Source organism: Polaromonas sp. CT11-55 (assembly GCF_047303325.1).
Lineage (GTDB): Bacteria > Pseudomonadota > Gammaproteobacteria > Burkholderiales > Burkholderiaceae_C > Polaromonas.
The window spans coordinates 1-109,875 of record NZ_JBKBEX010000005.1; the positions used below are offsets into that span (position 1 = coordinate 1).

General features: G+C 64.4%; 105 protein-coding genes and 1 other RNA gene. 43 read left to right on the plus strand and 63 right to left on the minus strand.

The window, feature by feature from the left end:
• On the minus strand, positions 1 to 1,107 hold a 1,107-nt coding region (locus ACEN8I_RS06955; RefSeq protein ID WP_413327586.1), incomplete at its 3' end, for an MFS transporter.
• Positions 1,108 to 1,202: 95 nt separating this feature from the next.
• Positions 1,203 to 1,658 (minus strand): CBS domain-containing protein, encoded by a 456-nt coding sequence (locus ACEN8I_RS06960; protein ID WP_007865225.1) that lies wholly within the window; start codon positions 1,656 to 1,658, stop codon positions 1,203 to 1,205.
• Between the two features lie 153 nt (positions 1,659 to 1,811).
• Here ACEN8I_RS06960 and ACEN8I_RS06965 point away from each other — a divergent pair, with 153 nt between their 5' ends.
• The 3 genes from ACEN8I_RS06965 to ACEN8I_RS06975 are packed head-to-tail and all read left to right on the plus strand — an operon-like array spanning position 1,812 to position 6,102.
• Complete coding sequence (locus ACEN8I_RS06965) at positions 1,812 to 3,137, plus strand: O-acetylhomoserine aminocarboxypropyltransferase (RefSeq protein ID WP_413327587.1); 1,326 nt, start codon at positions 1,812 to 1,814, stop codon at positions 3,135 to 3,137.
• Positions 3,138 to 3,139: 2 nt separating this feature from the next.
• Complete coding sequence (locus tag ACEN8I_RS06970) at positions 3,140 to 3,955, plus strand: alpha/beta fold hydrolase (RefSeq protein ID WP_413327588.1); 816 nt, start codon at positions 3,140 to 3,142, stop codon at positions 3,953 to 3,955.
• 8 nt (positions 3,956 to 3,963) lie between these two features.
• Complete coding sequence (locus ACEN8I_RS06975) at positions 3,964 to 6,102, plus strand: acetyl-CoA hydrolase/transferase C-terminal domain-containing protein (protein ID WP_413327589.1); 2,139 nt, start codon at positions 3,964 to 3,966, stop codon at positions 6,100 to 6,102.
• A 26-nt stretch (positions 6,103 to 6,128) separates the two neighbouring features.
• Here ACEN8I_RS06975 and ACEN8I_RS06980 read toward each other — a convergent pair whose 3' ends face one another.
• Positions 6,129 to 6,485, minus strand: a complete 357-nt coding sequence (locus ACEN8I_RS06980) for a hypothetical protein (RefSeq protein ID WP_413327590.1) — start codon at positions 6,483 to 6,485, stop codon at positions 6,129 to 6,131.
• A 3-nt stretch (positions 6,486 to 6,488) separates the two neighbouring features.
• Entirely contained in the window at positions 6,489 to 6,932 is a 444-nt protein-coding gene (locus ACEN8I_RS06985) for a hypothetical protein (protein WP_413327591.1), read from the minus strand.
• A 159-nt stretch (positions 6,933 to 7,091) separates the two neighbouring features.
• Here ACEN8I_RS06985 and ACEN8I_RS06990 point away from each other — a divergent pair, with 159 nt between their 5' ends.
• Positions 7,092 to 8,363 (plus strand): cytochrome P450, encoded by a 1,272-nt coding sequence (locus ACEN8I_RS06990; protein ID WP_413327779.1) that lies wholly within the window; start codon positions 7,092 to 7,094, stop codon positions 8,361 to 8,363.
• Here the strand turns inward: ACEN8I_RS06990 and ACEN8I_RS06995 are convergent.
• Positions 8,360 to 8,767 (minus strand): thioredoxin family protein, encoded by a 408-nt coding sequence (locus ACEN8I_RS06995; protein ID WP_413327592.1) that lies wholly within the window; start codon positions 8,765 to 8,767, stop codon positions 8,360 to 8,362. The genes ACEN8I_RS06990 and ACEN8I_RS06995 overlap by 4 nt on opposite strands.
• A gap of 97 nt (positions 8,768 to 8,864) precedes the next feature.
• Between ACEN8I_RS06995 and ACEN8I_RS07000 the strand changes: the two genes are divergently transcribed.
• Positions 8,865 to 9,251 carry an Mpo1-like protein gene (locus tag ACEN8I_RS07000; protein ID WP_413327593.1) on the plus strand — a complete coding sequence of 129 codons (387 nt, stop codon included), beginning with the start codon at positions 8,865 to 8,867 and terminating at the stop codon, positions 9,249 to 9,251.
• Between the two features lie 9 nt (positions 9,252 to 9,260).
• On the opposite strand, the gene ACEN8I_RS07005 is transcribed toward ACEN8I_RS07000, so the two are convergent.
• The 4 genes from ACEN8I_RS07005 to ACEN8I_RS07020 all read right to left on the minus strand — a co-directional run bounded on the left by ACEN8I_RS07005 (position 9,261) and on the right by ACEN8I_RS07020 (position 11,486).
• Positions 9,261 to 9,503: a hypothetical protein gene (locus tag ACEN8I_RS07005; protein ID WP_413327594.1), complete on the minus strand. Its 243-nt coding sequence runs from the start codon at positions 9,501 to 9,503 to the stop codon at positions 9,261 to 9,263.
• On the minus strand, positions 9,500 to 9,688 hold the full coding sequence (locus ACEN8I_RS07010; RefSeq protein WP_007865240.1) for a DUF3606 domain-containing protein: 189 nt from the start codon (positions 9,686 to 9,688) through the stop codon (positions 9,500 to 9,502). Before ACEN8I_RS07010 ends, ACEN8I_RS07005 begins: the two co-directional genes overlap by 4 nt.
• 237 nt (positions 9,689 to 9,925) lie before the next feature.
• Positions 9,926 to 10,165: a hypothetical protein gene (locus tag ACEN8I_RS07015; protein WP_413327595.1), complete on the minus strand. Its 240-nt coding sequence runs from the start codon at positions 10,163 to 10,165 to the stop codon at positions 9,926 to 9,928.
• Between the two features lie 106 nt (positions 10,166 to 10,271).
• The gene (locus ACEN8I_RS07020; RefSeq protein WP_413327596.1) at positions 10,272 to 11,486 is read right to left on the minus strand and encodes a YihY family inner membrane protein; all 1,215 of its coding nucleotides are present in this window, start codon (positions 11,484 to 11,486) and stop codon (positions 10,272 to 10,274) included.
• A gap of 33 nt (positions 11,487 to 11,519) precedes the next feature.
• Between ACEN8I_RS07020 and ACEN8I_RS07025 the strand changes: the two genes are divergently transcribed.
• The 6 genes from ACEN8I_RS07025 (at position 11,520) to xth (ending at position 16,181) form a co-directional block, all read left to right on the plus strand.
• On the plus strand, positions 11,520 to 11,894 hold the full coding sequence (locus ACEN8I_RS07025) for a DUF2069 domain-containing protein (RefSeq protein WP_413327597.1): 375 nt from the start codon (positions 11,520 to 11,522) through the stop codon (positions 11,892 to 11,894).
• Positions 11,895 to 11,910: 16 nt separating this feature from the next.
• Positions 11,911 to 13,332, plus strand: a complete 1,422-nt coding sequence (locus ACEN8I_RS07030) for an FAD-binding oxidoreductase (protein ID WP_413327598.1) — start codon at positions 11,911 to 11,913, stop codon at positions 13,330 to 13,332.
• A gap of 72 nt (positions 13,333 to 13,404) precedes the next feature.
• The gene (locus ACEN8I_RS07035) at positions 13,405 to 14,235 is read left to right on the plus strand and encodes a thymidylate synthase (RefSeq protein ID WP_413327599.1); all 831 of its coding nucleotides are present in this window, start codon (positions 13,405 to 13,407) and stop codon (positions 14,233 to 14,235) included.
• Positions 14,236 to 14,249: 14 nt separating this feature from the next.
• Positions 14,250 to 14,735: a dihydrofolate reductase gene (locus ACEN8I_RS07040; protein ID WP_413327600.1), complete on the plus strand. Its 486-nt coding sequence runs from the start codon at positions 14,250 to 14,252 to the stop codon at positions 14,733 to 14,735.
• Between the two features lie 38 nt (positions 14,736 to 14,773).
• Positions 14,774 to 15,367, plus strand: coding sequence for a DUF4337 domain-containing protein (locus tag ACEN8I_RS07045; protein WP_413327601.1), 594 nt, complete (start codon positions 14,774 to 14,776; stop codon positions 15,365 to 15,367).
• A gap of 37 nt (positions 15,368 to 15,404) precedes the next feature.
• Positions 15,405 to 16,181: an exodeoxyribonuclease III gene (xth, locus tag ACEN8I_RS07050; RefSeq protein WP_413327602.1), complete on the plus strand. Its 777-nt coding sequence runs from the start codon at positions 15,405 to 15,407 to the stop codon at positions 16,179 to 16,181.
• A 212-nt stretch (positions 16,182 to 16,393) separates the two neighbouring features.
• Here xth and ntrC read toward each other — a convergent pair whose 3' ends face one another.
• The 9 genes from ntrC to ACEN8I_RS07095 form a co-directional block, all read right to left on the minus strand.
• Positions 16,394 to 17,905, minus strand: coding sequence for a nitrogen regulation protein NR(I) (gene ntrC / locus ACEN8I_RS07055; protein ID WP_413327603.1), 1,512 nt, complete (start codon positions 17,903 to 17,905; stop codon positions 16,394 to 16,396).
• 95 nt (positions 17,906 to 18,000) lie between these two features.
• The gene (glnL, locus tag ACEN8I_RS07060) at positions 18,001 to 19,107 is read right to left on the minus strand and encodes a nitrogen regulation protein NR(II) (protein ID WP_413327604.1); all 1,107 of its coding nucleotides are present in this window, start codon (positions 19,105 to 19,107) and stop codon (positions 18,001 to 18,003) included.
• A gap of 27 nt (positions 19,108 to 19,134) precedes the next feature.
• A complete protein-coding gene (locus ACEN8I_RS07065) occupies positions 19,135 to 19,647 on the minus strand; it encodes a hypothetical protein (protein ID WP_413327605.1) in 513 nt (170 codons plus the stop codon).
• 177 nt (positions 19,648 to 19,824) lie between these two features.
• Positions 19,825 to 21,240: a type I glutamate--ammonia ligase gene (gene glnA / locus ACEN8I_RS07070; RefSeq protein WP_007869429.1), complete on the minus strand. Its 1,416-nt coding sequence runs from the start codon at positions 21,238 to 21,240 to the stop codon at positions 19,825 to 19,827.
• Positions 21,241 to 21,467: 227 nt separating this feature from the next.
• Complete coding sequence (locus tag ACEN8I_RS07075) at positions 21,468 to 22,292, minus strand: competence/damage-inducible protein A (protein ID WP_413327606.1); 825 nt, start codon at positions 22,290 to 22,292, stop codon at positions 21,468 to 21,470.
• 12 nt (positions 22,293 to 22,304) lie between these two features.
• The gene (locus ACEN8I_RS07080) at positions 22,305 to 23,234 is read right to left on the minus strand and encodes an EI24 domain-containing protein (protein ID WP_413327607.1); all 930 of its coding nucleotides are present in this window, start codon (positions 23,232 to 23,234) and stop codon (positions 22,305 to 22,307) included.
• A gap of 121 nt (positions 23,235 to 23,355) precedes the next feature.
• A complete protein-coding gene (locus ACEN8I_RS07085; RefSeq protein ID WP_413327608.1) occupies positions 23,356 to 24,318 on the minus strand; it encodes a sterol desaturase family protein in 963 nt (320 codons plus the stop codon).
• A gap of 5 nt (positions 24,319 to 24,323) precedes the next feature.
• Positions 24,324 to 25,100, minus strand: a complete 777-nt coding sequence (locus ACEN8I_RS07090; protein WP_413327780.1) for a polysaccharide deacetylase family protein — start codon at positions 25,098 to 25,100, stop codon at positions 24,324 to 24,326.
• Positions 25,101 to 25,149: 49 nt separating this feature from the next.
• On the minus strand, positions 25,150 to 26,163 hold the full coding sequence (locus tag ACEN8I_RS07095; RefSeq protein WP_413327609.1) for a YncE family protein: 1,014 nt from the start codon (positions 26,161 to 26,163) through the stop codon (positions 25,150 to 25,152).
• 134 nt (positions 26,164 to 26,297) lie between these two features.
• Here ACEN8I_RS07095 and ACEN8I_RS07100 point away from each other — a divergent pair, with 134 nt between their 5' ends.
• The gene (locus tag ACEN8I_RS07100) at positions 26,298 to 27,086 is read left to right on the plus strand and encodes an alpha/beta fold hydrolase (RefSeq protein ID WP_413327610.1); all 789 of its coding nucleotides are present in this window, start codon (positions 26,298 to 26,300) and stop codon (positions 27,084 to 27,086) included.
• A gap of 3 nt (positions 27,087 to 27,089) precedes the next feature.
• Here the strand turns inward: ACEN8I_RS07100 and ACEN8I_RS07105 are convergent, their stop codons facing one another.
• Positions 27,090 to 27,680 (minus strand): molybdopterin-dependent oxidoreductase, encoded by a 591-nt coding sequence (locus tag ACEN8I_RS07105; RefSeq protein WP_413327611.1) that lies wholly within the window; start codon positions 27,678 to 27,680, stop codon positions 27,090 to 27,092.
• Positions 27,681 to 27,844: 164 nt separating this feature from the next.
• On the opposite strand from ACEN8I_RS07105, the gene ACEN8I_RS07110 reads away from it, so the two are divergent.
• Positions 27,845 to 28,522 carry a hypothetical protein gene (locus ACEN8I_RS07110; protein ID WP_413327612.1) on the plus strand — a complete coding sequence of 226 codons (678 nt, stop codon included), beginning with the start codon at positions 27,845 to 27,847 and terminating at the stop codon, positions 28,520 to 28,522.
• A 28-nt stretch (positions 28,523 to 28,550) separates the two neighbouring features.
• Here ACEN8I_RS07110 and ACEN8I_RS07115 read toward each other — a convergent pair whose 3' ends face one another.
• From ACEN8I_RS07115 to ompA, 5 genes are all read right to left on the minus strand, one after another.
• Positions 28,551 to 29,282: a pseudouridine synthase gene (locus ACEN8I_RS07115; RefSeq protein WP_413327781.1), complete on the minus strand. Its 732-nt coding sequence runs from the start codon at positions 29,280 to 29,282 to the stop codon at positions 28,551 to 28,553.
• A 100-nt stretch (positions 29,283 to 29,382) separates the two neighbouring features.
• Positions 29,383 to 29,769, minus strand: a transfer-messenger RNA (tmRNA) gene (gene ssrA / locus ACEN8I_RS07120).
• A gap of 12 nt (positions 29,770 to 29,781) precedes the next feature.
• Positions 29,782 to 30,447: an HAD-IA family hydrolase gene (locus tag ACEN8I_RS07125; RefSeq protein WP_413327613.1), complete on the minus strand. Its 666-nt coding sequence runs from the start codon at positions 30,445 to 30,447 to the stop codon at positions 29,782 to 29,784.
• Positions 30,448 to 30,470: 23 nt separating this feature from the next.
• The gene (ubiG, locus tag ACEN8I_RS07130; RefSeq protein WP_413327614.1) at positions 30,471 to 31,178 is read right to left on the minus strand and encodes a bifunctional 2-polyprenyl-6-hydroxyphenol methylase/3-demethylubiquinol 3-O-methyltransferase UbiG; all 708 of its coding nucleotides are present in this window, start codon (positions 31,176 to 31,178) and stop codon (positions 30,471 to 30,473) included.
• Positions 31,179 to 31,244: 66 nt separating this feature from the next.
• Positions 31,245 to 31,880, minus strand: a complete 636-nt coding sequence (gene ompA, locus ACEN8I_RS07135) for an outer membrane protein OmpA (RefSeq protein WP_413327615.1) — start codon at positions 31,878 to 31,880, stop codon at positions 31,245 to 31,247.
• A gap of 252 nt (positions 31,881 to 32,132) precedes the next feature.
• On the opposite strand from ompA, the gene gyrA reads away from it, so the two are divergent.
• From gyrA to ACEN8I_RS07200, 13 genes are all read left to right on the plus strand, one after another.
• Positions 32,133 to 34,781, plus strand: a complete 2,649-nt coding sequence (gene gyrA / locus ACEN8I_RS07140) for a DNA gyrase subunit A (RefSeq protein WP_413327616.1) — start codon at positions 32,133 to 32,135, stop codon at positions 34,779 to 34,781.
• A complete protein-coding gene (locus ACEN8I_RS07145; RefSeq protein WP_413327617.1) occupies positions 34,781 to 35,350 on the plus strand; it encodes a DUF2059 domain-containing protein in 570 nt (189 codons plus the stop codon). Before gyrA ends, ACEN8I_RS07145 begins: the two co-directional genes overlap by 1 nt.
• Positions 35,347 to 36,453, plus strand: a complete 1,107-nt coding sequence (serC, locus tag ACEN8I_RS07150; RefSeq protein WP_413327618.1) for a 3-phosphoserine/phosphohydroxythreonine transaminase — start codon at positions 35,347 to 35,349, stop codon at positions 36,451 to 36,453. The genes ACEN8I_RS07145 and serC overlap by 4 nt, the downstream gene beginning before the upstream one ends.
• An 80-nt stretch (positions 36,454 to 36,533) precedes the next feature.
• Positions 36,534 to 37,616, plus strand: a complete 1,083-nt coding sequence (gene pheA / locus ACEN8I_RS07155) for a prephenate dehydratase (RefSeq protein ID WP_413327619.1) — start codon at positions 36,534 to 36,536, stop codon at positions 37,614 to 37,616.
• A gap of 33 nt (positions 37,617 to 37,649) precedes the next feature.
• The gene (locus tag ACEN8I_RS07160; protein ID WP_413327620.1) at positions 37,650 to 38,528 is read left to right on the plus strand and encodes a prephenate dehydrogenase; all 879 of its coding nucleotides are present in this window, start codon (positions 37,650 to 37,652) and stop codon (positions 38,526 to 38,528) included.
• A 10-nt stretch (positions 38,529 to 38,538) separates the two neighbouring features.
• The gene (locus tag ACEN8I_RS07165) at positions 38,539 to 40,521 is read left to right on the plus strand and encodes a bifunctional 3-phosphoshikimate 1-carboxyvinyltransferase/cytidylate kinase (protein WP_413327621.1); all 1,983 of its coding nucleotides are present in this window, start codon (positions 38,539 to 38,541) and stop codon (positions 40,519 to 40,521) included.
• 153 nt (positions 40,522 to 40,674) lie between these two features.
• Positions 40,675 to 42,360, plus strand: a complete 1,686-nt coding sequence (gene rpsA, locus ACEN8I_RS07170) for a 30S ribosomal protein S1 (protein ID WP_007869489.1) — start codon at positions 40,675 to 40,677, stop codon at positions 42,358 to 42,360.
• Positions 42,361 to 42,426: 66 nt separating this feature from the next.
• On the plus strand, positions 42,427 to 42,741 hold the full coding sequence (locus ACEN8I_RS07175; RefSeq protein ID WP_413327622.1) for an integration host factor subunit beta: 315 nt from the start codon (positions 42,427 to 42,429) through the stop codon (positions 42,739 to 42,741).
• 62 nt (positions 42,742 to 42,803) lie between these two features.
• The gene (locus ACEN8I_RS07180) at positions 42,804 to 43,085 is read left to right on the plus strand and encodes a lipopolysaccharide assembly LapA domain-containing protein (protein WP_036838921.1); all 282 of its coding nucleotides are present in this window, start codon (positions 42,804 to 42,806) and stop codon (positions 43,083 to 43,085) included.
• Positions 43,075 to 44,220, plus strand: coding sequence for a lipopolysaccharide assembly protein LapB (lapB, locus tag ACEN8I_RS07185; RefSeq protein ID WP_413327623.1), 1,146 nt, complete (start codon positions 43,075 to 43,077; stop codon positions 44,218 to 44,220). The genes ACEN8I_RS07180 and lapB overlap by 11 nt, the downstream gene beginning before the upstream one ends.
• 136 nt (positions 44,221 to 44,356) lie before the next feature.
• Positions 44,357 to 45,301, plus strand: a complete 945-nt coding sequence (rfaE1, locus tag ACEN8I_RS07190; RefSeq protein ID WP_413327624.1) for a D-glycero-beta-D-manno-heptose-7-phosphate kinase — start codon at positions 44,357 to 44,359, stop codon at positions 45,299 to 45,301.
• Between the two features lie 26 nt (positions 45,302 to 45,327).
• Complete coding sequence (gene rfaD, locus ACEN8I_RS07195; protein WP_413327625.1) at positions 45,328 to 46,335, plus strand: ADP-glyceromanno-heptose 6-epimerase; 1,008 nt, start codon at positions 45,328 to 45,330, stop codon at positions 46,333 to 46,335.
• Positions 46,336 to 46,487: 152 nt separating this feature from the next.
• A complete protein-coding gene (locus tag ACEN8I_RS07200; protein WP_413327626.1) occupies positions 46,488 to 47,099 on the plus strand; it encodes a ComEA family DNA-binding protein in 612 nt (203 codons plus the stop codon).
• Positions 47,100 to 47,169: 70 nt separating this feature from the next.
• Here the strand turns inward: ACEN8I_RS07200 and ACEN8I_RS07205 are convergent, their stop codons facing one another.
• The 13 genes from ACEN8I_RS07205 to ACEN8I_RS07265 form a co-directional block, all read right to left on the minus strand.
• The gene (locus ACEN8I_RS07205) at positions 47,170 to 47,706 is read right to left on the minus strand and encodes a DinB family protein (RefSeq protein WP_413327627.1); all 537 of its coding nucleotides are present in this window, start codon (positions 47,704 to 47,706) and stop codon (positions 47,170 to 47,172) included.
• A gap of 20 nt (positions 47,707 to 47,726) precedes the next feature.
• The gene (locus ACEN8I_RS07210) at positions 47,727 to 48,509 is read right to left on the minus strand and encodes a hypothetical protein (protein ID WP_413327628.1); all 783 of its coding nucleotides are present in this window, start codon (positions 48,507 to 48,509) and stop codon (positions 47,727 to 47,729) included.
• On the minus strand, positions 48,510 to 49,118 hold the full coding sequence (locus ACEN8I_RS07215; RefSeq protein WP_413327629.1) for a glutathione S-transferase family protein: 609 nt from the start codon (positions 49,116 to 49,118) through the stop codon (positions 48,510 to 48,512).
• 79 nt (positions 49,119 to 49,197) lie between these two features.
• Entirely contained in the window at positions 49,198 to 52,839 is a 3,642-nt protein-coding gene (locus ACEN8I_RS07220; protein ID WP_413327630.1) for a hydantoinase B/oxoprolinase family protein, read from the minus strand.
• 38 nt (positions 52,840 to 52,877) lie between these two features.
• Positions 52,878 to 53,480 (minus strand): hypothetical protein, encoded by a 603-nt coding sequence (locus ACEN8I_RS07225; protein ID WP_413327631.1) that lies wholly within the window; start codon positions 53,478 to 53,480, stop codon positions 52,878 to 52,880.
• Positions 53,481 to 53,508: 28 nt separating this feature from the next.
• A complete protein-coding gene (locus tag ACEN8I_RS07230; RefSeq protein WP_413327632.1) occupies positions 53,509 to 54,471 on the minus strand; it encodes a TRAP transporter substrate-binding protein in 963 nt (320 codons plus the stop codon).
• Between the two features lie 50 nt (positions 54,472 to 54,521).
• The gene (locus ACEN8I_RS07235; protein ID WP_413327633.1) at positions 54,522 to 55,289 is read right to left on the minus strand and encodes a putative hydro-lyase; all 768 of its coding nucleotides are present in this window, start codon (positions 55,287 to 55,289) and stop codon (positions 54,522 to 54,524) included.
• Between the two features lie 46 nt (positions 55,290 to 55,335).
• Positions 55,336 to 56,040: an ABC transporter ATP-binding protein gene (locus ACEN8I_RS07240; RefSeq protein WP_413327634.1), complete on the minus strand. Its 705-nt coding sequence runs from the start codon at positions 56,038 to 56,040 to the stop codon at positions 55,336 to 55,338.
• A 2-nt stretch (positions 56,041 to 56,042) separates the two neighbouring features.
• Positions 56,043 to 56,753: an ABC transporter ATP-binding protein gene (locus ACEN8I_RS07245; RefSeq protein ID WP_413327635.1), complete on the minus strand. Its 711-nt coding sequence runs from the start codon at positions 56,751 to 56,753 to the stop codon at positions 56,043 to 56,045.
• The gene (locus ACEN8I_RS07250; RefSeq protein ID WP_413327636.1) at positions 56,750 to 57,775 is read right to left on the minus strand and encodes a branched-chain amino acid ABC transporter permease; all 1,026 of its coding nucleotides are present in this window, start codon (positions 57,773 to 57,775) and stop codon (positions 56,750 to 56,752) included. Before ACEN8I_RS07250 ends, ACEN8I_RS07245 begins: the two co-directional genes overlap by 4 nt.
• Before the next feature lie 5 nt (positions 57,776 to 57,780).
• Positions 57,781 to 58,647: a branched-chain amino acid ABC transporter permease gene (locus tag ACEN8I_RS07255; protein ID WP_413327637.1), complete on the minus strand. Its 867-nt coding sequence runs from the start codon at positions 58,645 to 58,647 to the stop codon at positions 57,781 to 57,783.
• A gap of 36 nt (positions 58,648 to 58,683) precedes the next feature.
• Positions 58,684 to 59,949: an ABC transporter substrate-binding protein gene (locus ACEN8I_RS07260; RefSeq protein ID WP_413327638.1), complete on the minus strand. Its 1,266-nt coding sequence runs from the start codon at positions 59,947 to 59,949 to the stop codon at positions 58,684 to 58,686.
• A gap of 121 nt (positions 59,950 to 60,070) precedes the next feature.
• Entirely contained in the window at positions 60,071 to 61,021 is a 951-nt protein-coding gene (locus ACEN8I_RS07265; RefSeq protein WP_413327639.1) for a LysR family transcriptional regulator, read from the minus strand.
• Between the two features lie 121 nt (positions 61,022 to 61,142).
• On the opposite strand from ACEN8I_RS07265, the gene ACEN8I_RS07270 reads away from it, so the two are divergent.
• The 3 genes from ACEN8I_RS07270 to ACEN8I_RS07280 are packed head-to-tail and all read left to right on the plus strand — an operon-like array spanning position 61,143 to position 63,952.
• Positions 61,143 to 62,126: a TRAP transporter substrate-binding protein gene (locus ACEN8I_RS07270; protein WP_413327640.1), complete on the plus strand. Its 984-nt coding sequence runs from the start codon at positions 61,143 to 61,145 to the stop codon at positions 62,124 to 62,126.
• Positions 62,127 to 62,128: 2 nt separating this feature from the next.
• The gene (locus tag ACEN8I_RS07275) at positions 62,129 to 62,638 is read left to right on the plus strand and encodes a TRAP transporter small permease (protein ID WP_413327641.1); all 510 of its coding nucleotides are present in this window, start codon (positions 62,129 to 62,131) and stop codon (positions 62,636 to 62,638) included.
• 18 nt (positions 62,639 to 62,656) lie between these two features.
• Entirely contained in the window at positions 62,657 to 63,952 is a 1,296-nt protein-coding gene (locus ACEN8I_RS07280) for a TRAP transporter large permease (protein WP_413327642.1), read from the plus strand.
• Between the two features lie 18 nt (positions 63,953 to 63,970).
• On the opposite strand, the gene ACEN8I_RS07285 is transcribed toward ACEN8I_RS07280, so the two are convergent.
• Positions 63,971 to 64,684 (minus strand): aspartate/glutamate racemase family protein, encoded by a 714-nt coding sequence (locus ACEN8I_RS07285; protein WP_413327643.1) that lies wholly within the window; start codon positions 64,682 to 64,684, stop codon positions 63,971 to 63,973.
• Between the two features lie 47 nt (positions 64,685 to 64,731).
• Here ACEN8I_RS07285 and crcB point away from each other — a divergent pair, with 47 nt between their 5' ends.
• Positions 64,732 to 65,118 (plus strand): fluoride efflux transporter CrcB, encoded by a 387-nt coding sequence (crcB, locus tag ACEN8I_RS07290; RefSeq protein WP_007869549.1) that lies wholly within the window; start codon positions 64,732 to 64,734, stop codon positions 65,116 to 65,118.
• A gap of 84 nt (positions 65,119 to 65,202) precedes the next feature.
• Complete coding sequence (locus ACEN8I_RS07295) at positions 65,203 to 66,366, plus strand: helix-turn-helix domain-containing protein (protein ID WP_413327644.1); 1,164 nt, start codon at positions 65,203 to 65,205, stop codon at positions 66,364 to 66,366.
• Between the two features lie 15 nt (positions 66,367 to 66,381).
• Here the strand turns inward: ACEN8I_RS07295 and ACEN8I_RS07300 are convergent, their stop codons facing one another.
• The 8 genes from ACEN8I_RS07300 to ACEN8I_RS07335 all read right to left on the minus strand — a co-directional run bounded on the left by ACEN8I_RS07300 (position 66,382) and on the right by ACEN8I_RS07335 (position 73,574).
• Positions 66,382 to 66,885 carry a copper chaperone PCu(A)C gene (locus tag ACEN8I_RS07300; RefSeq protein ID WP_413327645.1) on the minus strand — a complete coding sequence of 168 codons (504 nt, stop codon included), beginning with the start codon at positions 66,883 to 66,885 and terminating at the stop codon, positions 66,382 to 66,384.
• A gap of 56 nt (positions 66,886 to 66,941) precedes the next feature.
• Positions 66,942 to 67,490, minus strand: a complete 549-nt coding sequence (locus ACEN8I_RS07305; RefSeq protein WP_413327646.1) for a YcnI family protein — start codon at positions 67,488 to 67,490, stop codon at positions 66,942 to 66,944.
• A 57-nt stretch (positions 67,491 to 67,547) separates the two neighbouring features.
• Positions 67,548 to 69,902 carry a TonB-dependent receptor gene (locus ACEN8I_RS07310; RefSeq protein WP_413327647.1) on the minus strand — a complete coding sequence of 785 codons (2,355 nt, stop codon included), beginning with the start codon at positions 69,900 to 69,902 and terminating at the stop codon, positions 67,548 to 67,550.
• A gap of 80 nt (positions 69,903 to 69,982) precedes the next feature.
• Positions 69,983 to 70,339: a DUF2946 family protein gene (locus ACEN8I_RS07315; RefSeq protein ID WP_413327648.1), complete on the minus strand. Its 357-nt coding sequence runs from the start codon at positions 70,337 to 70,339 to the stop codon at positions 69,983 to 69,985.
• Positions 70,340 to 70,403: 64 nt separating this feature from the next.
• Positions 70,404 to 71,180 carry a molybdate ABC transporter substrate-binding protein gene (locus ACEN8I_RS07320; RefSeq protein WP_413327649.1) on the minus strand — a complete coding sequence of 259 codons (777 nt, stop codon included), beginning with the start codon at positions 71,178 to 71,180 and terminating at the stop codon, positions 70,404 to 70,406.
• A gap of 137 nt (positions 71,181 to 71,317) precedes the next feature.
• On the minus strand, positions 71,318 to 72,139 hold the full coding sequence (locus tag ACEN8I_RS07325; protein WP_413327650.1) for an extracellular solute-binding protein: 822 nt from the start codon (positions 72,137 to 72,139) through the stop codon (positions 71,318 to 71,320).
• Positions 72,136 to 72,825 carry a phosphate ABC transporter ATP-binding protein gene (locus tag ACEN8I_RS07330; RefSeq protein ID WP_413327651.1) on the minus strand — a complete coding sequence of 230 codons (690 nt, stop codon included), beginning with the start codon at positions 72,823 to 72,825 and terminating at the stop codon, positions 72,136 to 72,138. The genes ACEN8I_RS07325 and ACEN8I_RS07330 overlap by 4 nt, the downstream gene beginning before the upstream one ends.
• Positions 72,822 to 73,574, minus strand: a complete 753-nt coding sequence (locus ACEN8I_RS07335) for an ABC transporter permease (RefSeq protein WP_413327652.1) — start codon at positions 73,572 to 73,574, stop codon at positions 72,822 to 72,824. Before ACEN8I_RS07335 ends, ACEN8I_RS07330 begins: the two co-directional genes overlap by 4 nt.
• A gap of 137 nt (positions 73,575 to 73,711) precedes the next feature.
• Between ACEN8I_RS07335 and ACEN8I_RS07340 the strand changes: the two genes are divergently transcribed.
• Positions 73,712 to 74,821: a substrate-binding domain-containing protein gene (locus ACEN8I_RS07340; RefSeq protein ID WP_413327653.1), complete on the plus strand. Its 1,110-nt coding sequence runs from the start codon at positions 73,712 to 73,714 to the stop codon at positions 74,819 to 74,821.
• Between the two features lie 19 nt (positions 74,822 to 74,840).
• On the opposite strand, the gene senA is transcribed toward ACEN8I_RS07340, so the two are convergent.
• Complete coding sequence (gene senA / locus ACEN8I_RS07345) at positions 74,841 to 76,109, minus strand: selenoneine synthase SenA (protein ID WP_413327782.1); 1,269 nt, start codon at positions 76,107 to 76,109, stop codon at positions 74,841 to 74,843.
• 420 nt (positions 76,110 to 76,529) lie between these two features.
• Here senA and ACEN8I_RS07350 point away from each other — a divergent pair, with 420 nt between their 5' ends.
• Positions 76,530 to 78,296 carry a hypothetical protein gene (locus tag ACEN8I_RS07350; protein WP_413327654.1) on the plus strand — a complete coding sequence of 589 codons (1,767 nt, stop codon included), beginning with the start codon at positions 76,530 to 76,532 and terminating at the stop codon, positions 78,294 to 78,296.
• Between the two features lie 141 nt (positions 78,297 to 78,437).
• On the opposite strand, the gene ACEN8I_RS07355 is transcribed toward ACEN8I_RS07350, so the two are convergent.
• From ACEN8I_RS07355 to ACEN8I_RS07365, 3 genes are read right to left on the minus strand one after another with little or no spacing between them, the layout of a single operon-like run.
• Positions 78,438 to 80,630, minus strand: coding sequence for a hypothetical protein (locus tag ACEN8I_RS07355; RefSeq protein WP_413327655.1), 2,193 nt, complete (start codon positions 80,628 to 80,630; stop codon positions 78,438 to 78,440).
• Positions 80,627 to 81,277: a glycoside hydrolase family 25 protein gene (locus tag ACEN8I_RS07360; protein WP_413327656.1), complete on the minus strand. Its 651-nt coding sequence runs from the start codon at positions 81,275 to 81,277 to the stop codon at positions 80,627 to 80,629. Before ACEN8I_RS07360 ends, ACEN8I_RS07355 begins: the two co-directional genes overlap by 4 nt.
• A 10-nt stretch (positions 81,278 to 81,287) precedes the next feature.
• Positions 81,288 to 81,953: a hypothetical protein gene (locus ACEN8I_RS07365; RefSeq protein WP_413327657.1), complete on the minus strand. Its 666-nt coding sequence runs from the start codon at positions 81,951 to 81,953 to the stop codon at positions 81,288 to 81,290.
• 29 nt (positions 81,954 to 81,982) lie between these two features.
• Here ACEN8I_RS07365 and ACEN8I_RS07370 point away from each other — a divergent pair, with 29 nt between their 5' ends.
• The 3 genes from ACEN8I_RS07370 (at position 81,983) to ACEN8I_RS07380 (ending at position 85,034) form a co-directional block, all read left to right on the plus strand.
• Positions 81,983 to 82,336, plus strand: a complete 354-nt coding sequence (locus tag ACEN8I_RS07370) for a hypothetical protein (RefSeq protein WP_413327658.1) — start codon at positions 81,983 to 81,985, stop codon at positions 82,334 to 82,336.
• 190 nt (positions 82,337 to 82,526) lie between these two features.
• Complete coding sequence (locus ACEN8I_RS07375; protein ID WP_413327659.1) at positions 82,527 to 83,522, plus strand: FHA domain-containing protein; 996 nt, start codon at positions 82,527 to 82,529, stop codon at positions 83,520 to 83,522.
• A 12-nt stretch (positions 83,523 to 83,534) separates the two neighbouring features.
• Positions 83,535 to 85,034, plus strand: coding sequence for a protein kinase domain-containing protein (locus ACEN8I_RS07380; RefSeq protein WP_413327660.1), 1,500 nt, complete (start codon positions 83,535 to 83,537; stop codon positions 85,032 to 85,034).
• Between the two features lie 22 nt (positions 85,035 to 85,056).
• Here ACEN8I_RS07380 and ACEN8I_RS07385 read toward each other — a convergent pair whose 3' ends face one another.
• From ACEN8I_RS07385 to ACEN8I_RS07415, 7 genes are all read right to left on the minus strand, one after another.
• A complete protein-coding gene (locus ACEN8I_RS07385) occupies positions 85,057 to 87,336 on the minus strand; it encodes a glycosyltransferase (protein WP_413327661.1) in 2,280 nt (759 codons plus the stop codon).
• Positions 87,337 to 88,209, minus strand: a complete 873-nt coding sequence (locus tag ACEN8I_RS07390; RefSeq protein ID WP_413327662.1) for an FkbM family methyltransferase — start codon at positions 88,207 to 88,209, stop codon at positions 87,337 to 87,339.
• A 19-nt stretch (positions 88,210 to 88,228) separates the two neighbouring features.
• Positions 88,229 to 89,608 (minus strand): hypothetical protein, encoded by a 1,380-nt coding sequence (locus tag ACEN8I_RS07395; protein ID WP_413327663.1) that lies wholly within the window; start codon positions 89,606 to 89,608, stop codon positions 88,229 to 88,231.
• 30 nt (positions 89,609 to 89,638) lie between these two features.
• Positions 89,639 to 90,256, minus strand: coding sequence for a phage tail protein (locus ACEN8I_RS07400; RefSeq protein ID WP_413327664.1), 618 nt, complete (start codon positions 90,254 to 90,256; stop codon positions 89,639 to 89,641).
• An 11-nt stretch (positions 90,257 to 90,267) separates the two neighbouring features.
• Positions 90,268 to 93,267, minus strand: a complete 3,000-nt coding sequence (locus ACEN8I_RS07405) for a hypothetical protein (RefSeq protein ID WP_413327783.1) — start codon at positions 93,265 to 93,267, stop codon at positions 90,268 to 90,270.
• 87 nt (positions 93,268 to 93,354) lie between these two features.
• Positions 93,355 to 93,972: a hypothetical protein gene (locus ACEN8I_RS07410; RefSeq protein WP_413327665.1), complete on the minus strand. Its 618-nt coding sequence runs from the start codon at positions 93,970 to 93,972 to the stop codon at positions 93,355 to 93,357.
• A gap of 112 nt (positions 93,973 to 94,084) precedes the next feature.
• On the minus strand, positions 94,085 to 94,705 hold the full coding sequence (locus ACEN8I_RS07415) for a hypothetical protein (protein ID WP_413327666.1): 621 nt from the start codon (positions 94,703 to 94,705) through the stop codon (positions 94,085 to 94,087).
• A gap of 294 nt (positions 94,706 to 94,999) precedes the next feature.
• Here ACEN8I_RS07415 and selD point away from each other — a divergent pair, with 294 nt between their 5' ends.
• The 4 genes from selD to ACEN8I_RS07435 all read left to right on the plus strand — a co-directional run bounded on the left by selD (position 95,000) and on the right by ACEN8I_RS07435 (position 98,978).
• Positions 95,000 to 96,073 (plus strand): selenide, water dikinase SelD, encoded by a 1,074-nt coding sequence (gene selD, locus ACEN8I_RS07420; protein ID WP_413327667.1) that lies wholly within the window; start codon positions 95,000 to 95,002, stop codon positions 96,071 to 96,073.
• A gap of 166 nt (positions 96,074 to 96,239) precedes the next feature.
• Positions 96,240 to 96,779 (plus strand): TRAP transporter small permease subunit, encoded by a 540-nt coding sequence (locus ACEN8I_RS07425; protein WP_413327668.1) that lies wholly within the window; start codon positions 96,240 to 96,242, stop codon positions 96,777 to 96,779.
• 47 nt (positions 96,780 to 96,826) lie between these two features.
• A complete protein-coding gene (locus tag ACEN8I_RS07430) occupies positions 96,827 to 98,368 on the plus strand; it encodes a TRAP transporter large permease (protein ID WP_413327669.1) in 1,542 nt (513 codons plus the stop codon).
• 112 nt (positions 98,369 to 98,480) lie between these two features.
• Entirely contained in the window at positions 98,481 to 98,978 is a 498-nt protein-coding gene (locus tag ACEN8I_RS07435; RefSeq protein ID WP_413327671.1) for a hypothetical protein, read from the plus strand.
• Between the two features lie 77 nt (positions 98,979 to 99,055).
• Here ACEN8I_RS07435 and ACEN8I_RS07440 read toward each other — a convergent pair whose 3' ends face one another.
• The 6 genes from ACEN8I_RS07440 to ACEN8I_RS07465 form a co-directional block, all read right to left on the minus strand.
• Entirely contained in the window at positions 99,056 to 100,135 is a 1,080-nt protein-coding gene (locus ACEN8I_RS07440; RefSeq protein WP_413327672.1) for a TRAP transporter substrate-binding protein, read from the minus strand.
• Between the two features lie 232 nt (positions 100,136 to 100,367).
• Positions 100,368 to 101,447, minus strand: a complete 1,080-nt coding sequence (locus tag ACEN8I_RS07445; protein ID WP_413327673.1) for a TRAP transporter substrate-binding protein — start codon at positions 101,445 to 101,447, stop codon at positions 100,368 to 100,370.
• A 265-nt stretch (positions 101,448 to 101,712) separates the two neighbouring features.
• On the minus strand, positions 101,713 to 102,792 hold the full coding sequence (locus ACEN8I_RS07450) for a TRAP transporter substrate-binding protein (protein WP_413327675.1): 1,080 nt from the start codon (positions 102,790 to 102,792) through the stop codon (positions 101,713 to 101,715).
• 370 nt (positions 102,793 to 103,162) lie between these two features.
• Positions 103,163 to 105,070, minus strand: a complete 1,908-nt coding sequence (gene dxs / locus ACEN8I_RS07455) for a 1-deoxy-D-xylulose-5-phosphate synthase (RefSeq protein ID WP_413327676.1) — start codon at positions 105,068 to 105,070, stop codon at positions 103,163 to 103,165.
• Between the two features lie 119 nt (positions 105,071 to 105,189).
• Entirely contained in the window at positions 105,190 to 106,110 is a 921-nt protein-coding gene (locus ACEN8I_RS07460; protein ID WP_413327677.1) for a polyprenyl synthetase family protein, read from the minus strand.
• A gap of 55 nt (positions 106,111 to 106,165) precedes the next feature.
• The gene (locus ACEN8I_RS07465) at positions 106,166 to 106,423 is read right to left on the minus strand and encodes an exodeoxyribonuclease VII small subunit (protein ID WP_413327678.1); all 258 of its coding nucleotides are present in this window, start codon (positions 106,421 to 106,423) and stop codon (positions 106,166 to 106,168) included.
• A 282-nt stretch (positions 106,424 to 106,705) separates the two neighbouring features.
• On the opposite strand from ACEN8I_RS07465, the gene ACEN8I_RS07470 reads away from it, so the two are divergent.
• From ACEN8I_RS07470 to ACEN8I_RS07480, 3 genes are all read left to right on the plus strand, one after another.
• Positions 106,706 to 107,824: an aromatic ring-hydroxylating oxygenase subunit alpha gene (locus tag ACEN8I_RS07470; RefSeq protein ID WP_413327679.1), complete on the plus strand. Its 1,119-nt coding sequence runs from the start codon at positions 106,706 to 106,708 to the stop codon at positions 107,822 to 107,824.
• Positions 107,825 to 107,923: 99 nt separating this feature from the next.
• Positions 107,924 to 108,868, plus strand: coding sequence for a DMT family transporter (locus ACEN8I_RS07475; RefSeq protein ID WP_413327681.1), 945 nt, complete (start codon positions 107,924 to 107,926; stop codon positions 108,866 to 108,868).
• Positions 108,869 to 108,878: 10 nt separating this feature from the next.
• Positions 108,879 to 109,778, plus strand: a complete 900-nt coding sequence (locus ACEN8I_RS07480; protein ID WP_413327682.1) for a sulfurtransferase — start codon at positions 108,879 to 108,881, stop codon at positions 109,776 to 109,778.
• Positions 109,779 to 109,875: the final 97 nt, after the last annotated feature.

Below are 109,875 nucleotides of genomic sequence, written 5' to 3' on the forward strand. Positions count from 1 at the left end.
CTCCATCACCCCGGCAAACACCCCCACCAGCATCCCGGCCAGCGGCTGCGACAAATTGTTGAACATCACAATCACGCCGGTGGTCTTGCCCAGGTCCTTGGGCGGGATGAGCTTTTGCCGCAGGCTGCGGATGTAGACGTTGAACATCTTGTCAAACCCGATCACCAGCAAAAAACCGGCGGTGTAGACCCAGAAGTTGCCGGCCAGTCCAGTGAGCAGCCCGCCGGCCAACATCACGGTGTAAGACACCAGGCCCAGGGTGCGCAGCGGCAACACAGTACGGGCGATGAACAGCAGAATGATGACAGTGGCCACGGCGCCTGCCGTTTGCAACACGGCGTAGTCGCCGGCCGAGCGCTGCAGCAGGCCGGTCACCATGGCGGCCGAGGTGGCCAGGGTGACGCCTATGACGAGATTGACGCCTGCAGCCAACGCGATCACCTGCTTCAAGCCCGGCAGGTGCAGCACCTGTGACAAGGCGGTGCGTATGGGGGCGGTCCAGTGGCCGGGCGCCGGTTCGGGCGCCGCGAGCGTGACGGCGCTTTGGCGATGCCACCAGGTCACGGCGCCGTCGGCGATGAGGAAAAACACCGCCGTCGCGCCGACCACCATGGGCCAAGGCATCCAGCGCAACAGCAGAGACGCCAGCAAGGGGCCCAGCACCATGCCGAGCTGGTCGGCGAGCTGCGCGTGGGCCAGCACTTTTTCAAAGCGGTGCTGGCGAAAAATCTGCGGCAGCATGACCTCGCGGGCCATCAGGCCCTGGGTCGTCAGAACGCCGCAGACGGCGGACAGCGCGATCAGCCAGCCGACGCCGCCCGCCCACTGGAAGGCAATCACGCCGGCAATGCACACCAGCGCTCGGTAGAGCTGGCTGATGCGCAGCAGCTTGAGCGGCGAGACGCGATCGCACAGCATGCCGCAGACCGGAAAAGCCAAAAAGCGCGGAAGGGTTTCGAGGGTGAAGGCAATGCCCGACCAGGCGACGCTGCCGGTGGTCTCGAACACCACCAGGGGCACGAGGAACAGCAGTATCTGGTCGGCCAGCCGGGAGAAAAACAGCGAGGCATAAAACAGCAGCCCGCCGGCATCACGCTTGTCGCTCACCCCTGCCCTCGCTTGCGCCCTGCGTGCCTTGCGCACCAGGCCGTTATTGTTGTTTCAGGAATTGGCGGCCCGGCACGCTGCCGGGCGCCGGCTTTTTAATTGTGGTCGGCGGCGTCCTCGGCCGGCCAGTCGCGGATATAGGCCTTGAGCATCTTGTTTTCGAAGTTCTGGCTGTCGACCACGGCCTTGGCGACGTCGTAGAGGCTGATCACGCCCATCAGGACTTTCTGGTTCATCACGGGCATGTAGCGCGCGTGGCGCTCCAGCATCATGCGGCGGACCTCGTCGAGTTCGGTTTCGGAGGTGCAGGTGAGCGGGTGGTCGTCCATGGCGGTGCGCACCAGCGTGCTGCCGATCTCGCCGCCGTTCTTGACGATGTAGACGATGACCTCGCGGAAGGTCAGCATGCCGACCAGGTCGCCGTGCTCCATGACGACCAGCGAGCCTATGTCTTTGTCGGCCATGACCTGCGCCGCCTTGGCCAGGGGTTCATCGGGCTGGACGGTGTAAAGCGTGTTGCCTTTGACACGCAGTATGTCTAGAACCTTCATGGCGATCTCCTCGGTTGTGCTGCCAACATGCCCCCATTGTCCCACCGCAGCGCGGCGGGAAGAGGAATTCAGTTTAAATATAGCCCACAATCAAACGGCCGGTTGCAACAATTTCCCCGCGCACCGCCACTTTTTCTGACTGGAGACAAACCCATGCCCGGTTATTCCGATCCCGGCTTCGACACCCTCGCACTGCACGCGGGTGCCGCGCCCGACCCAACCACCGGCGCGCGCGCCGTGCCGATTCACCTGACCACCTCCTTCGTCTTCGAATCCAGCGATCACGCGGCCAGCCTCTTTAACCTGGAGCGCGCGGGCCACGTCTATTCGCGCATCAGCAACCCGACCAACGCGGTGCTGGAGCAGCGCGTGTCGGCGCTGGAGGGCGGCATAGGCGCGATCGCCACCGCCAGCGGCCAGGCCGCGCTGCACCTGTCCATCGCCACGCTGATGGGGGCCGGCTCGCACATCGTGGCCTCGACGGCGCTCTACGGCGGCAGCCAGAACCTGCTGCACTACACCATGCGCCGCTTCGGGATTGACACGACTTTCGTCAAGCCCGGCGACATCGACGGCTGGCGCGCGGCCGTGCGGCCCACCACAAAGCTGTTTTTCGGCGAAACCGTGGGTAACCCAGGGCTAGACGTGCTGGACATTCCGGCGGTGTCGGCCCTGGCCCATGAGACGGGCGTGCCGCTGCTGGTGGATTCCACCCTGACCTCGCCCTGGCTTATCAAGCCTTTCGACCACGGCGCCGACCTGGTCTACCACTCGGCCACCAAGTTCCTGAGCGGCCACGGCACCGTCATAGGCGGCATCGTGGTGGACGGCGGCAGCTTCGACTGGGAAAAATCCGGCAAATTCGCCGAATTGACCGAAGCCTACGATGGCTTTCACAACATGGTGTTCAGCGAGGAAAGCACGGTGGGCGCCTTTTTGCTGCGCGCGCGGCGCGAAGGCCTGCGCGATTTCGGCGCCTGCATGAGCCCGCACACGGCCTGGCTGATCCTGCAGGGCATAGAAACCCTGCCGCTGCGCATGGCGCGGCACATGGGCAATACCGAAAAAGTGGTCGAATTCCTGGCCAGCCACCCGCTGGTCTCTCGCGTGGGCCATCCCCTGCTCGAATCCCATCCCAGCCACGCGCTGGCCAAAAAGCTGTTGCCGCGCGGGGCGGGTTCGGTGTTCAGCTTCGACATCAAAGGCAACCGCGCGCAGGGCAAAGCCTTTATCGAGGCGCTCAAGGTGTTCAGCCACCTGGCCAATGTCGGCGACTGCCGCAGCCTGGTCATCCACCCGGCCAGCACCACCCACTTTCGCATGACGGACGAGGCGCTGGCGGCCGGCGGCATCACGCAGGGCACGATACGCCTGTCCATAGGCCTGGAAGACCCGGACGACCTGATCGACGACCTCAAGCGCGCCCTCAAGGCCGCCGAAAAAGCGGCCGGTACCGCCCCCATGAAAGCGGGAGCCTGAGCATGTACCTCGACGTCAACGGCCATAAAACTTATTGCTACACCGGCGGCAAGCCTTTTGAGGCCGCCAAGCCGACCGTGGTGTTCATCCACGGCGTGCTCAATGACCACAGCATCTGGATTCTGCAAACGCGCTATTTCGCGCACCATGGGTTCAACGTGCTGGCACCGGACCTACCCGGCCACTGCAAAAGCGAAGGCGAACCGCCCCGGTCGGTGGAGGAAGCGGCTGCCTTCGTCATCGCCCTGCTCGACGCGGCCGGCGTGAAAACCGTCACGCTGGCAGGCCACAGTTTTGGCTCCCTCACGGCCCTGCATGCGGCATCCATCGCGCCTCAGCGGGTGGCGCGCCTGGCCTTGCTGGGCACCGCCGCCCCGATGAAGGTTTCGCCCGCGTTGCTGGACAGCGCGCTAAACCAGCCGATGAAGGCCATCGATATGGTGAACACCTTCTCGCATTCCATGCTGGCGCCGCCGCCCTCGGCGCTGGGCCCGGGCACCTGGCTGTACGGAGGCTCCAAAGCCCTGATGCGGCGGGTGCTGGCCAGCAATACCCAGGTCAACCTGTTTCACCGCGGCTTCAAAGCCTGCGACGACTACACGGCCGGTGAAGCCGCCATGGACAAGGTGCAGTGCCCGGTGCTGTTCATCCTCGGCAAAGGCGATTCCATGACCTTGCCCAAAATGGCGGCACCGCTGCAGGCCAAGGCGAAAAATGGCAAAACCGTGCTGCTGCAAGCCGGCCACCAGATGATGACCGAGGCACCCGAAGAGGTGCTGTTCGCGATCCGCGATTTCCTCCAGGCCCCATCAGCCTGACACATCGGATGGCAAGCTCTCTCCTCGTCCCCACACTCGCGCAGGCGGTGGAGCATGTGCTCGCCGCGGTGGAGGGTGACATCGTGCTCGGGCTGCCGCTGGGCATAGGCAAACCCAACCCCTTTGTGAACCTGCTCTACCGCCGCATCAAGGCCATGGGCGGCGAGGCGAATCCCAGGCGCCTGAAGATCATCACCGCGCTGTCACTGGAAAAACCCGAAGGTAAAAGCGAGCTGGAGCAAAACTTTCTCGCGCCGCTGGTCGAACGGGTGTTCAAGGACTACCCCGATCTCGACTATGTGAAAGACCTGCGCGCGGGCGTGCTGCCGCCGCATATCGAAGTCTCCGAGTTCTTCTTCAAGACCGGCGACTACCTCGGCAACAGCCGCGCGCAGCAGGCCTATATCGCCACCAACTACACCTTTGTCGCCCGCGACATGGGGGTGCTGGGCGTGAACGTGATCGCGCAGGCCGCCGCCGCGCGTGACGTGGGCAGCGAACTCGTGCTGTCCCTGGGCAGCAACCCCGACGTGACTTTTGAACTCGCCGAGCGCCAGGCCGCGCAGGGCAAGCTGCTGCTGAAGGTGGGCGTTATCAATCGCCAGATGCCTTTCATGCCTAACCATGCAGTGGCGCCTGCCGGTTTTTTTGACGTGCTGGTGACGGACGCGGAGGCCACGCACACCCTGTTTGCGCCGCCCAATAACAAGGTCGGCACAGCCGACTACGCCATCGGCCTGCATGCCGCCAGCCTGGTGGCCGACGGCGGCACGCTGCAGATCGGCATAGGCGCGCTGGGTGACGCCATCGCGCAGGCGCTGATCGTGCGGGACAGCGACAACGAGGGCTACCGCCGCATCATGGCGACCCTGTGTCCGGACGGACCGCAGGGCCGCGAGCTGGGCGGTTTTGATCAGGGCCTCTATGCATGCTCGGAGATGTTCGTCAACGGGCTGCTCAAGCTCATTGAAGCGGGTATTGTGCGGCGCGAGGTGTTTGACGATTTGGCCTTGCAGAACCTGGTTAACGAAGGCCGCGCTCCAGGCCTGGCGGTCAGTACTGACACGCTTGCCGCCTTGATGGACGCAGGCCGGATCAACTCCGTGCTGAGCGCCGGCGACCTGGCGTTCCTGCAACGCTTTGGCGTGCTCAGCGGCAAGGTCCGCCTTGCGCAGGAGGGTGTGCTCGACGTGGCCGGCACGCGCATCGCCAACCGGCTGGGCGACGCTGCCGTACGCATTGCCTTGCAAGAGGCCGGCGGCTTGGGAACTCGCCTGGCGGGCGGCGTAGTCCTGCATGGAGGCTTCTTCCTCGGCCCCACCGATTTTTACGAGCACCTGCGCGCCATGCCACCCGAGGCGCTGGCCAAAATCGACATGACGCGCATAGCTTTCATCAACCAGCTCCAGGGCCAGAGCCGCCTCAAACAGGCACAGCGCACCCAGGGCCGCTTCATCAACACGACCATGATGGTCACGTTGCTGGGCGCGGCGGTGTCCGATGGGCTGGAGTCGGGACAGGTCGTCTCGGGCGTGGGCGGGCAATACAACTTTGTGGCCATGGCGCACGCCTTGCCCGATGCGCGCTCCATCCTGATGCTGCGCGCCACCTATGAGCGCAAGGACGGCGTGCGCAGCACCCTGGTGTGGAACTATGCGTACGAAACCATCCCGCGCCACCTGCGCGACGTGGTCATCACCGAATACGGTGTGGCCGACCTGCGCGCCCAGCCCGACGGCGAAGTCGTCAAGCGGCTGATCGCGATTGCCGACTCGCGCTTTCAGGACGATCTTGTCGCGCAAGCCAAGGCCGCCGGCAAGCTGGACGCCGGCTACGAGGTGCCAGCGCAGCATCGCCAGAACCTGCCCGAGGTGCTGCGCGCCCGGCTGCAGCCCTGGAGCGGGTCAGCGCTGCTGCCCGACTTCCCCTTCGGCACTGACCTGACGGCCGACGAGTTACGCATCATCGGCGCGCTCAGGCAAATGCAGCACGCCAGCCAGCACCCGGCCGAGCTGGCGGCCATGCTCGTCAAAAGCCTGTGGACGGACCGCGAAGCGCCGCCGGCTTACTTGCAGCGGCTGGGCCTGGACGAGGCCACGAGCTTGCGCAAGATGCTGATGCGCAAACTGTTTGCCGGGAATCTTTAGCCCGGCTTTAACACCGTGATGCCAAGCTAGCGCGTCGCAGCAGGCGTTGGAACCAGGATGGCCTGGTCTACGGCGCGCCCCAGCGTCGCATCAGGGTGCCGGCGGAACTCACTGACATAACCCCAGAACACCAGACCGTTTTTCTCATAGGCAAGGTAGTAAATGTCCGCGCCCATGCCGTTGTTCAGAAAATACCGGTCGAAAACAAATGACCGTCCATCAGCTACCACCGGGATGCTGATGAGCGGCGGCTTCTTGAGTTTTTCGCTCACTTCCGGTGCCGACATTCCGCGGTTGAACTGAGACAGCTGGTAGTGCGAAATGGTGGTGAGGCAACCCGATGTGAGAAGCGCCAGGCACAGCGCAGCAAAAAGTCGAATCATCGCCTAGCCCTTCTTTTTCTCGGCCTGGGCTTTTTCCATGGCGAGCTTCAGTCCGGGCATGAGTGCGCTGATGGATTCCTCCGGGCTCTTGCTGAGTTCTTCCAGCGTTCCGTAGGCCCGCACGGTACGGCCCGCGTCGCCGTAGACGATCACGAACTGCGTGTAAACGGGAACCATGATGGGGATGTACATGCAGGTGGGGGTGCAGACCACCGTGCCGCTTTGCTGCATGCCGGTCTGCAGGTTGAAATGCCTGGCCAGGTACTGCGCACCGGCGTAGTCAAACGAATGCTCCAGGGTAGGCGTGGATTTGCCCAGTTTGGCCTGAAGGTCCGAGGCCGAATCACCCGTGCGGAAGGAGTCGACCTGTGCCCGTTGCAGGGGCACACTCGTGGCACAACCCACCATCAACAGCACAGCCAGGCAAGATCCCAGCAGTTTTAACAAAGCAGCGTTTCTCAAAATCCCCTCCGTGGGTTTAGTCAGTATGTATTCAAGTGTATCTTGGCCACAGTCTGCGGCTGAAAGCTCGGCGTGCCGCCCTGCGACATCCAGCGCCGCCAAAACTGCCAGAATCAATTCATGCCTGCCGTCCATTCCTTCGCCATGACGCCCTTCATGTCACTCCAGCGAGTGGGAGAGATTGCCAGGTCATTCGACCTGCGCGCCCTGCCCGCGGACTTCTACGCCAACCCTTATCCGGTGTACGCGGCCCTGAGAGAACGCGAGCCGATACGCCGCATGCCCGACGGCTCCTTCTTCCTGACGCGCCACGCCGACCTGGTGGCGGTCTACCGCGACACGCAAACTTTCAGCTCCGACAAAAAAGTGGAGTTCGAGCCCAAGTACGGCGCGGCCTCCGCGCTGTTTGAGCACCACACCGCCAGCCTGGTGTTCAACGATCCACCGCTGCACACGCGCGTGCGCAAGCTCATCATGGGCGCGCTGACACGGCGCGCGATTGCCGACATGGAGCCTGGCCTGGTGGCGCTGGTCGATGGCCTGCTCGACGGCATCGCGGCCAGGGGCGGCGGCGACCTGGTCGAGGACTTCGCCTCGGCCATCCCGGTGGAGATCATCGGCAACCTGCTGGGCGTGCCGCATGCGGACCGCGCGCCGCTGCGCGGCTGGTCGCTGGCGATACTGGGCGCGCTGGAACCCAAGCTCACGCCGGAGCAGGAAGCCCTGGGCAACCGCAGCGTGCGCGAGTTCACGGCCTACCTGCGGGACCTGGTGGCCGACAGGCGCCGCCACCCGGGCGACCCCGAGCACGACGTGCTGACGCGGCTGATAGGCGGCGAGATGGGGCCTGACAGGCTCAGCGAAACCGAGCTGCTGCAGAACTGCGTGTTCATCCTCAACGCCGGCCATGAAACCACCACCAACCTGATAGGCAACGCGCTGGTGGCGCTGCAGGAGCGGCCGGCGGCGCTGGCCGCCCTGCTGCCCCGCATGCAAGCACTGGCGCATGACGCGCAGGGGCTTGAGGCGCTCATGGTGCCGGCCGTCGATGAGTTCCTGCGGTTCGAGTCGTCCAACCAGTTCAGCAACCGGCGCGCACGGGCCGATACGGCCATTGGCGGCGTTCAGCTACCCGCCGGCAGCCTGCTGACGCTGTGCATAGGCGCGGCGAATCGCGACCCGGCGCAGTTTGCGCGTCCCGACGAGCTGGACCTGGCACGCCGGGACAACCGCCACCTCGCCTTTGGCTTCGGCATCCACCAGTGCGCCGGGCTCAGCCTGGCGCGGCTCGAAGGCCGCATCGCGATTGGGCGATTTCTTCAGCGCTTCCCGAGTTACCGGTTAAGCGCCAGCCCCACGCGCGGCGGCCGTGCGCGCTTCAGGGGATTTCTGAAGGTGCCGTTTTCCGTCGCCTAGCCAGCCGGGATCCAATGCTGGGGTGCCGCCGCCAGACCCCGCAACAAGGCCTGGGTGGAAGGCAGATGGGACGTGGCGGGCTGGCCCGGCTGCGCCAGTGAATCGAGAAGGCGCGAGAGGGTTTGCGCCTGCGGCATCAGCGGCCCCAGAAAACGCGTGCCACCCGCATCGGCGACCAGCAGCGTGGGAAAAGTCTCCACGTCGATGTCGCCGACCAGCTCGGCCTCGTCCTCGATGTCCAGCCAGGCAAAGCGGCTGTCCGGATACCGCGCCGCCATCTGCGCGAAAACTTCAGCGTAGTCGCGGCACAGGCCGCACCAGTCGGCGCACAGGCAAACCACCCAGTTCACGGGAAGGTCCTGCAAGCTGGAGGGTGCCGCTGGCGGCGTGATGGGGAGATGCATGCGGGAGAAAGCAAGGATTGACTATTATGGCCAGGCCCGCAAAATGGTGAGCGACACGGGGCTATCACGATGGTAGCCCGACGCAGGAGACACCACCATGAATGCCACGCCCAGCGACGCCGTGCAAAGCGGCCAGCCCACGACACCCGTCAGCCCACCTGTCGACCCGCGCAGCTTCGATTCCTTCGCGAGCTTTTATCCGTTCTACCTGGGCGAGCATCGCAATCCGACCTGCCGGCGCCTGCATTTTGTGGGCTCCAGCCTCACGCTGCTGTGCCTGGCGGCGCTGGTCGCCACGCGCAACCCGTGGTGGCTGCTGGCTGGGCTGCTGTGCGGTTACGGTTTCGCCTGGATAGGCCACTTCGGCTTCGAAAAGAACAAGCCCGCGTCCTTCAAGCGGCCGCTTTACAGTTTTATGGGCGACTGGGTGATGTACCGCGATATGTGGGTGCAGGCCTTCAGGCGAGCCACCCACAACACGTAAGCCCGTGCGCTAGTGCGGGCCTTGGGGCTGAAAAATGCTGGCCTTGAGCGCCTTCAGGCAGGCCGCGCCGGCGTGCAGCGCGGCTTCATGGGTGGGATAAGGGTGGTCAGAGCCTTCGATGCGGACATCGGCGCCGCGCTCATCGGTGGACAGCTGGGTGACCACCCAGTAAAACAGGCCGGCCGAGGGCTCCTTGACACGGACCGCGAGCGGCCCGGGCGGCAGCGGAAGCGTGGGAGGCATGGCGCTCATAAAGTCCTCCCCAGCTCATTGCTTACATCCTTGGCCGCGGGGCCGACTTCGGCCACGGCCACGCGCAATTCCAGTTCGCTGCAGGCCAGTGTGGCGACCCAGTAGTTCAAAGAGGCTTCCTGGGTGATGTCGATGGGCTCGTTTTTCAGGGATGCATCGGCGATCGGATAAGCAGGTGGTGTCACGGTTTTCTCCGGCTGGGGTTGAGGGATGCGGAGAATCTTGACCGGGGCCGCGTGTGCACCTTGTAAGAATCCGACTCGCCCGCTTGAAGTCACGGCCGAACAAAAGCAACGAAACGTGGCGGAGGTGACGAAGGCTTAACAACCTTGACAAAAGGTTGACGCTTTTAAAACCTGAGCTTATGAGCTTCTGCCGAACCAGGGGAAGGGGGCACAGGCCCAAGCCAGTTTTGCACCACGTTACGCGCCGCCGGGCTCGCCTTCCACGCGGATGCCGAGTTGCTTGATCTTGACGCGCTGCTCCACGGCATGGCTCCACTGCTCGAAGTCTTCGTTGGTGGGTGCGGGGCCGCTGCCGGTCTGGTAGGCCCACATCTTGGCGGTCAGCTCTTCATAAATCTGCTTGGCATCGCGCTGCGCCTGCCGCTCCTGGGCGATGGCGCCGTCAAGTTTTTCCCGGGCGTTAGTTTTTTCTGGCATCTTTTTGTGCATTGAAAAACAGGGGGCTTGATTTTGTTACAGCGCCTTGTCGCGAACAAGAATTCCCCTGGCGATCTATCGGTTTTTTTCGGGGTGAACCGGCGCTTTACAGCGCGTCACGCAGCCGCAGCTCGGGCCAGCGGGCTTTTCCCCACAAGCCCTGCACCGCCTCGGCCTTGTCGAGCAGCAACTCTTGCATCAGCGGCTCCAGGGGCGTGGCGTCGGGATCGGCCAGCAGCAGGAAGCGCGCTTCGTCCTCGCCTTCGGATTCGTTGAGCTGGCCCACCCAGTCCAGCGCCACCAGGGTTTCCAGCACCGGCTCGAGTTGCAGGCCATCCACCTGGAGCCGCTCGGCCAGCTGCGAGGCGCTCAGGCCTTTTCGCGGCGTGGATAACGCCTTGTGCAGTTGCTGCAGCACTTCGACGGCAAGCTGGAAGTGCCAGCCGTGCGCGCTGCCTCGGCGCGCCACGCCGGCCAGCAGGCTGGGCAGGTAGGCGGCGATCACCGCACCCATCAGCACGATGACCCAGGAGAGGTAAATCCACACCAGCAGGATAGGCAGGGTCGCGAAGGCGCCGTAGACCAGCGAATAGGTGGGCACCGCGCCCAGGTAAAGGCTGAGCGCGCGCTTGGCCACCTCGATGCCGGCGGCGACGAACAAACCTCCCGCCCAGGCATGCGACCATTTCACAAAGGTGTTGGGCACATAGCGGTACATCGCCGCCATGCCGCCGGCCACCAGGAAAAACTGCAGGACGCTGAGCAGGAAACGCAGGCTGACCGGCAAGGCGCCCACCAGGCCGCCCGAGGCCGACAGCACATAGGAGGTAACCGCCAGGCTGGCCGCTAGCAGGAGCGGGCCCAGCGTGATGGCGGCCCAATAGATCAGCACGCGCTGAGCCAGCGAGCGCGCCTTCTTGACGCGCCAGATGCCGTTCAGGGTGCGGTCTATGGTGAGGATGAGCGCGATGGCCGTGACCAGCAGCACAGCCAGGCCGGCAATGCCCAGCTTGTTGGCCTGGCGGCTGAACTGGGTGAGGTAGCCCAGCACCTGGCGCGCGATGTTGTCGGGGATCAGGCTCTGCACCAGCCAGGCCTGCAGCGCGCCCTGCAGTTTCGAAAACATCGGGAAGGCCGTGAAAATCGCCAGCGCCACGGTGAAAAAAGGCACCAGCGCAATCGAGGTGGTGAAGGTCAGGCTGCTGGCCGTCAGGCCCATGTGGTCTTCGCGGAAACGGTCGCGCAGGGTCAGCGCCGTGCCGCGCCACGGGAAGCGCGACAGGTCGGCCAGGAGGTCCTGCAGGTATTGCTGGAATTTCATCCCCGGTATCATGCCATTGACATTTGGATTTCCATGAACAAAACAGAGCAAATAGACCTTACCCGCCGCCTGGCGCTGGCCAGCCTGCTGGGCCTCATCGTGCTGGGCCTGGCCTGGGAAATGTGGCTGGCGCCCATACGGCCGGGCGGCTCGCTGCTGGCGCTCAAGGTGCTGCCGCTGTGCATCCCCCTGGCCGGCATCCTGAAAAATCGCATGTACACCTACCGCTGGCTCAGCCTGCTGGTGTGGCTGTATTTCACTGAGGGCGTGGTGCGGGCCTGGAGCGACCGCGCGCCGGGCAACTACCTGGGCCTCATTGAAGTGGTGCTGTGCCTGACGCTGTTTGCCGCCTGCGCGCTGCATGTGCGCGTGCGCCTGAAAAATATCCCGGTCCCCTCAACCCCCTAACCTGAAGCCGAACACCGTGAGCACGCACACCTCCCTGATTGAATCCCTGCGCCAGATCGTAGGCGCCACCAACGTCCTGACCGACGGCGACCTGACGCCCTGGGTGCAGGACTGGCGCAAACGCGAAACCGGCAAAGCCCTGGCCGTGGTGCGTCCCGGCTCCACGCAGGAAGTCGCGGCCGTGGTGAAGGCCTGCGCCGCGGCACGCGTGAGCATCGTGCCGCAAGGCGGCAATACCGGCATGGTGGTGGGGTCGACACCGGACGCCAGCGGTACGCAGGTCGTGCTGAGCCTCACGCGCATGAACAAGGTGCGCACGCTCGACGCCGGCAACCTGACCATCACCGTCGACGCCGGCTGCGTGCTGCAAAACCTGCAGGAAGCCTGCGAAAAAGCCGGTTTCCTGTTTCCCCTGAGCCTGGCCTCTGAAGGAAGCTGCACCATAGGCGGCAACCTCGGCACCAACGCCGGCGGCACCCAGGTCGTGCGCTACGGCAACACGCGCGACCTCTGTCTGGGGCTGGAAGTCGTGAACGCGCAGGGTGAGATCTGGGACGGCCTCACGGGCCTGCGCAAGGACAACACCGGCTACGACCTGCGCCACCTGTTCATAGGCAGCGAAGGCACGCTGGGCGTGATCACCGGCGCGACCATGAAGCTCTACCCCATGCCCAAATCCCAGCTCACCGCCTTTGCCGCCGTGCCTTCGCTGGAGGCCGCCGTGCAGTTGCTGGGCCTGGCGCATGAACATCTGGGTTCGGGCCTGACCGGTTTTGAGGTCATGGGCCAGTTCGCGCTGGGACTGGTGGCCAAACATTTCCCGCAGCAGCGCGTGCCGTTCTGGCAGGAGCACGCCTGGTGCGTGGTACTGGAGAACTCGGACAACGAATCGGAAACCCATGCGCGTGAATGCTTCGAGCGCCTGCTCGAGGCCGCCATGGAAGCCGGCTGCGTCGCCGACGCCGTGGTCGCCGAGAGCATGGCACAGGCCCACGCGCTGTGGCACATCCGTGAAAGCATCCCGATGGCGCAGGCCGAAGAGGGCCTGAACATCAAGCACGACATCTCCATCAATGTGTCGCGCATTCCGGAATTCGTGGCGGAAACCAATGCGCTGCTGCTTGAGCGTTTTCCGGGCGCGCGCATGGTCGTCTACGGCCACCTGGGCGACGGCAACCTGCACTACAACGTGCAGGCGCCGGAGAACGAAGACCAGGCGCGTTTCCTCAACGAAAAAGAGCTCCCCATGAACGCCCTGGTCTACGAGGCGGTGGACCGCTACCGGGGCTCGATCTCGGCCGAACACGGTGTCGGCAGCCTCAAGGTCGACACGCTGCCCAAGCACAAATCACCCGTGGCGCTGGACATGATGCGCGCCATCAAGCAAGGCCTGGATCCGCTGAACCTGATGAACCCGGGCCGGGTGCTGAAGGCATAATTAAAGGCATTGCCCGGCCGCCTCCCCGCCGGCCGCGGCATATCTCCCCCGACTCAAGCCGACTGGTTTCCAATGACCCGCCCCATACGCTCCCAATACGAAGATTTCATGCGCCATGTGGACACGCACGGCGTCTTCAAGGCAGACCGCACCGGCACCGGCACCAAAAGCGTGTTCGGCCACCAGATGCGCTTTGACCTGAACGAGGGCTTTCCGCTGGTGACCACCAAGAAGGTGCACCTCAAATCCATCGTCCATGAGCTGCTGTGGTTTTTGCAGGGCTCCAGCGACAACAACTGGCTCAAGGAACGCGGCGTCACCATCTGGGACGAATGGGCGCGCCCCGACGGCGACCTGGGCCCGGTCTACGGCGTGCAGTGGCGCAGCTGGCCCACGCCCGACGGCGGCCACATCGACCAGATCAGCGAAGTCATCAAGACGCTCAAGACCAACCCCGATTCACGCCGCATCATCGTAAGCGCCTGGAACGTGGCCGACCTCTCCAAGATGGCGCTCATGCCCTGCCACGCGTTTTTCCAGTTCTATGTGGCGCCCTCCGAGGTGCAGGGCCAGCCCGGCAAGCTGAGCTGCCAGCTCTACCAGCGCAGCGCCGACATCTTCCTGGGCGTGCCCTTCAACATCGCGAGCTACGCCCTGCTGACGCATATGGTGGCCCAGCAGTGCGACCTGGGCGTGGGCGACTTCATCTGGACCGGCGGTGACTGCCACATCTACAGCAACCACCATGAGCAGGTCGCGCTGCAACTGAGCCGCCAGCCCTTCCCCTACCCCACGCTGCAGATCAAGCGCAAGCCCGAATCGATCTTCGACTACCAATTTGAGGATTTCGAGTTCCTGGATTACCAGCATCACGAGGCGATCAAAGCTCCCGTGGCTGTTTAATCCGGGATGCAAACATGACACGCATCCACATGATCTTCGCCCGCGCCGCCAACGGCGTGATAGGCCGCGACAACACCATTCCCTGGCGCCTGCCGGAAGACATGGCGCGCCTCAAGCGCCTGACCACCGGCTGGCCTGTCATCATGGGCCGCAAGACCTGGGATTCGCTGCCGGCCAAGTTCCGTCCCCTGCCGGGCCGCGCCAACATCGTCATCACGCGCCAGGCCGACTGGAAGGAAGCCGGCGCCGAAACCGCGGCAAGCCTGCCCGACGCGCTGGCGCTGTGCGCGGCATCCGAAGAGGTTTGGGTCCTGGGTGGCGCGCAAATTTACGCGCAGGCGATGCCGCTGGCACACCGCATCGAAGTCACAGAGATTGCGGAAAATATCGAGGGCGACGCCTTCGCGCCGACGCTGGGCCCCGAATGGCGGCAGACGGCGCGCGAAGACCATGTGTCTGCCACGGGGATGAAGTTCAGCTTCATCACCTACGAAAAATAAACCATCCACAACCCACAACAACACGAGAGGGAATTGATATGTCAGGAGGCGGATTTCACGTACACGGGCCCCACGACCATGAGCTCGAACATGCAGCCCAGGGTGGCCATGGCGGGCACGAAAGCGGCGGCGGCATGATCGCGCAGATCGCGGTGATCACGGCCATCATCGCGACCATAGGCGCCATCTTTGCCTACATGGGCGGCGCCACGCAGGCCAATGCGGGCCTGTACAAAAACAATGCGGCCATCAAGAAGACGGAAGCCTCCAACCAGTGGAATTACTTCCAGGCTAAAAGCACCAAGCAGTCACTGGCCGAGCTCGCCCGCGATCTGGCGCCCGAAGACAAAAAAGCCGGCTACCAGGCCAAGGTGGATCGCTACGAAAAAGAAAAGAACGATATCAAGGTCATCGCCGAGAAGCTCGAAGCCGAATCCGTGGTCTGGGACCAGTCCTCGGACGCACAGATTCACCAGCACCACCGCTGGGCCCAGGCCACCACCGTGCTGCAAGTGGCGATTGCCCTGGCGGCCATCGCGCTGCTGACGCGCAAGAAGTGGCTGGAATACGGCATGTTCGCCGTGGCAGGCGTGGGCCTCGTGATTGGCGCGCTGGCCGTGTTGCACATCTGAGCCTTGATCCTCCCTTCCGGTCCTGGAGCATGACCCCATGAAAATTACCACCTGGAACGTCAATTCCCTGACCGCGCGGCTGGCCCACGTGCTCGACTGGCTGGCTGCCAATCCTGTGGACGTGCTGTGCCTGCAGGAACTCAAGATGACGGACGACAAGTTCCCGCTGGAGGCGCTGAAGGCGGTGGGGTATGAAGCCGCTGCTTTCGGCCAGAAAACCTATAACGGCGTGGCCATTCTGTCGCGCACGCCGCTGCGCGAGGTGGTGAAAAACATCGTCGGTTTTGAAGACGAACATTCGCGCGTCATCGCCGCCACGGTGGACGGCCCCGCAGGGCCTGTGCGCGTGATGAACGGCTATTTCGTCAATGGGCAGGAGCCCGGCAGCGACAAGTTCGCCTACAAGATGCGCTGGCTGGACGGCCTGCAGACCTATGTGCGCGCCGAGATGGCGGCCCACCCGCAGCTGGTGCTGCTGGGCGACTTCAACATCGCGCCGGAAGACCAGGACTCCTTCGACCCGGAAGGGCTCAGGGACACCATCCACCACACCAAGGAAGAGCGCGAACATTTCCGCCAGCTGCTGGCGCTGGGCCTGACCGACAGCTTCCGCATGTTCGAGCAGGCGCCCAAAAGCTACTCATGGTGGGACTACCGCATGCTGGGCTACCAGAAAAACCGGGGCCTGCGCATAGACCACATCCTGGTCAGCGAGGCACTCAAGCCGCAAGTCCTGGGCTGCAGCATAGACCGCGTGCCGCGCAAATGGGAAAAGCCTAGCGACCATGCGCCGGTGACCGTGGAAATCGGCTGACCCCCGTCCGGGCTCACTGCGTGTAGCCCGTTCCCCCCTTCCAGGGGGCGGCGCCTGCGGTCTGGCAAAGCCAGTCCCGCGGCCCCCGCTGGTAGTGCCCAAAGAATTCTTTAGCCCAGCATGAGCCGTGGAACCGGCTTTGCCGGGCCACAGGCGGGCGGCCCCCTCGGGGGGCAGGGAGTTACACGAAGTGAACGACCGTGGGGGCTCACTCACTCCAGGTGGAGTTCTTGAATCTTCCGCGTGATGGTGTTGCGCCCTATGCCCAGTTTCTGGGCGGCCTCGATGCGGCGCCCGCGCGTATTGGCCAGCGCGGTCTGGATCAGCTTGGATTCAAAGCGGCGCGTGAGCACGTCCCACACGTCGCTGCGCCCGGTGGCCAGCAGGGCCAGGGCTTCGGCTTCAAGGCCGCTTTCCCAGTTCTGCCCCACGCCAGCCATTGCCGGCAAGGCCGCCTCGGATGCGGGCACTGGCAAGGCCTTGTCGCCGCTTGGCGCCCATTCGGCGCGGACAGGGTCCGGTTTTTCCGCCGCGGCGGGGGATTTTCCCGGTTCGGGGATCATGCCCAGCACTTCAGGCGGCAGGTCCTTGGGCTCTATCATCTGGGCCGGCGCCATGACGGTCAGCCAGTGGCAGATGTTCTCGAGCTGGCGCACATTGCCGGGAAAGCCGAAGTTGCTCAGCAGTTGCAGGGCTGTGTCGGAAATCCGCTTGGGTTCGACGCCGAGCTGCTTGGCGCTTTGCTGCAGGAAGTGGCGCGTCAGCATGAAGACGTCTTCGCGCCGCTCGCGCAGCGCGGGCAGGCGCAAACGGATCACGTTGAGGCGGTGGAACAAGTCTTCGCGGAAACCGCCTTCCTTGACGCGCTGCTCCAGGTCCTGGTGGGTGGCGGCGATCACGCGCACATTGGCCTTGACGGCGTTGTGCCCGCCGACGCGGTAGAAATGGCCGTCGCTGAGCACGCGCAGCAGGCGCGTCTGCAAATCAAAGGGCATGTCGCCGATTTCGTCGAGGAAAAGCGTGCCGCCCTCGGCCTGCTCGAAGCGGCCGCGCCGCATGGTCTGCGCGCCGGTGAAGGCGCCGCGCTCATGGCCGAAAAGCTCGCTCTCGAGCAAATCCTTCGGGATCGCCGCGGTATTGATCGCGACGAACGGCCCGCTGGCGCGCGGCGAATGCTTGTGCAGCGCGCGCGCCACCAGTTCCTTGCCGGAGCCCGATTCGCCGGTGATCATCACCGTCACCATGCTCTGGCTCAGGCGCCCGATGGCGCGAAACACGTCCTGCATGGCCGGCGCCTGGCCCAGCATTTCGGGCGCGGAAGCCATGCGCTCCTCGGCGACCTCTTCGCGCTGGCTTTCTTCCACCGCGCGACGAATCAGCTCGACCGCCTTGGGCAGGTCAAACGGCTTGGGCAGGTATTCAAAAGCCCCACCCTGAAAGGCCGAGACCGCGCTGTCCAGGTCGGAGAACGCGGTCATGATGATGACCGGCAGGCCGGGCAGTTTTTCCTTGACCTTTTCCAGCAAGTCCAGGCCCGAGCCCCCCGGCATGCGGATGTCGCTCACGAGGATTTGCGGGCCGTCCTCTTCGGTTGCGTTTTCCAGCGCGGCAAGCACCTCGCGGGGGCTGGTGAAACTGCGCGTGGGAAGGTCCTCGCGGAGCAGGGCCTTTTCCAGAACAAACCGGATGGACTGGTCATCATCAACGATCCAGATCGGTTTCATGTATGCAGTCCCTTTTGTCGTGCTTTCAGCGCGTGGCCCTTCTGGGGAGCCTCCGCGCCGATCGCGTTATGTATCAATCATGCGGCGGACAGATTTCAAGGAAGCGGTATGAGCAGCTTGAAATCTGTACGGCCCGGCACACTGTCGCACTCGATCAAACCGTGGTGTTGCTGCACAAAGGTTTGCGCCAATGTCAGCCCCAGCCCCGAACCACCCTCGCGCCCCGAGACCAGGGGATAGAAGATGCGGTCTTTGATGGAGTCCGGCACGCCCGGTCCATTGTCGATAACATGCAATTCCAGTGCCAAGCGATAGCGCTGCTTGCCAAAAGTTACCTGCCTGGCGATTCTTGTCCTGAAAGTGATCTGCGCTTTGCCCGCCGTGATGAGTTCGGCGAGCGCCTGCGCGGCGTTGTGGGCGATGTTCAGCACCGCCTGGATCAGTTGCTCGCGGTCGCCGCGAAAATCGGGGATAGAGATGTCGTAATCCCGCGTGACCTTCAAGCCCTTGGGAAACTCCGCCAGGATCAGCGAGCGCACGCGCTCACAAACCTCGTGGATATTCACGTCACCCACCAGGTGCGGGCGGCGGTGCGGCGCCAGCAGGCGGTCGACCAGCGTCTGCAGCCGGTCCGCCTCATGGATGATGACCTGGGTGTATTCGGTCAGGTCCTTGCCGATTTCCATCTGCAGCAACTGGGCCGCTCCGCGGATCCCGCCCAGCGGGTTCTTGATTTCATGGGCGAGGTTGCGTATCAGCTCCTTGTTGGCCTGCGCCTGGTCGATCAGGCGCTCTTCCCGTTCCTGCTTGGCCTGCTGCTCCAGCGGCAGCAACTCCACGATGGCCTCGCCCGGAGTGTCGGTTTGCGCCACCACCACATGAACCGGCAGCGGTTCATGGTTGAGGCGCCGGAGCCAGGCGTCGTAGCGCAGGGCGGCGAATTCGTTGCTGCCGGCGCCTTCGAGCGCGTTTTGCAGGATCAGCGGCTCGGTGAAACAGTCGGGGAGTTGCGAACCCTCAATGGTTCGCCGGGAGGTGCCCAGCGCGTCTTCGAGCGCGGCATTGGCAAACACGACGGTGCCGTCGGTGCGCACGACAGCCACCAGCGTGGCCAGCAGGTCGAATGCCTGGAAACGGGGAAGCCCCGAAACCGGAGCCGAGGAGGATGGGGTGCGGATGGAGGGCTTTTTCAAGCCATCCATTTTCACCCATAAGCCGGTGTTGCGCGCTTAATTAAGGGCGGGAGCGGCGGTTGAAGGCAGCCGGGATATCTCGCGCTTGAGTCCGGCGATGTCGCTCTGGTTGCGGGCTATGCTGTCCTTGAGTTCGGCCACGCGGTCAAGGTAGCGCTGGTAGTTGCGGCCCTCAATGCCCTGCTTTTCGGGTTCGCCGTTGTTGTACTCTTTTTGCTGCTCGGCCAGTTTGGCTTCGGCTTTTTTCAGCTCGGCTTCCAGGATGGCGCGCGAATCGCTGTCGCGGGCACGCTGCTCGGAACTGCCCGAACCGGTCGCGGCCGCCACACGGACCGCGGGCTTGGCGCTCACCGGCGTGCTCGCCACGACCGTGACATTGCCGCCCGAGACCAGTTTGCAGCTGCGCGTCTGCGCCTCTTTGGCATTATTGATGTATTCAGGTGTGGAGCCCCCGACACCGGCGCAGCGGTAAACCTGCTGCGCCCATGCGAGGTTCCCCGCGCCGGCGAGCAGCAGGGACAAGGCAGAAAGCAAAAAGGTGTTTTTCATGGAGAACTCCTGGTGCCGGTAGGGCAAGGACGGTCTATCAGTATGCGGCAAAGGGGCAAAAATACAAAGCCAGCAGACCCACAAGTGCGGGGGGCAATAAAAAAGGACGGCATATGCCGTCCTTTTTTGGCCACAGACTGTAAATAAAAACAGTAGGCGGCTTGGCTGCTTGGCTGCTTACAGCGAGTAGTACATGTCGTACTCGACCGGGTGCGGTGCCATGCGGAAACGCGTGACTTCGCCCATCTTGAGCTCGATGTAGGCGTCGAGCATGGAGTCGGTGAACACGCCGCCCTTGGTCAGGAAGCCGCGGTCCTTGTCCAGGTAGTCCAGCGCCTGGTCCAGGCTGTGGCAGACGGTTGGGACCTTTGCGTCCTCTTCCGGCGGCAGGTGGTACAGGTCCTTGGTGGCGGCTTCGCCCGGATGGATCTTGTTTTCCACGCCGTCCAGGCCGGCCATCATCAGTGCCGAGAAGGCCAGGTACGGGTTGGCCGATGGATCGGGGAAGCGCGCCTCGATGCGGCGGCCCTTGGGGTTCGCCACGAACGGGATGCGGATCGAGGCCGAGCGGTTGCGCGAGCTGTAGGCCAGCTTCACCGGGGCTTCGAAGCCGGGCACCAGGCGCTTGTAGCTGTTGGTGCCGGGGTTGGTGATGGCGTTCAGGGCACGGGCGTGCTTGATGATGCCGCCGATGTAGTGCAGCGCGAAGTCGGACAGGCCTGCGTAGCCGTCGCCGGCGAACAGGTTCTTGCCGTCTTTCCAGATCGACTGGTGCACGTGCATGCCGGAGCCGTTATCACCGGCGTAGGGCTTGGGCATGAAGGTGGCGGTCTTGCCGTAGGCGTTGGCCACGTTCCAGACCACGTACTTCAGGACCTGCGTCCAGTCGGCGCGCTGGACCAGCGTGCTGAACTTGGTGCCGATTTCGTTCTGGCCGGCGCCCGCCACTTCGTGGTGGAACACTTCGACCGGGATGCCCAGCGATTCGAGGATCAGGGCCATCTCGGCGCGCATGTCCTGCGTGCTGTCGACCGGGGGCACGGGGAAGTAGCCGCCCTTGACGGTGGGACGGTGACCGCGGTTGCCGCCTTCGAGCTGCTTGCCGCTGTTCCAGGGGGCTTCATATTCGTCGATGGCGAACATGACGTTGCCGGGCTCGTTGCTCCAGCGCACGCCGTCGAAGATGAAGAATTCGGGTTCGGGACCGAAGTAGGCGGTGTCGCCCAGGCCGGAAGCCTTGAGGTAGGCTTCGGCGCGCTGCGCGATGGAGCGCGGGTCGCGGTCATAGGCTTTGCCGTCGCTGGGCTCAACCACGACGCACTGCAGGAACAGCGTGGTTTCTTCGAAGAAGGGGTCGATGTTGGCGGTGTTCGGGTCGGGCATGAGCTGCATGTCCGAAGCCTCGATGCCCTTCCAACCGGCGATGGACGATCCGTCGAAAGCGTGGCCCGACGTGAATTTGTCTTCGTCAAAATGGGACACGGGCACGGTCACGTGCTGCTCTTTGCCCCGGGTGTCGGTGAAACGGAAGTCAACGAACTTGACTTCGTTTTCCTTGACCATTTTCATGACGTCTGCGACGGTCTTTGCCATCAAAATCTCCTGTGCTGGATGGGTGGTTGAAAAATTGTCTTCGGGCTATTGAATGCACTTTTTGTGCCAAAGCCATTGGCTGTTCGCTTTCCTGCCAAGCCTCGGATTGTGCCGTCATCTGGCCTCGGTTCCAGCCCCGGAGAAGCCGAAAAGAGAAAAAACACCTCGTGGTAACGATAGCACCATTTAAGTGCATCCCTATGAACGCACTTATTTAGTGCGAAAAATCAACGCACCAATTCAGGGCCGAACTTGAGGTCGAATTTGTGCAGCCCGGCCAGCATGGCCGGGTAGGCCAGATTGACGGCTTCGGGCGCGCCTTTGACGCCCAGCTCGATATGGCGGCCGTATTCGGGGTGGTCCACGCTGGGCAGGCTGAAGACCTTGACGCCGGCGTGCGCCGCCTCAATGGCGAGCATCAGCGGCGTGAGCATGGCTTCCATGGACCCAAAAATGATCACCGATTTTTCGGTGTAAGGCGACTTTTGGTGCAGGTGGGCATACAGCGTGTCGAGCGCCCATTCGATCATGGGCCAGGCCATGACCGGAAACCCGGGCACGAAGTGGACCGCGCCCTGCCCCGCACGGCAGGTAAAGCCGGGGATCTTGTTGTAGGGGTTCGGAATGATCTCCGCGCCAACCGGGAACACCCCCATGTTCAGGCGGTGGATGTTGTCGTCGCGGTCGGGCTCGTAGGGCGTGCCCTGCTCTTTGGCCACGTCGGCCATGCGTTCGAGGATCAGGGTTTTGGCCGTGGGATGCAGGGCCAGGTCAACCCCCAGGGCCTTCGCCGCGCACTGGCGGGTGTGGTCGTCGGGCGTGGCGCCTATTCCGCCGCAGGAAAACACCACGTCGCCGTTTTCGCGGGCCGCCGCGAAAGCGCGCGCCAGCGTGGCGGTAATGCGCGCCGGGTCATCGCCCACATAGTCGGCGTAGGCCAACTGCAGGCCGCGTGCGCCCAGCAGCTCTATGGTTTTGGGCAGGTGTTTGTCGGCGCGTTTGCCCGAAAGGATTTCATCGCCGACGATGATCAGGCCGAAATGAGGGGTCATGTTTTGGAGAATTCAAGGCAGGTGTAAATCGGGCTTGCCGCCCAGCGAGCCGAAGCTGGGCGCCGGCCCGGGCAGGGCCTCGGGCGCCAGCTCAGCCGCCGTGGTCGCGAGCTCGGCCTGGACCAGCGGATCAGGAGCCAGCGCATTGTTTCTTTTGCGAAGCTGCTCCAGCGCGGCCAAGGTGTAGTGGGCAAACCAGAGCGAGGAAAAGGCGAACACCAGTGTGTAGATCCAGATGGCCACAGGCACCAGGATGGGCGCCATGGCGACGAACATGGCGCCGGAAGCCCAGATCAGGCTGGGCGCGGCGCCCAGGTAACCGCTGAGCACGCCTATGGCCAGCAGCGGCATGCGGTGCTCTTTGAAAATCTGCCGCCGCTCCTCGCTGCTCGCATGGTCGACCATGGCGTCGTAAGACATCACGCGGTAGGTCAGCCAGCCCCAGATCAGCGGCGGCAGCACCAGGATCAGGGGCGGGATCAGCCACAGCGGAATCGACACAATCAGCGCGACCACCGCCAGCAGTGTCGAGCCCAGCGACCAGAACAGGCTGGCCAGCATGGAGCCCCCGAGTTTGCGCTCGAGTTGCGGAAAGCGCCGCTCGGCCACCAGCGACACCATGGCCGGCGTCATGAGCATGGCCACAAACAGCAGCGAAACAATCACGATCACGGGAATGGCCAGGAACAGCAGCAGCGCTGGCGCCAGCACCATGCGCAGGCTGCTCAACCCCAGCGTTTCGAGCCAGCGCACCAGGCTGTTGACCAACTCGTAGTTGCTGATCTGGGAGCGGATGGCCTCGACCGCGTCGCTCCAGAAAAAATAGCCCAGTCCGAGCGAGATCGCGACCATGATGACCAGGGGCAGCACCGACAGGGCAATCACCCGCGGGTGCAGGCAGTACATCGCGGCACGCCAAAAAGCATCAAGAAGTTTGCTCATAAAAACAGTGTAGCCCCCGCGGTCATTCACTTCGTGTAATTCCCTGCCCCCTCAGGGGGCCGCCCGCCTGTGGCCCGGCAAAGCCGGTTCCGCGGCCCCTGCTGGGTTGAAAAACTCAGTCTCAGGCGCGGCCAAATAAGCGCTTGAGGCCCACCCACTGCTGCGACCAAAAGCCTTTGCCGTAATCGCGGTTGGCTTCCACCTGGTCGCGAACGCCGGTGGGGTCGTAACGCTGCTCAAAATTGGCGGTGCCGAACAGCACATCCCACCACGGAAGCAGCACGCCGAAGTTGTGCCCACCCAGGACGGTGCGCTGGGCCTTCACGGTCTCGTGCCCAATCCCTATGCTGTGGTGCAGCCGGTGAAAGCGCGGGCTCACCCACAGGCGCTCGCCGATGCGGCCGAACCAGATGCGCACGTTGGCGTGCTGAAAGCTTTCGCTGAGCTGGGTGAAGGCCACGATGGCGATGAACTGGCCGGGCGGCACGCCGATCAGTTGGGCCACCAGCACCACGATGGAGTCGACCAGGATGTCGTCGAGCAGGTGGTTGCGGTTGTCGCTCCACATGGTCATTTGCCGCTGCGCATGGTGCAGCGAATGCAGGCGCCACCACCACTCGATCTGGTGCTGGCCGCGGTGCGTCCAGTAAGCCACGAAATCGAACACCACCAGGTAAATCAGCAGGCTGACCACCGCGTGGTCGGTCACGCCGGGCCAGAGCTGGTCGAGGTGGAAAGTGCCGTAGCCGGCAGTGCGCAGCGCGCCGAAGGCCTCGTCGAACCATGGGTCCAACGTGAAGAACAGCGCGATGCGAAACAGGCCCAGCCGGTGGATCAGCGTGTACAGCACGTCGGTGCGTATGGTGGCGCGGTCGGTCACGGGCTCGACCGGGCGCCAACGCTGCAGCGGGCCTATGAGGGCCAACAGGATCAATATCTGGATCACCCCCACCATGAACCAGGCGGTGGCGTCGTAGCCGTCTTCCAGCACGTTGCCCATGCCCAGCGCGAACATGGCCGGCTGCACGGCAGCCTCGAACAGCCACTGCTGCACCGCTGAAAAAAGATCGCTGAACCCGTCCATGCCGTTTATTTTGCAGGCTTGGCCGGGGCCGGGCCGGACTGCGCCTCAATCCAGTCCTTGTACTGGGGATGCTCGCGCAGGGTCTTGAAGCAAAAGCCGCGCGACTGCAGGCCGGTGATCAAGGGCTCCAGCACCTTGGGCGCCCAGGGGTCCTTGCGCGACCAGATGCCCAGGTGCGCCAGCAGGATGTCGCCGGAGCGCACATCGCGCAACGCTTTCTTGAGCAAAAAATCGTTGGGATATTTCTCGCTGGCCAGTTCGTCGCCCAGAAAACCCGCGGGCGACCAGCCCACATGCTCGTAGCCGCAGGACTTGGCGGCGGCCAGCAGCGCGGGCGAGGTCTTGCCGCCCGGCGCCCTGAAAAGCGGCAGCGTTTTTTTTCCGGTGATGGCTTCCAGGCGTTTGGCCGATTTGCCGATTTCTTCGCAGTACTGCGCGGCCGTCCAGTTCAGGTCCTTGCCATCCGACGGGCCCGCCGAGGGCCGCATCTTGAACCCGGGCGGCTCACCACCGGCCATCGGCAAGTCGCTGCGCCAGTACACATGGTCCCAGGTGTGGGAGGCGAACTCATGGCCTTCGGCAGCCCGCGCTTTCCACCAGGGCGCCCATTGCTCGCCCAGGCTGCCGTCGCCGGTTTGCGTGCGTTCGTTGGCGGCGAAAAACGTGACCTTGACCTGGTGTTTGTTCAGCACCTCGGCCATCAACGGCGCGACGGCCATGTGGCCGGTGTCCAGCGTCAGGTAGACGGGTTTGCAGGGGGCTGCTGCCTGGGCGGGGTGCATGCCGGCCGCCGCCAGGGCAGCGGCAAGCAGCGCAGCCGCCAGGGCCGGCTCACCTAGCCGAATGGTCGAGCGTCCAAACACCGTGGGGGCTCTTTCCAACATTGACCTGGCGCACCACCTTGCGGGTCGCCACATCGATCACGGTGAGCTTGCGCGCCCAGCGCGAAGTCACCAGGATCTGCTTGCCGTCGCGGCTCACGTCGATGCAGTCGGGGCCGCCCGGCGCGGGGTAGTTGTCAACCACTTCCAGCGTTTGCAGGTCTATACGACTGATGGTGTTGGCCACGCGGTTGCTGACCAATACATGGCGCTTGTCGCCGAAGGCGCGAAAGGCATGGGCGCCCGCGCCGGTCTTGATGGACTTGGTGCGCTGCGGCTGGGCGCCGCTCACGTCATAGACCTCTACGGCATCGCCGCCCGTCAAACCAACCAACAGAAATTTGTCATCGGCCGTGCCGTAGACGTCGGCCGGGATGGAGCCTGTCTTGGTGCGCCATTTGACGGACTGGCTGGCCAGGTCGATGGCGATCAGCTCGTCGCTGTCCTGCATGGTCGAGTAGATCGTGGTGCTTTTGCTGTCTATCCACAAATGGCTGGGCGTCCTGCCGGTAGGCACGCGCTTGGCCAGCGTGATGTCCTTGCCGTCCCATTTGTAAATATCGATGTGGTTCAGGCGGTTGGCCGCCGTGACAAACCATTTCATGTCGGGCGAAAATCGCAGCTGGTAGGGATCCAGGATGCCGCGCACCGTGCGCTGCACTTCGGCGGTTTTCGGGTCGATGAAGGTCAGCGAGTCCGACAGGGCATTGGCGACGATCACCGATTTTTCATCAGGCGTGAGATAAAGGTGGTGCGGCTGCTTGCCGGTGGCGATGCGCCGGGTCTCGGTCCAGGTGGCCGGGTTGATCACGCTGACGCTGTCGTCCAGCGAGTTCAGCACAAAGACGGGTGTGGTGATCCCGGAAGCCGCCGGCGGCGCCGCGGCCTGGGCGGCGGCAGGGAAACTCGTCAGGGCAGCAAGGGCGCACAGCCAGGCGGCTGCGAAACGGGCGAGAACATTCACAAAAACGGTCTTTCTAGGTGCAACCGGTTAGTGTACCGGGCGCCGGCGAGGTTCCCGTCCCAAAAGAAAGGCCGGCAGCAGTGAGCCCAAATACCCGGAATCCCCGAATCGCCGCCATCCCTTACGATGCGGCGATGAATGTGACACAGATACTGGAGATCAACGATGTGCGCCTGGAAGTCAGGCGCATCGCCGGGCAACCCGGCCTGGCCCCGATTGTTTTCCTGCACGAAGGCCTGGGTTCGGTCGCCTTGTGGACGCAGCGCGGGCTGGACTGGCCGCAGGCCGTGTGCGCGGCGACAGGCCGGGCCGGTGTCGTGTATTCGCGGCGAGGCTACGGCAAATCCGCGCCCGTGCCCGACGTGCGCGGCAGCGGCCGCTTGCTGCCCGACTATATGCACCGTGAAGCCTGGGAGATGCTGCCCGCCCTGCTGCGGGCCCTGGACATCAGCCGGCCCGTGCTGCTGGGCCACTCCGATGGCGCCACCATCGCCCTGCTCCACGCCAGCCGCTATCCGGTGGCGGCCTGCATCGCCATGGCGCCGCATGTGCTGGTCGAAGACATTGCCGTGCAGGCCATCACCGAAGCCCGTACGGCGTTTGAGTCGGGGGGATTGCGCGATCGCCTGGCGCGCTACCACGCCGACGTCGACGTGGCCTTCTGGCAATGGAACGACATCTGGCTGTCGGAAGCCTTTCGCCGCTTCGACATCCGCGAGGAATGCAGCCGCATCACGGCGCCGCTGTTGCTCATCCAGGGCCTGGACGACGAATACGGCACGCTGCGCCAGCTCGAGGAAATCGTGAGGGTGGCACCGCATGCCCGGCAACTGCGGCTGGCGGCCTGCGGGCATTCCCCCCAGCGCGACCAGCCCGGCCAGACCGTGGAGGCGATCACTGACTTCCTGAAGGCCGCGCGCTGAAACTCAGGCCTCTTTGACCTCGATGTGATAGGTCGCCCAGGGGCACCAGGCAAAGCGCGCGGAGATCGGCTTGGCCGCCATCTCGGGGAAACGGTCCGCGTCATAGACGGCCCACAGCGGCCCCAGCCCGCCCAGCGACAAAGGCTGGCCGTCCATGTGGGTGGCGACGATAAAGCGGTATTTGGTGAGCTCAGCAGCCGTTACCTGGGCCGCGTAGCCGTCCACCGCGCGCACAAACACCGTGGTCTTGTCATTGAGCTTTACGCCGCTGGCCTTGAGCACATCAGCCAGCAGCGGGCCTTTGAGTGTGTGCGGCTTGTTGTCGTATTCCAGCGTGGGCTTGATGGTGACGGCCGGCAGCGCGGCCAGGGTGGCGAAGTCAAAGGTCTGCGCCTTGTCGAACTTGATCTTCTGCTTGGCCATCATCTGGTCCAGCGCCGGATCGAGGGCGCCGCGGTTGCCCGCGCCTATCAGCCCGCTGACGGTCAGCACTGTCGGGCCTTTTTGCGCCTTGGGCGCCAGCTGGGCCTGCGCCATTCCAGGCAGGGCGGCAGCGCCCAAGGCCGCTACACCCATAAATTTGCGTTTATCCATGGATTTCTCTCCCCTTTTTGCAAGTTCTACGTATGTTCGCGACGGAGTTTCCGTCTAAAAATTCACACTTAGTCACTAATCAAGCAAAACACCGTGATAAACCTCAAGACAAAGTAGGCAAATAGTCGCATATTGTAAGTACCCGTAACAACCAGGAGTTTGTCATGTACAGAAACTCGGAATGGTCACCGGCGGAGCAGCCCCACATGGAGCACATCGCCGAATGGTACAGCCTGTGGTCACGATGGGTAAACCGGGGGAAACGCCGCATTCCCAAACACTGGCCCCTGCATGCGCGGGTTCTGATGAACAGCGAAGAGCTGCGGGTCTGGCACTGGATGATCAACACCTTTGACGACCACCACGTGCTGGTCAAGATGCCGGTGACCCGCTTCACCCGGCCCAACGCCAATGAGAACAGCCTCTACTGGTATGAAATGCTCCAGAACACCACCTGCACGTTTTCGGTCTGCGCCAGCGACGGCCATGTGGTCGGCTGCGTGGATGTTCCCAAGTCCTTCGGCCTGTCCCGCAAAGCCAGAAACCTGAAAAGCAATTTGCTGGCCCAATGCGGCATTTGTTATGTGGTGCTCAACCCTTCCATGCTGCCGGACCAGGACGCACTCCGCAACGAATTCCTCGGTGAAGAAGCCACCAAAAACCGGCACCTCAAGCGTGAGGAAGCGGCCCTCGAAACCGCGCGGCTCAGCCTGAAACACACGCTGGCGCAACAACGCCAGATACGCACGCTCATGGACCAGGAGCACACCAGCAGCATGCCCGGCCACTGGCACGACTCATTCCTCATACAGTCCAACACCCGCCCGGCCGAATTGCGATAAGCGGGACCGGCGATGCGCCGGGCAATGCTTAGCCCGCGATGCGCGCCAGGTCCTCTACCGTCAGCCAGCGCCATTCGCCGGCTTTGAGGTCCGCCGGCAAGTCCAGCGAACCTATGCGCGAACGGTGCAGGCCGCCCACCTCTTCCACCCGGTTGCCCACGGCGGCGATCATGCGCTTGACCTGGTGGTATTTGCCTTCGGTCAGCGTCAGGCTCAGCTGGTTCTCGCCGGTTTTTTCACAGGCCGCGGCCCGCACCGGCTTGGGGTCATCATCCAGCACCACGCCGGCCAGCAGCTTGGCCACCTGCTTGTCGTCCACCGGGTGCTTGGCGCGCACCTCGTACACCTTGGGCACATGGTGCTTGGGCGAACTCATGCGGTGGATGAACTTGCCGTCGTCCGACAGCAGCAAGAGGCCCGTCGTGTCCTGGTCCAGCCGCCCCACCGCCTGCACACCGGCCGCCGCGCCGCCGCCGCGCTGGCGTATAGGCGCCGGCAGCAGCGTGTAGATGCTCGGGTAAGCGCTGGGCTTTTGTGAACACTCATAGCCCGCGGGCTTGTGCAGCATCAAATAAGCTTTTTCATGGTATTCCCAGTCCGTGCCCTGCACCGTGAAGCGCAGGCCTTCGCTGGGCTCGAATTCAGCGGTCGGGTCGTCGCAAGGCGCGCCCGCCACCGCCACATAACCTTGTTGAACCAGCCCCGCGCACACGCGCCGTGTGCCAAAGCCTTGAGAGAAAAGGATTTCCTGAAGTTGCATGCTTGCCATGGACATATTGTCACCGCGGGCGCAAAGCGGTTGAACAGCCGCCGGACACCCATAAAAAAGCCCGGCGGATTAAGGCCGGGCTTTCGTGAAGTGGTGGAGCTGGGGGGATTTGAACCCCCGTCCGCAAGCCTTGTTCGGGCAGATCTACATGTTTAGCGGTCTGATTTGGGTCTCGCCACCTGTGTCGCGCAGTCGCACGCTACACAGGACGCCAGCACCCTATTTTCTCGCCCCGGGTTAAGGTACCCAGCCCGGAGCCAGCCGATGAAATTATCTTTACAGCCGGGAGCGTTTAACTTGCGCTAAACACCCCTTGCCCAGCCCATCGGCCTGCTGTTGTAAAGCTCACTGGCAATTAAGCAGCGAGTGCGAAACGTTCGTCGTTTGCAGTTAGTTTGTTTGAATCTGTTTTACGAGCACACTCAGCTCGACATGCACCACACCGCGTCCGAACCCACGTCGAAACCAATGCAGCCCCAGGAGGCCTAGTTTACGCCATCCGCAGCAAATTCAAGAGGGCGCCGGGTGCGGCAATGGTCGCATCGGCGTTCCAGCCTCCGGTATCGGCAGTTTTGCCAAGATAGCCGTAGGCGGCGGCCACTGTGGGCATGCCCGCGGCGCGGCCCGCGACGATATCGCGCTCGTCGTCGCCGACATAAATACAGCGGCCGGGCGCCAGGTCGAGCTGGCGCGCCGCCTCGAGCAGGGGTGCCGGGTGCGGTTTGGAATGCGGCGTGGTATCGCCGCTGATGATGGTCTGGGCGGTGGCGAACAACGGCATGGCCTTGGTCAGCGGGACGGTAAAACGGGCAGATTTATTGGTCACCACACCCCATTTGAAGCCGGCCTGTCCGATCCGGGCGACCAGTTCGGCCACGCCATCAAACACCGTGGTGCGCTCCGTCATGCGCGACTCATAGTTGCGAAAAAACTCTTCCTTGAGGCCAGCGAAACGGGCATCGTCCGGCGTCAGGCCGAAGGCCACGGCAATCATGCCGCGCGCGCCCGCGCCCGCCATGGGGCGGTATAGCGCCAGCGGAAGCGATTCGAGTCCCCGGTCAGTGCGCATTTTGTCGGCCGCAGCGCCCAGGTCGGGCGCGCTGTCTATCAAGGTGCCGTCCAGGTCGAACAGCACGGCAGCAATGTCTTTGAACATATCGGGTGTGAATTGAGGCGATTTCAGCTCTTCTGGGTAGCCAGCAGGTAATTGACGCTGGTGTCGGCGCTGAGCCAGTAGTGGCGCGTCAGCGGGTTGTACTCCATGCCGCGGGTCTGCTGCAGAGAGAGCCCCGAAGCCCGGCAATAGCCGGCCAGTTCGCTGGGTTTGACCAGTTTGGCGTACTCATGGGTGCCGCGAGGCAGCATGTTCAGCACATACTCCGCGCCCACGATGGCGAACAAAAAGGCTTTGGCGTTGCGGTTGATGGTGGAAAAAAACACATGCCCGCCGGGTTTGACCAGCGCCGCGCAAGCCTGGACGATGGACGAGGGGTCGGGCACATGCTCCAGCATTTCCATGCAGGTCACAACATCAAAGCTGCCCGGTTGTTCGGCCGCCAGTGCTTCGGCGCTGATTTCACGGTATTGCACCCCTTCCGTCTGCGCTTCCAGTGCATGGAGTTGGGCAACTTTGAGCGCCTTTGTGGCCAGGTCTATGCCCAGGACCTCGGCCCCCTTTCGGGCCATGGAGTCGGCCAGGATGCCGCCGCCGCAGCCCACGTCGAGCACGCGCAGCCCTTTGAGCGGAACCTGGCCGTCGATCCAGCCCAGGCGCAAGGGGTTGATCTGGTGCAGGGGACGGAACTCGCTTTCGGTGTCCCACCAGCGGTGGGCCAGGTCGGAGAATTTGGCCAGCTCAGCAGGGTCAAAGTTATCGCTTGTAGACATAGGGCATTATCGTTGAGGCATAAAAAAACCGCGCCTAGGCGCGGTTTTTGAAGCGATCCCTGAGGATTACTTATTGGCGCGGGTACCAACCACTTCGATTTCGACGCGGCGGTTCTTGGCGCGGCCTTCGGCGGTCTTGTTGTCAGCAACTGGCTGTTTCTCGCCCTTGCCTTCAGTGTAGACGCGGTTTTTCTCGATGCCCTTGGACACGAGATATGCCTTGACGGCTTCCGAACGGCGAACCGACAGCTTCTGGTTGTAAGCATCGCTACCAACGGAGTCGGTGTGACCCACGGCGATAATAACTTCCAGGTTGATGTCCTTGATCTTGCCGACCAGGTCGTCCAGCTTGGCCTTGCCTTCTGGCTTGATCACAGACTTGTTGAAGTCAAAGAAAGCGTCAGCAGCGTAGGTAACTTTCGTTGCGGCAGGAGGAGCAGCAGGAGCAGCGGCAGCAGGAGCAGCGGCAGGAGCTGCGGCAGCAGGAGCGGCAGGAGCCATCGCAGGGGCAATTGCGCCGTCGCAACCAGGCGCTGCGGTAGCAGGCGTCCAGTTGGCATCACGCCAGCACAGTTCATTGGTGCCGTTTTTCCAGACCAGTTCGTTGTTGCCGTTTTTCCAGTTGTCGATCGTTTGTGCACCAGCGGCGGTAACAAGCGCTGCGGAAGCAAACAACATTGCCACTTTGTTGAGTTTCTTCATGGTTCTCCTCTAGAGAAAAGCCGCAGACTTGCTGCGATTAGTAATTTACACGCCGTGAGTGACCATCACTCAAAGCGTTACATCGATTGTGCCACACATGCCCCAACCTTCAAGCACGCTATCGGCTTCGTCTGACACAGACTTGAGATTCTTGAGCATTTGTTGCTGCCCCGCCACAAGTAGCCGCTATAAACTCAAGCCTTAAAATCGCTGGCTTTCCTCAAGAATCTCGAAATCCCAACCAGGCCGCTCATGACCCAGTTTGCTAAAGAAACCCTGCCCATCAGTCTTGAAGAGGAAATGCGGCGCAGCTATCTCGACTACGCCATGAGCGTGATCGTTGGCCGGGCCCTGCCCGACGCCAGGGACGGCCTCAAACCCGTGCACAGGCGCGTTTTGTACGCGATGCATGAGCTGAACAACGACTGGAACCGCCCCTACAAGAAGTCGGCGCGTATCGTCGGCGACGTGATCGGCAAATACCACCCGCACGGCGACCAGTCAGTCTACGACACCATTGTTCGCATGGCCCAGGACTTCTCCCTGCGCCACCTGCTGGTCGACGGCCAGGGAAATTTCGGCTCCGTGGATGGTGACAACGCGGCCGCCATGCGGTATACGGAAATCCGCCTGTCGAAAATCGCCCATGAATTGCTGGCCGACCTGGACAAGGAAACCGTCGATTTCGGCCCCAACTATGACGGCAGCGAACAGGAGCCCCTGGTCCTGCCGACCCGGCTGCCCAACCTGCTGGTCAACGGATCGGGCGGCATCGCGGTGGGCATGGCGACCAACATACCGCCCCACAACCTCAACGAAGTGGTCGACGCCTGCCTGCACATGCTGAAGAACCCGGAGGCCTCCATCGACGAACTGATGGAAATCGTGCCGGCGCCCGACTTCCCCACGGGCGGCATTATTTACGGCATCAACGGCGTCAAGGACGGCTACCGCACCGGCCGCGGCAAGGTGGTGATGCGCGCCAAGTGCCACTTCGAGGACATCGACAAGGGCCAGCGCCAATCCATCATCGTCGACGAGCTGCCCTACCAGGTCAACAAGAAGACGCTGCAGGAGCGCATGGCCGAGCTGGTGCACGAGAAAAAAATCGAAGGCATCAGCCACATCCAGGACGAGAGCGACAAGTCCGGCATGCGTCTGGTCATTGAGCTCAAGCGCGGCGAAGTGCCTGAAGTGGTGCTGAACAACCTATACAAGCAGACCCAGCTGCAGGACACCTTCGGCATCAACATGGTGGCGCTGGTCAACGGCCAGCCCAAGCTGTGCAACCTGAAGGACCTGATCCAGGTCTTCCTCTCGCATCGCCGCGAAGTGGTGACGCGCCGCACCGTGTACACGCTGCGCAAGGCGCGCGAACGAGGCCACGTGCTGGAGGGCCTGGCCGTGGCCCTGGCCAACATCGATGACTTCATCGCCATCATCCGCAACGCGCCCACGCCGCCGGTGGCCAAGGCCGAGCTGATGCTGCGCCCCTGGGACAGCAGCCTGGTGCGCGAAATGCTCACCCGCACGCGCGCCGACGGCGGCATCGTCAACGCCGACGACTACCGCCCCGACGGCCTTGAAAAAATGTTCGGCATGGGCAGCGACGGCCTGTACCGCCTGTCGGAAACCCAGGCCCAGGAAATCCTGCAGATGCGCCTGCAACGCCTGACCGGCCTGGAGCAGGACAAGATCGTGGCCGAATACAAGGAAGTCATGGCCGAGATTGACGACCTGCTCGACATCCTGGCCAAGCCCGAGCGCGTCTCCATCATCATCGGCGAAGAACTTTCCGCCATCAAACTGGAGTTCGGCCAGACCAAACTGGGCGCGCGGCGCAGCCATATCGAGCACAGTTCCTTCGACCTCAGCACCGAAGACCTGATCACGCCGACCGACATGGTGGTGACGCTCTCGCACACCGGCTACATCAAGAGCCAGCCGCTGTCGGAATATCGGGCGCAAAAACGTGGCGGCCGCGGCAAGCAGGCCACCGCCACCAAGGACGACGACTGGGTCGACCAGCTCTTCATCGCCAACACGCACGATTACATCCTGTGTTTCTCCAATCGGGGCCGGCTCTACTGGCTCAAGGTCTGGGAGGTTCCCGCGGGGTCGCGCGGCTCGCGCGGCCGGCCCATCGTCAACATGTTCCCGCTGCAGGAAGGCGAGAAGATCACGGTGGTCCTGCCGCTGACGGGCGACAAGCGCAGCTTCCCTGCCGACCAATACGTCTTTATGGCCACCTCCATGGGCACCGTGAAAAAGACGGCCCTCGACGAATTCAGCAACCCGCGCAAGGCCGGCATCATCGCCGTGGACCTTGACCCGGGCGACTACCTCATAGGCGCGTCCCTGACCGACGGCAAACACGACGTGATGCTGTTCAGCGACGGCGGCAAGGCTGTGCGCTTTGATGAAAACGACGTCCGCCCCATGGGCCGCAACGCGCGCGGCGTGCGCGGCATGACGCTGGAAGACGGCCAGGGCGTGATCGCCATGCTGGTGGCCGAGGACGAGCAGCAAAGCGTGCTGACGGCCACCCAGAACGGCTTCGGCAAACGCACCTCCATCACCGAATACACGCGCCACGGCCGCGGCACCAAGGGCATGATCGCCATCCAGCAGAGCGAGCGCAACGGCAAGGTCGTGGCGGCGACGCTGGTCCACGTCGACGACGAGATCATGCTCATCACCGACAAGGGTGTGCTGGTACGCACGCGCGTCAGTGAAATCCGCGAGATGGGCAGGGCTACACAGGGTGTTACGCTGATTGGCCTGGACGAGGGCTCACAATTGAGCGGTCTGCAGCGCATCGTCGAAAACGATGCCACGCTGGACGACCTCGACACCGAAAACGACACCGGCACAGACGCCTCCAACACGGAAAGCAATTAATGAAAAAACTGATCACCACCCTCGCGATCGCCGGTCTGGCCTGCACCGCGGCCGTCCACGCCCAGACCGACCCGAAAACCGAGCTGGCCAAAAAAGTGGTCGCCCTGCAGCAAGGTCCCGAGCTCGATCGCTTGGTCGGTCAGCTGGCGGGCAGCACAGCCCAGGATCTGATCGCCAAATGGGCCCCTCAGCTCGAAGCCAAAGTCCCCAAGGCCAAGCAGGCAAAGGCCTCCGAAGACCTCAACGCCGAACTCAAGAAATACGCCGATGACGCCAGCCAGCTGATTGGCAAGCAGGTCAGCAAGGTCAGCGCCGAATCGCTGGTACCCGCCTACACGGAGCGTTTCACACTGGAGGAACTCCAGCAGATCGCCGCTTTCTTCGAATCCCCGGCCATCAAAAAATACCAGGCTACCGCCCCTGAACTCGGCAACGTTTTTGTGCAAAAGCTCGTCGAGGCTTCACGCACCGACGTGGTGGCGCGCATCAAGCAGTTCGACGAGGCGGCGGTGAAAATCGTCGGCAGCGCCCCAGCACCGGGAGCCGCCAAGCCGCCCGCGAAGAAATGACCCGTCCTTTCAATTTTTCCGCCGGCCCCGCGAACCTCCCCGAGGAGGTTTTGCAGCAGGCGGCGGGTGAAATGCTGGACTGGCACGGCAGCGGCATGAGCGTGATGGAGATGAGCCATCGCGGCAAGGAGTTCATCTCCATCTATGAAGCCGCCGAAGCCGATTTTCGCGAACTCATGGCCGTTCCGGCCCATTTCAAGATCCTGTTCATGCAGGGCGGCGGGCTGGCCGAGAACGCCATCGTTCCGCTGAACCTGTCCCGCGGGCGTTCCGCCGATTTTGTGGTGACCGGCAGCTGGAGCGACAAGTCGCAAAAGGAAGCTCGCAAGTACTGTGACGTGCAGGTGGCCGCCAGCAATGCCGACAACGGGCACACACAGCTGCCCGCGCCTTCGGGCTGGAAGCTGCGACAGGACGCGGCCTATGTACACCTGTGCACCAACGAAACCATCAACGGCGTGGAATTCCAGAGCCTGCCGGACCTCAAGACCCTGGGAAGCAACGCGCCCCTGGTGATTGATTTTTCGTCCCACGTGGCTTCCCGGTCCGTCGACTGGTCCCGCGTCGGCCTGGCCTTCGGCGGGGCGCAGAAAAATCTTGGTCCCGCCGGCGTGACGCTGGTGGTTATCCGCGAGGACCTGCTCGGACACGCCATGCCGGCATGCCCCAGCGCCTTTGACTACAAAACGGTCGCGGACAACCAGTCGATGTACAACACGCCGCCCACCTACGCCATTTACATCGCGGGCCTGACCTTTCAGTGGCTCAAGCGCCAGCGGGAAGGCACGGCCGCCGGTGTCGCGGCCATGGAAAAGCGCAACCTGGCCAAGGCGCAGCTGCTTTACGATGCGATCGACAGTTCGCAGCTCTACCTGAACAAGGTCGGCAAGGACTGCCGCTCGCGCATGAACGTGCCTTTTTTCCTGCGCGACGAATCGCGCAACGAGGCTTTCCTGGCCGGCGCCAAGGCGGCGGGCCTGCTTCAGCTCAAGGGCCACAAGTCGGTAGGCGGCATGCGCGCCAGCATCTATAACGCCATGCCGCTGGCCGGCGTGCAGGCGCTGGTGGCGTACATGCGAGAATTCGAACAAAAACACGCCTAGGACGAAATACCCCATGCCCGCCACATTCACTGTCCCCATGGGGCATCCAGTGCAGATGGCGCAGGCGGACGGCCCCTGATATGACTGCCAACCTTGCTGACTTACGCGTCCAGATCGACGCCCTGGACAGGGAACTGCTTTCCCTGCTGAACCGTCGTGCCCAGGTCGCCGAGCAGGTCGGAGAGCTCAAAAAACGCGAAGGTACGCCGTTTTTCCGTCCCGACCGGGTGGCCCAGGTGATAGAGCAGATCCAGCAGGCCAACCAAGGGCCGCTCAAGAACGAGCATGTGGCGGCCGTGTGGCGCGAAATCATGTCGGCCTGCCTGGCCCTGGAATCCCCGGTACGCGTAGCCTACCTGGGCCCCGCGGGCACCTTCAGCGAGCAGGCGGCGCGGCAGTTTTTCGGCGCCAGCATCGAACACGTTCCTTGCATCAGCATTGACGAGGTCTTTCGCGCGACGGCGGCCGGCAGCGCCAGCTACGGCGTCGTGCCGGTGGAAAACTCCACCGAAGGCGTGGTCTCACGCTCGCTCGACCTGTTCCTCAACTCCCCCCTGCACATCGTCGGCGAAATCAGCCTGATGGTGCGCCACAACCTGCTGCGGCTCTCGGAGTCGCTCGAAGGCATAGAAGCGGTCTACGCCCACCCCCAGGCGCTGGCCCAATGCCAGGGCTGGCTGACCACACACCTGCCCCAGGCCGACCGCCGCACCGCGTCCAGCAATGCCGAGGGCGCGCGCCTGGCCACCACCAACCCGGCCTGGGCCGGCATCGCCAGCGACCGGGCGGCCACCCAGTTCGGCCTTTATACGGCAGCCCACGCCATCCAGGACGACGCCTTCAACCGCACGCGTTTTGCCGTGGTCTGCCTGCCGCAGACACTGCCCTCCCCGCCCGCATCCGGCAAGGATTGCGTCAGCCTGGTGGTGTCCGTGCCCAACCGCCCGGGCGCCGTCCACGACATCCTGATGCCGCTCAAAGCCCACGGCGTCTCCATGACCCGCTTTGAATCGCGCCCGGCGCGCTCCGGCCAGTGGGAATACTATTTTTATATTGACCTGCAAGGTCACCCCTCTCAGGACCATGTCAAAGCCGCGCTGGCCGATTTGCAGCGGCTGTGCGCCTTTTACAAGGTCCTGGGAACCTATCCCATCGGCGATTAATGCAACGACTCACAACCTCCCTGGTGCCACAACATGTTTGAACAATTAGGTCTCATTGGATGCGGCCTGATGGGTGGCTCATTCGCGCTGGCGCTCAAACGCGCCGGCCTGGTCAAGCGCGTCGTCGGCTACAGTAAATCCCCCTCCACCACGGAGCGGGCGCGCCAGATGGGTGTGATCGACGTGGAGGCTCCTTCGGCGCTGTTGGCGGTTTCGGGTGCCGACATCGTTTTGCTGGCCGTGCCGGTTTCGGCGACGGAGGCTACCTTCAAGGCCATACGCCACCTGGTCGGCCCGAACACGCTGATCATGGACGTCGGCTCGACCAAGCGCGACGTGGTGGACGCCGCGCGGCGCGTGCTGCGCGACAACGTCGGCTCCTTCGTGCCCTGCCACCCGATCACCGGCAAGGAAGTCTCGGGGGTCGAGCATGCGGACGTGGACCTCTACGCCGGCAAGCAGGTCATCCTGACGCCCATAGAGCGCACCTTCACGGTACAACTGCAAAAAGCCAACGACGTCTGGACGGCCTTGGGCTGCCATGTCCTCAAGATGTCGCCCCAGGCCCACGACGCCGCCTACGCCGCCGTCAGCCACCTGCCGCACCTGATCGCCTTCGCCCTGATCAACGGCATCACCGGGCAGGACCATGGCAAGGAGTACATGTCACTGGCCGGCCCGGGGTTCCGGGACTTCACGCGCATTGCCGCCAGCGACCCAAAAATGTGGCGCGACATCCTGATCGCGAATCGCGAAGAATTGTTGGCCCAGTCAAAAATTTTCCAGGAAACCCTGCAGTCGCTCGAGGAGCTGATTGCCAACAGCAGCGGCGACGTCCTTGAAGTGCTGATCGAGCGGGCCAGCGAGACCCGGGCCAACTGGCGCATCTCCTCACAAAAATCGCACAAATAATCCGCAGTCCATGTTCGACACCGAGTTCCTGGACGTTCCGCCCTTGCGCAGCGCGGGAGGCACCGTCCGCCTGCCCGGCTCCAAAAGCATTTCCAACCGCGTCCTGCTGCTGGCCGCCTTGAGCCACGGCGAGACCACGGTCCACGACCTGCTCGCCTCCGACGACACCGCCGTGATGCTGGCCGCGCTCAGGCAGCTCGGCTGCGCAGTCAGGCAGGACGGCAACACCGCCGTGATCAGCGGGCTGGGCGGGCGCCCCGTCCAGACCCCGGCCAAGCTTTTCATGGGCAACGCCGGCACAGCCATGCGGCCGCTGACGGCCGCGCTGGCCCTGCTGGGTGGGGAATTCGAGTTATCCGGCGTGCCGCGCATGCACGAAAGGCCCATAGGCGACTTGGTCGACGCGCTCAGGCAACTGGGCTGCGCCATCGACTACCTCGGCAACGAAGGTTTTCCGCCGCTGCGCCTGCGGCCCGGGCAACTCAAGCTGGAGCAGCCCATACGGGTGCGCGGCGATGTCTCCAGCCAGTTCCTGACCGCCCTGCTGATGGCCCTGCCGCTGGTCGCCGAGCGGGATATTTGCATTGAAGTGGTCGGCGAGCTGATCTCCCGGCCCTACATTGAGATCACGCTCAAGCTGCTGCAGCGCTTCGGCATAGACGTCACGCGCCAGGGCTGGGAACGCTTCACCATTCCCGCCGGCAGCCGCTACCAGTCGCCTGGCGCCATCCATGTCGAGGGCGACGCCTCGTCGGCCAGCTATTTCATCGCACTGGGTGCCATCGCGGCGGCGTCCCCGGGACACTCCAGCATTGAAATTCAGGGTGTGGGCGCCGCCTCTATCCAGGGCGACATCCGCTTCGTCGAGGCCGCCGAAATGATGGGCGCACGGGTCGATAGCGCACCGAACTCGCTGCGCATTTCGCGCGGCGCCTGGCCGCTCAAGGCCATAGACCTGGACTGCAACCACATTCCCGACGCCGCCATGACGCTGGCCGTGATGGCGCTGTACGCCGACGGCACCACCACGCTGCGCAATATCGCGAGCTGGCGCGTCAAGGAAACCGACCGCATCGCCGCCATGGCCTGCGAGCTGCAAAAATTCGGCGCTGTGGTCGAGGAAGGCGCGGACTACCTCAGGATCACCCCTCCCACCCAGTGGACGACGGGCGCGATCCATACCTACGACGACCACCGCGTGGCCATGTGTTTTTCGCTGGCGGCCTTCAACCCGGCACAGCTGCCGGTGCGTATCCTGGACCCCAAATGCGTGGCCAAGACCTTCCCCGATTACTTCGAAGCCCTGTTCGAGGTGGCCCAGGCCGACACGCCCCGCATTCCGGTCATCTGCATCGACGGCCCGACGGCCTCCGGCAAGGGCACGCTCGCGGCCCTGACGGCCCACCGGCTGGGCTACCACTACCTGGACTCCGGCGCGCTTTACCGCCTGAGCGCCCATGCCGCGGCGCTGGCTGGCGTTTCGCTGGACGACGGGCCCGGCGTGGCCCGCGTGGCGCGCACCATGCCGGTGCGTTTCCAGGGTAGCCACATCTTTCTCGGGCCTCAGGACGTGTCCGAGGCAATACGCACCGAAGCCGCCGGCATGGCCGCCTCCCGCGTGTCGGCCCACCCCGAGGTTCGCGCCGCCTTGCTGGAGCTCCAGCACAGCTTTCGCAAGCTGCCGGGGCTGGTCGCCGACGGCCGGGACATGGGGACCGTCATCTTCCCGGACGCCCCGCTCAAGGTTTTCCTCACGGCCAGCGCCCTGCACCGCGCCGAACGCCGGCATAAGCAGTTGATTTCAAAGGGAAATTCGGCTACAATCGGCGAGATTCAGCAAGATTTAGAGGCACGTGATGCGCGCGATTCGTCGCGAAAAGCAGCCCCTTTGAAGCCTGCTGATGACGCCCGCCCCCTGGACAACTCCTATCTGTCGATTGAAAAATCGGTGGAGCAGGTGCTTGAATGGTGGCAAGGCACCCGGCCCTTCTGACCCCCGACGCGCAACCTGCGCTTGGGTCAGCAGGTTCATCAACGTAACCCGCGGCCTTACCAGACGGCTGGCCGCAAAAAACACCGCCGCAAGCAGCTATAAAAACAGTAGCAATCCCGCTATTGGAACCCTGTTGTGTGGACTAGGAAAATCATGTCTGAATCTTTTGCCGACCTATTTAACGAATCGCTGCAACGCTCTGAAATGCGTACCGGTGAAGTCATCACCGCCGAAGTCGTTCGTATCGACCACAACCACGTCGTTGTGAATGCCGGACTCAAATCCGAGGCTTATGTCCCCCTCGAAGAATTCAAGAACGACCAGGGCGAGCTCGAAGTCCAGGTCGGCGATTTCGTCTCCGTGGCCATCGACTCCGTCGAAAACGGCTATGGCGACACCCTGCTGTCCCGCGACAAGGCCAAGCGCCTGGCTTCGTGGATGAGCCTGGAAAAAGCCCTGGAATCCGGCGAATTCGTTACCGGCCAGACCAGCGGCAAGGTCAAGGGCGGCCTCACCGTCCTCGTCAACGGCATCCGCGCCTTCCTGCCCGGCTCGCTCATCGACACCCGCCCTATCAAGGACTTGTCTCCCTACGAGAACAAGACCATGGAATTCAAGGTCATCAAGCTGGACCGCAAGCGCAACAACGTGGTGCTGAGCCGCCGCGCCGTGGTCGAAGCCAGCATGGGCGAAGAACGCGCCAAGCTGATGGAAACCCTCAAGGAAGGCACTGCCGTCAAGGGCGTCGTGAAGAACATCACCGAATACGGTGCTTTCGTTGACCTGGGCGGTATCGACGGCCTGCTGCACATCACCGACATGGCATGGCGCCGCGTGCGTCACCCAAGCGAAGTGGTGACGGCCGGTCAAGAGATCGTTGCCAAGATCCTGAAGTTCGACACCGAGAAGAACCGCGTCTCGCTGGGCCTCAAGCAGATGGGCGACGACCCATGGATGGGCGTGAACCGCCGCTACCCGCAAGGCACGCGCCTGTTCGGCAAGATCACCAACATCGCCGACTACGGCGCGTTTGTGGAACTCGAACCCGGCATCGAAGGCCTGGTCCACGTGTCCGAAATGGACTGGACCAACAAGAACGTGGCTCCGAGCAAGCTCGTGGCCCTGGGCGATGAAGTCGAAGTCATGGTCCTCGAGATCGACGAAGACAAGCGCCGCATCAGCCTGGGCATGAAGCAGTGCAAGGCCAACCCATGGCAAGAGTTCGCGCAGGAAACCAAGCGCGGTGACCGCGTCAAGGGCCCGATCAAGTCGATCACCGACTTCGGCGTCTTCGTGGGCCTGGCTGCCGGCATCGACGGCCTGGTGCACCTGTCCGACCTCTCGTGGAACGAACCCGGCGAAGCCGCTGTTCGCAACTACAAAAAGGGCCAGGAAGTGGAAGCCATCGTGCTGGCCGTCGACGTCGACCGCGAGCGCATCTCCCTGGGCATCAAGCAGCTCGATTCCGACCCGTTCACCACGTTCGTGTCGATCAACGACAAGGGCGCTATCGTGACCGGCAAGGTCAAGACCGTTGATGCCAAGGGCGCTGAAATCGACCTCGGCGAAGACATCATCGGCTACCTGCGCGCCAGCGAAATCAGCCGTGACCGCGTTGAAGACGCTCGCAACGTGCTGAAAGAAGGCGACGAAGTCTCCGCAGTCGTGGTGAACGTGGATCGCAAGACCCGCAACATCCAGCTGTCGGTCAAGGCCAAGGACAACGCCGACCAGCAGGAAGCCATGGCCAACCTGAGCCAGCAATCGTCGCGTGAAAACGCCGGCACGACCAGCCTGGGCGCCCTGCTGCGCGCCAAGCTGGACAACAACGAAAAGTAAGGCAACCGCGCGGCGGTGCGATACGCCCCCTGGGGCGGGTCGCATCGCTGTGCAGCTACTTGATCCATGACCCGAAGCGACCTCGTCGAAGAACTGGCGGCCCGATTCAGCCAGCTGACGCACCGCGACGCCGAATATGCCGTCAAGACGATTCTTGACGCCATGAGCGACGCGTTGGTGCGCGGCCATCGCATTGAAATCAGGGGTTTCGGCAGTTTCTCCATCAACCGGCGCCCGCCCCGCATGGGACGCAACCCGCGTTCCGGCGAAAGCGTGGCCATCCCCGAAAAACGGGTGCCGCATTTCAAACCCGGGAAGGCATTGCGCGAAGCCGTCGATGCCCGCACCCAGGAATTGCTGTCGGTCACGGAACCCAAGTAAGGTCTTGCTGGTGTCCCTCGATGGGCTGGCTACAATCGCCAGACCACCCGGGGGATTACCAAGTGAAATACCTCATGTGGCTGCTTAAAGCAGCCATTTTTTTTACGCTCTTCGCTTTTGCACTGAATAACCAGCAAACGGTTGCGGTGTATTTCTTTTTTGGCACCATGTGGCAAGCGCCCCTGGTGCTGGTCGTGCTGGCGACCTTCGCCTGCGGGCTGGCACTCGGCATTTTTGTCATGATGCCGCGCTGGTGGAAAAAACGCCGCTCGGCCAAATACGCTTCCACCATGGGTCCCCACACCGTCAGCGAAGACCCGTCCACGATGCACCATGGAATTTGACTTCACCTGGGTCCTGCTCGGGTTTCCGATTGCTTTCACGCTGGGCTGGCTGGCCTCACGGCTGGACTTGCGGCAGTTGCGCATCGAGAACCGCCAGGCGCCCAAGGCCTATTTCAAGGGTCTTAACTTCCTGCTCAACGAGCAGCAGGACCAGGCCATAGACGCCTTCATCGAGGCGGTGCAGAGCGACCCGGACACCTCCGAGCTTCACTTCGCGCTGGGCAACCTGTTTCGCCGCCGCGGCGAGTACGAGCGCGCCGTGCGCGTGCACGAACACCTGATGTCGCGCGGTGACCTCACGCAGCCCGAGCGCGACCGCGCCCAGCATGCCCTGGCGCTCGACTTCCTCAAGGCCGGCCTGCTGGACCGCGCCGAGGCCGCCCTGCGCAAGCTCGAAGGCACGCCCTTTGAAGAAGAGGCGCGGCTGGCCCTGCTGTCGATTTACGAACGCTCGCGCGACTGGGCCAATGCCACTGAAATCGCCGCCCGGCTCGGCAGCTCCAGCCACGGCAGCTTCAGCGCCCGCCAGGCGCACTACCTGTGCGAGCAGGCCGGCGCCAGCGCAGCAGCCGGCGACACCACCCGGGCCCTGGGCGCCCTGCAGGAAGCCATCGCCATGGCGCCGGCCCTGGCCCGCCCCCTCATAGACCTCGCAAAGCTGCAAAACCAGCTGGGCCGCCCGCAGGACGCCCTGCAAACCCTGCTCAAGCTCGAAAAAACCGCGCCGCAAGGCCTGCCACTGGCCGCCGGCCTGCTGGCCAACATCGCCCAGGCCGGCGGCCAGGAAGCCACGGCGCTGGAGCTGCTCAAGGCCAGCTATGCCAACATGCCGTCCATCGACGTGATCGAAGCCATCGTCAAGCTCGAGAAAGACCCGGCTTCGGCGCGGCAGTGGTATGTGAAACACCTGGAGCGCCAGGCCTCGCTGGTCGCGGCCGGCAAATGGATCGCCGGTGAAAAGCTGCAGGACGAGCAGCACCACACGCTGGTCCAGCGCGCTCTCGACCAGGCCACCAAACCCCTGATGCGCTATCGCTGCGCGGCCTGCGGTTTCGAGGCCACCCAGCACTTCTGGCACTGCCCGGGCTGCCAGGCCTGGGACAGCTACCCGACGCGCCGTATTGAAGAACTTTGAACACCCCCGTGAAGGCTTCGCCTCCCTCCCCCTTGCAGGGGGCGACACTTGCGGCCCGGCAAAGCCGGTTCCGCGGTGTCCGCTGGAAAAGAGAAAGCCTGGACACCAGCGCTGAACCGGTTTAGAACAAGCAAACATGACAACACCCTCCCTCTCCCCTCAACAGATCGCCAAGGCCCGCGTCCTCGTGGTGGGCGATGCCATGCTGGACCGCTACTGGTATGGCGCGGTGGACCGCATCTCGCCCGAGGCGCCTGTGCCCGTGGTACGCGTCACGCGTACCGAGGAGCGCATAGGCGCCGCGGCCAACGTGGCCTACAACATCGTGACGCTGGGCGCGCAGGCTTCGCTGCTGAGCGTGGTGGGCGACGACGAAGCCAGCCACCAGCTCGAGGCGCTGGTCGCCAAGACCGGCATCACGCCCTATTTCGGTCGCGACGCCCAGCTCAAGACCACCGTCAAGCTGCGCGTCATCGGCCGCCAGCAGCAGCTCATACGCCTGGACTTCGAGAACACCCCCGAAAATGAAGTGTTGGCATCGCAGTCGGCCACCTTTGAAAAACTGCACACCGAGCATGATGCAGTGCTGTTTTCCGACTACGGCAAGGGGGGCCTCGCGCACATCGTCTTGATGATCGCCCAGGCCCGTGCCGCTGGCAAGGTGGTACTGGTCGACCCCAAGGGCTCGGACTACGCGCGCTACAAAAACGCCAGCGTCATCACACCCAACCGCGCCGAGCTTGAGCACGTCATAGGCGCCTGGAGCAGCGAAGCCGACCTGCGCGCCAAGGCCCACAACCTGCGCGAGGCGCTCAACCTGGAAGCCCTGCTGCTCACGCGCAGCGAAGAAGGCATGACGCTGTTCGACGCCGAGGGCGAACTCAATGTCCCCGCCGTGGCGCGCGAGGTGTTCGACGTGACCGGCGCCGGCGACACCGTGATCGCCACGCTGGCCGCCATGACCGCCACCGGCATGCGCCTGCGCGACGCCGTGCCGATTGCCAACCGCGCGGGCGGCATCGTGGTCGGCAAGTTCGGCACCGCCACCGTCAACTACGGCGAGCTGTTCGCCGCGCAGTGAGCTTGCGCTCACCTCAAGGATCCATCATGAAAATCGTAGTCACAGGCGCCGCCGGCTTCATTGGCAGCAACATCATCAAGGGCCTCAATGCCCGCGGTATCGACGACATCATCGCCGTCGACGACCTGACCCATGGCGACAAATTCCGCAACCTGGCCGACCTGAAGATCGCCGACTATGTCGACGCCGACGACTTCTACGAGCTGTTCGCCGAAGGTGCTTACGGCCAGGTCGAGGCCGTGTTCCACGAAGGCGCCTGCAGTGACACCATGGAAGCCGACGGCAAGTACATGATGGACAACAACTACACGCTGTCCTGCGAGCTCTTCCACGCCTGCCAGGACCAGGGCACACGCCTGCTCTATGCCTCCTCGGCCGCCACTTACGGCGGCTCCGACACCTTCACCGAGTCGCCCGAGTTCGAGCGACCGCTCAATGTCTACGGCTACTCCAAGCTGCTGTTCGACCAGCGCATGCGGCGCGAGCTCGGCGCCCGCTTTGAAAATGCCTCCACCCAGGTGGCCGGCTTTCGCTACTTCAACGTCTACGGCCCGCGCGAACAGCACAAGGGCCGCATGGCCAGCGTCGCCTTCCATCAGTTCAACCAGTTCCAGGCCGAGGGCAAGGTCAAACTTTTCGGCGAATACGGCGGTTATGGCGCCGGCGGCCAGATGCGCGACTTCATCTTCATCGACGACGTGGTGGCCGTGAACCTCTGGTTCTTCGACAATCCCGGCAAGTCCGGCATCTTCAACCTCGGCACCGGCCGGGCCCAGCCTTTCAACGACGTGGCCCTGGCCGTCGTGAACACCTTGCGCAAAGGACAGAGCGCCTCGGCCCTGAGCCTGGAAGAAGCTGTGCGCGGCGGCCTGATCGAGTACATCGCCTTTCCGCCCGCGCTGGTCGGAAAATACCAGAGCTACACCCAGGCCGACCCGCGCGCGCTGCGCGCGGCCGGCTGCACCCATGCCTTCGCCGATGTGCAGACGGGTGTGGCCGCTTACATGCAGGCCTTGAGCGCCGCCGCGGGCTGAGTCCGCACCAATCTATCACTAGGGTTTTCCTGGCCCCAAAGCCGGAGCCGGTAGTCAACGCTGCCCTGGACGGGCCGTTATGAAGAAGACATCCTTCTTCACAAGGATGGATCACGTGCTTCACTTCAATCCAATCTTTGAGGAGATTTCTCATGTTCAAAAAAATCCTGGCTTTCGTCGCCGCCATGTACATGGCCGTTTCGTTTGCCGCCGTTGACGTCAACAAGGCCACCGCGGCCGAGCTCGACGGCATTAAAGGCATAGGTCCCGCCATCTCGGGCAAGATCCTGGACGAGCGCAAGAAGGGCAGCTTCAAGGACTGGAACGACTTCATCGAACGCGTCAAGGGCGTGGGCGAAGGCAATGCCGCCAAGTTTTCCGCCGAAGGCCTGACGGTGGGCGGCGCCAGCTTCAAGGGCGCGGCCCCTGCTGCCAAGAAGGATGAAAAACCCGCAGCCAAGGCCGAAGAGAAAAAAGCCGAAGCCAAACCCGCCGCGCCGGTAGCCGCCGCACCGGCTCCCGCAGCGGCCGCGGAGAAGAAAGACCCCAAGGCCGAGGCCAAAGCCAAGGCTGACGAAGCAAAGGCCAAGAAAGAAGCCGACAAGAAGGCCAAGGCCGAAGAGAAGAAAAAGAAGGCTGACGAAGCCAAAGCCAAGGCCGACGCAGAAAAAGCCGCCAAGGCCGATGCCAAGAAGGCCAAGGACGAGAAGAAAGACGCCAAAGCCGACGCCGCCAAGCCAGCCGCCAGCGCCGCCAAGAAGTAAAGCCATTCACGGCAGCAAAAAAGCCCGCCACCGGCGGGCTTTTTTTATGGGAAGCCGGATCGCAACCGTCTCAAATCATGGCGATCAGGTCGGTGGTTCCCGGATCGACTCCGGCCTGCATGAGCAGCACGGTCACCTGCCCCCGATGGTGGGTCTGGTGGTTGAAGAAATGCGTCAGCGCCTGCCACACCGGATGCTCACGCTGCACGCCCCGCGTATTGGCATAACGCATGGTGCGCAGGGGATAGTCCGTCGGCATCCGGTTTGCGAAATCCTCGATGGCGGCATCCAGGCGGTCGCGTTGCGCGCGCAAGGCGGCCCAATCCTCGTGCAGCACCGTCCCGTGCAGCGCGCCGGGCGGGAGGGCCAGCAGCGAGTCGGACAGCGCCTCGAAAGCCACCCCCTGGGCAGCGAAGCGCTTCAGCCAGGCCTGGTCGCCCCAGACCAGGTGGTTGAGCGTGTTGTGGATGGAGCCGAAGAAGGCGCCGCGATCACGCTTGCGTTCTTCGTCCGTCAGTTGCTCGCAGGCATCAAACAAGCGCTGGTTAAACCAGCGGTTGTAGCGGGCGAGCAAGCGGTAATTGTCGACGAAAGAGGAGGTGTCCATGGCGCCGCATTATGGCGCGATCAGGCCGTCCCCGCCGTTTCGGGGCGCTGCATGCGCCGGCGCAGGGCCTGCATCACCGCCGCAGTGGCCAGCGCGGCGGCCAGGGCCATCAGAAAGGCCACCAGCCGGCCGGTGGCGCCCAGAGTCCAGTACAGCGTCATGAAGAAGGCTGCGAAACCGTGCAGACCCTGCAGAAAGCCGGCCACCAGCGAGCGGGTTGCGGCGGCGCCGTAGCGCGGCAAGGTGAAGCAAGGCAATACCGTACCGGTGATAGGCACCGCCAGCAGCAAGCCGCTGATGGCGGGCGGCAGTACGTCGGCGCCCGCGATGATGACGGCAGCCATCGCCACCGCAACCGCGATGCGCAGCACCAGTTCCACCCTGGGCACTGTCACAGGCACGGCAGGTCCTGCATGATGCGCCGCGAACCACAGGCCGGCGGCCGGCGCCGCCAGCGCCAGCAGGCTGACCGGCACGGGCGCAAGCGGCAGATGCGTGAGCACCGCCGACGCACAGGCATAGGCCAGCAGCGCCAGCGACACACATACCGGCGCGCCCCAGCGCCCGGCGCCGGCCGCGAAGCCCACGATGTGCACGACCGCCGCCGGCAGGCACACCAGCGTGGCCAAGGCAACCGCCCTCACCTGCCCGGCGTCATGGTCCAGCAGAAGGATGGCGATCACAGGCGCGGCGATCATGGGCATGCCGGCCACCGCACCGCCCACGCGATGACCGAAACGCCGGGCGGCCAGCGTGGACAGCAGTACCGAGAACGCGACCAGCGCGAGTTTCAGCGCGAACATTCAAACCTTCGGAATCGCCGGCGGCACGAATCCTTCAAAGCTCCGAAAGCGCTGCAACCAGGACAGCACGGAAGGAAACTCCGCCGGCTTGAATTCCACGCCCTCATTCAGGGCCACTTCCGGAAAGCAGGCGAGGTCGGCCAGCGTCGGCCTCTCTCCCACCAGCCATGGCCGGCCGCACAGGCGCTGCTCCAGCAGCCGCAACGCACCCTGCCCGGTGCTTCTGGCCTTATCCAGGTCCCCGGCGTAGCCAAAGCGCGAGATGGCGCGTGTGAGGAACAGGCCGGTACGCACTTCGTTCTGCGCCAGCTCCAGCCATTGCGCCACCTCGGCCGCGGCTGCAGCATCACCCGGAAGCCAATGCCGCGGCGGGTCATAACGCAGGGCGATGTAGGTCAATATCGCGGTACTTCCCCACAGCACGACGCCATCGTCTTCCAACGTGGGAATCTGGCCGCGTGGATTCAGCCGCAGGTACTCCGGCCCAACGTCGTTGCGGCCGTCAGGCAGCCGCTTCACCGCGACAGCTTCATACGGCACGTGCAGGAAGGCCAGCAGCAGCCGCACCTTATAGGAATAGACGGAGGTATCGCGCTGGTACAGCTTCATGCGCATCGCTTCGCCATCGGGCTTGGGGGATTTCCATGCTGCGCGCGCGGGCAGATAGCGATGCGCCGACCGGCAAGGCTCACGTCAGCGATTCCTTCCCGTATCCCCCGCCGCCCGGCGTATGGATCTCAAACACATCGCCCGGCTGCATGTCGGCCTGGCCTATGTGGTCCAGCGCCTCGACCTGCCCCTGCGCCCGCACCACGAGATTGCGCCCGACCTGGCCCGGCTCGCCGCCGGCCATGCCGAAGGCGCCGTGCTTGCGGCCGTTGGACAGGATGCTGGCCGTCATCGCTTCGAGGAAGCGCACGCGGCGCACGCCGCCGTTGCCGCCGCGCCAGCGGCCCGCACCGCCCGAGCCTTCACGGATTTCATAACTCTCCAGCCGCACCGGGAAACGGAACTCCAGCACCTCGGGGTCGGTCAAGCGCGAGTTGGTCATGTGGGTCTGGACCACGCTGGTGCCGTCAAAGCCCGACACCAGCTTGCCCGTCTCATCGAGCTTGCCGCCCGCGCCCGAACCACCCGAAATGGTTTCGTAATACTGGTGGCGCGCATTGCCGAAGGTGAAGTTGTTCATGGTGCACTGGCCGGCCGCCATCACGCCCAGCGCGCCGTACAGGGCGTTGGTAATGCAGGTGGAGGTCTCCACATTGCCCGCCACCACCGAGGCCGGCGGATTCGGGTTGAGCATGGAGCCCGCCGGGATGATGACCTTGAGTGGCTTGAGGCAGCCCGCGTTCAGCGGGATGTCGTCGTCCACCAGCGTGCGGAACACATAGAGCACCGCCGCCATGCACACCGCCGTCGGCGCGTTGAAGTTGTTGGTCTGCTGCGGCGAGGTGCCGGTGAAGTCGATCTCGGCACTGCGGCCTTTCGCATTGACGCGGATCGCCACCTTGATCTGCGCGCCGTTGTCCAGCGGCAGGGTGAATTCACCGTCTTTGAGGCGCGTGATCACGCGGCGCACCGACTCCTCGGCGTTATCCTGCACGTGGCGCATATACGCCAGCACCACTTCCAGGCTGAAGCTGTCGACCATCTTGCGCAGCTCCTGCACGCCTTTTTCATTGGCGGCGATCTGCGCCTTGAGGTCGGCCATGTTCTGCTGCGGGTTGCGGCTCGGGTATTTTCCGCTCTTGAGCAGCGCGACCATCTCGGCCTCACGCAGCACGCCGCGCTCGACGAGCTTGACGTTGTTGATCTGCACGCCCTCTTCCTCGATCAGCGTCGAGAACGGCGGCATGGAGCCCGGCGTGGTGCCGCCAATATCCGCGTGGTGTCCGCGCGAACCCACGTAAAACGTCGGCTGCGCGGCGCTGCCCAGGTAGACCGGCGTGATCACCGTGATGTCGGGCAAATGCGTTCCGCCGTGATAGGGATCGTTCAGCACATAGACGTCGCCCGGCTGCATGCTGCCGGCGTTCTCGCGGATCACCGTCTTGATACTCTCGCCCATGGATCCCAGGTGCACCGGCATGTGCGGCGCATTCGCGATCAGGTTACCTTCGGTGTCGAACAACGCGCAACTGAAGTCCAGGCGCTCCTTGATGTTGACCGAGTAGGCGGTGTTCTGCAACTGCAGGCCCATCTGTTCGGCGATGTTCATGAAGAGGTTGTTGAAAACCTCCAGCAGCACCGGGTCCACCGTGGTGCCGGCCGCGAAGGTCACGGCGCGCTCGGCGCGGCGGTCCAGCACCAGGTGGTCCAGCGCCGTGAGCGCCGCTTCCCAGCCGGGTTCGACCACCGTGGTCGCGTTCTTCTCGGCAATGATGGCCGGGCCTGAAATAATGTCGCCCGGCCGCAAATCCTCGCGCACCACCAGGGCCGCATCGTGCCACTGGCCGCCCGAATACATGCGCACGGTTTCACGGCGCGGCACTTCGCGCGGCTCATGCGTGGCGTGGCGCGGCTCGGCTGGCGCGTCGCCGGCCACCACGGCCTCGACCGACACAGCCTCCACCACCAGGCCCTTGCCCTGCATCAAAAAGGCGAAACGCTGGCGGTAGGCGGCCTCAAAGCCGGCCTCGATCTGGTCCAGCGTGCCGAAAGGAACAATCAGCGCGGAATCGCTGCCCTCATAGCGCACATGCACGCGCCGGTGCGTGGTGATGCCTCCCTTGCTGACCTGCTGGCGCTGCAGCTCGGCCTCGGCGTGGGCGGCGAGTTCCTCAAGCTTGGCGGCGATCTCGGGCAGCGCGGACTCGGAAAGTTTGAGCTCCACCGCCTGCTCGCGGATCACATTCTGGTCGGCCAGTCCCATGCCGTAGGCGCTCAGCACGCCGGCCAGCGGGTGCACAAATACTTTGGTCATACCCAGCGCATCGGCCACCAGGCAGGCATGCTGGCCGCCCGCGCCGCCAAAGCACTGCAGGGTATAGCGCGTCACGTCGTAACCGCGTGCCACCGAAATTTTCTTGATGGCGTTGGCCATCTGCTGCACCGCGATGTTGATAAAACCTTCCGCCACCACCTCGGCGCTGCGGCCGGTCTGGCCGGCCAGCTCGTTGAATTGCGCCTCGACGGCCTCATAGCTCAGCGGCTCGTCGGCATTCGGGCCGAAGACCTTGGGGAAGTAGCGCGGCTGGACCTTGCCGACCATCACGTTGGCGTCCGTCACCGCCAGGCGTCCGCCGCGCCGGTAGCTGGCCGGGCCGGGGTTGGCGCCCGCGCTCTGCGGGCCCACGCGAAAACGCTCGCCGTCGAACTTGAGGATGGAGCCGCCGCCCGCCGCCACCGTGTGTATGCTCATCATGGGTGCGCGCATGCGCACGCCGGCCACCTGGGTCTCGAACTCGCGCTCGAACTCGCCGGCGTAATGCGAAACGTCGGTCGAGGTGCCCCCCATGTCAAAGCCTATGACCTTGGCATGGCCGGCAATCGCCGCCGTGCGGGCCATGCCCACAATGCCGCCTGCCGGGCCGCTCAGGATGGCGTCCTTGCCCTGGAACACATGCGCGTCGGTCAGACCGCCCGAGGACTGCATGAAGAAGAGGCGAACACCCGGCATCTCGCTGGCGACCTGCTCCACATAGCGGCGCAGTATGGGCGAGAGGTAGGCGTCGACCACGGTGGTGTCGCCGCGGCTCACGAACTTCATCATCGGGCTGGTTTCATGCGAGGTACTGATCTGCGTGAAACCCACCTCGGCCGCGATGCGCTTGGCGGCTTTTTCATGCTCGGTGAAGCGGTAACCGTGCATGAACACGATGGCCAGGCTGCGCAAGCCCTTCTGGTAGTGGGCCAGCAGTTCTTTTTTCAGCAGCGCCTCGTCCAGCGCCTGCAGCACCTCGCCCTGCGCGCCCACGCGCTCCTGGGCCTCGACCACGGCGCTGTACAGCAGCTCAGGCAGCACGATGTTGCGGTCGAACAGGCGCGGGCGGTTCTGGTAAGCAATGCGCAACGCGTCGCGAAAACCGCGCGTGGTGACCAGCAGCGTGGGCTCGCCCTTGCGCTCCAGCAGCGCATTGGTGGCCACCGTCGTACCCATCTTCACGCAGTCGACCACGTCGGCGCGTATCGGCTCGCCGGCCTTCAGGCCCAGCAGGTGGCGTATGCCGGCCACGGCCGCGTCACGGTACTGCTCGGGGTTTTCCGACAGCAGCTTGTGCGTGACCAGCGAGCCGTCGGGTTTTTTCGCCACGATGTCGGTGAAGGTGCCGCCGCGGTCTATCCAGAATTGCCAACGGTCGCCGCCCGGTTTGGATGTGGTGTCTTGCATGGTTTTTGATTTCAGAGTTAACGTGTTTTTGCTGATCTTCAGGATCTGTTTGCCGCCAGGCCCGGCCTGGAACCGCGGGCCGCTACCGTCCGGCCGGAACCGGCCATACGCTCCCTGCCAATGTACCCAAGTACCGGTGCCAGTTGCTGAATGTCCGGCGCACCTGGCAGGGCAACCGCCGCCGGGCACCAGGGATAGGGTAGGCCGGCCGCCCAATCCATGACCTTCTCCGCCTGCGAAGCCGGCAATGTCTGCATGGTCTCTATGGTGATCGAAAGGCTTTCCGCCAGGTATGAAGGCGGCGAAAAGCACCAATCGTAGCGGCCGCATCCGACACGCACGGCACGGCTGTCCTTTTCGGTCATGGCGACCAGCCAATCACAGACAAACACCTCGGCATCGCCCTCAGGCGGCGGGGACAGGCAAAAAGTGTAGACATTCTCGTAAGACTGGCCGAACCGGCGCACCAGCACCTCGGCGATGGCATCTCGCCCCTGGCATACCGGCGGAAATGAAATCGCCGCGGTATGAACAACCATCTCCAGCAGGGCATCGTCCGTGAATGCCTGCGCCAACAGATGGGGGCGGTTGCCGTCCTTGGCGTGAAGGTAGGCTGTGACGGCTGCGGAAGGTGTTTTCATACGATGTGGCGTCCTGTTTTCGCCCGCCTCATTGCGGCATGTAGTAAGGCACAAAAATGTCGTTCGCCTCATTGCCAACGGAGCGTATCCACTCGCGCGAGAACTTCTCGCCCATGCGCTTGATTTCCTGGTCCAGCTCGGGCGAAATCCGCTCTATCTTCACGCCGTTGGCGCGCAGTTCCTCGGTGGCGCTGGCGGCCAATGCCTGGCTGGCCTGCCAGCCGCGCACTTCCGCCTCGGCGGCCGCCTTGAGCACTGCGGCGCGCGCCTCGGGCTTGAGTGCATCAAAGGCTTTGTTGTTCACGAACACCGCGTTTTTCGGGAACCAGGCATTGATCTCGTAGTAGTACTTGATCGGGCCCCAGACCTTGTTCTCCACGCCGGTCAGCGCCGACGTGATCATGTTGTCCATGCGGCCTTCGGCCAATGCCTTGCCCACGTCGACCATGGCCACGTCAACCGGTTTGGCGCCCAGCATTTCGGCGATGCGCATGGTGGTCTGGTTGTAGGTGCGCATCTGGGTGCCGCGAAAGTCCGTCGGCCCCCGCACCGGCTTGTTCGAATGCAGGCCTTGCGGCGGCCAGGGCACGGCGTAGAGAAGCTTCAGCCCGCGCTCGGAAAAATGTTTTTCAAGGCCGGGGCGCTGCAGCTTCCAGAGGCGCTGCGCGTCCTTGTACGAAGTGACGACGAACGGAATGGAGTCCGCGCCGGCCAGCGGGATTTCCTTGACCATGCTGGTCATGATGGTCTCGCCGGCTTCGGCCTTTCCCTGCTGCACGGCCGCGCTGATGTCGGCCAGCTTGGCCAGGGTGTTGTTGGGGTACACCTGTATCTGCAGCTCCCCGCGCGTGGCCGTATCCACATCGCGGCCGAACTGGAGGATGTTTTGCGTATGGAAGGACTCGGCCCGGTAGCCGGTGGCCAGCTTCCAGCTTGTCTGGGCGTGCGCTGCCCCCGCCGCGACCAGCGCGGCTATCAAAACTGCTTTCATGAGGAACTCCTTGGGAGTTGAGAATTAGCCCGGCGCAGGGTGCATGGCGCTCACCCTTTCAGGTCGGTCACAAACATCTTGCCTGGCGCATGGGTGATGCACATCGACAGGCGGCTTTTCTGGGCTACCCATTGCGGCGTGACGCCGCAACCCCAGAAAACCGGGACTTCATCGTCCTTGATGTCGACCGCATCGCCGTAGTCCGGGCGCGACAGGTCGGTAATGCCTATCGCTTCCGGATTGCCGATGTGAACGGGCGCACCGTGCGCCACGTCAAACCGGCCAGAAATCTCCACCACCTTCGCGACATCGCGGCTCTTGATGGGCCGCATGGTGACCACCATCTCGCCGCTGAACACGCCGGCGGGTTGACACTGGAGACTGGTACGGAACATCGAGACATTGCGGCCCTGCTCGACATGCCTCAGAGGAATACCGGCCTGCGTGACCGCTGCCTCGAAGGAAAAGCTGCAGCCGATCAGGAAAGCCACGTGGTCGTCCTTCCAGATCGAGCGGATCTCGCCCCGCTCCTCGACAAACTCGCCGTCGCGGTAAACACGGTAGCCCGGAATGTCGGTCGTGATGTCCGCCCCCGGCGCGCACAACGGCTCGGTGGCGCCCGGCTTGAGCACCTCCACCAGCGGGCAGGGCTTGGGGTTGCGCTGGCAAAACAGCAGGAAGTCAAAGGCCTGCGCCTGCGGCACGATCATGAGATTGGCCTGGATGTGGCCGTTGGCGTGTCCCGCGGTGGGCAGAGAAAACTCGCCGCGGCGACTGGCCATACGCAGGTCTTCAGGGCGATCAAAAATCTTGTTCATGGTGTGGGAAAACGGATGAGTAAAAAATGGTGCTGAGGGTTTGAGCTCAAAGGCCCAGGTAAGCTTTTTTGATCCGGTCGTCATTGAGCAGCTCATGCCCCTTGCCCTGCATCACGATGCGGCCGGTCTGGATGACATAACCGTAATGCGCGATGTTCAGGGCTTTTTGCAGGTTCTGCTCGACCAGCAAGATCGACACACCGGTGGCGTTGACCTGCTGGATGACCTCCAGCACCTTGGTCACGAACTTGGGGGCGATGCCCCATGAGGGTTCGTCCAGCATCAGCAGCTTGGGCCGGGCCATCAGCCCGCGGGCTATGGCCAGCATCTGCTGCTCACCGCCGCTCATGGTGCCGGCCAGTTGCGTGGCGCGCTCCTTGAGGATGGGAAACAGCTGCAGCATCTCTTCGATGCCCCGGGCCACCTCGTGCCTGTCCATGCGCGTGAAGGCGCCGAGCTCCAGGTTGCGCAGCACCGTGAGCCGCGGAAACAGGCGCCGGCCTTCCGGCACCAGCGACAGGCCCAGCGGAACCCGCTTGTGCGCCGGCATGCGGTGAACCGGCTCGCCATTGAAGGTGATGCTGCCGGCCGCGGCGGCGTTGAGGCCCGCCACGGCGCGCAAGGTGGTGGATTTTCCGTTGCCGTTGCCGCCCACCAGGGCCACGATCTTTCCGGGCTCGACCTGCAGGCTGACGTCGGAAATGGCCAGTACATCGTCGTAGCAAACCTTGAGGTTTTTGATTTCGAGCATCTTCAGTCCCCCAGGTAGGCGGTAATCACAGCGGCGTCGCTGGACACCTGCTGCGGCGTGCCTTCGGCGATCTTCACGCCGCGGTCCAGCACAACGATCTTGTCGGCGATGGGCATGATGCCTTCGAGCACATGCTCGACGATCAGGCAGGCGATGCCTCTGTCGCGGATTTTCAGCACCACATCGACCGCTTCGCGGACTTCCGATGGGTTAAGGCCCGCCATGACTTCGTCCATCAGCAGGATGCGCGGCTGCGTGGCCAAGGCTCGTGCCACGGCCAGGCGCCGCTGCTCGCTGATGGTCATGCTGGCGGCGGGCTTGTCGGCAAAGCGTTCAAGCCCGGCAAACGCCAGCCAGTCCATGGCGGCCTTGCGCGCCTTGGCGACGTTGTGCTGCAGCAGCATGGCCGCCGTCATCACGTTCTCGCAGGCCGTCATGCTGGTAAAGGTGCGCGCGATCTGGAAAGTCCGCGCCACGCCGGTGCGGGCGCAGGTTTCCGGCGGCAGGCCGGCGATATCGCGGCCGCCCAGCATGATGCTGCCCGAGGTAGGGGCAAAGTAGCCAGCGACGCAATTGAACATGGTCGTCTTGCCGGCGCCGTTGGGGCCTATCAGGCCCACCACCTGGCCAGTGTCCACGCCAAAGGAAACATCCTGGTTGGCGACCAGCCCGCCAAAGCGCTTGCTGACCTGCTTGACTTCGAGCAATTTCATGCGGCCTCCTTGGCGGCGTTCTGCACGGCGACGCTTGGCATTGCCATCTGCCGCGACGCGTCGGCGCGCGCCCGGCGGCGTTCGCGGAAGCTGCGCAACCAGCCGATCAGGCCCGTGGGATAAAACACTGCGATCACGATGATGAGGCTCGCGTAAATGATGACGTCTGTGCCGCGGCCCGTGCCGCCGAAGGCGATGCGGGTGAGCTCCTCGATGCTGGTCAGCACCACGGCGCCCACGACCGGCCCCAACAGGGTACCCACGCCGCCGAGGATGGACACCAGCGCCATCTTGATGGAAAGCGCCGTCGACAGCACCGAGTTCGGGTCGATGTAAAGCTCCTTTTGCGCATACAGGCTGCCGCCGACCGCGGTCAGGAAGGCGCTGACCGACAGCGCGACCTGCTTGTAGCGCGCGATATTCACGCCTATGCTGCGGGCCGCATCGGGTTCGTCCTTGATGGCCCTGAAGTAGTAGCCCAGGTAGCTGCGCTCTATCCACCAGTTCACGCCCAGCGTGATGAGCAGCAGGCCCAGCGCCAGCCAGTAGTAAGGCAGCTTGGTGGCGAAGTTCAACCACAGCCAGCCCTGGCGGTCCATGGGCACATAAAGACCCACCGCTGCGCCGCCGTACTCCCACTCGGTGAAGAAAATCTGCACCAGCTCGGCCACCGCGATGGTCGCCATCGCGAAGTAGTGGCCCTTGAGCCGGAAGCACGACCAGCCAAAGCCCAGGCTCAGCAAGGCCGCGAGCAAACCGCCGGCCAGCACGCCTATCCAGGGATTGACGCCGAACTTGACCAGCAGCAGCGTCGAGGCATAGGCGCCCAGGCCGTAGAAAGCCGCGTGGCCTAGCGACACCTGGCCGGCATAACCGCCCACGATGTTCCAGGCCACGCCCACCTGGGCCGCCATGAGGATCAGGATGGCCATGTTGAGGTGCGAAGCGTCCGTGAAGGCGGGGACGGCCAGGGCAAACGCCAGGGCGGCGACAGCAAAAATAATCTGTTTCATGGTGCTCATGGTGTTCATGCCTTACCCATCAGGCCCTGGGGCCGGAACATCAACACGCCCAGGAACAGCACCAGCACGATGGCGGTCTTGTACTGCGGCCCGAGCAGCAGGCCGCCCATGACCTCGATCACTCCGACCAGGATGCCGGCCCAGAAGGCGCCCGAGACGCTGCCGAAGCCGCCCAGGTTGACCACCACAAAAGCCAGCAGGATAAAGCTCGCGCCGACGTCCGGAAAGATCGGGAAAAAGGTCGACAGCAGCACCCCGGCCGCACCGGCGCAAGCCGCGCCTATGCCCCAGGCCAGCGAGAACATCTTGTGCGAATCAATGCCCATGAGTCGCGCGGCTTCCTTGTCGGAGGCGGTGGCTTCCAGCGCCGCGCCCAGCCGGGTCTTGTTCAGGAAGAAATAAATCAGCCCGGTCACCACGACAGCCCCTACGCCGGCCACCAGCTGCGGTTTGCCCAGCTGTATGCCCAGCAGCTTGACGGTGCCGCTGACCGCGGAGTTCTCGATGGAGCGGAAATCCGGCTTCCAGAGGAACTGGGCCACGCCGCGCAGCAAGATCATGATGCCGAAGGTCGTGAAGATCTGCGACAGCATGGGCGCGTTGATGATGCGCACGATCACCAGCTTGTACAGCAGCACACCGAAGCCGAACAGCATGAGGACCGTCAGCGGCAGGGTGATCATGGGATCCAGCGCATACAGGGAGAACAGCCAGAAGGCCGAGTACATGCCGAGCATGAGGAACTCCCCGTGCGCGAAATTCACGATGTCCATGACGCCGAAAATCATGGTCAGGCCGATAGCCACCAGCGCGTAAATCAGCCCGATCAGGACGCCGGAGGCCAGCGTCTGAAGCAATATTTCCGTGGTCATGGTTGTCTCTTAAGCAGGTGAGTCAAGGCCGGCGGCTTATTTGCGCTGGTCCCACTTGGGCATGGGCCAGGTCACTTCACGCGAAGCCATGTCGAAAGGCCAGACGGTGTTGTACTTGCCGCCCACGATCTGCACCAGGATGCCCTGGCCCAGGGTGTTCTGGCCGGTGGCGTCGAATTTCACACCCTTCCACGGCATGATGAGCTTGCTGCCGGGCATGTCGGTCGCGGCCAGCGCCTTGCGGATGGCCTCGGGCTCGGTGGAGCCCGCGCGGTTGATGGCGTCGGCCATCACCATCAGGCCGGTGAAGGTGCGCGAGGAATTGCCGGTGAAGTTGATCTTGTAGCGGCTGTTGAACAGGTCGTTGACCTGCTTGATCAGCGGGTTGCGGTTGGCCAGGTCCAGCGCCCAGACTTCACGCGTGATGATGTAGTCAGCATCCTTGCCCAGGGTCTTGATGAAGTCGGTGTCGGTAAAACCCGCGTTGTTCGCCAGGATCATGTCCGGCGAGAAGCCCAGCTCCTTGTAAGTCTTGATCGACAGGATGGCATCGGCCGTGTAGGACGACTGCAGCACCAGGTTGGGATTGGCCGCCTTGAGCGTCTGCACTTCGGAGGTCAGCTGCGTGGTCTTGGCCGGGTACATCACCTGCTTGACCAGGTTCTGCTTGAACTCGGGCGCGAGTTTGGTCTGCAGCTTGGTGGTTTCCGTGCCCCACAGGCCGTTTTCATTGAGGCTGGCCACCACGCCCGCCTTGATGCCTTTTTTGGCTTCGAGCTCCTTGAGGAAATCAAAGGCGTTGTGCACAAACAGGTCATCGTGCGGTGTGGTGCGGAAGAACCACTTGAAATTGCGTTGCGTGAGCGAGGCCGAGGACGACTCGGGGTTCAGGAAAGGGATGCCGGCGCGCTCGGCGATCTGGCTGGCCGTGGCGGTAACGGCGCTGTTGTAGGCGCCGACCAGCGCCACCACTTTTTCCTGCGTGATCAGGCGCTCGGCTTCGGTCGCGCCGGTTTGCGGGTTGGCCTGGTGGTCGGCGAAGACCAGCTTGATTTTCGCGCCCTTGAGGTTGGGCAATCCCTTGCCGGCCGACAGCGGTAGCTCGGACACACCGGGTGCGCCGTTATTGATGATGTCGGCGGCGAGCTCCAGCGCGCTGCGCAGTTCGGCGCCCACCGAGGCGGCGGGACCGGTCAGCGGATACAGCACGCCTATCCGGACCTCTTGCTGCGCATGCGCGCACAGGCTGAAACCGGCACCGGCCAGTACCGCGGCCACTCGGGCCCACCATGACTTCTTCATTTCGCACTCCTCGTAAAAACATGACAGTTGGATGACATGGGGCGAAGTGTGCGATTAGCAAATGACGAAATCAAACAAGAAATATTTTGCTTTCGTCATCGATTTTTCCGATGATTGGGATTTACCCTGATGCACCTTTTTTGGTGGTTTTCAGCGCTTTGGCGGCCGGGTTGCGGGCCGTTTTGGTGCCGCCCCCGCCTTCCCCGGCGAACTCCACGGCCGACCTGACCACCGTTTCCACGATGGACGAGGTCGGGTCCGTGCGGTAGCTGGCATGGATGGGCAAGGCCTTGAGTTTCTTGTCGCAGGTCAGCAATTTGAGACTGGCAAATCCCGTCAGCCGCTGCACCGCCGCGCGCGGCAGCAAAGCCACGCCGAAGCCGCCCTGCACCAGCTGGACCATGGCCGAGATCGATGAAATCGCGTGCACCTTTTTGGGCTCCATCCGGTTCTGCTTGAAGAGGTCCAGCAGGGTGACATGCGGCTGCGAGCCCTTCTGGAAGGTCAACAATTCCATCTCGGCCAGCTCATCGAGCCGGTAATTTCTTTTTTTATGCAGTGCCGGATTGCCCACAAACGCCATATCCATGGGCGGAAAGGTCTGGTTGCGCACGCCGTCGGCCGAGGCCGGCAGCGCCGCGAACACCAGGTCCAGCGTGCCGCGCTGCACCTGGTCCATCAGGATGGGTGTGGTTTCCACCGTGAGTTCCAGCTCCAGCCCCGGATGGTCCACCCGCAGTTTTTCCAGCCAGGGAATCAGCCAGGAATGCAGCACCGACTCGATCGCGCCTATGCGCATGGAGACGGCCATGGGCGCGCCCGAGCCCATCTCCTGCTTGACCTCGCGCTGCAGCTCCAGCAGCTTTTGCGCATAGACAAAAAAGCGCGCGCCGGCCACCGTGAGCTTGAACTGCTTGTCGCGCCGGTCCAGCAGCAGGATGCCGAGTTCTTCCTCCAGCGTGGCGATGCGGCTGGACATGGCCGACTGCGTGAGGTAGAGCTTGTCGGCGGCGCGGGAGATGCTTTTGAGCGAGGCCACCCAGTAAAAGGCTTCAACAAAACGCAGGTTCATGGCGGGGCCCCAAGGTCGCGTAAACAGGTGGGCGCAGTATTTCGGGGTATGCCCGATGAACTGGCGCGGGATTTGCGTCTATCCTATTACTACTTATCAATTCCTTGTCCTGGAGCCTCTCATGAATTTGAAGATCACCGTGGCGGCCGCCGCTCTCGCGCTGGGCGCCAACGCCTTTGCCCAGACCAAGTGGGACCTTCCCGCAGCCTACCCGGCCAGCAACTTCCATACGGAGAACCTGACGCAATTCGCGGCCGACGTCGACAAGGCCAGCGGCGGCAAGCTCAAGATCACGGTGCATGCCAATGCCTCGCTGTTCAAGGCCAACGAGATCAAGCGCGCGGTGCAGGGCGGCCAGGCCCAGATCGGCGAAGTGCTGCTGGTCAATTTCGAAAACGAAAACCCGATTTACGGGGTCGACGGCCTGCCCTTCGTGGCATCCAGCTACGCATCGGCCCACAAGCTGGCCGAAGCGCAAAAGCCGGCGCTTGAAAAATTGCTGGGCGCGCAAGGCATGAAACTGCTCTACACCGTGGCCTGGCCCCCACAGGGCATTTACGTGAACAAGGAAATCACGGCCGTCGCCGACATGAAGGGCCTCAAGTGGCGCGCCTACAGTCCGGCCACCAGCAAGATCGCGGAACTGGTCGGCGCGCAACCCGTCACCGTTCAGGCGGCGGAACTGAGCCAGGCCATGGCAACCGGCGTCGTCAACAGCTATATGAGCTCCGGGTCGACCGGCTACGACACCAAAACCTACGAGAGCATCAAGTACTGGTATGACGTGCAGGCCTGGCTGCCCAAGAATGCCGTCATCGTCAACAAGAAATCCTTCGACGCACTCGACGCGCCCACCCAGGCCGCCGTGCTGAAAGCCGCAGCGGATGCCGAGACCCGCGGCTGGAAAATCAGCGAAGAAAAAAACGAGTTCTATAAAAAAGCGCTGGCCGAAAAAGGCATGAAGATCATGACCCCGTCACCCAAGCTGGTCGCCGACCTGCGCCAGGTAGGCGGCATCATGAAGGCCGACTGGCTCAAGCGCGCCGGTCCCGAGGGTGAAGCCTTGCTGAGCGCGTTCGACAAATCCAACGCGGCGAAGAAGTAACCATGCGCCGCATGCTCGATGCCCTGTATGACGGCGCGGCGTGGTTGGGCGCCCTGTTCATGATCGGCACGCTGGTGTCTGTGCTGGCCGGCGTGCTGGACCGCCAGTTCGCGTGGTCGCTGCGCGGCACCGACATGTACGCCGGCTACTGCATGGCGGCCAGCGGCTTCCTGGCGCTGGCCCACACCCTCAAGAAGGGTGAGCACATCCGCGTCACGCTGATCCTCAACGGCTTGCGCGGCAGTGCCCGGCGCGCGCTGGAAATCTGGGCCCTGGCCTTGGCCACGGCGCTTTCCATGCTGTTTGCCTGGTACAGCGTCATGCTGTCGGTCAATTCCTATGCCTACCACGATATCTCCACCGGAAACGATGCCACGCCGCTATGGATTCCGCAGATCACCATGGGCGTGGGCGCCGTCATCCTGATGATCGCGTTCATCGACGAACTGGTGCTGGAAATCCGGGGCCGGCGCACCCAGGCCGGCAGCGACGAAGCGCTGCATCACGAATAAACAACAACAAAGAACTTCATGTCCGATCTCGCCATCACTTCGTTGCTGATACTTTCGCTCTTTTTGATACTCGGTTCGGGTGTCTGGATTGGCCTCACCCTGTCAGGCGTGGCCTGGATAGGCATGCAGCTTTTCTCCTCACGCGCCGCGGGCGACGCCATGGCCGTGACCATCTGGGGATCGTCCTCAAGCTGGACACTGACAGCCCTGCCTCTTTTTGTGTGGATGGGCGAAATCCTGTTTCGCACCAAGCTCAGCGAAAGCATGTTCAAGGGTCTCGCCCCCTGGGTCAGCCGGCTGCCGGGCGGCCTGCTGCACACCAACGTCATCGGTTGCACCATCTTTGCCGCAGTCTCGGGTTCCTCTGCGGCAACCTGCGCCACCATCGGCAAGATGACACTGCCGGAACTGGCCAAACGCGGCTACCCGGAAGACATCACGATAGGCTCCCTCGCGGGCGCCGGCACGCTGGGCCTGCTGATTCCTCCGTCCATCATCATGATCGTCTACGGCGTCAGCGCCGACGTGTCGATTGCCCGGTTGTTCATCGCGGGCGTTTTTCCCGGCCTGCTGCTGGCATCTCTTTTCTCGGGCTACCTGGTCGTCTGGGCCCTGCTCAACAAGGGCAAGATTCCACCGCCCGATGCCGCGATGAGTTTTGGCGAAAAAATCTATGAGTCGCGCCACTTGATACCGGTCGTGCTCCTCATCGGCGCCGTGCTGGGCTCCATCTATACCGGCGTGGCCACCGCAACCGAGGCCGCGGCCATCGGCGTCGTCGGCTCACTCGTGCTGGCCGTCGTGCAGAGGTCCATGAGCTGGAACACCTTCAAGGAATCCTTGCTGGGCGCAACGCGCCTGTACTGCATGATCGCGCTGATCCTGGCCGGCGCCGCGTTCCTGACGCTGAGCATGGGTTACATCGGACTGCCCCGCCACCTGGCCGAATTCGTCTCCAGCCTCGGGCTGAGCCCCTTCCTGCTCATCGTTGTGTTGAGCATTTTCTACATCGTGCTGGGCTGCTTTCTGGACGGAATTTCGATGGTGGTGCTGACCATGGGCGTCATCCTGCCCACGGTGCAGGCGGCCGGGCTGGACCTGATCTGGTTCGGCATCTTCATCGTCATCGTGGTGGAGATGGCGCAGATCACGCCGCCGGTGGGCTTCAACCTGTTTGTGCTCCAGGGCATGACGAAGAAAGAAATCACCTATATCGCACGGGTCACCTTGCCGTTTTTCTTCCTGATGTGCGGCATGGTGTTGCTGCTCTGGTTCTTTCCGCAGATTGCCACCTGGCTGCCGGGCAAGATGTAGGGGCCAACGGCGGCCCGCTCAACTCCACGGGCCAAGCAGCCTTTCATCATCCGTCAGCGCCCAGGTCTTCAGGCCTGTGGCCGCTTCGACAGCCTGCCGGTAAGGCGGCAGGTTGGTGCACTCAAGCACTACCTCCTCCAGAGAAGGCTCGCGCCGCTTGAGCGCCACGGCCGCATCCACCACCTCGCGGCTGGCCTTGTCCATGTCCAGGGTGTCGCGGTTGCCCAGTATGGCCGTCGCGAATTCCCCCGCCGGGTCCACGCCCTGCACCACCACGTCGGCCAGCCGGCCGGCCGGCACGCCGGCTGCGAGCAAATGCTCGGGGCCCAGCGCGGCCGCGCTGATAGTCAGCACGCCCACCCTCGCCTGGCGCGCCAGCAGCCCCGGCAATTGCAGCAGGCTGGACGTGACCACGGGCACCCGCGCGGCGGCCTGCAGCTCGTCCTGCAGCAACACCAGGAAGCCGCAGCTCGTGGTGACGGCGCGCGCGCCCTCGGCTTCCAGCGCCTGCACGGCCTGGACAAAGGCCGGCGCCACGCCCGCGGCGCGCAGGCCGGCCGCCGTCTGCACAATCTTGCCGGGCCAGGCGCCGCGCACCACATGCCGGCGCACCGGCACGCCAAACGCATCGGGATGGCCCACGTCGCCTGGCGGGCGCGGAAAGCGGGTGTCGAGCATCACGACTCCCAGGAAGCCTGTCTCGCCGGATGGAGATGCAGCGGTTAAAGTCATGGCTGCATTGTCCCGCCAAAGCATCCCCTTTACCTCCGACACACGCCATGCTCACTGTCCTTGCCATCTCCCTGGGCGCCTCGCTGGGCGCGCTGGCCCGCTGGGGCCTGAGCCTGTGGCTCACACCGGGCGGCATCATCCCCTGGGGAACACTGGCCGCCAACCTGATAGGCGGCTACCTGATAGGCATCTGCATCGCGGTATTCCAGGCCATGCCCCAGCTGGACCCGGTCTGGCGCCTGGCGCTGGTGACCGGCTTCCTGGGCGGGCTGACCACCTTTTCCTCGTTTTCGGCCGAGGTGGTGATCTTCCTGATGGACGCGCGCTACGGGCTGGCGGCGCTCACGGCCACGGTGCATGTACTGGGTTCGCTGCTGATGACGGTGGCGGGGCTGAAGTCCGCCATGCTGCTGATCGCCGCCAACGCGCGCTGATACCGTCCCGGGGCGCTTGCCGCAGTGGCGCACCCAGGCAAAAACCCCCTCTGCGCAAACCGGCGAAATTCGCCACAATGGGCCATGGCATCCATGACCCCCTTTCATCCCGCCCAGGCCACGGGCGGCCAGGACAGGCTGGCACGCATAGGGCGCGCGCGCCAGGCTGTCCTGTACGGCGAAACCCGGCCCGCCGACGCGGCGCCGGCCCTGGAAGGCTGGATAGAACGCTCCTGGCGGCGCTGCCTGGCCGGCGGCCAACGCCCTGAGCAGGCACCCACCTTCGACGCCGTGCCGGCCGCCGAGATGCGGCGCCACCAGGAAGCCAACCAGCAACTGGTGCAGGCCGCCAAACCCACGCTCGAGAGGCTGGGCCGCGCAATTGCCGACACCCGCTACTTCGCCATCCTGACCAACCAGGCCGGCGTGGTGGTCGACGTCAACGGCCGCATAGACCGCAGCGACAGCCGCGCCGATGTGATCACGCGCATAGGCACAGACCTTTCGGAAGCCCGGGTCGGCACCACCGCCATAGGCGCGGCACTGGGTGAGCTGCAGCCGGTCTGGCTGCACCGGGGCGAGCATTTTTTCGACGCGACCTCGGTCTACAGCTGCGCCGGCGCGCCGCTGTTCGGCCCCGACGGGCACTGCGCCGGCATGCTGGACCTGACAGGCATAGAAGCGGCCGAGCGGCCCGAGCTCAAGCACCTGGTCACCCAGTGCGCGCGCAGCATTGAAAACGCGCTCACGCTGGGCCGGCCCCATGCCCTGCTGATCCGGCTCAACTGGCCGGGGCGGGTGCTGGGCGACGACAGCGACGGCCTGCTCTGCGTGGACGCCGACGGCTGCGTCACCGGCGCCAACCCGGCGGCCCGGCAAATGCTCTCGCGCCTGGACACCGCGGCCGGCGGCATGCCGCACTGCAGCGAGCTGTTCGCCATGCCTTTTGAAATGCTGTTTGACGCGGCACAGCGCCGCGGCAATGCGCAGGGCGGCGTGCTGGAGGCGCCGCTGTGGTCGGGCCTGCGCCTGCACGCGCTGGCGCTGCCGGCCGGCCGCGATGCCCCGCCCGCCGCGCTGCAGCTGCCGCCTTCGACCGACGCGGGCCGGCCGCTCAAAGACCTTGAGACCGCGCTGATCCGCAAGGCCGTCAGCGACGCGCGCGGCAATGTGCTGCAGGCCGCCAGGGCGCTGGGCGTGAGCCGGGCCACCGTGTACCGGCGGCTGGGCCCAGGCAAGCGCGGCTAGAGCCCGGCCCTGGTCTTAGTGCTTATGCTCCACCGCGGCGCCGGCCGCACCGGGCGCCGCCGTGGCCACCGGCAGTTTCAACTCCAGCTTGCTTTCCACGCCCTTGGCATCCTTGAACAGCAGGGTCAGGGGAATCGTGCTGTCCTTGGCCAGCGGTGCCTTGAGGTCCATCAGCATCACGTGGTAACCGCCGGGCTTGAACTCCACTTTTTTGCCGGCGGGCAGCTCCAGCGACGGCAGCGCGCGCATTTTCATGACGTCGCCTTCCATCTTCATTTCATGCACCTCGGCCACACCGGCTACCGGTGAGGACACGCCCACCAGTCGGGTCGCCTCACTGGCCGTGAGGCTCATAAAAGCCCCCGAGCCCCTCTGCCCCTGCACGGTGGCGCGGGCCCAGGCGCCGTCGACCTTGACGGCGGCCCCCTGCGCCAGAGCAGCCGTGCCGCCCAGCGCGAGCGACAACAGCAGCGCGGCTTGCGAAAGCCTGGGGAATGTCGGGAATTTTCCGGATGTCATGCAAATGCTCCTTGAAACAATGGGTTGACTTTAAAACGAAGCGCAGCCGGTGCCGTTCAGTGGTTGTGTTCGCCGCCGCCCGCGGGCATCAGCTCCAATGCGGCGGCGGGGTTTTTCAGGTCTGAGAGTGACTGGCCCGGCTTGGGCACTTCATTCCAATCCACCTTGCCTTCCTCGCACACCTGCATGACGGGCCAGTACAGCATGCCGGCCTTGGCCGGCAGCTTGGCCTGCAGCACGAACTCGTCGTACCAGTCGTTCTGCAAATAATCGGCCGGGGTTTTGGCCGTCCAGCTGATGCGGGATACGTCTTCGGTGATGGTTTTTCCATGGTCCTGGCGCGGCTGGGCCAGTTTCTCGCGCGTGACTTCCAGCGCCCAGCCGGCCTTGGGCATGGGTTTGGCGCCCTGCACGCCCGCGGGAATCGTGACCACGATCTGCTTGACGGGCGAGTTGCCGCAGCCGTGGCCGACCTTGAAGGTCCCCTTGTAATAGCTGCCCGCATTGGCCACCTGGTATTCCAGCGTGACATGCGCGGCGGCGGGCAGGGAGGCGGCCAAAAGCAGCATGCCGGCGGCGACGGTTTTAAGGGCGATAGGTTTCATGGTTCATCCTTGGTAACGGGTTGACTTGGTGACTTGATAAAAAAAAGAAAGCGCGGATCACAGGCTGAAGTTCAGTTCGGCCATAAAAGTACGCTGCGGATAAGGGTGGAAATTCCAGTATTGGTAGTTGTTCAGGTTGTCGATGCCGACCGCTGCGCTCCACTGTTTGTTCACCTGGTAGCGCACGCGCACGTCGGTGGTGAAGTATTTGCTGGTGCCCTGGTAGGCAAAGCCGTTCACGTCGGCGTTGTCCAAACTCGAATACTGCCTGCCGCTGTAGCGGGCGGCAAAGCTGCCCGACAGCTGCGGCGTAAAGCGGTAGCTGGCCACGGCCGTGGCGCGCCACACCGGCACCCGCGGCTGGTACTTGCCCAGCGTGTCGCCCGCCACTGCGACAAAGCCACTGTTCTCCTTGATGCGGGAATCAGCGTAGGTGATGCTGCCGCTCAGGTCCAGCCCTTTTTTGAGCACGTCGTTGCCGCTGAAGGCCAATTCCACGCCCTGGGTCTTGATGCGCCCGACGTTCTGCACACGGCTGATGTTGGCATTGGCGGCGGGGTCGAAAGTAGTTTGCGAATACAGCGCGTCGCGGGTGTTCTCGGTAAAAAAGGTCAGGCGCAGCAAGGCATTGCCCAGATCTTTTTCGGCCGTGAGCTCGGTGGTCCAGGACTTCTCGGGCTTGAGATTGGGGTCGTTGATGTACTGGGAGTTGACCGTCGCCGTCGCGCCATACAGCTCACCGACCGTCGGAAAGCGAACCGCGCGGCCCACAGAGGCCTTGAGCACCGTATCCGTCGACCATTGGTAGGACAGCGCGCCCTTGGGCGATACCGCGCTGTCGCTGCGCGAGGCATAGCCCGTGTTGGCCGGGTTGCCGGCCCCGAAGCTGGTAAAACCGCCGGAGGCCGTCCAGTTTTCCAGGCGCGCGCCCAGCACGGTTTTCCACCTGGGTGCAAAGGCCCAGGCATCTTGCGCATACAGGCTGCGCAAGCGGGTCTCGCCGCCCACGTCGCTGACCACGGCGCCCGGCCCGCTGGTGAGCCAGTTGGCCGCCGCGGATTTGAGGATGCGCAGCTGGTAGCTGTCCTGCTGGAAGCCGAAATCCACGATGTGCGCGCCCTGGATGCCTTCGGGCCGCCAGATGCCCTTGAAGGCCAGCGTGTTCCAGCCCGTGCCGTCCTGGTCCTGCAGCGTGCCGGCGCCGCCGTTCAGGGCGCCCGGCTGCGCGCCGGTGGCCGCACGAACCTGGTCCTTCTGGTAGTCGTACAGGCTGGCCGCAAGCTCCCAGTCCCAGGTACCCTGCGTGTTCGACTTGACCGACAAGCCGTGCATCACATGCGTCAAGGCCTCGTTGCTCACGCCGAAATCGCTGGCCGCGAGCGTATAGCCGCGCCCACTGATGCTGACGTTGCCGCTGTAGACCGGCGTGCCCGCCGCATCACGCAAATAGCTCTGCGAGCGGTTCTCCGCCGTGTTCTTCCAGTAGCCCAGCGTGTAGCTGGCGCGCACCGTGGACGAAAAATCGTAGGCGAGCTTGAACTTGAGGTGGTCCTGCCGCGTCTCGTACTGCGTGGCGCCGCCCAGCAGCAGCCAGGGGACATTGCGCGTGTTCAGGCCGGGCACGGCGCCGCTCACCACAGTGGCGCCGGCCGCGGGGGCCGTGGTGCTCAGCGTGCGCGTGGCGAAGGTCAGGGGCTGGCCCGCGCTTTCGGTGCGGTTGGCATTGATGAACCAGGACCAGTCGCCGTTGCGGTTGCCCAGCGAGGCACTGGCCTGGTTGCCGCTGAAGCTGCTGTCGCTGCCGTAGAGCTTGAAGTTTTGCGTGAAGCCGCCGAGCTTGGCATGCGCCTCGAACTGCGTGGGCATGCGCGTGACGTAATCCACCACAGCGCCTACCGAATTGCCCGGGTAAGCGGCGGAGAACGGACCGTAGAGCACGTCGACCCGCTCGATCTCCTCCGGCGTCACCAGGCCCCAGCGCGGCGCGTAATTGGTGCCGTTGGCAATCCCGTTGCCCAGGTAGTTGGACAGCAAAATGCCGTCGGCATACACCGCCGAACGCGCGCTGTTGCCCGTGCCCGAGGCACGGCTCGAGAGGATGGCGTGGTTGTAATCACCTATGTAGCGCTTGCGCACCAGCAGGCTGGGAAAGTACTTGAGCGCATCCTCGCTGTCGGTGGCGTTGATGGTCTGCGCGATCTGCTCGCGCGTGATGCCTTCAATCGTCGTCGGAATTTGCGTGGGCAAAGAGGTCGGCTGGCCGCTGTTGACGGTGACCACGCCCAGGGATTTGGCCGGTGCGTCGGCAGGCTGGACCTGCGCGAACGCCGCCAGGGGAATGGCTGCCAGGGGGAGAGCCAGCGCCGTGGCACCGCGCCAGGCAAGCGCGCACGGTGTGCGGGAAAGGTTCATGAAAACTCACACTCTGAAATGAACGGACGCGCAGGCCGCCAGGCCCGCGCGCGGGAATGCCTCAGGCGAGGCGGTTCAGGTCAGAGTACGGGAGGCCCGCGGCTGAAGGGCAGCCCGGGGACGGCGGCGCCGGTGGCCGAAGGGAGGTCCGACGCTGCAACATCAGTACCGGAAAAACAGGGGGTAGCGGCCAGCGGCAAAGGCGGCAGCACCAAGCCCGGTGAGGCACACAGGTCGCAGCGCAGGCCAGTGGACCCCGCATCGCCGTCGACGGCATCACCGCCGGCGTTGGAAGAAACCGTGTTGACACTGCAAATGCCGCCCAGCTTGCCGGTTTTGACATCCTGGGCCAGCATGGACACCGGCGCCCACAGCGCCGACAGCACGGCCAGGAAAGCCAGCCAGGCGGCAAGGCGTTCCCAGACGGGCAGAGTCAAGCGGGAGGTGGGGTGGTGAGGCACAGGGTGATTATAAGTACACCACCCGTTCACCCATCCATCTTCAAGGCGCGCCGAAGCCGAAACGGAGGAACACCTCCTGCGCTTCGGGTGTCAGCAGGTAAGCGGCGAATTGCGCAGCGGCAGCATCGCCGCTTCGCGCGGTCAGCCCGTAAGCGGCGCTCACCTGCAATTCCAGCGGCATCTGCAGCACGTTCATGCGCGGCACTTCCTTGCGAACCGCCACCGCATTGGTGCAATAAGTCAGGAACAGGTCGGCGCGGCCTTCGGTGATCAACCATTCGTAGGTGCTGCGGCCGGCCGGCGGCTGGGGTGCCTCGGGCGAGCCGGTGAGCTTGAGCGCCTTGGCGTCCAGTGCTGCATAGGCGCCGGGTTTCAGCGCCTCGGCCTTGCGGAACACTTCCCAGGCATAGTCGCCCGAGGGGTCCGCCTTGGGCGTGGAGGTGCCCAGCTTGACGGCCGGGTCCAGCATCAAGTTGAGCAGCTTGCCGGGCTCCGCACTGAGTTGAGGCACTGCCAGTGCGCACAGCTGGTTGCGCACAAAAAGCGTGGGCTGCGCCCATGCGCTCGCCGCCATGGCATGCAGACGCTGGGGATGCTGCGTATCGGCCGAGGCAAATACCTGTGCGGCCTCACCCTTTTCAATACGCTCGCGCAGCAGGCCGGATGCGCCAAAGGTCAGCTGGGTTTTAAGGCCCGTGCGGGACTCATAAACGCGGGCAACTTCGGTAAGCGCTTCACGCAGGCTGCCCGCCGCATAGACGCGCAGCGGCGCAGTGGCTTCAGCAGCAGATGCTGCGGGCGATTGGGCATGCGCCATCTTCAAGCCTCCTGAAAAAGCAAGCACCGCAGCAGCCCATACCAGCAGGCGCCGCGGAACCGGCTTTGCCGGGCCGCAGGCGCCGTCCCCTGGAGGGGCGAACAAGCTACACGCAGTGAGCTTGGACAGGGGGGAGCTCATCTTGCGTTGGGGAAGAACAGTTGCTCGCCGTTGATCTTGTAGGCCGCAACCACCGCCTGCCCCGCAGGCGAAATCACCCAGTCGACAAACTTCTGCGCTTCGGCCGCCTTGACCTGCGGGTGTTTGGCGGGGTTGACCACCATCACGCCGTACTGGTTGAACAGCCGCGTGTCGCCTTCCACCAGCACGGCCAGGTCGCCACGGTTCTTGAAGGACAGCCAGGTGCCGCGATCGGCCAGCACGTAGGCGCCGCTGCTGGCCGCGATATTGAGCGCCGGGCCCATGCCGCAGCCGCAGGCCTTGTAGTTGGCAAAGGCCGGTTTGTCGGCCGGTGTGTCTATGCCGGCGCTTTTCCAGTAGCGCAGTTCGGCGGCGTGGGTGCCGCTCCTGTCGCCGCGCGAGACGAAGTTGGCGTTCGCGGCGCTGAGTTTTTTCAGCGCGTCGACGACGTCCTTGCCCTTGGCTTTGGCCGGATCGGCCGCGGGGCCTACCAGCACAAAGTCGTTGTACATGACCGGAAAGCGTTTCACGGCAAAACCTTCGGCGACGACCTTCTCTTCGGCGACCTGGTCATGCACAAACAGCACGTCGGCATCGCCGCGCCTGCCCATGTCAATGGCTTGGCCGGTGCCGACGGCCACCACCTTGACGTCTATGCCCGTGGCTTTCTTGAATTCAGGCAGCAGGTGCGAAAACAGGCCCGACTGCTCGGTCGAGGTGGTGGAGGCCATCACGATGGACGTTTGCGCCATGGCCAACGTTGCGGACAAGGCCAAGGGGATCAGAGCCAGGGCTCTGAGAGTCTTCAAGGTGATCATGCAAGTTCTCCTTTTAAAAATGCTTCCGCCGCGGCGGGAACCGGTCCGCCAAAAAATGCCGCCGTGGGCAGGTCGGCGACCAGCCGGCCCTGCTCCAGGTAAATCACACGCTGCGCCAGTCGCTTGACCTGGCCCAGGTTGTGGCTGCTGAAGATCAGCGTCATGCCGGCGTCGGCGAACTCGGCCATCAGGCGCTCGACCTCGCGCTTGGCGGAGGGGTCAAGGCTGGCAGTGGGCTCATCGAGCAGCAGGACCTGCGGCTTGAGCGCCCAGGCCCGCGCCAGCGCCACGCGCTGCTGCTGGCCGCCCGACAGGGCCTTGGCGTTGCGCGTGGCCAGATGCGCCAGGCCCACGCGTTCCAGCGCCGCCAGCGCCTGCACCTTGGCTTCGCGCCAGGGAACACCGGCCAGCCACAGGCCCAGCGCCACGTTACGCAGCACACTGGCGCGCAGCATGTAAGGCCGCTGGAACAGCATGGCCTGGCAGGCCCGCGAGTCATGCTGCAGGCTGCCGGCCGCGGGACGGACCAGGCCGTTCAAGGTTCGCAGCAAGGTGCTTTTGCCGCTGCCATTGGAGCCCACCAGGGCCAGCCTTTCGCCGGCCTGGATGCGCAGCGTGCAGCCGCTGAGTGCCTGGACGCGGCCGTAGCGCACATCCACGGCTTGCAGCTTGAAGAGTTCGGTCATGGCGTCCCTCCCTGGGCGGCCATGCCAGCGGCCGGGTCGGGCAGGCGGTCGTCGAGCTGTTCTCGCCAGCGCCGAAGGCCCGCGATCAGGATGTTGAGCAGCAGCACCACGCCCAGCAGCACCATGCCCAGGGCCAGGGCCAGCGGCAGATCGCCCTTGCTGGTTTCGAGCGCGATCGCCGTGGTCATCACGCGCGTAAAGCCGTCGATGTTGCCGCCCACCACCATGACCGCGCCGACTTCCGAGACGGCCCGGCCAAAGGCGGCGATCAGCACCGTGAGCAAGGCATACCGTTCGTCCCACAGCAGGATCAGGCCGCGCACGAAGCGGCCCGCGCCCAGCGACTGGAACTGCTCGCCGTGGCTGCGGTCGGCATCCTCTATCGCCTGGCGCACCAGTGCGGTGACCACGGGCAGCACCAGCACGGCCTGCGCCAGCACCATGGCCTTGAAGGAAAACAGCCAGCCCAGGAAACCCAGCGGCCCGGTGCGCGACAGCAGCAAATAAACCACCAGCCCGACCACCACCGAAGGCAGCGCCAGCGCGGTATTGAGCAAGGCCAGCACCGCGCCGCGGCCGCGAAAGCGCGACACGCCCAGCCACGCGCCCAGCAGCAGGCCGCCGCTGCAGGCGATCACGCAGGCGGACGCGCTTACGGCCAGCGAGCGGGCGACGATGCCGGCCAGCAGGGGGTCAAGCGAGGTGATGAGGGAGAAGGCCGTAACGGCGCTGTCGGAGAAGGTGTTCATTAGCGGTTCGGAAGGGACTCTAGCCTAGGGCCTAAGTCCTTGATTCACATCGGGAATCATCGCTATGAACGAGTTTGCATAGGTCACACAACCATCGCCGGACCCAGCACTCATAATCAAGCCACTTCCGCCCCGCCATGCACAAAGTCGAACTCTCCTACCTGCTCACGCCGCAGCGCGGCAAAAGCGCGCTGATACGCAACCCCCTGATGGACCTGCTGCATGCGGTGCGCGAGCAGGGCTCCATCTCGAAGGCTTCCAAGGCGCTGGACCTGTCCTACCGCCACGTGTGGGGCGCGCTCAAGGACTGGGAGCAGACGCTGGGGCGCGAGCTCATCGTCTGGGACAAAGGCCAGCGCGCACGGCTCACCGAGTTCGGCGAAAAGCTGCTGTGGGCCGAGCGCCAGGCGCAAGCCCGGCTGGCACCGCAGATCGAGGCCCTGACCAGCGACATCGAGCGCGCGTTCTCCACCGCCTTCGATGACGAGGCCCATGTGCTCACGCTGTACGCCAGCCACGACGCCGCGCTGTCGGCGCTGCGCGAACAGGCCGGCGCGCGCGGCCTGCACCTGGACATCCGCTTCATGGGCAGCGTGGATGCGATCGCGGCGCTGAACGCGGGGCGCTGCATGATGGCGGGTTTCCACACGCTGGAGCAGCCGGGCAGCCAGTCCCTCACCGCGCGCAGCTACCGCAACCTGCTCAAGCCCGGACTGCACAAGCTGATCGGTTTCGCCCACCGCACGCAGGGCCTGATCGTGGCCAGGAACAACCCGCTGCGCATCACCGGCATCGCCGACCTGGCAAGGCCAGACCTGCGCTATATGAACCGCGCCGAAGGCACGGGCACGCGCGTGCTGCTCGATGAATTGCTGGCCAGGGCCGGCGTGGCCTCTTCCGCAATCCAGGGCTACCAAAGCCAGGAGCCTTCACACACCGCCGTGGCCCAGGCCGTCGCCAGCGACGCGGCCGACGCAGGCTTGGGCATTGAAGCGGCGGCGCATGAAAAGGGCCTGGGCTTTGTGCCGCTGGCGCAGGAGCGTTACCACCTGGTCTGCCTGAAGTCCGAGCTGTCCACGCCACAGGTGCAGGCGCTGCTCAAGGAACTGCAAAGCCGCGACTGGCAGGCCACCCTGGAGCAACTGCCCGGCTACAGCGGCAAGCTGGCCCAGAGCGGCAAGGTGCTGTCGCTGCGCGCCACCCTGCCCTGGTGGACCTACCGCAAGGAAAAGTCCGCCAAGGCCTAGCCTGGGCAGCAAGCGCTTTTCAGAGTGCGCAGGAACGAAAGCCACAGAACACGTCGTCGCGGCCCGGCAAGGCAAAACCGCGGTGCTTGGGATTTTTCATGCGTGCACGCGTCGCGAAGGACGCACCGCGCAACACCTTGTGTGTGCCGAAGCGCGGCTGTGAATAAGCCTGCCAGGGGCCGGGTGCAAAACCCGGGTAGGGCCTGAAACTGCTGCCCACCCATTCCCAGACATCGCCCCATTTAAAACCGCGCCGCGCCGCCGTGTGCGCGGCCAGTTCCCACTCCACCTCGGCCGGCAGCCGCCGCCCGGCCCATCGGCACCAGGCATCGGCCTCCCACCAGCTCATGTGCATGGCGGGCTGGTTGCCTTGCATGCGGCGCGGCACGCCGAAGCGGTTCTGTATCACCGCGCCGCTGGAGATGCCGATCTGGTCTACATAACGCGGGCCGCGCCGGCCCTCGCCCGCGGCCTGGCCCTGCAGCCAGCGCCAGCCGTCCGGCTGCCAGAGCTCCTCGCGGTCGTAGCCGCCGTCGCCGACGAATTCCACATACTGGGCCCAGCTCACGGGCTGGGCATCGATCTCGAATTCCGGCACGCTGACCGCATGCGCCGCCAGCTCATTGTCAAAGGCGAAACCCGCGCCACCCACGCCACCCGCGCCACCCGCGCCGCCATCGCTACCCATCCGCCACACCGTGGCCGGAACCAGCAGCGACTCGCGCAGCGCCATGGGCGCCGGCGTGAAAGCCTGTTCCAGGCTCTTGTCCAGCGCCAGGCCCAGGGTTTGCGCGCTGCGCACCAGGGCTTCACCGCGCATGTCTTCGAAGAACAGGCTGAGCCGGTAAAAGTACAGCGCATCGTCGCTCGCCGCGGTGCCCTGACCGGCGGGCGCGGTTTTCTCCAGCAGGTCCAGCGTGCTTTCCAGCGTGTCCAGCAAATAGGCGCGGCTGTGCGCCATGCCCGGCAGGTCCAGCGTCCAGCGCGCGCTGTGCGGCACAAGCTGCGCATTCCACCAGCGGTCGGCGTTCGGTTCTATGGAGGCGAGCCGGGTGCGCGCGGGCTCGCAGCGCGCGCCCAGGGCGCGCTGCGTGTTGCGGGCTATCCACCACTCCTGGAACCAGCCCACATGGCCGAGTTCCCACAGCGGCGGGTTGACGTTGGGCAGGCGGGGCACGGAAAAATTTTCGGACTCCAGCGCCTGCTGGTATTGCGCGAACAAATGCAGGGTGTTGTTGCGCGCATCCATCAGGGCCAGCGAAAGCGGATCCCGGCCCGCGCCGCGCATCGCGGGAGAATCCACCAGGACGCCCGCCGCGGCAGGCGATGAGGAGGGTAATGAATTAGGTGTAGCGTCTGAAGCCAAGGCTGCCGTCCTCGCATGCCCGGCCGCGACGGACGCCACCAAGGCGCCATCACATCCGTGCACATGTTGAGGCCAGAATAGCAGAGACAGGGCTGGCCGGCTGGCTATAAGTCAATAGCGTGCATCAGGTGTTTTCCCGCAGCCGGCAACTGTCCATCGCGCCCGCGCAACCGCCGGTCGGCCCGCCCGGCGCATGCGTAATTTCCACTTTTGATTCGGCAAAGACGCGGATAGACTGCGGCCAGTTCTCCTTCAATTGGAGGAGGCATCCTGGGGGCGCAGCGTTTGCCTCCGGACTCACTGCGACCTCAAAAAAACGATCCCTTACCGGCCCGACTCCACATGCAATTACACGACCTCAACTCATCGCCCGCAGAACTCGACCTGACCCTGCTGGATCTCGGGCCCCTGGCCTGGGTGCTGGAGGAATTGCGCAAATCGCTGGAAGGCTCAACCAAGGCGCTCAAACGTTTCATGCGCGAGACCGAGGCCGGGCGCGACTCCGAGATCGGCGCGCTGGACGCGGGCCAGTTGCGCATCGCCCGCCAGCAGTTGCACCAGGCCGTAGGCGCGCTGGAGATGGTGGGCATGAGCGCCCCGGCGCTGGTGCTGCGGGCCATGGAAACCGCAGTGCAGAAATTCATACAGTCGCCGGTACAGTGCAACCAGGATGCCGTAGGCAAGATCGAACTGGCGGGCTTTTCCATCGTCCACTACCTCGAAGACGTGCTGGCGGGCAAGCCGGCTTCGGCCGTATCGCTGTTCCCCCAGTACCGCGACATCCAGGGCCTGGTCGGCGCCGACCGCGTCCATCCCGCGGACCTCTGGGTCTTCGAGTGGCGCTGGATAGAGCCGGTGCTGGACATCAGCGTCCCCGCCTGCGAATACGGCGATGAAACCCGGCAGCTGCTGGACCGCCTCATGCTGACCCTGATACGCACCGGTGATCCCGAGGCCGCGCGCAGCCTTCGCGACACCTGCCTGGGCTTTGCAAAAACGCAGAAAGACATTGAATCCCGCACCTTCTGGAAAATCGCAGCCGGCTTTTTCGAGGCGCTGGCGCAGGGCCTGCTGAACGTCGACCTCTATGTGAAGCGGGCGACTTTGCGCGTGCTGCTGCAATACGTATGGCTGGCCAAGGGCACCGAGGCCTCGGCCCGGCTCGCGGAAGACCTGCTCTTCCTGTGCTCCCAGGCCAAAGTCCAGCGCGCCAGCGATTCGCCGGTGCTGTCGGCGGTGCGCTCGGCCTATGGCCTCAAACGCTTCAAGCCGGTGGACTACGAATCGGTCCAGTTCGGCCGCTTCGCGCCGGCCCTGATCGCCCAGGCCCGCAAGCGCATCGCCTCGGCCAAGGAAACCTGGTCGGCGGCGACCGCGGGTGACGTCGGCAAATTCAAGGTGCTGACTGACCAGTTCAGCCTGGTCACGGATTCGCTGGTCAAGCTGCACCCGCCCAGCGAAGTGCTGGCGCGCGCCATGAGTCGCGTGATTGAAAGCACGGTCGCATCCGGCCAACCGCCCAGGCCCGAGCTGGCGCTGGAATTTGCCACCGCAGTGCTCTTCCTGGAGGCCGTGTTCGACGACTTCGATCCCAACGACCCCCAGCTGTGGGCGCGCACGGCGCGCCTGGCCGAGCGGCTGCAGAGTGCGCGCGATGGCGGCCCCGCGCAGCCCCTGGAGTCGTGGATGGAACAGCTGTACCAGCGCGTCAACGACAAGCAGACCATGGGAAGCGTGGTCGGCGAGCTGCAAACCTCCCTGGCCGCGCTCGAAAAATCGCTGGACCTGTTTTTCCGCACGCCCGAAGACACCCAGCTGCTGGCCGTGGTGCCGGGGCAGCTGGCGCAGATGCAGGGTGTGCTGTCCGTGCTGGACCTGGACCAGGCCGCGCTCGCGGTGACGCACATGCGTGAACTGGTCGAGCGCATGCTCAAGCCGGGCGCCGACGAACAGAAAGCCCACGCCGACGGCATCTTCGACAGGCTGGGCAACAACCTGGGCGCGCTGAGCTTTCTGATCGACATGCTCAACTACCAGCCCGCGCTGGCCAAGCGGCTGTTTGTCTACGATGCCGCCAAGGGCGAACTCAAGGCCGACAAAGAGGCTTAGGACTGCTTTACGGCCTGAGCAGCTTCTTAGAGCCACTCACATAACCCAGCGAAGCGGTCCTGGCTAGGCGCGTCCGCCGCAGACAGTGCACCAGCACGGCAAGGCGGCGCAACAACGCCAGGAGGGTTTTGTGAGTGGCTCTTACTCCCAGACCGTGTACGGCGGCGGGTTGTTGTACTGCGTGCTGAACTCGAAGGCATTGCCCTCGAAGTCAAAGCCCGGTACGTGGATGTTGCACCACAGCCCCCAGCTGTAGGGTTCGCCGACAGCCACCAGGGTCATATCGATGGTCTCCGCCGCGCTTTGCAGCGCCACCGGCGGGGTGTAGCCGCTGCCGCTGCATTGGCCGCCCTGGATTGCGATCTGCATCGTCGTGTATTCACCGCTGGTGTCGTAGTACAGCAAGAAGGTGAAGCAATAGTCCTCGCTGGCCTGCCAGACCAGCCTTACCGGCAGCTCATCGCCGCCCACGACAGCCGGCCTGGCGGTCCCGGGCGCCCAGGGTCCCAGCGTCACCAGCACGCTGGCCGGGCTGGCGACCGAAGTCGCCGCGTTCAGGTCCGAGCTGAAACCGCCCTGGTCGTCAAAGGGCAAGGCGTAGGCGCGCCCGCCTATGGTGACGGCGGGGTTGTGCAGGAAATTGGCGAAGGCGCTCCAGGTGCCGCCGGCGGGATAGAACTGCGAAAAGGTCAACAGGTCCGGTGTGGTGGGCAGTATGTCCAGCGGTGAGCTCACGCTGAAACGGCTCACCGGCGCGCCGGCCGGCAGGGACACCGTCATCGGGATGTTGGCGATCTGGAAGGAGGCCATGTCCATCTGGTCCACCAGGCCGGCCGTGTTGCCCGAACTCAGGCTGACAGTTGCGGTGGTGGCCGGATTGCCCGGGGTGATGCCGCCCTGCAGGAATTTCCAGGTGGTCGCGTAGCCGCGCCCCAGCGCGGTGACGATGACGTTCTCGATGGCGCCCAGCACCGCGCTGCTGTTGGGCGCGGTAAGCGGCTGCTGGGTGTTGTCGGCGAACACGCCGCTGGCCCCGAACACCATCATCGAAGGCGGCGCGTAATACATCAGGCCCTTGGTCGGCGTCCACCAGGCGGGCGGCGGCGGCACGGCCGCGCCGAAAGGCGTGGTCTTGCCCGCGGGGGAATTGGTGCTGAAGAAGGGGTAGTAGAGGTTGTAGGTTTCGCTGTTGCCGCCGGTGAACTGCAGCACGGTGTAGGTGTTGCTGTTGCCGTCGATGTCGATGATGCCGCCCACCTGCACCACGTTGCCGGTGTAGATGTGGTTGCCGTTGTTGTTCTGCTCGACCTGCAGCAGGCCGGGGTTCTTCTTGTACCAGGCAAAAAAATTGTCGATGGCCGCGTCGAACCAGGTCGCCAGCGCGGTGGTGGGCGGCGTGAGGAAGAACAGCTCCACCGGGCTGGTGCTGGCGGTGAAGGGGTTGCTGGCGGCGGTGCTCGCGCTGGCGATCACCACGGTGCCGCCCGTGGGCGCGCCGGGCAGGCTGCTCACGGTGGCGCCGGCCGGCATGAAGGGGCCGCTGACCGGCATGCCCACGCTCAGGCCTCCATTGGTGGGCACGGGGCTGCCCGGGCCGGTGATGCTGAAAGTAGCCTGCCATGCGCCTGGAGTGCCCGAGACGGCAAGGGTTCCCTGCAGGCTGGCAGCCAGCAGCTGGCCGCTGATCAGGTCGTTGGGATTGAGCAGGCGGTAAGGCGTAGCCGCGTCGCTGCCCTCGGGGTACACGCAGTCGGCAAAAGGCGCGAGCGGGCCCACCGCCATGGCCTTGAAGTTGCCCACCAGGGTCTGCCGGTCCAGCGTGGGCACGATGCCCGAGCCGGCGCCGAAATTGGGGTCATGGGGCGTGACCTGCACCGTGAACGGAATGCCCAGCTGGTCCACCTGGGTGATGTCCAAATTGAGATTGTCCGGGGGAGCGTGCCTGGGCGCGTTGGCCGCGGTGCAGCTGAGCGTGACTTCCACGAAGTCATAGAAAAAATTCGCCGTGGCCGCGGTAGGCCCGCTGATCCTGTTGTTCGGCGCGGTCACCGCGTCCGGCGAGTTGCTGAAGTAAAGCCGCGCCGAAGGAAACTGTTTGCCGGCCTCCAGCCGGATGGCGCCGCCGGCCTTCTTCAGGTCGGCCAGCGTGAACAGGGGCGCCAGCGTTCCCGGTTCGGCCACGGGGGCGGCGACGCCGGTGGCCGGGTCCATGCTCCATGCCTGGTTCAGGGTTTCCTGTGTGAGAAAGAGGTAAATCGCCTCATCGGCCAGGCCCGAGGCCCCGTCGTTTTGCTGGCTGTTGTTGACGATGCTGATGGTGACGTAGTTTGTCATGGGAGTCCTTGGCCGAAAGAGGTTGGGGGTGTGGTCAGTGCTTGAAAGGCGGCCGGCTCGAACCAGTTCTGGTCCACGTCGCCGGCCACGCCGCCAATGGGCGTCCCGCCATTGACGGCGCCGTTGCTGTATTGCCAGCAGGACCAGTCCTGCCAGGGCGCGGGGACGGACGGATGCTCCGCATAGTCGGCCAGCCACAGCCTTCGCTTGCCCAGTTGTTCGCAACCCGGCAGGGGCGCGAGGTTTTTCCAGAACCCGCCGTCGGTGTAAATCATGGTCTGCCGCCCGAACAAGGCGTCGGCCGCGGCGGTGAAATCCAGCACCCACTTCAGCACAGCAGAGGGCTTGCACCCGTCCAGGGTTTCGATATCCAGCACCGGCGGCAAATCATTGCGTCCCAGCGCGCCTACGGTTGCGAAAAATTTCTGGGCCTGGTCTTCGGCGAGGCTGACGGCGCGCCCGAAGTGGTAGGCCCCGCGCGTCAAACCGGCAGCCGCGCATCCCGCCCAGTTGTCCTTGAAAAAGGGATCGACGACGTAAACCCCCTCGGTGGCTTTGACAAAAGAAAAAGCCACGCCATTGCGGGCTACCTGGGGCCACCGCACGGCGCCCTGGTAGTGGCTGACGTCTATGCCGCGCACCCACATGCCCGCCCCCTCAGACCACGTTGTTGAGCATGTTGACCTGCGCCTGCAGCAGGCCGTCTATCCTGAGCACCGTTTCCGTCAGGCCTTCATCCCACACCGTGCCGCAGTTGTATTTCAGCGGCCGCGGCCTCGCCAGGCTGCCGCTGACCTTCTGCTGGAAAGTGGTGGTCACGCCGTCTGTGGCCTGCACGCCCAGCGCCCAGTGGTCCCAGCCGTACCAGCTGCGGGTTTTCATGATCATGGTGTAGACGGCCGAGCCATCCGCGCCCAGCACCGTGTGGCCGTTGAGCTGCGCGGTGATGGTCATCAACGCCACGCGGCACGCACCCTGCGCGTCCTCGTCGCCGTCCAGCGCGGCTTGAAGGTTGTCGGCCAACACCTGGTGATAGGGCACCGTCTGCGGAAAGATGATGTCGGTGGTGTTGAAGAAGTCGTCGTTCAGGCCGGTCGGCACGCGCTCGTTGTCGAACACAAAAGCGCCCTCGTCGGAGTTGTAGATGGTAGGCGCGGTATAGGCGTTGTCGGCACTCTCGTACTCGCCGGTCAGGGCCCAGCCCCAGCAGGCGGTATAGATGAAGGGCGCCTGGTCCGAAGTCGGCACGGTTTCACCATCGCGCGGATGGTCTTCACCGGCGGGCGCCAGCAGGTTGCGTTGGGCATTGCTGAGATAAGGCATGGGCTTCTCCGTGAATGAAATTGCCGCGAATGGCAGCCGCCACCTCGCTGGACAAATTGTCGGCACGTATCCACGCGCTGGCGATTACACGGCATTACAGGCAGCGAGCGTCGCGCAGCGCGCGCCCTAACACTTTGAGATTCAAACGGGCTCGCGCATTTTTTTCGACGCAACGTTTTGACTTAAAGGCGCATGCGCGCTGCCGTCGGCAACTGCCTGCAAGTGGCAATGCGCCAGCGTTACAGGCGCAAGTCCCGATTGAACTGCGCCGGGATTTACGTCATGCTGTGCATGGACACAAGGCGCGCATGGCACGCGCCGCCCCGCCAGGGATTGCGCATCCCGGCAAGGGCTGGTTCCCGATAAATGCGCAGGCCTTGTGAGATTTAAATCAAGGCAATTAATGCCCAAACGGCGCGCTTGTGTAAATACGCGCCGCGGCGCTTGACGACGATCGAACGTCTCGCAGATACTGCGGCCGACCGATACGGTTTTTCAACACGGGCAGGATGCACAGCGCCGCAGAGCGATGGCTCTTTCCATGAGGCTTGATGGCAAGGAGGGAGAAGACAAGTGGCTATTTTGAGAAACCGCGTCACGCAGCGCAAGATTTACTTGCGCACACACCATGTCTTTGGGCGGGGCCGTTCCGCCGACACCCTGCTGGAAAACCTGGACGCCTCGCAGTTGCACGCCTCGGTGCGCTGGACCGGCAAGGCCTGGGAACTGCGCGACCACAGCCGCAACGGCACCCTGCTCGACGGCACCCGGCTCTCCAGCACCAAGGGCCTGGAACTGCACGTGGGCGCCACCATCAGCTTCGGGCACGAAGGCGGGGCCGACTGGCTGGTGGAAGACCTGTCGCAGCCGCGCAACCTGCTGTGGCCGCTGGGCCATGACGAGCCCTACATCCCCCTGGGCCGATCCAACCTCCTGCCGCAGGGAGTGGCCGCCGAGTTGTCCATCCATCACAGCGAAAAAGGCCAGTGGGTATGCACCACTCCTGAAGGCAGCTGGGTCCTGGAAGACGGCGACGAGGTCCGCTTTGCCGGCAAGGTCTGGTGCTTTCTGCTGGCGGCCGAAGTGGTCTCCACCATGGACTGCATGGCCGCAAACAAGGCACAGATGAGGCGCTCGCAACCGGCGCTCTTCTTCAAGGTGAGCCAGGACGAGGAACATGCGTGGCTGGAGCTGCATGACGCCGGCCTTCACCTCAACCTCGGTGAACGCTCGCACCACTATGCGCTGCTGATCCTGGCGCGCCTGCGGCTGGCCGATGCGCAGCGCCAGCTCGCACCCCATGCGCAGGGCTGGGTCGAACTCGATCGCCTGGCCAAGATGCTGGGCCTGGACCCCGGCCACCTGAACATCCAGATCTTTCGCATGAGGAAGCAGCTTGCGCTCGCGCTGCCGCCCGGCGCGCATGTGCCCGAACTGATAGAGCGTCGCCGCGGCTCGCTGCGTTTCGGCAACCTGCGCTTTCGCATCACGCGCGGCGCCGCGCTGGAGGCCGACTTCGATCCGATGGCCGGCGACCAGAGCTTTCCTGAAGAGTCGCTCGTGGCCTGATTTCTCTCCGCCATGACACGGGTGCCCTCACGCGGCTTCCCCGTGGGCGTGCCGGGGTACCAGTCGCTGGGTTTGCTGGGGCAAGGCGCGTCAGGCCAGGTGTTCAAGGCCAGGCAGCGCAGCACGGGGCAGTTCGTCGCCATCAAGATTCCCCATCCGGCTTCGGCGGACAATCCAGCGACGAGGCGTCGCGTGCAGCAGCGCCTGCACCAGGAGACCCGCGTGCTGGCCATGCTGCAGCACGCCCACGTGGTGCGGCTCATCGACAAGGGCCTGGCGGAGGGCGGGCTGATCTTCGCGGTCCTTGAATTCATCCCGGGAGAGACACTGAGGGATTTTTTGCAGCGCAACGGCGGCCTGCCCCTGCCGGACACCATGGCCCTGATGGCGCAGCTGCTGGACGCCCTGACCTTTTTGCACCAGCACCAGGTGGTGCACCGCGACCTCAAGCCCGAAAACCTCATGGTCGTGTCCACCGGGACGGCCCTGCACCTCAAGCTGCTGGACTTCGGGCTGGCCAGCCATAAGGGCGAGCCGCGCTTCGTGACCGGTGCCGAGGGTACACCCGCCTACTGCGCGCCGGAGCAGCTGCGCGGAGAGCCTTGCACGCCCGCAACGGACATCTACGCGTGGGCCCTGATCTTCCTCGAGTGCCTGAGCGCCAGGCCCTGCGTGCAGGGCGCGGACGTGGGTGAGGTGCTGCAGCGCCAGCTCAGCGCGGAACCCGCCGCCCTGCCCGAGGAACTGGCCGACCACCCGGTGGCGCCGCTGCTGCGGCAGGCACTGCACAAAGACCTGCGGCAACGCGCGTCCGATGCTGCGGGCCTCTACCTTGACCTCGTGCAATGCCTGGCGCAGCTGCGCGGCGCGCGCCAGGCCTGGATGGCGCCCGGCGTCCCCGCAGACAGCGGCGCCCGGCAGCTGACGCTGGACAGCATGGACATTCCCGCGGCCGAGCCCGCCGACGCGGAGCATGCGCTGGGCATCCTCTGCGTGGGCCTGCGCCTGTACCCGGCCCGCAATTCCTCGCTGGCCCTGCCCTACCTGCAGGAGATGCGCGAGCAGCAGATGCGCTGGTGCGCCAACGCCGTGCAAGGCGGCCAGGGCCAGAGCGCAGGGGTACTGGGCGACTGCATGCTGTTCCATTTCGAACAGGGCGCGAGCAGCGCGCAGAACCTGCAGCAGGCGGCCGTCGCCGCCATAGACCTGTGCACACGCGTGCAGCGCAGAAGCCGCCTGCTGGAAGTCCAGCACGGCGTGCGCCTGGAAATATCGGGCGGCATCCACAGCGTGCGGCCGGCCTCGCGCCACGACGCCTCCAGCCGCAACCAGGGCGCCAACGTCGCGCTGCACCTGAACAGCGTGGCCGAGCCGGGCGCCATTGTGGCCAGCCAGCATGCCCGCCGCGAACTGGCGGCCAACATGCAGTTTGAGGAGTACCTGGGCACGGCGGCCGCGCGGCATGCGGGGGAAGAAAGGGTGTTCCGGCTGATGGCCGACCTCCAGGGATGAGAGCAGCCCGCCCCCCGCGGCCTCAGAGCATCAGGCGCTCGACCTGCTCCACCGGGTAGCTGCGCCAGCGCCGGTTCAGGGTCTCCTTGGGGCTGGTGTTGCGGGCGTGCACCCGGGCCACGTAGAGATGCTGGTCGGGGTTGACGGCGATGCGCTTGTGTTGAGGCGCCCAGACGAAGGCGTTGTCTTCACCCACATTGATGTCGGCAAAAGGCGCGCCGCGCCAGAATTCCCGGCGGTAGCAGAGCGTGCCGCCGCAGACCCAGGGCGAGCGCCCGTCGTACACATACTGCCAGGCGCGCCGCCCTTCGGGCGCATAGAAGAACACCTTGTCCAGGCCGCAGATGTCCGCCCCCTGCTCCAGCAAGGCCTTGACCTGGGAGCTGAGCCAGCCCGGCGCCATCCAGTCGTCGTCGTCCCAGTGCGCGATCAGCTCGCCGCGGGCCATCTCGCAGGCGACGTTGCGTTTGGCGCCCAGGCTCAGCTTGCGCTCCAGTCGCATGTAGTGGATGGCTTCATGCGAGGGGATCAGGTCGGCCACGCTGTCGCGTCCATCGTCCAGCACGATCAATTCGCGCGGGCCGTAGTCCTGCGCCAGGAAGTTGCGTATCGCCTGCGGCACGAAGTCGCGCCGGTCGGCGGTGGGCATGATGCAGGACACCAGCGGCCGCGCGGCCGCTGCGGTCGCCGGCGCGGCGGCCGGCGGAAAATAAAAATCGCGGTCGCGCTCCAGGCATGGCGGCTGCGGCACACGCGCCCAGGCGTTTTGCTGCAGGTAGTGGCCTTCCCTGAATTTCCAGGTGTTGTTGTCGTGGCGCACATAGATGTGCAGCTCGCGTCCCGGCACCCGGCACAGGCGCGCGCCGCCGGCCAGGACCTTGAGCAGGAAGTCGGCATCCTCGCGCAGCGAGGTGGCGGGATAGCGGCCGTGGGTCTCCCACAGGCTGCGCCGGAACAGCAGGGAGCCGCCGCTGACGTTTTCCACGAACATGCGGCGAAACAGCGCGCGGCTGGGCGCCCAGAACTCAGCCTGCGCCCGCGCCATGAACAGCATGTCGTTCAGCCCCGTGATGTCGGCAATGTTGTGCAGGATGGGCGCGGCCTGGCGGCTCAGGCGCTGCTCGCCGTACCAGTCGTCGTCGTCCCAGTGCGCGACCAGCTCGCCCCGCGCCAGGCGCACCGCCTCGTTGCGTTTGGCGCCTATGCTGGTCCTGGGGGCCACGCGCACGCAGCGTATGCGCGCGTCGCTGATGCCGGCGGGCAGGTCGCTGCCCTCCTCGTAAACAATGATGAGCTCCAGCGCCGGGTAATCCTGGCGCTGGAAATAGCGTATCGATTGTTCGACGAAGGCGGGCCGCCCGCGTGTGGGCATGATGCAGCTGAGCAGCGGCGCCTCGGCAACCGGTGCCGGCTCCGGCACCGGTTGCGGCGGGGCCAGGGCCGCGGACAGCGGCACGAAGATGCGCATGCGCTCGGGCACGGCGAAGTAGCGGCACTGCTCGCCGGCGCAATGCGCGTGGTAAGGCGCGGGCGGATGGGGGGCCTCGCCGCGCCAGGCGCAGAAGCGGTCCTGGTACAGACGCTTGCTGGTTTCCAGCAGGCTGTCCTCCAGCCGGGACCGCCGCGGGCAAGGCGGCGCCCTGTGCACAAAAGCGCCCTGAGCCCAGACCCCGCGAAAACCGGACCGAGCGGCGCGTATGTTGTAGTCCATCTCCCAGCACGGGCCCTGGGCATAGGCAGTGTCGGCCGCGCCTATGGCGGCCACCACCTCGTTCCTCACCACATAACAAAAGTCGGACAGGCTGTGCAGCGGCTCCAGCGTGACGCAGGCATGGCCGAACCTGGCTGCCAGCGCATCGGCCTGGTTCCACAGGGCGTCCTGCGCCTCGCCGCAGGCCGGCGCCACGGCCTGCTCGTTCCAGCAGCGGTTGGTCGAGGGGCCGGCCAGGCCGTGGCTGGGGTCGGCGTCAAGCGCGGCCAGCAGCAGTTCCAGCCATCCCGGCGTGACTCGCGCGCCGTTTTCCAGGAAGACGTAGATGTCGGCCGGCACGCCCACCAGCCGGTTAAAGCACGCGGCCGCGCCTTCATGCACTGGCCCGCGCAGTTGCTCCAGGCCCGGCAGGGCGTCAAAGTGCGCCTGCAGCGCGACGGCTTCGGCCTCGTCGGCCGGGTCCGGCAGCAGCCGCAGGCCAAAGGGCATGGGTGTGTTCTCGAACAGGCTGGCCAGCGTGGCCGCCAGCGCATCGGCATGCGCGGCCACATACACGCCGATCAGGATCTGGCGCTCTGGCGCTGCCGGCATCTACCACTCCTCGCGGCTGGCCAGCAGGCCCGCGCCCAGCAGCGCCTCGAGCGTGCGCCAGGGGCTGCCCGGCGTTTCGTCGCTCCAGTCGCTGACCGCGTCCAGCAACTGCTCCAGCGCCACCGCCTGGGCATTCACCGAGCGGTAAAAGCGCGGATAGCACAGCAGCAACTCCTCCGCGCAGGCGCGGATCAGCGCCTCGCGGCGCGCCGGTTCGGGGGCGTGAAAAGAAACATACAGCGTGGGCAGTCCCAATTGCGGCAGGCGCCGCCACAGGCCGGGGATCAGCGTGTACTCGCCGCCCTCGATGTCCATCTTGATGAAGTTGCAATCGTCTATGGCATTGAGCGCCAGGAAGCTCTCCAGGTCCAGGCCATGAACTTCGCGGCAGGGCTGGCCGACGGCACCCGGCGCGGCCAGCATGCCCGACATGCTGTCGCCGAAGCGGCTTTGCTCGCCGAAATAAAGCCCTCCCGCGTAGAGCCGCAGCGGCCCGCTTTGGGGGCTGATGCCGTAGGGGTAGAGGTTGATTTTGGGCCGCAGCGCGGGATTCGCCTCGACATTGGCCGCCAGTTCGGCAAAAGCCACAGGGTCCGGCTCCAGGGCATGCGCGCGGCGCGAAAACATGGCGCCGTACAGTACCGTGGGCCCTATCCAGGCGCCCATGTCGATGTAGGACTTGTCGGGCCGCAGGAAACGCTGGAACACCTCGAAGGTCTGCGGCTCCCACAGGCCCTCGCCCACGCGGCGCCAGAAGTCCCTGCGCGCAGGGCCGGCGCGGACCCGAAAAGCGCGGTGATGCACGAACACGCTGAGTTCCTGCGACATGTCGCCGGCAGGCGGGCCGGCCTGAAGGAGCTTGGCTTGTTGCATGGGCGGTTCCACTTGCCGCTTACCAGACCGTCCTGGGGGCCGGGCCTGAGATGGTGGCGCTGAACTCGAAGGCATTGCCTTCGAAGACAAAGCCCGGCACATTGATCTTGCACCAGACGGCGCCGGCGTAAGGGCTGCTGCCGGCCGCCAGGCGCATCTGGATGCTCACGCCCTGCTTGAGCGAATCCTGGGTTTGCAGCGACAGCGGCAGGTAGTAGTTGTTGCCGTAGAAGTTGGTCTTCTTGCTGCGCGGCTCGCAGAGCATGGTCACATAGTTGCCGTTGTCGTCATAGATCAGCAGGAAGACGAACTGGTAGTCGGCGCTGGCCTGCCAGAACAGCCGCACGGTATTGCCCGGCACGGTCTGCTGCGCCGGCACGGCGCGCACCGGATAGAAGTTCAGCACGCCGGGGCCGTGGGGATAGAGATCGCTGACGTCCACCGAGGTCCCGTTGTTCAGCGCAATCTCGGTATCGGGGACCGGCGTGCTGGACGACATCGGCACATCCGTCAGCGGCGGCACCTGCTCGGCCAGCGTGGAGTGGCGCGCGGCGCCGGAGCCATCGCAGTTGAACACATAACCGCCGAACTGCGTGACCACGCTGGGAGCCTGCACACCCATGCCGCAGGAAGGCACGAGCTGCAGCTGGATCAGGTTTTCGCCCGGCAGTTGCGGCGACTTCTGCAAGCGGCGCACGGTACCGCGATGGTCCAGGCAGACCTCCAGCCCCCAGGTGATGCCGGCCAGCGAAAACACGCCAGCGCCGTCGTAGTTGAGCACCTGCTGCTCGCGCCCCGGGCCGCCCGTGGTCGAGGGCGCCAGGTGGTCGACTTCCCCGAGCAGCAGGCTATTGGGGCCGGACGCGGTGGCAAGAAAGTCCACGCCCGACATGAGTTCTTTCATCACGACGACCGCGCCGGCGTCGCCCTGTGCCGCCGTGCCGCCCAGTTGCACCAGCGCGAAGTTGTAGACCTCCTTGTTGGCCAGCGGATCGATGTCGTAGGGCGGCGTCTTGAGCGTGGGCGAAGACACGCCCAGGATGGTGCCGAAAGCGAACATCCAGTCGGCCCAGTCCGCGAGGGCGGCGTAGCCCTGCAGCCTGGCGATGATCTGCTGCACGTCCTCCATCCGGTAGGCGCCGTTCGGGCCCCGGAAAAAGAACTCGGGTGCCATGAAGACATTGAGGGTGTCGCTGGGCACTGGCGGCGACGAGGGCGGCGACGCGGACTGCTGCAGCGCATCGTACGCGGTGTCCATGGCACGGAACATCAGCGAGCAGCGCGCCTCGAGGTCAAGCTCCGGCTTGTCCAGCCCGAGGTAGCTGTTCGAACCATCGGGATTCAAGCCGGGCGCCGTGTCGAGCACGTAGCCTATGAAGCGGACATTGTTGTAAGCCATGGTGTTTCTCCTGTTAAAAATGCTCGGGGGTCATCGAATGAGCGGCGCCAGACCGTAGGTGAATTTGATGATGTGGTTGACGTACACGTTGATCGGGCGCGTTTCGTACAGGCTCACCTGCACCGCGGCCTGGCCCGGGGTGGTCACCGGCCCGGTGGTCGGCGTGGAGGTGCTGGTGGAAGCGCCGGCTGCCGTGCCGCTGGACGAAGGCGTTGCCGGCGCGGGCGCGCTGTCGTAGTCGTGCGCATGGGTTTGCAGGGCGAAGGACTGGGTCGAGCCCACGCCGCTGCTTTGCCCCTGGCCGCCGGGCGGCACCTGGCGCGTGGCGATATCGGGATCGTTCTGGGTGCCCGTGCCGACGCCGCGCAGGAAATACCCGCGGTAGTCGGGAATCTGGAACTGGTTGCCGCTGCCGCCGTAGACATAACCCAGCACCGCGAACAACTCGGGGTAGTCATAGGTGGGCAAGGAGCGGCCGTCGCAAAACATCCAGCCCCAGGCCTCCAGCGGGTCGGTGACGTAGTCCTGCGGTGCCGCGGGACTGGCCGAACCGGCGCTGTCGGCCGCGCCCAGGGTACCGGCAAAGGCCGTGACGGAGCCGACCGGCAGCTCGCCAAAGCCCGGGCGCACGAAGAAGGGAAGGCTCATGCCAGGCGCCATCATGTTTCCGCACTCCCCGGACTCTGCGTATTCCCCAAACTCTCTATGGCCGCACCGGGCACCACGTCGGCACAAGTCTCGTCCAGCACCTGCATGGCCGTGGGCACCAGCACTTCCCAGCACGGGCCTATGGGCCGCACCGGATGGCGCGGCGGCCCGGACTGCTTGAGGTCGTTGACCAGCGGGACATCGACCGGATTGGCCGGTGCCAGCCGGTCAGCCGAGGCCCACAACATGCCGGACGAGTAGAAATACAGGAAAGCCATCACGTGCGCGGGCTGCACCGGCAGCAGCACGCGCGCCTGGTCGGCCTGCAGAAAACTCGCAAACAGCGCATCGTCGTCGGCGGCCAGGCTGCCCAGTTCCACGCCGCCACCACAGCCGCCGCCCAGGCCGGGGCTGGCGTAAAAGCTGTAGGCCATTTCATTCCACTCCAGCACTTCGTCAAAGAACTGCAGGTAGCGCGGCTCGTAGACGGCGAATTCCGAGGGCGGCGACTGCGCGAAACCCCGCTCGTTCATGCCGGTCAGCATGAGCATGCGTTCCAGCAGCAGGCGCAGGCAGGCGTTCCTGAGTTCGCGCTGCTCGATCTGCCGGTTCGCCAGAGGCGAACGTGTGGCCGCGCGGCCTTGCGGGCCGCCCTCGACGCGGACCTGGTAGGCGGCCAGCCGCTCCTGGTAGGCGCGCATGACGGCGGCGTAAATACGGATGCGCCACTCGTCCATGCAGCGCTCCGAAGGCGCGCACTGGATCTCGACGTTGACCTGCACCTGCGCGTCGCTGGGCGGGGAAATGCCGGGCGGGTAATCGAGCACCGACACCGGCACGCTGTCATCCTCGCCGGACAGCGCGGTTCCTTCCGGAGGGCCGGGCGGGGTGATGGCCTGCCGCCCCACCAGCACCACGGGCGCCGGCAGGCCGGTGGGTGCGCTGACGTAAGCGACAAAGGCCTTGGTGGCGCAGTAGCCGGCGGGAACCGCGATCTGCTTTTCCTCGCCGTCGCGCAGGGTGGCCGAGGCGAAACGCTGGGCCAGCGGCGGCGGCGCCAGGTCCAGTACGCCGTAGTAGGCGCCCAGGCCGGCGTAGTTGCCAGGCTGGATGTCCTTGAAGGTGGCGATGTGCAGCCGCAGCGGCGGCAGGGGCTTGACGAAGTCCTGCCCGGCCACGGCTTGCTCACCCGCGATGAAAGCGGCGGCGGGCTTGCACACCATGAACTCCATCATGAGGCGCTGGCCGTAGTTGACGACGCAGGCCTCGTACACCTTGTTGAGCCAGCGGTAGACACCACGCAGGCTGTGCGTGCCGGCCGTGTTGTCGACCAGGCTGACCACCGAGTCCTCGGTCTGGCTCATGGTGCTGCTGGCGCGCGTCAGGCTCACGCTGCGGCTGATGCGGTTGACGGTCTTGCTCAGGATGTCGCGCGCAAAACGTGTGGTGTCGTCCAGCCCCGGCGCGGCGCCCGGCTGCACCGTCTTGCTCCAGGAACCGTCCAGCGTGGCCTGCGTGGGCGGGCCGTAGCTGCTGGTGAAATTGTTGTACTGGTTGGTTTCCACCACCCCGGCCACGGTCTTGCGCGCCTCTTCCTGCAGGCTGCTGCGTTCGTCCGCCGCGTCGTTTTGCAGCAGCTGCTTTTCGCCGCTGCTTTGGCGCAGCTCGTCGAGCTGGCGATGCGTTCGTTTGTGGGTCACCTCGCGGCGCTCGCCGCGCATCACGTTCTCGATGCGCGCGATCTCGCCGCACTGGTAGCGCAGCAGGCGCTGGCGCACCATCTGAAGCTCGCCTATGGCATAGGGCTCTATCCAGCCCGGCAGCGCCGGTGGCGGCGAGGCCGCCTCGGCGCCCTGCGCCGCGGGCAGCGGAAACACCTGCTCGCTCAGCACCGGCGTGGCATGCAGCAGCGCATTGATCTGCGTCGTCGCCAGGAAGGGCGGCTCCGCGGCGACGGATGTCGGCGCGGGATTGCCGTCAGCCCCTGTGGCGGTCGCTGCTCCGGCGGCGGCGCCGGCCTGGGCCATGCTTTCGAAGGGCTGCAACGCCACCTCGATCAGGTGCGCCATCAACAACGCCCGGGTCAATTCATCGAGTAGCGCGGTGTCATAACCCAGGGTGATCACCAGGGCAAAGTAGCTCTGCCAGACGCCGTCCAGGGTTTTGGCATAAGCGGCGGAATCAAAATAGCTCCAGTCCAGCGCATAGCGCGACAGCAGCCGCGAGACCTGATCGCAGGCCTTGTCCAGCCAGACCGCCGGCGCGCCCTCCAGCGGTGGCAGGCGCATAAAAAGTTCGGGGAAGCGGCTGACGGGGCCTGCAAGGCTGTCCATGTTGCGGATGAAGTCGCTCGGGTAAACACTGCCGTCGATGAAGTCCACTGCAAGCTGCTGCGCGGCCTCGCGCGCGCCCTGCGGCTGGTTGCGCGCGCTGACCAGGTCGCCAAAAAAACCGCACCACGGCGGGCTGGCTTCGGCGTAGCGGATGAAGCCGTAAAGCAGGTCGTCGGCGCTCAGCTTGGGCCAGCGCCGCACATAAACATAAGGGAACAGTTCGTCGGGATGGGTGGTGACGATGGGAAGGGGCTCGACCGGGTCTATGGGGGGAGCCGGCTCAATGGGCGGGCCTGGCGGGCCCGGCGGCCAGGGCGGGCCTGGCGGCGGCAACGGCCCGCGCGTGGGGCACGCCACCATGATGCCCTCGAAATGGTGGTCGTCGTTCTGCCCCCTCATGCCGTAGTGGATGTCGGCAAAGATGGCGGTGTTGGTCACGCCATCGATGTGCACCGGCGTTCTCTGCTGCAGGTAACCCGTGACGTAGCAGCCCGAACGGAACTTGAATTCAAAAGGCCTTGCCGGCCATTGCCGTGTGATGGTGACCAGCTGGCTGTCGGCCGGGCCGGACTTGCAAGACACGTTGGCAATGGACGGGTTGCCGTCGCCCGGCTCACAGTTGATGGTGAAATCGAAAACCAGGCAGCCGTCCATGGCCGACCAGCTTCTTTTGACCATCTCGTTCACTCGAGTGCTCCTGTGGGATCGGCATGCGGCCCGCAACGCCGGCGCGCGGCCCATGGGCCTGGCGCCGGCGAGGCGGGTTTAGCACATCACGATGTTTTCGAGGTTGAAGGCGAAAGGCGTCGAATTGGCGCCTGGGCCGCCGCCGGTCATGACGATGTCGGCGCTGGCGATGCCCAGCAGGGACAGCTCGGTGTTGATGTTGGAGATGATCGCCGAGTCCATGACCTGGCCCTGCACGATTTGCGAGGCCACGCCGATCCAGATGGTGGGCTTGAACTCGAACACCGCTTTTTGCTGCGGCGCGATCGAGGTCTTGATCGCCAGCAACTTTTTGTCCTTGTAGATGCTGGCGTTGATGGCGCCCACGGGCAGGCTGTTGAGCACCTGCACTTCCTTGGAGCTGGTGCCGGCGCCGGCGGGCACCAGGCGGTCGCCCGAGGTCGTCAGCGCCATCTGGAACAGCTGGCCGTTCTGGGCGTCCAGCTGCGGCGTGTAGTTGCCGTAGCTGTCGCTGGCGCCGACCTGCATGGTCATGGGGAAGGTGAAGGGATGGTTGTCACCCTGGCCGCAGTAGCGGATGACCTGCCAGGCCACCGCGAGCTCGTCGAAGTTGGTCGCGACGTTCTTCTGGAAGATCACGATCTCCGAGTTGTTCGCGTCATTCGAGTTGTTGATGAAATTCAGCGCAATATCCATGGTTTACTCCTGTTGATTAAAAAGATGGCAGCGCACCGTGCGTTGCCCGTTTGCCATCGTTGCCCTGCTGCCCCGGCGGCGAACCCTGCGTGTCCAGTCCCGGCGGTTTCCCTCAGGCCTGGACGATGTTTTCGAGATTGAATTCGTAGGCTGTCGAACCCTCGCCCGGCCCGCCGCCGGTCATCACGATGTCGGCGCTGGCGATGCCGATCAGCGAAAGCTCGGTGTTGATGTCCGACATCACGGCGGAGCTGATCGGCTGGCCCTGCACGACCTCGGAGGTCACGCCTATCCAGAGCGCCGGCTGGTACTGGAAAACCGCCTTCTGCCCGGGAGAGACCGAGGTCTTCACGCCCATCAAGCGGCCGTCCTTGAAGATGCAGACATCGACCGCGCCCTGGCTCATGTCATTGAGCACGTCAAGCTCGGTCGATGCGCCGGCCGGTCCTGTGTACAACAGGCGCCGGCTGCCGGTGGGGGTCTGGACCAGGCTCAGCATCTGGCCGTTTTTGGCCTTCAGGCGCGGCGTGAAGTTGGCGTGCTCGTCGGTGATGGACACCTCGTAGCCGTCGGGATAAACAAAAGGGTGGGTGCAGTCGCGCCCGCAGTAGCGGATCACCTTCCAGGCCACGGACAGCGAGGCCATGTTGGTCAGCACGTTCTTCTGGTAGATCACCACCTCGGACTTGTTGCCGTCGTTGGACTTGTTGACGAATCGCAGTTTGATATCCATGGTGATTCCCTTGGTGGCTTGTCTGCTCGGGGCCCGCGGGCCTTTGCGTTTCAGTGGTGCTACTCTAGGGAAGGCTCATGGGCAAAGCGATTACAGGCAATTACAGAAGCGCACAGAAGCGCGCGTGAAAATTTCCCTTGCGCGCAGTCCTGTGATTCGCCGTGAATGAAGCGGCCGCTCCCACCACACGGCCGGCACCAGGGCTTGCCATAAACTTGATGCACTTGTGCCGTGCAAGCGCACGCGATGTGCCCGATGCGCCTTCCACGCCACCTTCGATTTGAAAGTTGCACCATGACCCAGCCAGATACGCCCAAGCCATCCGCCGCACCCCGGCTCACCAGCCTCTCGCACGGCGGCGGCTGCGGCTGCAAGATCGCGCCCGGCGTGCTCAGCGAGATCCTGAAAAATTCGGGCAACCTGCCGGGCCTGAACATTCCGCCGCAACTGCTGGTGGGCATAGAGACCGCCGACGACGCGGCCGTGTACCAACTCAACGACGAGCAGGCGCTGATCGCCACCACCGACTTCTTCATGCCCATCGTGGACGATCCCTACGACTTCGGGCGTATCGCCGCGACCAACGCGATCAGCGACGTCTACGCCATGGGCGGCACGCCCATCATGGCGCTGGGACTGGTGGGCATGCCCGTCAACGTGCTGCCGCTGGAAACCATAGGCGCCATCCTGCGCGGCGGCCAGGACGCCTGCCGTGACGCCGGCATCCCGATCGCGGGCGGCCACACCATCGACTCGGTGGAGCCCATCTACGGCCTGGTGGTGATGGGCCTGGTGCATCCTTCGCGCGTCAAGAAGAATTCCGGCGCGCGCGCCGGCGACGTGCTGGTGCTGGGCAAGCCGCTGGGCGTGGGCATACTCTCGGCGGCGCTGAAAAAGGAAAAGCTCGATGCCCAGGGCTACGCCCGCATGGTCGCGCTCACCACGCAGCTCAACAAACCCGGCATCGCCCTGGCGCGCATGGAAGGCGTGCACGCACTGACCGACATCACAGGCTTCGGCCTGGCCGGCCACGGCCTGGAACTGGCGCGCGGCGCCGGCCTGCAGCTGCGCATCGACTGGCAGCGCGTCCCCCTGATCCCCGGCGCGCGCGAACTCGCGGCGCAAGGCTGCGTGACGGGCGCCTCAGGCCGCAACTGGGCCAGCTATGGAAGCGAGGTGAGCTTGCCGGCCGGCTTCGGCGAGGTGGACAAGGCCTTGCTGAGCGACCCGCAGACTTCGGGCGGCCTGCTGGTGTCCTGCAGCGCGGACAGCGCGGACGAAGTGCTGGGGATTTTCCGGGACCAGGGGTTTGGGGATGCGGCTGTGATTGGGGAAGTCGCCACGGGCCGGGGAATGGCCGTTCGCTGAAAAAAGAGGCAGAAGGCCTGCCACAGGCGCAATACCCCTAGGGTAAACCCGGAAATTTTTTGTCAGTCTTTATTCAGTGCGGCGGCGGGCATCCGTCGTACCATTCATGCCTCGGCGTACCCGGTGGGTACTTTCTCATTCAAAAAACTGATCGGAGACATCCCCCGTGTCCGCACTTCTCAAACTCGCACTGGCCTATGACTGGCTGACCACGCGGCTGGGCAAGATCGCCGCCTGGACGGTGTTGTTTGCCGCGCTGATTTCAGCCGGCAACGCCTTTGTACGCTACGGCCTGGACATCAGCTCCAACGGCTGGCTCGAAATCCAGTGGTATCTGTTCGCCGGCACCGTCATGCTGGGCGCGCCCGTGGTGCTCAAGCTCAACGAGCACGTCCGGGTCGACATCATCTACGGCAAGCTCAAGGGCAACGGGCCGGTCTATGTGGACATTTTCGGCCTGGTCTTCTTCCTGCTGCCGGTGATGGGCCTGATGGCCTACCTGAGCTGGCCGCTGTTCATGAGCATGTACCGCTCCGGGGAAGTCTCGGGCAACGCGGGCGGCCTGATCCGCTGGCCCGCGATGCTGTTGCTGCCGCTGGGCTTCGGCATGATGTTCGTGCAGGGCCTCTCGGAAATCATCAAGCGCATCTGTTACCTCCAGGGCAAGTTCGAGATGGACACGCACTACGAGAAGCCGGTCCAGTGATCCGTTTGCACCACCCGTTCCCATAAAAATACTTTCAGGACTACCCCATGCAAATGGAAAACTTTGCCCCGATCATGTTCGCGGGCCTCGTGCTGATCATGCTGATCGGCTTCCCCGTCGCCTTCTCGCTGGCCGCCCTCGGGCTGGGTTCGGGCTTTCTGGCCATCGAGATGGGCTGGTTCCCGGCCAGCTTCATGTCCAACCTGCCGCTCAATATGTTCGGCATTTTGTCGAACGATCTGCTGCTGGCGATTCCCTTCTTCACCTTCATGGGGGCCATCCTTGAGAAATGCGGGCTGGCCGAGGACATGCTGGACTCCATGGGCCAGCTGTTCGGCCCCGCCAAGGGCGGCCTGGGCTACTCGGTCATCATCGTCGGCTTCATCCTGGGCGCCATCACCGGCACGGTGGCCGGCCAGGTGATCGCCATGGCGATGATCTCCCTGCCCGTGATGATCCGCTACGGCTACAACATGCGCTACGCCACCGGCGTGCTGGCGGCCTCGGGTACCATCACGCAACTGGTGCCGCCTTCCCTCGTGCTGATCGTCATGGCCGACCAGCTGGGCCGCTCGGTGGGCGACATGTACAAGGGCGCCTGGGGCCCTTCCATCCTGCAGGTGCTGATCTTCGCGGGCTACACCTTCGCGCTCGGGGTGTTCAAACCGGACCATGTGCCCGGCGTTCCCAAAAACGCGCGCACGCTCAACGGCTGGGCGCTGTGGGCCAAGTGCCTGCGCGGCATCATCCCCTCGGCCGTCCTGATCTTCGCGGTGCTGGGCTCCATGGGTGGCCTGCCGGGCATAGATACCGCCATTGCCACGCCGACCGAAGCCGGTGCCATGGGCGTGGTGGGCGCGCTGGTGCTGGCCGCCATGCACAAGCGCCTGACCCGCGCGCTGACCTGGGAAGCCATGATGGGCACCATGCGCCTGACGGCCATGGTGGTGTTCATCCTGATAGGCGCGCGCGTCTTCTCGATGGTGTTCCAGGGCGTGGACGGCGCCAAGTGGGTCGAGCACATGCTCACCGGCCTGCCCGGCGGCCAGACCGGCTTCCTGATCGCCGTCAATGCCTTCATCTTCTTTCTGGCTTTCTTCCTCGACTTCTTCGAGATCGCCTTCATCATCCTGCCCATGCTGGGCCCTGTCGCCGACAAGCTGGGCATAGACCTGATCTGGTTCGGCGTGCTGCTGTGCGTGAACATGCAGACCAGTTTCATGCACCCGCCCTTCGGCTTCGCGCTGTTCTATTTGCGCGGCATCGCCGACACGCTGTTCAAGGAAGGGCGCATCCCCAAACCCATCAAGTCCAACGACATCTACCTGGGCGCGATTCCCTGGGTGGCAATGCAGCTGCTCCTGGTGGCGATCGTGATCTTCGTGCCGCAGACGGTGACCGTCTTCCTCGACAAGCCCGCGGTGATAGACCTGGACAAGGTCAAGATCGAAGTGCCGGTCGACGACAGCGCCACCCCGCCCGCGGGCGCGGCCAGCGGCGCGGCAGGCAGCGATCCCCTTGCGCCGCCGGCAGAGCCGACCGCCGAAGACGAACAGAAAAAGGTCGACGAGCTGTTCAAGACCAAATAAGCCGCCCGCCTCACAGGCTGCCAGCGCCCCTTTCGCGAGGGGCGTTTTTTTTGCTACCCTGGGCTACCAGTCCGAGCCCCAGCCCTGCCCGTACATCATCACCCGCCACGCCATGGACCCCACACCCGCACCCAGCCCCTATTTCGGCCCGCCGCCCTTCAAGTTCACGCCCACGGGCGGGAGCATTTCGGGGCCGGCGTTTTCCGTGACCTTCAAGATCCTGGCCACCCTCATCGTGGCGGCACTGGCCGCGGCCTTTGCGCAGGCCTGGCTGGCCGGCAGGGCCTCGGGTGCATCGGCCGCCGGCGGCTGGTTTATCGCGGGCTTGCTGCTGGTGAGCTACACCGGCTGGCACATCCTGCGCAGCGTCACGCGCATCGATGAGCAGGGCCTACACCAGAGCTGGGTCTGGGACAAACACATGGAGCTGCGCGAGCTGGCCTACGGCAAGCTGATCCGCGTGCGCGGGCTCGAATGGCTGATCGCGCCGCGCCTCTATGTGCGCACGCTGATGGGCAAGTTTGCGGTGTTTTATGCGGCCTCGCCTGAGATGGTGGCCGAGTTTGAGCGCCTTGTCAGCGAGCTAAAGGCCTTCCGCAGTCAACGCTAAGGGCGCCCCCGCTGCCCTGAAAAAGCAGGCGAAAAAAAACCGCGACACGTCGCGGTTTTTTTATGCACGAGCAGCGCTTACAGGGTCACGCCTTGCATATAAGTGTCAAAGCGCGACTCGGCGAAACGGAACCAGAGGATCTGGTCCTTCTGGAAAGCGCGGTAGTCGCTGTAGATCTTCTTCCAGTCGGGGTTCTTCTCGGCGAGTTCGCCGTACAAGTCCATCGCGGCCTTGAACGAAGCGTCGAGCACGGGCTTGGGGAAGGGCAGGATCTTGGTCTTCGCGCCCACCAGCTGCTTGAGCGCGGTCGGGTTGCGGGCGTCGTACTTGGCCTGCATGTCGATGTGCGCGTGCGAGGCGGCGCTTTCGACAATCGCCTTGTATTCCGCGGGCAGGGCTTCGAGGGCCTTGTTGTTGATGAAGAAGTCCACTTCAGGACCACCTTCCCACCAGCCGGGGTAGTAATAAAAGGGCGCGACCTTGTTGAAGCCCAGCTTCTGGTCGTCGTAAGGGCCCACCCACTCGGCGGCATCGAGCGTGCCCTTTTCGAGCGCCTGGTAGATTTCGCCGCCGGGCAGGTTTTGCGGCACCACGCCGAGGCGCTCAACCACCTTGCCGGCAAAGCCGCCGATGCGGAACTTCAGGCCCTTCAAGTCGGCCACGGTCTTGATTTCCTTGCGGAACCAGCCGCCCATCTGGGTGCCGGTATTGCCGCCGGGGAAGCTCACGAGGTTGTACTTGGCGTAGAACTCGTTCATGAGCTTGCGGCCGTTGCCCTCGTACATCCAGGCCGACATCTGGCGCGAGTTCATGCCGAAGGGAATGGCCGCGCCGATGGCGAAGGCCTCGTTCTTGCCGAAGTAGTAGTAAGGCACGGTGTGGCACATTTCCACGGAACCCTGGCCCACGCCGTCGACCACGCCGAAGGCGGGCATCAACTCACCGGCCGCGTGCACGCTGATCTGGAACTTGCCGCTGGTCATCTCGCTGACCTTCTTGGCGAACACTTCTGCGGCGCCGTAAATCGTGTCCAGCGGCTTGGGGAAGCTGGAAGCCAGGCGCCAGCGTATGGCGGCCTGCGCGTGAACCGCGGGGGCGATGCCAGCAGCGAGAACGCCGGCAATGCCGGCGTTTTTGATAAGGGAGCGACGATCCAAAATACTATCTCCTGAAAGTTTGTCAAACGTGCGGGGCCTGAATGGCGCCCGCCGGGCCTCTCGAGCCGGTACGGCCGGTAAAGGCAGCGTCCTCAAGCGAAGGCCAGCTCCGGATTTTGTCAGCTTTTACTTCGAGATCACACCGTTTTACCCACCCTGTTTCAAGAATAAAAAAGCCGCCTCTGGGAGGCGGCTTGCAAATTCCTGACGGGGCGCGCAGGCCCCGCGGGAATCAGAGCTTCTGGGCTTGCATGAAGCGGTCGAAGGTGGCCTCGGTGAAGCGGAACCACAGGTTCTGCTCGGCGCGGAACTTGGAGTAGTCGGCGTAGATTTTTTTCCAGCTCTCGTTCTTGGCGCTGAGCTCCTCATACAGGGCCATGGCTTCCTTGAAGGCGGCATTCATCACGTCGGTGGGGAAAGGCCGCAACTTGGTGCCCGCGCCCACCAGCTGCTTGAGGGCCGCCGGGTTCTTGGCATCGTATTTGGCCTGCATCTCGCCGTGGGCCTGGGCCGCGGCGGCCTCCACGATGGCCTTGTATTCGGGCGTGAGCGCCTCGAAAGCCTTGTTGTTGATGAAGAAGTCCAGCTCGGGGCCGCCCTCCCACCAGCCGGGGTAGTAATAAAACGGCGCGACCTTGTTGAAGCCCAGCTTCTGGTCGTCATACGGGCCCACCCATTCGGCGGCATCGATGGTGCCTTTTTCCAGCGCCTGGTAGATTTCGCCGCCGGGGATGTTCTGCGGCACGCCGCCTATGCGCTCGAGCACCTTGCCGGCGAAGCCGCCTATGCGCATCTTCAGGCCCTTGATGTCTTTGACGGACTTGATTTCCTTGCGGTACCAGCCGCCCATCTGGGCGCCGGTATTGCCACCCGGGAAGTTGACGATGTTGTACTTGGCGTAGAACTCGCGCATCAGTTTCAGGCCGTTGCCTTCGTACATCCAGGCGCTCATCTGCCGGCTGTTCAGGCCGAAGGGGATCGCGCAGCCCAGCGCGAAGCATTCGTCCTTGCCGAAGAAGTAATAAGGCGCGGTATGGGCCGCCTCGATGGAGCCCTGTTGCACGCCGTCGACCACGCCGAAAGCGGGCATCAGCTCGCCGGCCGCATGGACCGAGATTTCGAACTTGCCGCCGGACATGTTCTTGACGGCTTTGGCGAACACCTCGGCCGCGCCGAAGATGGTGTCCAGCGATTTCGGGAAGCTCGATGCCAGGCGCCATCGCACGGCGGCCTGGGCATGAACCGCTGGCGCCACGCCGGCGGCCAGCACACCGGCGATACCGGCATTCTTGATTAGTGAGCGACGATCCATAAAACTCTCTCCTGAAGTTATAGAAGTTTTCCGTAGGGGGTCCGCCACACGGCCAGATACTGCAATAGTTGCAGCGTCCCGGACGTGCCGGCGGAGCATGGACACTTTGTCACTCTTTTTCGGAAAGTTACCCCGTTCTTACCCGTAGATCAGCATAGATTTCCACAAAAAAAAGCCACCCCATGGGCGGCTTTTTCCGGCACGGGCCTGCGCGGGCAGGCGTGCTCGGGGCTGGCATCCGGGCATATAGCCCGGGAAGGCCTGCTTACAGTTTCTGGCTTTGCATGAAGCGGTCGAAAGTGGCTTCAGTGAAACGGAACCACAGGTTCTGGTCGCCGCGGAATTTCGAATAATCGGCGTAGACCTTGCGCCAACTTTCGTTCCTGGCCGACAGCTCTTCGTAGAGCTTCATGGACTCCTTGAAAGCCGCGCTCATGACGTCCCCGGGGAAGGGACGCAGCTTGGCGCCGGCGCCCACCAGCTGTTTGAGGGCCGTGGGGTTCTTGGCATCGTACTTGGCCTGCATATCGACGTGGGCCGCCGCGCTGGCGACTTCGACGATGGCCTTGTACTCGGGCGTGAGCGCATCGTAGGCCTTCTGGTTGATGTAGAGGTCCAGTTGCAGGCCGCCTTCCCACCAGCCGGGGTAATAGTAATTGGGCGCCACTTTGTTGAAGCCCAGCTTCTGGTCGTCGTAGGGGCCTATCCATTCGGCCGCGTCTATGGTGCCTTTTTCCAGGGCCTGGTAAATCTCGCCGCCGGGAATGTTTTGCGGCACGCCGCCCAGGCGCTCAATGACCTTGCCGGCAAACCCGCCGACACGGAATTTGAGGCCCTTCATGTCGGCCAGCGACTTGATTTCCTTGCGGAACCAGCCGCCCATCTGCGCGCCGGTGTTGCCGCAGGGGAAGCTGATGATGTTGTATTTGGCGTAGAACTCGCGCATCAGCTTCAGGCCGTTGCCCTCGAAGGTCCAGGCGCTCATCTGGCGGCTGTTCAGGCCGAAGGGAATCGCGCCGCCTATGGCAAAGGTCTCATCCTTGCCGAAGAAGTAGTAGGGAGCAGTGTGGGCCGCTTCGATGGAGCCCTGCTGCACGCCGTCGACCACACCGAAGGCGGGCATCAGCTCGCCGGCCGCATGGACCGAGATTTCGAACTTGCCGCCCGAGATCGCCTTGACGTGTTTGGCGAAGGTCTCCGCGCCGCCGTAAATCGTGTCCAGCGACTTGGGGAAGCTGGAGGCCAGGCGCCATCGGACGGCGGCCTGCGCATGAACGGCGGGCGCGACGCCCGCGGCCAGCACGCCGGCAACGCCCGCGTGCTTGATGAGTGAACGACGATCCATCAACTTGACTCCGAAGTGTGAAAAATAGAATTCCTTGGGGCCCGCGCACGCGCCAGCCAAACTGCCTGCCTGCGCAGGTCCTGGGGAATTCTAAAAATCAGGGGGGTGTCACCCGGGCGGGTTTACCCTTGAAGAGCTGACAGCAAGCTGAAGGTGTGCCCCCACGCTCCCCCACTTCGTGTGGGTCGTGAGGCCTTGCAGGCCGCGGCTCGCGAGACGCTTCGCCTCTGTCGCCCGTCCAAGCCTGCGCAGGCAGGCTTGGAGCCGCGGGCTCCAGCCCCTCCGGGGCCGCCCGCCTGTGGCCCGGCAAAGCCGGTTCCACGGCTCATGCTGGGTTGAACAGCCTTCAGGCCGTGGCGAACTCAGTCGCTCAAGCGACGGACTTGAGCGCCGGCTTGGCGGGCTTGTTGGTCAGCAACGTGCTGAAACGTGCGGTGACGGACGCTTCAATGCCTGCGGCATCGAGGCCCTGCATGGCCAGCAGTTTGGCGTGGTCGCCGTGTTCGATGAATTCGTCCTTGAGACCCAGGTGCAGCACGGGCTTGTTGATGCCGGCAGCCTGCAGGGCTTCGCTGACGGCGCTGCCGGCGCCGCCCATGATGGCGCCCTCTTCCACCGTGACGAGGGCTTCATGGCCGGCCGCGACCTTGAGCAGCAGTTCGGTGTCCAGCGGTTTGGCCCAGCGCATGTTGACGACGGTGGCGCCCAGCTTTTCGGCGGCCTGCAGGGCCGGGTAGAGCAAGGTGCCGAAAGCCAGGATGGCGACGCCGCTTCCTTCGCGGCGGATTTCACCTTTGCCGAAGGGCAAGGGTTCCAGGCCGGCTTCGGGCTCGACACCGGCGCCGGCGCCGCGCGGATAGCGCACGGCCACCGGGTGATTTTGCTCGAAGGCGGAAGACAGGAGCTTGCGGCATTCGCGTTCATCGGCGGGGCAGGCCACGCTCATGTTGGGAATGCAGCGCAGGTAGGGAATATCGTAGGCGCCCGCATGCGTGGCGCCGTCGGCGCCGACCAGGCCGGCGCGGTCCAGCGCGAACACCACGGGCAGGTTCTGCAGGGCCACATCGTGGATCAGCTGGTCGTAACCGCGCTGCAAAAAGGTCGAGTAGATCGCGACCACGGGCTTGAGCCCTTCGCAGGCCATGCCGGCGGCAAAGGTCACCGCATGCTGCTCGGCGATGCCGACGTCGTGGTAGCGCCCCGGAAAGCGCTTGTGGAACTCGACCATGCCCGAGCCTTCGCGCATGGCCGGCGTGATGCCGACCAGGCGGGTGTCGTGCTCGGCCATGTCGCACAGCCACTGGCCGAAGACCTGGGTGAAGGTCTGCTTGGCAGGCGCGCTGGATTTTTGCAGGCCCATGGCCGGGTCGAACTTGCCGGGGCCGTGGTAGGCAATGGGGTCGGCTTCGGCCAGCTTGTAGCCCTGGCCTTTTTTGGTGACCACGTGCAGGAACTGCGGGCCGCCGTTGTTGTCCATCAAATGCTTGATGTTTTCCAGCGTGGGCACCAGCGACTCGAGGTCGTGGCCGTCTATGGGGCCTATGTAGTTGAAACCGAAGTTTTCAAACAGCGTGGCCGGCACGACCATACCCTTGGCATGCGATTCCAGGCGCTTGGCCAGCTCGAGCAGCGGCGGCGCCACGCGCAGCACCTGCTTGCCCACATGCTTGGCCGACGCGTAAAAGCGCCCGCTCATGAGCTGGGCCAGATAGCGGTTAAGCGCGCCCACGGGCGGGCTGATACTCATGTCGTTGTCGTTGAGCACCACCAGCAGCTTGCAGTGGTCGTGCACGCCCGCGTTGTTCAGGGCCTCGAAAGCCATGCCGGCACTCATGGCGCCATCGCCGATGATGGCCACCGCATGGCGGTCTTCGCCCTTTTGCTGGGCGGCCAGCGCCATGCCCAGCGCGGCGGAGATCGAAGTCGACGAATGCGCGGTGCCGAAGGTGTCGTACTCGCTCTCGTCGCGGCGCGGAAAGCCCGACAGCCCGCCGAACTGGCGCAGGCTACCCATGCGCTCGCGCCGGCCCGTGAGGATTTTGTGCGGATAGGTCTGGTGCCCCACGTCCCAGACCAGGCGGTCCTCGGGTGTGTTAAACACGTAGTGCAAGGCCACCGTGAGTTCCACGGTACCGAGGTTGGAACTCAGGTGTCCGCCGGTCTGGGAGACGCTGTCGAGCACGAAGGCGCGCAGCTCATCGGCCAGGGGCTTCAGGCCGATGCGCGGCAGTTTGCGCAGGTCGGCGGGGCTTTGGATGGTTTCGAGCAATGGGTACATCGTGGTGTCGTTGTTATGGCGAGGCCGGATCCTCTTCCCTGTTTTCCTATTTTCCTGTTTTCCTGCTTTCCTGCTTTGTCAACGCCGCGCCGTTCGAGGCCTGTGTCCTGGCTATTGTCCTAGTGATGGCGGTTGACCAGCATGTCGGCCAACGCGCGCAAGGCTTCGGTGCGGGCCAGCCCGCTGGCGTCAAGGCCGGCCAGGGCTCTGGCCAGCAACTGCTGCGCATAAGCCTTGGAGGCCTCCAGCCCCATCAGCGAAACAAAGGTGGGCTTGTCCTGGGCGGCATCCTTGCCGGCGGTCTTGCCCAGCGTGGCGGAGTCGGCGGTGACATCGAGGATGTCGTCGACCACCTGGAAGGCCAGGCCAACGGCCGCGCCGTAGTCGCGCAAGGACTGCCAGGCCGCAGGCGTCGCGGCGCCGCAGGCCGCGCCCATCATGACGCTCGCCTCCAGCAGCGCGCCGGTTTTCAGACGGTGCATTTCGTGCAGCTGCTGCGAGTCCAGGGGCATGCCCACACTGGCCAGGTCAATCGCCTGGCCGCCGGCCATGCCCTGGAAACCGGCCGCCTGGGCCAGCATGCGGCACAGCCGCGCCTGCGTGGCGGCGTCGACCGACCCATCTTCGGGCGTGAGGAATTCAAAGGCCAGGGCCTGCAGCGCATCGCCGGCCAGCAGCGCCTGGGCCTGGCCGAACTTGACGTGCACCGTGGGCTTGCCACGGCGCAGCACGTCGTTGTCCATGCAGGGCATATCGTCGTGCACCAGCGAATAGGCGTGGATCAGCTCGACCGCACAGGCGGCCCGCAAGGCGGCCTCGGGGTTGCCGCCCACGGCCTCGCAGGCCGCCATGACCAGCAGCGGGCGCAGGCGCTTGCCGCCGTCGAGCACGGCATAACGCATGGCGTCGCCCAGGCCGGCAGGCGCGGGCGAATCGGTGGGGCAAGCCACCCAGCGGGACAAGGCGCTCTCGACGGTGGCAAGCTGTCTTGCGCTCCAGTCGCTCAGCGTGAACAGGGGCAATTTGTCAGGGGCGTTCAATCGGGGTCTCTGTTTGTGTCTGGATGGGTATCTGGGTCGCGGTTTTTCCGCCGCTTTACTCCTGCACCCAGGGCTTGAGTTCCGTGCCTTCGAGCACCTTGATCTGGGTTTCCACGGCTTCGAGCTTGTCGCGGCAGAACTTCAGCAACTGCGCGCCGCGCTGGTAGCCTGTCAGCAGCTGGTCCAGCGGCAGTTGGCCCGATTCCAGGCTGTCCACCAGTTCCTCGAGTTCCTGCAGGGCCGCCTCATAGCTGGCGGGCAGCGCTGCGGCGGGGGAAGTCGAAGAGGCGGAGGATGAAGCGCTTTTGGCCATGGTTCTTTGGATGTAAGCCTGATTTTAGGCCGTTGCGAAGGGATTGCGCTGCCCGGTAGCCCGGGCTTGCAAATGCAATATTCGTATTATCCGGCTGCGGCGCGCAACGCCCCCGAATTCACCCCGCGCGGGTACAATTGATAACAGTTCTCGATAACAACGGTGACCCCGTTGCGGGATACCCGGCCTTGTTTTCACCCGTGGGCTGACGCTCAGCCTGCTCCCCTGGTTTGTCAACTGCCTCCAAAGCCTAGCGCGGCGGCATGTTTACCCGAAATTTGCATGTCTGATCTCAGCCTTCGTCTCCTGCAGGCCACCAGCCAGCTCCCCATTTCCAGCTACTTTGATGCCGGCCTGTACCAGCGGGAGCAGCAAAAGCTGTTTACGCACGGGCCGCGCTACCTGGGCCATGAACTGGCGGTGCCCAACCTGGGTGACTACTACGCCCTGCCGCATGAGGGCGAGGGCCGGGCGCTGGTGCGCAATGCCTCGGGCATAGAGCTGATCTCCAACGTCTGCCGGCACCGGCAGTCGACCATGCTGCAGGGCCGCGGCAATACCGGCAGCAACATCGTCTGCCCGCTGCACCGCTGGACCTACAACACCTCGGGCGAGCTCATAGGCGCGCCGCACTTCGAGATCGATCCCTGCCTGAACCTGAACCGCTACAAGACCACGACCTGGAACGGCCTGGTGTTCGAGGACAACGGCCGCGACGTCGCGGCCGAGATGGCGCAGCTGGCCACGCAGGCCGACCTCGATTTTTCGGGTTACCAGCTCGACAAGGTGCACCTGCACGAGTGCAACTACAACTGGAAGACCTTTATCGAGGTCTACCTCGAGGACTACCACGTCGGCCCCTTCCACCCCGGCCTGGGCGGCTTTGTCACCACCGACGACCTGCGCTGGCAGCTTGAGGCCGACTATTCGGTCCAGACGGTGGGCGTGTCGGACAAGCTCGGCAAGCCGGGCACCGACACCTACAAGAAATGGCACGACGTGGTGCTGCAGTACCGCAAGGGCGTGCCGCCCAAATACGGCGCGATCTGGCTCACCTACTACCCGCACGTGATGGTCGAGTGGTACCCCCATGTGCTGGTGGTCAGCACGCTGCACCCGCAGGGGCCGGACAAGACGCTCAACGTGGTGGAGTTCTTCTACCCCGAGGAAATCTGCGCCTTCGAGCGCGAATTCATCGAGGCCCAGCAGGCCGCCTACATGGAAACCTGCGTGGAGGACGACGAAATCGCCCTGCGCATGGACGCCGGCCGCAAGGCCCTGCTGCTGCGCGGCGACAACGAATTCGGCCCCTACCAGAGCCCCATGGAAGACGGCATGCAGCACTTTCACGAGTGGTACCGCCGCGAGATGGGCGCCAGCAAAACCACACAGATGATCTGACGTCGCGACCGTGCATATGATGGCTGCAGTCCCGCACATTGGCGGGGCCGCAGCCTTTTTTCGTTTCACCCTTCCCTCTCCTTAAGCCCGCCGCACACCATGCAAGCCGTCTGGATGATTTTTTCCTCGTTCATGTTTGCGACCATGGGGGTCTGCGTGAAGTACGCGTCGGAGCATTTCAACAGCGCCGAACTGGTGTTCTACCGCGGCGTCCTGGGCATCCTCTTCATGGCGGCCTATGCGCGTGCGCGCGGCATCACGCTGGCCACCCACTACCCGGCCATGCACGCCTGGCGCAGCGTGATCGGCGTGATGTCGCTGTCAGCCTGGTTTTACGCCATCGCGCATTTGCCGCTGGCCACCGCCATGACGCTCAACTACATGAGCAGCGTGTGGATCGCGGCCTTCCTGGTCGGCGGCGCGCTGATGGCGTGGACGCCGCCGAAAACCGGCGCCGCGCCGGAGAGCGGCGCGGCAGGCCTGGGGGCTTTATTTTCCAGCCAGGGGCCGCTGGTGATGGCCATCCTGGCGAGTTTCACCGGCGTGGTCATGCTGCTGCGCCCGGCCATAGACCAGAACCAGACCTTTGCCGGCCTGGTGGGCCTGATGTCCGGCCTGGGCGCCGCCTTCGCCTACATGCAGGTCATGGCGATTTCGCGCATGGGTGAGCCCGAAACCCGCACCGTGTTTTATTTTGCCGTGGGCACGGCGGTGGCCGGCGCGCTGGGCATGGCGGTGATGGGCGTGACGCCCTGGAACTGGCAGCACGCGTTGTGGCTGCCGCCCATAGGCATACTGGCGTCGCTGGGCCAGCTGTCCATGACCAAGGCCTACTCGATGTCGGAAAACCACGGCGGCACGCTGATGGTGGCCAACCTGCAGTATTCGGGCATTGTGTTCGCGGCGCTCTACAGCCTGATTCTGTTTGGCGACAATATTCCCCTGATAGGCTGGGCCGGCATGGTGCTCATCATCGTGAGCGCGATCGCCGCCACGGTGCTGCGGGCCCGCGCCGCGCCGAATGCACCCGCTGAAGAGCATTAAGGAGCAAACAATGAGCTACACCACCCTGATTTCCGCCGAGCAGCTGCAAGCCCTTGTCGCCTCGGCCAAACCGCTGCGCATCTTCGATTGCACCTTCGACCTGATGAAGCCCAGCGCGGGGCATGAGCAGTACCTGGCCTCGCACATCCCCGGCGCCGTGTACGCCAACCTGGACACCGCGCTGAGCGCCAAACACGGCGTGCCGGGCGCCCACGGGATCATCACCGCCAGCGGCGCCGACGCGCCCGCGTCCGGCGGGCGCCACCCGCTGCCCAACCGCGAGAGGTTCGCGACCTGGCTGTCCAGCGTCGGTTTCGCCAACGACATGCAGGCCGTCGTTTACGACCGCAACGGCGCCAACTACTGCGGGCGCCTGTGGTGGATGCTCAAGTGGGCCGGCCATGAAAACGTCGCCATGCTCGATGGCGGCTTGCAGGCCTGGCAGGCGGCGGGCGGCGCGGTGAACAGCGGCGAGGAGCCCGCGCATTTCCAGGCCAGCTTCCTGCTCGCGCCGGCCAGGGCCACGCTGGTGTCGGCCGATACCGTGGCCGCTCAGTTGGGGCGTCCGGCCCAGACCCTGATCGATGCGCGCGCCACGCCGCGCTTCAAGGGCGAGGTGGAGCCGCTGGACCCGGTGGCCGGCCATATCCCGGGCGCGTTGAACCGGCCCTTCAGCCAGAACATCGGAGCCGACGGCAAATTCAAGCCGGCCGCGCAACTCAAGGCCGAGTTTGAAACCCTGCTGGCCGGCCGCGACCCGGCAACCGTGGTGCACCACTGCGGCAGCGGCGTCAGCGCCCTGCCCAACCTGGTCGCGATGGAAATCGCCGGCCTCGGCAGGACCGGCCTTTACGCCGGCAGCTGGAGCGACTGGTGCAGCGACCCGCAACGCCCGGTGGCGCAGGGCTAGGAGCCCGCACGCCCTGCCCCCGGTTTTCGGCCCATCCAAAAAAACGCCACCGGCGCATGCCTGGTGGCGTTTTTTTGTTCTGGGGCCCGAGAGGAGC

What these genes read in the sequence shown, in the direction of transcription:
- rfaE1 (WP_413327624.1), top strand. Translation starts at nt 44,357, where the DNA reads ATGACAACACCCTCCCTCTCCCCTCAACAGATCGCCAAGGCCCGCGTC.
- ACEN8I_RS07210 (WP_413327628.1), bottom strand. Translation starts at nt 48,509, where the DNA reads ATGTTCGCGCTGAAACTCGCGCTGGTCGCGTTCTCGGTACTGCTGTCC.
- selD (WP_413327667.1), top strand. Translation starts at nt 95,000, where the DNA reads ATGACCCAGCCAGATACGCCCAAGCCATCCGCCGCACCCCGGCTCACC.
- ACEN8I_RS07085 (WP_413327608.1), bottom strand. Translation starts at nt 24,318, where the DNA reads ATGGACGGGTTCAGCGATCTTTTTTCAGCGGTGCAGCAGTGGCTGTTC.
- ACEN8I_RS07480 (WP_413327682.1), top strand. Translation starts at nt 108,879, where the DNA reads ATGAGCTACACCACCCTGATTTCCGCCGAGCAGCTGCAAGCCCTTGTC.
- ACEN8I_RS07035 (WP_413327599.1), top strand. Translation starts at nt 13,405, where the DNA reads ATGACCCGCCCCATACGCTCCCAATACGAAGATTTCATGCGCCATGTG.
- gyrA (WP_413327616.1), top strand. Translation starts at nt 32,133, where the DNA reads ATGACCCAGTTTGCTAAAGAAACCCTGCCCATCAGTCTTGAAGAGGAA.
- ACEN8I_RS07165 (WP_413327621.1), top strand. Translation starts at nt 38,539, where the DNA reads ATGTTCGACACCGAGTTCCTGGACGTTCCGCCCTTGCGCAGCGCGGGA.
- ACEN8I_RS07215 (WP_413327629.1), bottom strand. Translation starts at nt 49,118, where the DNA reads ATGAAGCTGTACCAGCGCGATACCTCCGTCTATTCCTATAAGGTGCGG.
- ntrC (WP_413327603.1), bottom strand. Translation starts at nt 17,905, where the DNA reads ATGAAACCGATCTGGATCGTTGATGATGACCAGTCCATCCGGTTTGTT.
- ACEN8I_RS07065 (WP_413327605.1), bottom strand. Translation starts at nt 19,647, where the DNA reads ATGAAAAACACCTTTTTGCTTTCTGCCTTGTCCCTGCTGCTCGCCGGC.
- ACEN8I_RS07205 (WP_413327627.1), bottom strand. Translation starts at nt 47,706, where the DNA reads ATGGACACCTCCTCTTTCGTCGACAATTACCGCTTGCTCGCCCGCTAC.
- ACEN8I_RS07445 (WP_413327673.1), bottom strand. Translation starts at nt 101,447, where the DNA reads ATGGATCGTCGCTCACTAATCAAGAATGCCGGTATCGCCGGTGTGCTG.
- ACEN8I_RS07295 (WP_413327644.1), top strand. Translation starts at nt 65,203, where the DNA reads ATGGCATCCATGACCCCCTTTCATCCCGCCCAGGCCACGGGCGGCCAG.
- ubiG (WP_413327614.1), bottom strand. Translation starts at nt 31,178, where the DNA reads ATGTCTACAAGCGATAACTTTGACCCTGCTGAGCTGGCCAAATTCTCC.
- ACEN8I_RS07390 (WP_413327662.1), bottom strand. Translation starts at nt 88,209, where the DNA reads ATGCAACAAGCCAAGCTCCTTCAGGCCGGCCCGCCTGCCGGCGACATG.
- ACEN8I_RS07270 (WP_413327640.1), top strand. Translation starts at nt 61,143, where the DNA reads ATGAATTTGAAGATCACCGTGGCGGCCGCCGCTCTCGCGCTGGGCGCC.
- ACEN8I_RS07045 (WP_413327601.1), top strand. Translation starts at nt 14,774, where the DNA reads ATGTCAGGAGGCGGATTTCACGTACACGGGCCCCACGACCATGAGCTC.
- ACEN8I_RS07475 (WP_413327681.1), top strand. Translation starts at nt 107,924, where the DNA reads ATGCAAGCCGTCTGGATGATTTTTTCCTCGTTCATGTTTGCGACCATG.
- ACEN8I_RS07380 (WP_413327660.1), top strand. Translation starts at nt 83,535, where the DNA reads ATGACACGGGTGCCCTCACGCGGCTTCCCCGTGGGCGTGCCGGGGTAC.
- ACEN8I_RS07370 (WP_413327658.1), top strand. Translation starts at nt 81,983, where the DNA reads ATGGCAGCCGCCACCTCGCTGGACAAATTGTCGGCACGTATCCACGCG.
- ACEN8I_RS07320 (WP_413327649.1), bottom strand. Translation starts at nt 71,180, where the DNA reads ATGGCGCATGCCCAATCGCCCGCAGCATCTGCTGCTGAAGCCACTGCG.
- ACEN8I_RS07350 (WP_413327654.1), top strand. Translation starts at nt 76,530, where the DNA reads ATGCAATTACACGACCTCAACTCATCGCCCGCAGAACTCGACCTGACC.
- ompA (WP_413327615.1), bottom strand. Translation starts at nt 31,880, where the DNA reads ATGAAGAAACTCAACAAAGTGGCAATGTTGTTTGCTTCCGCAGCGCTT.
- ACEN8I_RS07160 (WP_413327620.1), top strand. Translation starts at nt 37,650, where the DNA reads ATGTTTGAACAATTAGGTCTCATTGGATGCGGCCTGATGGGTGGCTCA.
- pheA (WP_413327619.1), top strand. Translation starts at nt 36,534, where the DNA reads ATGACTGCCAACCTTGCTGACTTACGCGTCCAGATCGACGCCCTGGAC.
- ACEN8I_RS07015 (WP_413327595.1), bottom strand. Translation starts at nt 10,165, where the DNA reads ATGCCAGAAAAAACTAACGCCCGGGAAAAACTTGACGGCGCCATCGCC.
- ACEN8I_RS07235 (WP_413327633.1), bottom strand. Translation starts at nt 55,289, where the DNA reads ATGAACAAGATTTTTGATCGCCCTGAAGACCTGCGTATGGCCAGTCGC.
- ACEN8I_RS07415 (WP_413327666.1), bottom strand. Translation starts at nt 94,705, where the DNA reads ATGGATATCAAACTGCGATTCGTCAACAAGTCCAACGACGGCAACAAG.
- ACEN8I_RS07025 (WP_413327597.1), top strand. Translation starts at nt 11,520, where the DNA reads ATGAACAAAACAGAGCAAATAGACCTTACCCGCCGCCTGGCGCTGGCC.
- ACEN8I_RS07090 (WP_413327780.1), bottom strand. Translation starts at nt 25,100, where the DNA reads ATGCACCCCGCCCAGGCAGCAGCCCCCTGCAAACCCGTCTACCTGACG.
- ACEN8I_RS07225 (WP_413327631.1), bottom strand. Translation starts at nt 53,480, where the DNA reads ATGAAAACACCTTCCGCAGCCGTCACAGCCTACCTTCACGCCAAGGAC.
- ACEN8I_RS07340 (WP_413327653.1), top strand. Translation starts at nt 73,712, where the DNA reads ATGCACAAAGTCGAACTCTCCTACCTGCTCACGCCGCAGCGCGGCAAA.
- ACEN8I_RS07355 (WP_413327655.1), bottom strand. Translation starts at nt 80,630, where the DNA reads ATGACAAACTACGTCACCATCAGCATCGTCAACAACAGCCAGCAAAAC.
- ACEN8I_RS07395 (WP_413327663.1), bottom strand. Translation starts at nt 89,608, where the DNA reads ATGGCTTACAACAATGTCCGCTTCATAGGCTACGTGCTCGACACGGCG.
- crcB (WP_007869549.1), top strand. Translation starts at nt 64,732, where the DNA reads ATGCTCACTGTCCTTGCCATCTCCCTGGGCGCCTCGCTGGGCGCGCTG.
- ACEN8I_RS07145 (WP_413327617.1), top strand. Translation starts at nt 34,781, where the DNA reads ATGAAAAAACTGATCACCACCCTCGCGATCGCCGGTCTGGCCTGCACC.
- ACEN8I_RS07325 (WP_413327650.1), bottom strand. Translation starts at nt 72,139, where the DNA reads ATGATCACCTTGAAGACTCTCAGAGCCCTGGCTCTGATCCCCTTGGCC.
- ACEN8I_RS07285 (WP_413327643.1), bottom strand. Translation starts at nt 64,684, where the DNA reads ATGACTTTAACCGCTGCATCTCCATCCGGCGAGACAGGCTTCCTGGGA.
- ACEN8I_RS07245 (WP_413327635.1), bottom strand. Translation starts at nt 56,753, where the DNA reads ATGAAATTGCTCGAAGTCAAGCAGGTCAGCAAGCGCTTTGGCGGGCTG.
- glnA (WP_007869429.1), bottom strand. Translation starts at nt 21,240, where the DNA reads ATGGCAAAGACCGTCGCAGACGTCATGAAAATGGTCAAGGAAAACGAA.
- rfaD (WP_413327625.1), top strand. Translation starts at nt 45,328, where the DNA reads ATGAAAATCGTAGTCACAGGCGCCGCCGGCTTCATTGGCAGCAACATC.
- ACEN8I_RS07410 (WP_413327665.1), bottom strand. Translation starts at nt 93,972, where the DNA reads ATGGATATTGCGCTGAATTTCATCAACAACTCGAATGACGCGAACAAC.
- ACEN8I_RS07020 (WP_413327596.1), bottom strand. Translation starts at nt 11,486, where the DNA reads ATGAAATTCCAGCAATACCTGCAGGACCTCCTGGCCGACCTGTCGCGC.
- ACEN8I_RS07260 (WP_413327638.1), bottom strand. Translation starts at nt 59,949, where the DNA reads ATGAAGAAGTCATGGTGGGCCCGAGTGGCCGCGGTACTGGCCGGTGCC.
- ACEN8I_RS07310 (WP_413327647.1), bottom strand. Translation starts at nt 69,902, where the DNA reads ATGAACCTTTCCCGCACACCGTGCGCGCTTGCCTGGCGCGGTGCCACG.
- ACEN8I_RS07300 (WP_413327645.1), bottom strand. Translation starts at nt 66,885, where the DNA reads ATGACATCCGGAAAATTCCCGACATTCCCCAGGCTTTCGCAAGCCGCG.
- ACEN8I_RS06970 (WP_413327588.1), top strand. Translation starts at nt 3,140, where the DNA reads ATGTACCTCGACGTCAACGGCCATAAAACTTATTGCTACACCGGCGGC.
- ACEN8I_RS07000 (WP_413327593.1), top strand. Translation starts at nt 8,865, where the DNA reads ATGAATGCCACGCCCAGCGACGCCGTGCAAAGCGGCCAGCCCACGACA.
- ACEN8I_RS07175 (WP_413327622.1), top strand. Translation starts at nt 42,427, where the DNA reads ATGACCCGAAGCGACCTCGTCGAAGAACTGGCGGCCCGATTCAGCCAG.
- ACEN8I_RS07435 (WP_413327671.1), top strand. Translation starts at nt 98,481, where the DNA reads ATGGACCCCACACCCGCACCCAGCCCCTATTTCGGCCCGCCGCCCTTC.
- ACEN8I_RS07365 (WP_413327657.1), bottom strand. Translation starts at nt 81,953, where the DNA reads ATGCCTTATCTCAGCAATGCCCAACGCAACCTGCTGGCGCCCGCCGGT.
- ACEN8I_RS07040 (WP_413327600.1), top strand. Translation starts at nt 14,250, where the DNA reads ATGACACGCATCCACATGATCTTCGCCCGCGCCGCCAACGGCGTGATA.
- ACEN8I_RS07430 (WP_413327669.1), top strand. Translation starts at nt 96,827, where the DNA reads ATGCAAATGGAAAACTTTGCCCCGATCATGTTCGCGGGCCTCGTGCTG.
- ACEN8I_RS07265 (WP_413327639.1), bottom strand. Translation starts at nt 61,021, where the DNA reads ATGAACCTGCGTTTTGTTGAAGCCTTTTACTGGGTGGCCTCGCTCAAA.
- ACEN8I_RS07220 (WP_413327630.1), bottom strand. Translation starts at nt 52,839, where the DNA reads ATGCAAGACACCACATCCAAACCGGGCGGCGACCGTTGGCAATTCTGG.
- ACEN8I_RS07105 (WP_413327611.1), bottom strand. Translation starts at nt 27,680, where the DNA reads ATGGATAAACGCAAATTTATGGGTGTAGCGGCCTTGGGCGCTGCCGCC.
- ACEN8I_RS07005 (WP_413327594.1), bottom strand. Translation starts at nt 9,503, where the DNA reads ATGAGCGCCATGCCTCCCACGCTTCCGCTGCCGCCCGGGCCGCTCGCG.
- senA (WP_413327782.1), bottom strand. Translation starts at nt 76,109, where the DNA reads ATGCGCGGCGCGGGCCGGGATCCGCTTTCGCTGGCCCTGATGGATGCG.
- rpsA (WP_007869489.1), top strand. Translation starts at nt 40,675, where the DNA reads ATGTCTGAATCTTTTGCCGACCTATTTAACGAATCGCTGCAACGCTCT.
- ACEN8I_RS07330 (WP_413327651.1), bottom strand. Translation starts at nt 72,825, where the DNA reads ATGACCGAACTCTTCAAGCTGCAAGCCGTGGATGTGCGCTACGGCCGC.
- serC (WP_413327618.1), top strand. Translation starts at nt 35,347, where the DNA reads ATGACCCGTCCTTTCAATTTTTCCGCCGGCCCCGCGAACCTCCCCGAG.
- ACEN8I_RS07075 (WP_413327606.1), bottom strand. Translation starts at nt 22,292, where the DNA reads ATGACCCCTCATTTCGGCCTGATCATCGTCGGCGATGAAATCCTTTCG.
- lapB (WP_413327623.1), top strand. Translation starts at nt 43,075, where the DNA reads ATGGAATTTGACTTCACCTGGGTCCTGCTCGGGTTTCCGATTGCTTTC.
- ACEN8I_RS06960 (WP_007865225.1), bottom strand. Translation starts at nt 1,658, where the DNA reads ATGAAGGTTCTAGACATACTGCGTGTCAAAGGCAACACGCTTTACACC.
- ACEN8I_RS07080 (WP_413327607.1), bottom strand. Translation starts at nt 23,234, where the DNA reads ATGAGCAAACTTCTTGATGCTTTTTGGCGTGCCGCGATGTACTGCCTG.
- ACEN8I_RS06975 (WP_413327589.1), top strand. Translation starts at nt 3,964, where the DNA reads ATGGCAAGCTCTCTCCTCGTCCCCACACTCGCGCAGGCGGTGGAGCAT.
- ACEN8I_RS06980 (WP_413327590.1), bottom strand. Translation starts at nt 6,485, where the DNA reads ATGATTCGACTTTTTGCTGCGCTGTGCCTGGCGCTTCTCACATCGGGT.
- ACEN8I_RS07360 (WP_413327656.1), bottom strand. Translation starts at nt 81,277, where the DNA reads ATGTGGGTGCGCGGCATAGACGTCAGCCACTACCAGGGCGCCGTGCGG.
- glnL (WP_413327604.1), bottom strand. Translation starts at nt 19,107, where the DNA reads ATGGATGGCTTGAAAAAGCCCTCCATCCGCACCCCATCCTCCTCGGCT.
- ACEN8I_RS07240 (WP_413327634.1), bottom strand. Translation starts at nt 56,040, where the DNA reads ATGCTCGAAATCAAAAACCTCAAGGTTTGCTACGACGATGTACTGGCC.
- ACEN8I_RS07400 (WP_413327664.1), bottom strand. Translation starts at nt 90,256, where the DNA reads ATGAGCCTTCCCTTCTTCGTGCGCCCGGGCTTTGGCGAGCTGCCGGTC.
- ACEN8I_RS07110 (WP_413327612.1), top strand. Translation starts at nt 27,845, where the DNA reads ATGTACAGAAACTCGGAATGGTCACCGGCGGAGCAGCCCCACATGGAG.
- ACEN8I_RS07465 (WP_413327678.1), bottom strand. Translation starts at nt 106,423, where the DNA reads ATGGCCAAAAGCGCTTCATCCTCCGCCTCTTCGACTTCCCCCGCCGCA.
- ACEN8I_RS07200 (WP_413327626.1), top strand. Translation starts at nt 46,488, where the DNA reads ATGTTCAAAAAAATCCTGGCTTTCGTCGCCGCCATGTACATGGCCGTT.
- ACEN8I_RS06995 (WP_413327592.1), bottom strand. Translation starts at nt 8,767, where the DNA reads ATGCATCTCCCCATCACGCCGCCAGCGGCACCCTCCAGCTTGCAGGAC.
- ACEN8I_RS07100 (WP_413327610.1), top strand. Translation starts at nt 26,298, where the DNA reads ATGAATGTGACACAGATACTGGAGATCAACGATGTGCGCCTGGAAGTC.
- ACEN8I_RS07275 (WP_413327641.1), top strand. Translation starts at nt 62,129, where the DNA reads ATGCGCCGCATGCTCGATGCCCTGTATGACGGCGCGGCGTGGTTGGGC.
- xth (WP_413327602.1), top strand. Translation starts at nt 15,405, where the DNA reads ATGAAAATTACCACCTGGAACGTCAATTCCCTGACCGCGCGGCTGGCC.
- ACEN8I_RS07250 (WP_413327636.1), bottom strand. Translation starts at nt 57,775, where the DNA reads ATGAGCACCATGAAACAGATTATTTTTGCTGTCGCCGCCCTGGCGTTT.
- ACEN8I_RS06990 (WP_413327779.1), top strand. Translation starts at nt 7,092, where the DNA reads ATGACGCCCTTCATGTCACTCCAGCGAGTGGGAGAGATTGCCAGGTCA.
- ACEN8I_RS07450 (WP_413327675.1), bottom strand. Translation starts at nt 102,792, where the DNA reads ATGGATCGTCGTTCACTCATCAAGCACGCGGGCGTTGCCGGCGTGCTG.
- ACEN8I_RS07470 (WP_413327679.1), top strand. Translation starts at nt 106,706, where the DNA reads ATGTCTGATCTCAGCCTTCGTCTCCTGCAGGCCACCAGCCAGCTCCCC.
- ACEN8I_RS06965 (WP_413327587.1), top strand. Translation starts at nt 1,812, where the DNA reads ATGCCCGGTTATTCCGATCCCGGCTTCGACACCCTCGCACTGCACGCG.
- ACEN8I_RS07335 (WP_413327652.1), bottom strand. Translation starts at nt 73,574, where the DNA reads ATGAACACCTTCTCCGACAGCGCCGTTACGGCCTTCTCCCTCATCACC.
- ACEN8I_RS07385 (WP_413327661.1), bottom strand. Translation starts at nt 87,336, where the DNA reads ATGCCGGCAGCGCCAGAGCGCCAGATCCTGATCGGCGTGTATGTGGCC.
- dxs (WP_413327676.1), bottom strand. Translation starts at nt 105,070, where the DNA reads ATGTACCCATTGCTCGAAACCATCCAAAGCCCCGCCGACCTGCGCAAA.
- ACEN8I_RS07230 (WP_413327632.1), bottom strand. Translation starts at nt 54,471, where the DNA reads ATGAAAGCAGTTTTGATAGCCGCGCTGGTCGCGGCGGGGGCAGCGCAC.
- ACEN8I_RS07255 (WP_413327637.1), bottom strand. Translation starts at nt 58,647, where the DNA reads ATGACCACGGAAATATTGCTTCAGACGCTGGCCTCCGGCGTCCTGATC.
- ACEN8I_RS07115 (WP_413327781.1), bottom strand. Translation starts at nt 29,282, where the DNA reads ATGCAACTTCAGGAAATCCTTTTCTCTCAAGGCTTTGGCACACGGCGC.
- ACEN8I_RS07405 (WP_413327783.1), bottom strand. Translation starts at nt 93,267, where the DNA reads ATGGTCAAAAGAAGCTGGTCGGCCATGGACGGCTGCCTGGTTTTCGAT.
- ACEN8I_RS07125 (WP_413327613.1), bottom strand. Translation starts at nt 30,447, where the DNA reads ATGTTCAAAGACATTGCTGCCGTGCTGTTCGACCTGGACGGCACCTTG.
- ACEN8I_RS07305 (WP_413327646.1), bottom strand. Translation starts at nt 67,490, where the DNA reads ATGAAACCTATCGCCCTTAAAACCGTCGCCGCCGGCATGCTGCTTTTG.
- ACEN8I_RS07280 (WP_413327642.1), top strand. Translation starts at nt 62,657, where the DNA reads ATGTCCGATCTCGCCATCACTTCGTTGCTGATACTTTCGCTCTTTTTG.